Annotated in this window: 74 protein-coding genes (1 of these 74 running past the window's edge); 34 read left to right on the forward strand and 40 right to left on the reverse strand. The window is 54.7% G+C overall.

Going from position 1 to position 115,343, the window contains the following annotated elements; all coding sequences use genetic code 11:
* Window positions 1–215 precede the first annotated feature (215 nt).
* Window positions 216–830, reverse strand: a complete 615-nt coding sequence (locus FRY97_RS06935) for a porin family protein (protein WP_246141615.1) — start codon at window positions 828–830, stop codon at window positions 216–218.
* Between the two features lie 315 nt (window positions 831–1,145).
* On the opposite strand from FRY97_RS06935, the gene FRY97_RS06940 reads away from it, so the two are divergent.
* The gene (locus FRY97_RS06940; protein ID WP_147166722.1) at window positions 1,146–2,258 is read left to right on the forward strand and encodes an alanine racemase; all 1,113 of its coding nucleotides are present in this window, start codon (window positions 1,146–1,148) and stop codon (window positions 2,256–2,258) included.
* Between the two features lie 79 nt (window positions 2,259–2,337).
* On the opposite strand, the gene FRY97_RS06945 is transcribed toward FRY97_RS06940, so the two are convergent.
* Window positions 2,338–3,183 (reverse strand): universal stress protein, encoded by an 846-nt coding sequence (locus tag FRY97_RS06945; RefSeq protein ID WP_147166723.1) that lies wholly within the window; start codon window positions 3,181–3,183, stop codon window positions 2,338–2,340.
* A 134-nt stretch (window positions 3,184–3,317) separates the two neighbouring features.
* Window positions 3,318–3,575 carry a thioredoxin family protein gene (locus FRY97_RS06950; RefSeq protein WP_147166724.1) on the reverse strand — a complete coding sequence of 86 codons (258 nt, stop codon included), beginning with the start codon at window positions 3,573–3,575 and terminating at the stop codon, window positions 3,318–3,320.
* Between the two features lie 298 nt (window positions 3,576–3,873).
* On the opposite strand from FRY97_RS06950, the gene FRY97_RS06955 reads away from it, so the two are divergent.
* Window positions 3,874–4,674, forward strand: a complete 801-nt coding sequence (locus tag FRY97_RS06955) for a hypothetical protein (RefSeq protein WP_147166725.1) — start codon at window positions 3,874–3,876, stop codon at window positions 4,672–4,674.
* Window positions 4,675–5,795: 1,121 nt separating this feature from the next.
* On the opposite strand, the gene FRY97_RS06960 is transcribed toward FRY97_RS06955, so the two are convergent.
* Window positions 5,796–6,377, reverse strand: a complete 582-nt coding sequence (locus tag FRY97_RS06960) for an SPOR domain-containing protein (protein WP_147166726.1) — start codon at window positions 6,375–6,377, stop codon at window positions 5,796–5,798.
* A gap of 455 nt (window positions 6,378–6,832) precedes the next feature.
* Here FRY97_RS06960 and FRY97_RS06965 point away from each other — a divergent pair, with 455 nt between their 5' ends.
* Together FRY97_RS06965 and FRY97_RS06970 are read left to right on the forward strand one after the other, a co-directional pair.
* Complete coding sequence (locus FRY97_RS06965; protein ID WP_147166727.1) at window positions 6,833–7,117, forward strand: hypothetical protein; 285 nt, start codon at window positions 6,833–6,835, stop codon at window positions 7,115–7,117.
* Between the two features lie 39 nt (window positions 7,118–7,156).
* Complete coding sequence (locus tag FRY97_RS06970) at window positions 7,157–8,464, forward strand: serine hydrolase domain-containing protein (protein ID WP_147166728.1); 1,308 nt, start codon at window positions 7,157–7,159, stop codon at window positions 8,462–8,464.
* A gap of 13 nt (window positions 8,465–8,477) precedes the next feature.
* Here the strand turns inward: FRY97_RS06970 and FRY97_RS06975 are convergent, their stop codons facing one another.
* Entirely contained in the window at window positions 8,478–9,296 is an 819-nt protein-coding gene (locus FRY97_RS06975; RefSeq protein ID WP_147166729.1) for an SDR family oxidoreductase, read from the reverse strand.
* 429 nt (window positions 9,297–9,725) lie between these two features.
* Here FRY97_RS06975 and porX point away from each other — a divergent pair, with 429 nt between their 5' ends.
* On the forward strand, window positions 9,726–11,279 hold the full coding sequence (gene porX / locus FRY97_RS06980) for a T9SS response regulator signal transducer PorX (RefSeq protein ID WP_147166730.1): 1,554 nt from the start codon (window positions 9,726–9,728) through the stop codon (window positions 11,277–11,279).
* 6 nt (window positions 11,280–11,285) lie between these two features.
* Here the strand turns inward: porX and FRY97_RS06985 are convergent, their stop codons facing one another.
* The gene (locus tag FRY97_RS06985; protein ID WP_147166731.1) at window positions 11,286–14,672 is read right to left on the reverse strand and encodes a hypothetical protein; all 3,387 of its coding nucleotides are present in this window, start codon (window positions 14,670–14,672) and stop codon (window positions 11,286–11,288) included.
* A 773-nt stretch (window positions 14,673–15,445) separates the two neighbouring features.
* On the opposite strand from FRY97_RS06985, the gene FRY97_RS06990 reads away from it, so the two are divergent.
* The gene (locus FRY97_RS06990) at window positions 15,446–18,349 is read left to right on the forward strand and encodes a peroxidase family protein (protein WP_147166732.1); all 2,904 of its coding nucleotides are present in this window, start codon (window positions 15,446–15,448) and stop codon (window positions 18,347–18,349) included.
* A 144-nt stretch (window positions 18,350–18,493) separates the two neighbouring features.
* Window positions 18,494–20,518 carry an NADPH-dependent 2,4-dienoyl-CoA reductase gene (locus FRY97_RS06995; RefSeq protein WP_147166733.1) on the forward strand — a complete coding sequence of 675 codons (2,025 nt, stop codon included), beginning with the start codon at window positions 18,494–18,496 and terminating at the stop codon, window positions 20,516–20,518.
* Between the two features lie 166 nt (window positions 20,519–20,684).
* On the opposite strand, the gene FRY97_RS07000 is transcribed toward FRY97_RS06995, so the two are convergent.
* The gene (locus FRY97_RS07000) at window positions 20,685–21,608 is read right to left on the reverse strand and encodes an alpha/beta hydrolase (protein ID WP_147166734.1); all 924 of its coding nucleotides are present in this window, start codon (window positions 21,606–21,608) and stop codon (window positions 20,685–20,687) included.
* Between the two features lie 120 nt (window positions 21,609–21,728).
* Window positions 21,729–23,534: an acyl-CoA dehydrogenase family protein gene (locus FRY97_RS07005; RefSeq protein ID WP_147166735.1), complete on the reverse strand. Its 1,806-nt coding sequence runs from the start codon at window positions 23,532–23,534 to the stop codon at window positions 21,729–21,731.
* Window positions 23,535–23,753: 219 nt separating this feature from the next.
* Between FRY97_RS07005 and FRY97_RS07010 the strand changes: the two genes are divergently transcribed.
* The gene (locus tag FRY97_RS07010) at window positions 23,754–24,173 is read left to right on the forward strand and encodes a hypothetical protein (RefSeq protein ID WP_147166736.1); all 420 of its coding nucleotides are present in this window, start codon (window positions 23,754–23,756) and stop codon (window positions 24,171–24,173) included.
* Window positions 24,174–24,437: 264 nt separating this feature from the next.
* Entirely contained in the window at window positions 24,438–24,947 is a 510-nt protein-coding gene (locus tag FRY97_RS07015) for a hypothetical protein (RefSeq protein WP_147166737.1), read from the forward strand.
* Between the two features lie 295 nt (window positions 24,948–25,242).
* Here FRY97_RS07015 and FRY97_RS07020 read toward each other — a convergent pair whose 3' ends face one another.
* The gene (locus FRY97_RS07020) at window positions 25,243–27,651 is read right to left on the reverse strand and encodes a TonB-dependent receptor (RefSeq protein WP_147166738.1); all 2,409 of its coding nucleotides are present in this window, start codon (window positions 27,649–27,651) and stop codon (window positions 25,243–25,245) included.
* 104 nt (window positions 27,652–27,755) lie between these two features.
* On the opposite strand from FRY97_RS07020, the gene FRY97_RS07025 reads away from it, so the two are divergent.
* A complete protein-coding gene (locus FRY97_RS07025; RefSeq protein ID WP_147166739.1) occupies window positions 27,756–28,634 on the forward strand; it encodes a DUF4625 domain-containing protein in 879 nt (292 codons plus the stop codon).
* 172 nt (window positions 28,635–28,806) lie between these two features.
* Here the strand turns inward: FRY97_RS07025 and FRY97_RS07030 are convergent, their stop codons facing one another.
* Entirely contained in the window at window positions 28,807–29,235 is a 429-nt protein-coding gene (locus tag FRY97_RS07030; protein ID WP_246141617.1) for a Fur family transcriptional regulator, read from the reverse strand.
* Window positions 29,236–30,079: 844 nt separating this feature from the next.
* Here FRY97_RS07030 and FRY97_RS07035 point away from each other — a divergent pair.
* The 4 genes from FRY97_RS07035 to FRY97_RS07050 all read left to right on the forward strand — a co-directional run bounded on the left by FRY97_RS07035 (window position 30,080) and on the right by FRY97_RS07050 (window position 36,566).
* Window positions 30,080–30,538: a MerC domain-containing protein gene (locus tag FRY97_RS07035; protein WP_147166740.1), complete on the forward strand. Its 459-nt coding sequence runs from the start codon at window positions 30,080–30,082 to the stop codon at window positions 30,536–30,538.
* A gap of 235 nt (window positions 30,539–30,773) precedes the next feature.
* The gene (locus tag FRY97_RS07040; RefSeq protein WP_147166741.1) at window positions 30,774–31,727 is read left to right on the forward strand and encodes a CobW family GTP-binding protein; all 954 of its coding nucleotides are present in this window, start codon (window positions 30,774–30,776) and stop codon (window positions 31,725–31,727) included.
* 350 nt (window positions 31,728–32,077) lie between these two features.
* Window positions 32,078–34,939 carry an excinuclease ABC subunit UvrA gene (gene uvrA, locus FRY97_RS07045; protein ID WP_147166801.1) on the forward strand — a complete coding sequence of 954 codons (2,862 nt, stop codon included), beginning with the start codon at window positions 32,078–32,080 and terminating at the stop codon, window positions 34,937–34,939.
* A 100-nt stretch (window positions 34,940–35,039) separates the two neighbouring features.
* A complete protein-coding gene (locus tag FRY97_RS07050) occupies window positions 35,040–36,566 on the forward strand; it encodes a GH3 auxin-responsive promoter family protein (protein WP_147166742.1) in 1,527 nt (508 codons plus the stop codon).
* On the opposite strand, the gene FRY97_RS07055 is transcribed toward FRY97_RS07050, so the two are convergent.
* The 4 genes from FRY97_RS07055 to FRY97_RS07070 all read right to left on the reverse strand — a co-directional run bounded on the left by FRY97_RS07055 (window position 36,563) and on the right by FRY97_RS07070 (window position 40,756).
* Window positions 36,563–37,756 (reverse strand): hypothetical protein, encoded by a 1,194-nt coding sequence (locus tag FRY97_RS07055; protein ID WP_147166743.1) that lies wholly within the window; start codon window positions 37,754–37,756, stop codon window positions 36,563–36,565. The two genes, FRY97_RS07050 and FRY97_RS07055, sit on opposite strands and share 4 nt — an antisense overlap.
* Before the next feature lie 30 nt (window positions 37,757–37,786).
* A complete protein-coding gene (locus FRY97_RS07060) occupies window positions 37,787–38,605 on the reverse strand; it encodes a type 1 glutamine amidotransferase (RefSeq protein ID WP_147166744.1) in 819 nt (272 codons plus the stop codon).
* A gap of 400 nt (window positions 38,606–39,005) precedes the next feature.
* Window positions 39,006–39,950: an ATP-grasp domain-containing protein gene (locus FRY97_RS07065; RefSeq protein WP_147166745.1), complete on the reverse strand. Its 945-nt coding sequence runs from the start codon at window positions 39,948–39,950 to the stop codon at window positions 39,006–39,008.
* Between the two features lie 101 nt (window positions 39,951–40,051).
* Complete coding sequence (locus tag FRY97_RS07070; RefSeq protein WP_147166746.1) at window positions 40,052–40,756, reverse strand: esterase family protein; 705 nt, start codon at window positions 40,754–40,756, stop codon at window positions 40,052–40,054.
* Window positions 40,757–40,984: 228 nt separating this feature from the next.
* On the opposite strand from FRY97_RS07070, the gene FRY97_RS07075 reads away from it, so the two are divergent.
* From FRY97_RS07075 to FRY97_RS07100, 6 genes are all read left to right on the forward strand, one after another.
* Window positions 40,985–41,848 carry an alpha/beta hydrolase gene (locus tag FRY97_RS07075; RefSeq protein ID WP_147166747.1) on the forward strand — a complete coding sequence of 288 codons (864 nt, stop codon included), beginning with the start codon at window positions 40,985–40,987 and terminating at the stop codon, window positions 41,846–41,848.
* A 67-nt stretch (window positions 41,849–41,915) separates the two neighbouring features.
* On the forward strand, window positions 41,916–44,435 hold the full coding sequence (locus FRY97_RS07080) for a T9SS type A sorting domain-containing protein (RefSeq protein WP_147166748.1): 2,520 nt from the start codon (window positions 41,916–41,918) through the stop codon (window positions 44,433–44,435).
* A gap of 54 nt (window positions 44,436–44,489) precedes the next feature.
* A complete protein-coding gene (locus FRY97_RS07085; protein ID WP_147166749.1) occupies window positions 44,490–44,798 on the forward strand; it encodes a rhodanese-like domain-containing protein in 309 nt (102 codons plus the stop codon).
* A 155-nt stretch (window positions 44,799–44,953) separates the two neighbouring features.
* Window positions 44,954–46,897 (forward strand): alpha-1,4-glucan--maltose-1-phosphate maltosyltransferase, encoded by a 1,944-nt coding sequence (locus FRY97_RS07090; RefSeq protein WP_147166750.1) that lies wholly within the window; start codon window positions 44,954–44,956, stop codon window positions 46,895–46,897.
* A 21-nt stretch (window positions 46,898–46,918) separates the two neighbouring features.
* Window positions 46,919–47,506: a GNAT family N-acetyltransferase gene (locus FRY97_RS07095; RefSeq protein ID WP_147166751.1), complete on the forward strand. Its 588-nt coding sequence runs from the start codon at window positions 46,919–46,921 to the stop codon at window positions 47,504–47,506.
* A gap of 102 nt (window positions 47,507–47,608) precedes the next feature.
* Entirely contained in the window at window positions 47,609–48,016 is a 408-nt protein-coding gene (locus FRY97_RS07100) for a hypothetical protein (RefSeq protein ID WP_147166752.1), read from the forward strand.
* A 29-nt stretch (window positions 48,017–48,045) separates the two neighbouring features.
* Here FRY97_RS07100 and mmuM read toward each other — a convergent pair whose 3' ends face one another.
* Window positions 48,046–48,996, reverse strand: a complete 951-nt coding sequence (mmuM, locus tag FRY97_RS07105) for a homocysteine S-methyltransferase (protein WP_147166753.1) — start codon at window positions 48,994–48,996, stop codon at window positions 48,046–48,048.
* A 463-nt stretch (window positions 48,997–49,459) separates the two neighbouring features.
* On the opposite strand from mmuM, the gene FRY97_RS07110 reads away from it, so the two are divergent.
* Entirely contained in the window at window positions 49,460–49,639 is a 180-nt protein-coding gene (locus FRY97_RS07110) for a hypothetical protein (RefSeq protein WP_147166754.1), read from the forward strand.
* Window positions 49,640–50,097: 458 nt separating this feature from the next.
* Here FRY97_RS07110 and FRY97_RS07115 read toward each other — a convergent pair whose 3' ends face one another.
* The 10 genes from FRY97_RS07115 to FRY97_RS07160 all read right to left on the reverse strand — a co-directional run bounded on the left by FRY97_RS07115 (window position 50,098) and on the right by FRY97_RS07160 (window position 59,615).
* A complete protein-coding gene (locus tag FRY97_RS07115) occupies window positions 50,098–52,206 on the reverse strand; it encodes a peptidylprolyl isomerase (protein ID WP_147166755.1) in 2,109 nt (702 codons plus the stop codon).
* 260 nt (window positions 52,207–52,466) lie between these two features.
* The gene (locus tag FRY97_RS07120; RefSeq protein ID WP_147166756.1) at window positions 52,467–53,501 is read right to left on the reverse strand and encodes an SPASM domain-containing protein; all 1,035 of its coding nucleotides are present in this window, start codon (window positions 53,499–53,501) and stop codon (window positions 52,467–52,469) included.
* A 9-nt stretch (window positions 53,502–53,510) separates the two neighbouring features.
* Window positions 53,511–55,067 carry a YifB family Mg chelatase-like AAA ATPase gene (locus FRY97_RS07125; protein ID WP_147166757.1) on the reverse strand — a complete coding sequence of 519 codons (1,557 nt, stop codon included), beginning with the start codon at window positions 55,065–55,067 and terminating at the stop codon, window positions 53,511–53,513.
* 112 nt (window positions 55,068–55,179) lie between these two features.
* Window positions 55,180–55,563, reverse strand: coding sequence for a hypothetical protein (locus FRY97_RS07130; protein ID WP_147166758.1), 384 nt, complete (start codon window positions 55,561–55,563; stop codon window positions 55,180–55,182).
* Entirely contained in the window at window positions 55,560–55,955 is a 396-nt protein-coding gene (locus FRY97_RS07135; RefSeq protein WP_147166759.1) for an anti-sigma factor, read from the reverse strand. The genes FRY97_RS07130 and FRY97_RS07135 overlap by 4 nt, the downstream gene beginning before the upstream one ends.
* Window positions 55,952–56,554 carry an RNA polymerase sigma factor gene (locus FRY97_RS07140; protein WP_147166760.1) on the reverse strand — a complete coding sequence of 201 codons (603 nt, stop codon included), beginning with the start codon at window positions 56,552–56,554 and terminating at the stop codon, window positions 55,952–55,954. The genes FRY97_RS07135 and FRY97_RS07140 overlap by 4 nt, the downstream gene beginning before the upstream one ends.
* Window positions 56,542–57,459, reverse strand: a complete 918-nt coding sequence (locus FRY97_RS07145) for a glutamate--tRNA ligase family protein (protein ID WP_147166761.1) — start codon at window positions 57,457–57,459, stop codon at window positions 56,542–56,544. Before FRY97_RS07145 ends, FRY97_RS07140 begins: the two co-directional genes overlap by 13 nt.
* Before the next feature lie 49 nt (window positions 57,460–57,508).
* Window positions 57,509–58,006, reverse strand: coding sequence for a hypothetical protein (locus FRY97_RS07150; protein WP_147166762.1), 498 nt, complete (start codon window positions 58,004–58,006; stop codon window positions 57,509–57,511).
* Window positions 58,007–58,013: 7 nt separating this feature from the next.
* Window positions 58,014–58,838: an alpha/beta hydrolase gene (locus FRY97_RS07155; protein ID WP_147166763.1), complete on the reverse strand. Its 825-nt coding sequence runs from the start codon at window positions 58,836–58,838 to the stop codon at window positions 58,014–58,016.
* A gap of 3 nt (window positions 58,839–58,841) precedes the next feature.
* Entirely contained in the window at window positions 58,842–59,615 is a 774-nt protein-coding gene (locus tag FRY97_RS07160; protein ID WP_147166764.1) for a carboxylesterase family protein, read from the reverse strand.
* An 82-nt stretch (window positions 59,616–59,697) separates the two neighbouring features.
* On the opposite strand from FRY97_RS07160, the gene FRY97_RS07165 reads away from it, so the two are divergent.
* Window positions 59,698–60,141, forward strand: a complete 444-nt coding sequence (locus tag FRY97_RS07165; RefSeq protein ID WP_147166765.1) for a hypothetical protein — start codon at window positions 59,698–59,700, stop codon at window positions 60,139–60,141.
* Window positions 60,142–60,476: 335 nt separating this feature from the next.
* Here FRY97_RS07165 and FRY97_RS07170 read toward each other — a convergent pair whose 3' ends face one another.
* Together FRY97_RS07170 and FRY97_RS07175 are read right to left on the reverse strand one after the other, a co-directional pair.
* Complete coding sequence (locus tag FRY97_RS07170) at window positions 60,477–61,451, reverse strand: polyprenyl synthetase family protein (protein WP_147166766.1); 975 nt, start codon at window positions 61,449–61,451, stop codon at window positions 60,477–60,479.
* A gap of 103 nt (window positions 61,452–61,554) precedes the next feature.
* Complete coding sequence (locus tag FRY97_RS07175) at window positions 61,555–63,210, reverse strand: purple acid phosphatase family protein (protein ID WP_147166767.1); 1,656 nt, start codon at window positions 63,208–63,210, stop codon at window positions 61,555–61,557.
* Window positions 63,211–63,386: 176 nt separating this feature from the next.
* Between FRY97_RS07175 and FRY97_RS07180 the strand changes: the two genes are divergently transcribed.
* The 10 genes from FRY97_RS07180 (at window position 63,387) to FRY97_RS07250 (ending at window position 85,760) form a co-directional block, all read left to right on the forward strand.
* The gene (locus FRY97_RS07180) at window positions 63,387–64,301 is read left to right on the forward strand and encodes an alpha/beta hydrolase (RefSeq protein WP_147166768.1); all 915 of its coding nucleotides are present in this window, start codon (window positions 63,387–63,389) and stop codon (window positions 64,299–64,301) included.
* Window positions 64,302–64,411: 110 nt separating this feature from the next.
* Entirely contained in the window at window positions 64,412–65,701 is a 1,290-nt protein-coding gene (gene glyA, locus FRY97_RS07185; RefSeq protein WP_147166769.1) for a serine hydroxymethyltransferase, read from the forward strand.
* A 902-nt stretch (window positions 65,702–66,603) separates the two neighbouring features.
* Window positions 66,604–69,726, forward strand: a complete 3,123-nt coding sequence (locus FRY97_RS07190) for a SusC/RagA family TonB-linked outer membrane protein (protein WP_147166770.1) — start codon at window positions 66,604–66,606, stop codon at window positions 69,724–69,726.
* Window positions 69,727–69,757: 31 nt separating this feature from the next.
* Window positions 69,758–71,272 (forward strand): SusD/RagB family nutrient-binding outer membrane lipoprotein, encoded by a 1,515-nt coding sequence (locus tag FRY97_RS07195; protein ID WP_147166771.1) that lies wholly within the window; start codon window positions 69,758–69,760, stop codon window positions 71,270–71,272.
* A 621-nt stretch (window positions 71,273–71,893) separates the two neighbouring features.
* A complete protein-coding gene (locus tag FRY97_RS22940; protein ID WP_211356825.1) occupies window positions 71,894–76,765 on the forward strand; it encodes a PKD domain-containing protein in 4,872 nt (1,623 codons plus the stop codon).
* Between the two features lie 125 nt (window positions 76,766–76,890).
* Complete coding sequence (locus FRY97_RS07230; protein ID WP_147166772.1) at window positions 76,891–77,739, forward strand: NlpC/P60 family protein; 849 nt, start codon at window positions 76,891–76,893, stop codon at window positions 77,737–77,739.
* Between the two features lie 181 nt (window positions 77,740–77,920).
* Complete coding sequence (locus tag FRY97_RS07235; RefSeq protein ID WP_147166773.1) at window positions 77,921–78,505, forward strand: GNAT family N-acetyltransferase; 585 nt, start codon at window positions 77,921–77,923, stop codon at window positions 78,503–78,505.
* Window positions 78,506–78,536: 31 nt separating this feature from the next.
* A complete protein-coding gene (locus FRY97_RS07240; RefSeq protein ID WP_147166774.1) occupies window positions 78,537–81,854 on the forward strand; it encodes a hypothetical protein in 3,318 nt (1,105 codons plus the stop codon).
* A gap of 144 nt (window positions 81,855–81,998) precedes the next feature.
* Window positions 81,999–84,770 (forward strand): VPS10 domain-containing protein, encoded by a 2,772-nt coding sequence (locus FRY97_RS07245; protein WP_147166775.1) that lies wholly within the window; start codon window positions 81,999–82,001, stop codon window positions 84,768–84,770.
* A 147-nt stretch (window positions 84,771–84,917) separates the two neighbouring features.
* Window positions 84,918–85,760 carry a hypothetical protein gene (locus tag FRY97_RS07250; RefSeq protein WP_147166776.1) on the forward strand — a complete coding sequence of 281 codons (843 nt, stop codon included), beginning with the start codon at window positions 84,918–84,920 and terminating at the stop codon, window positions 85,758–85,760.
* A 1-nt stretch (window position 85,761) separates the two neighbouring features.
* Here FRY97_RS07250 and FRY97_RS07255 read toward each other — a convergent pair whose 3' ends face one another.
* The 4 genes from FRY97_RS07255 to hemN all read right to left on the reverse strand — a co-directional run bounded on the left by FRY97_RS07255 (window position 85,762) and on the right by hemN (window position 90,189).
* Window positions 85,762–86,127, reverse strand: coding sequence for a YraN family protein (locus FRY97_RS07255; protein WP_147166777.1), 366 nt, complete (start codon window positions 86,125–86,127; stop codon window positions 85,762–85,764).
* Window positions 86,128–86,133: 6 nt separating this feature from the next.
* Window positions 86,134–87,330, reverse strand: a complete 1,197-nt coding sequence (locus FRY97_RS07260) for a M20 metallopeptidase family protein (protein ID WP_147166778.1) — start codon at window positions 87,328–87,330, stop codon at window positions 86,134–86,136.
* Between the two features lie 35 nt (window positions 87,331–87,365).
* The gene (locus FRY97_RS07265) at window positions 87,366–88,721 is read right to left on the reverse strand and encodes a vanadium-dependent haloperoxidase (RefSeq protein ID WP_147166779.1); all 1,356 of its coding nucleotides are present in this window, start codon (window positions 88,719–88,721) and stop codon (window positions 87,366–87,368) included.
* Window positions 88,722–88,836: 115 nt separating this feature from the next.
* A complete protein-coding gene (gene hemN / locus FRY97_RS07270) occupies window positions 88,837–90,189 on the reverse strand; it encodes an oxygen-independent coproporphyrinogen III oxidase (RefSeq protein WP_147166780.1) in 1,353 nt (450 codons plus the stop codon).
* Window positions 90,190–90,567: 378 nt separating this feature from the next.
* On the opposite strand from hemN, the gene FRY97_RS07275 reads away from it, so the two are divergent.
* A complete protein-coding gene (locus FRY97_RS07275) occupies window positions 90,568–90,915 on the forward strand; it encodes a hypothetical protein (protein WP_147166781.1) in 348 nt (115 codons plus the stop codon).
* An 11-nt stretch (window positions 90,916–90,926) separates the two neighbouring features.
* Here FRY97_RS07275 and FRY97_RS07280 read toward each other — a convergent pair whose 3' ends face one another.
* Window positions 90,927–92,096 (reverse strand): helix-hairpin-helix domain-containing protein, encoded by a 1,170-nt coding sequence (locus FRY97_RS07280; RefSeq protein WP_147166782.1) that lies wholly within the window; start codon window positions 92,094–92,096, stop codon window positions 90,927–90,929.
* Window positions 92,097–92,141: 45 nt separating this feature from the next.
* The gene (locus FRY97_RS07285; RefSeq protein WP_147166783.1) at window positions 92,142–93,056 is read right to left on the reverse strand and encodes an OmpA family protein; all 915 of its coding nucleotides are present in this window, start codon (window positions 93,054–93,056) and stop codon (window positions 92,142–92,144) included.
* Between the two features lie 125 nt (window positions 93,057–93,181).
* Here FRY97_RS07285 and FRY97_RS07290 point away from each other — a divergent pair, with 125 nt between their 5' ends.
* Window positions 93,182–93,547: a DUF7009 family protein gene (locus FRY97_RS07290; protein ID WP_147166784.1), complete on the forward strand. Its 366-nt coding sequence runs from the start codon at window positions 93,182–93,184 to the stop codon at window positions 93,545–93,547.
* 214 nt (window positions 93,548–93,761) lie between these two features.
* Here the strand turns inward: FRY97_RS07290 and FRY97_RS07295 are convergent, their stop codons facing one another.
* The 7 genes from FRY97_RS07295 to FRY97_RS07325 form a co-directional block, all read right to left on the reverse strand.
* The gene (locus FRY97_RS07295) at window positions 93,762–95,201 is read right to left on the reverse strand and encodes a TolC family protein (protein WP_147166785.1); all 1,440 of its coding nucleotides are present in this window, start codon (window positions 95,199–95,201) and stop codon (window positions 93,762–93,764) included.
* The gene (locus FRY97_RS07300) at window positions 95,201–96,595 is read right to left on the reverse strand and encodes an HlyD family secretion protein (protein WP_147166786.1); all 1,395 of its coding nucleotides are present in this window, start codon (window positions 96,593–96,595) and stop codon (window positions 95,201–95,203) included. The genes FRY97_RS07295 and FRY97_RS07300 overlap by 1 nt, the downstream gene beginning before the upstream one ends.
* 19 nt (window positions 96,596–96,614) lie before the next feature.
* Window positions 96,615–98,405: a peptidase domain-containing ABC transporter gene (locus FRY97_RS07305; RefSeq protein WP_147166787.1), complete on the reverse strand. Its 1,791-nt coding sequence runs from the start codon at window positions 98,403–98,405 to the stop codon at window positions 96,615–96,617.
* A 175-nt stretch (window positions 98,406–98,580) separates the two neighbouring features.
* Window positions 98,581–99,270 carry a TetR/AcrR family transcriptional regulator gene (locus FRY97_RS07310; protein ID WP_147166788.1) on the reverse strand — a complete coding sequence of 230 codons (690 nt, stop codon included), beginning with the start codon at window positions 99,268–99,270 and terminating at the stop codon, window positions 98,581–98,583.
* Between the two features lie 231 nt (window positions 99,271–99,501).
* Complete coding sequence (locus tag FRY97_RS07315) at window positions 99,502–100,044, reverse strand: RNA polymerase sigma factor (RefSeq protein WP_147166789.1); 543 nt, start codon at window positions 100,042–100,044, stop codon at window positions 99,502–99,504.
* A gap of 749 nt (window positions 100,045–100,793) precedes the next feature.
* Entirely contained in the window at window positions 100,794–106,256 is a 5,463-nt protein-coding gene (locus tag FRY97_RS07320) for a T9SS type A sorting domain-containing protein (RefSeq protein ID WP_147166790.1), read from the reverse strand.
* Window positions 106,257–106,909: 653 nt separating this feature from the next.
* Window positions 106,910–115,343 carry the 3' portion of a DUF7507 domain-containing protein gene (locus tag FRY97_RS07325; RefSeq protein ID WP_170254536.1) on the reverse strand. The gene runs 4,088 nt beyond the window's last position, so only the last 8,434 of its 12,522 coding nucleotides appear in the window; its start codon lies off the right edge, out of view; it ends in the stop codon at window positions 106,910–106,912.

Raw genomic sequence — 115,343 nt, forward strand, 5'->3', positions numbered from 1 at the left:
ATATGATTTTTTTAAATTTATTTTCATGCTGATATAAGAGCCCGTTCGGAGGCTTGTCCTTTTATCCGGAAGCCTGCCCCGTTGCTCAGCCGGGCAGACCGATTACTAAAGCCCCAAAAAATGCTAAACCCCAGGCAGCAAATCTGCCCGGGGCGGCCGTAGCGGCTGGGCCACGCTTCCTTCAACGAGAGAGCCGGCTCTGGCCATAGCCCTGATCAAAACTTCAGCCCCATACTGATGGTGAGCATATTGTTGGCGCCAGCAGCTTGCGCAAAGAAGTCATCCAGCCCTATTTCGTAGTTGGCATCTAGGGTAAGGAAAAGAACATCCACCCCTACGCCCACGTTCGCGCCCCAAGTGAAGGTATTCAGATCGCTTTTATCAAAACCATAGCCGGGCTTCTCATTGACACCTATAATATAGGAAGGCATCACGCCCCCTTTCACATGGATACCGAGCAGCCCGTTATCGCCCGTAAGCCGCAATCCTATATTGACCGGCGCTTTCAAGCTCTGTATCGTGGTCTCTTCCTGAAAACTGATGTCATCCGGGCGCGCTACCTGATCGACGAGGCGGGCAGTATAATTATAGAAATGAAGGCCCGGCTGAAAGAACAGCGCCTTTTCGCCTATGCGGAAATCTACCCCTGCATTCCAGCCTACCCGGGCTTCCGCAGTGATATCGCCCAGCTGGCTTTCTACGCCGGAGAAGTTGGCCCCCACCTTGGGATTGACCACAACCTGTGCGCTCAGGGAAGTGCTGAAAATGGCCAACAGGAATGCAGCCGCAGTAGCCGCTGTGTAGAACTTTGCCGATTGCTTCTTCATCATCTGATTGTAGTGTTGGTGACGGGGAAGATAACGCCCCCCTGCACAGCAATCTTATCAACACAGGTGTTAAGCCCGGGTTAAAATGTGAGGGGGCCTGCCCCTGCCCGATGGCAGGTGCCGCTATGCTCCGGGGCTCGCTGTCCGCTCGGCCCTAACGGGCTTGCCACCCCTCCGCAGCGCTAGGCCGGTGCCATCTTGATGGCTGAAGCCTATTGCATTTGAGTTTGGGGCCCAATGTTTGGGCTATAGATTTCATCAGTCTCGCTGTATCTATTATTTTGCCTACAGCATTTTGCCCCACTAAAACATACCGTGATGATGGATTTCTCTTGGATTGAAACCCCCACTCTGTTGCTAGACGAACGCATATGCCGCCGCAATATCCAACGTATGGCAGAAAAAGCCCGCAAGGAACGCATCAGGCTCCGCCCTCACTTCAAGACGCCTCAGTCGCTGCAGGTCGGCCAATGGTTCCGGGATGCGGGCGTACATTGCGCCACGGTCTCCTCCCTACAGATGGCACGGTATTTTGCCGACGGAGGCTGGAGCTGCCTGACCGTAGCCTTCCCTGTCAACCTGCGGGAAATACGGAGCATCAATGAGCTGGCCAGCCGCATCCGCTTGGGGCTCACCCTGGAAGATGCGGCCGTGGCGCGGCGGTTGGGCGAGCTGCTGCTGCACCCTGTTGACATTTGGGTCAAAATAGATATTGGCAATCATAGGACAGGGCTGAGGCCCAACGATACAGCTGCCATACGCGAGACGGTAAAGGCAGCAGAGCAGCACCCCCTACTACAGCTAAAAGGGTTTCTATCCCATGCTGGGCAGAGCTACCAAGCCCGGTCACAGCAAGAGATTGCCCACGTCCACGAGCAGAGCCTCAGCGTTGTACAAGCGCTCAAACAAGCTTTTCCTGGCCTGCAATACAGCTTAGGGGACACCCCCACGGCCAGTGTCATGTCCCAATTTCCTAGTGTAGACGAGCTCCGCCCTGGCAATTTTGCCTTTTATGATCTGATGCAATGGCAAACTGGAGCCTGCACCATAGCGGATATCGCATTGGCGCTGGCCTGCCCTATTGTTGCCCGGCACCCCGAGCGCAGGGAAGTGGTCCTATACGGCGGAGCGGTGCATTTATCCAAAGACCGGCTGCTGCTGCCAGATGGCAGCTCTTATTTCGGCCTGCCTGCCCGGCGGCTGGAAGGCAAATGGGAGCTGTTCCCGAAAGGCAGTTATTTGTCGCGCCTTTCCCAAGAGCACGGGATACTGTCTTGCACTCCCGAGCTGTTCGCTGAACTTGAAATAGGGAGCCTGGTGCACATCCTGCCCGTCCACTCCTGCCTCACCGCCAATTTAATGAAAGGCTATCGGGGCTTGGGGGGTGAGTATTTGGATATGATGCCGGCCACCTACCCCGAGGCAAGGTAGCTTTGCCCCTTACGGCAACAAAGGGGTACCGCCTCAGCCGTACCCCTCTGTTATTTCGCCGATTGCCTCCTTTTGGCCCTTACAAGGTATGGGCGGGGATGGACAGTATCGGCATATTGCAATGATAAGACATCTCTTTGGCATGGCTGTAACGGAAGAGCTCTTGGAAAAAACTGCGCTTATGAGTGACCATAGCCAGTATATCGACACCGTGGCCTTGCATATACCCTATCAGCACATCCTTTAGGTCTGTACCATCTACAACCTCAAATGCCAAGTTATCGTAGGTAGGGAGCTTTTCGCGGAACGCATGCATACGCTGCGTATAGCTAGCGGTATGTGCCAAGTCTACATTTACACAATGCATCTTAGCGTTGAAAGGGCGGGCAATTTCGACAAGCTGTTCAAATGCCTTCACCTCTTCCTCTTCAAAACTGACCGCAAAGGCGATGTCGTCAATTTCTCCATCAAAGACTGCTTTTTCGGGCACTGCGAGCACCGGGCAGTCGGCATTTTCCAGGATCTCCCCAGCTACGCTGCCCATAAAGATCTCCTTCAGGCCGCGCGCACCGGTCGTCCCCATTACAATGAGGTCAGCCTGTTCTGTTTTGGCAATTTTAAGCACAGTTTCCACGGTGCGGCCCGGCTCGAGGCGGTGCTGCACATTAAGGTGTGCAAACCCAGCTTCTTCTTGTACTTTCCGCAACTGAGGGATTTTGTCCTTGAAGTTTTCAAACTCATCCAAATCATATTGCTCATAAAACTCCGACAAGGTGTGAGGCAAGCCTCCGGCACGCACCTCCGGCTTTTGATACACATGAAGGGTGACGAGCTCCGCCTTTAGTTTGTCTGCAAGATGCAGGGCATAAATAAAGGCCTGATGGGCCGCCTCGGATAAATCTGTGGGGAAGAGTATCTTTTTCATTTTGCGATAGGTTGTCACCGGGCACACACCGGCAGAATTGGCATATATAAGCAGTACAAGCTCCGGGCAGGGAGCATTGGGTTGAAAATAAGGAAAAGTCCGGAAGCAACTACAAAAGATCAGCGGGTTTAGCTTCAGCCTGCTTTCAGGGCTTTGCCAAATAAGACCTTGAGCTCCTCTACCCCAAGGACTTGGCCGCTCAGTACGACTTCTTTGCCCATTTGCAGGGCCGGTATAGCCGTGATGCCCAAGTCCATCATTTCCTGTATATCCGTTACCTCCTCAACGACCAAGTGAACGCCCTGTTCCGATGCAGCCTGCCGTACGTTATCCAGCAGGCGCTTGGAAAGGTTGCACCCCAGCCCAAACAGCCTTATACGTTGTTCTTTCATTGCTGCATTCTATCTGCCCATGACCGGCATGATTAGCGCCGGCAGCGTTATCAGTTGGGTAATTTTCTAATTCGGGAACGCCCCATTTCTATATCACAAAGAAGCTTTATTCTTTACAAAGCCCCATTGATAAAAGTCAGCCCTACCCTCTGATATTCATCAAAGAGCGCACAAAACCTAAAAAAGAGCGTTTTATGATGACAATTGTTGACAATCCTCAGCCCGCCTTGCCCACCGAATCCTTATCATTGTGGAACAGCCTCTGCTGAACGCTTTTGGTACACCAAATTTTCCCCCAATGTCCAGATACCTGTCCTTTTTCGCCTTTCTATCCCTCTTGTCCCCTCAATTTGGGGCAGCCCAAGACCACACACTCCGGTCTTTGCCCCCGCAGGCCATTGCCCTCTACCCTACCCTAGAAGACATGCATGGCTATGCCTTAGGGCAGCACAACGATTACATCCTCGTTTTTGGCGGCAGCATCCGTTCTCGCCTATCCGAGAAAGGCTATGAAGACTTCCCCAATCTGGATATTTTGCTGATTGACCTCAAACGCAGGCGTGCCAGTGCCTTTACCAACGGCAACTACGATGGCTCGCTGGGAGAGCAAATGAGCGCCACCGGGCTATCTTATCAACAGCAGGGCGGGAAGCTTTACCTTCTTGGCGGCTATGGCTATAGCGAATCGCACGGCCAATACCTGACCTTCCCTTATATCACAGTAGTAGACCTGCCCGCCACGATTGACGCATTGCTACAGGGGGAAGCGCCTATTGCCACTTTCCAGCAGATCTGCGATGAGCGCATGGCTATTTTTGATGCTGAGATGGACTTCAATGGGCAGGAGTTTTTTTTGGTAAATGGCAAGATCGCCTACAAGGTCAGGCCTTTCTCAGACCAGGCGGAATATGTGGAAGAAAGCTACCAGGATGAAGTCCGGACTTTTCAGCTAGAAGAAGGCCCGGGCGGGGAGCTCCGCGTAAGCGCATTTCAAACTTGGTACGACCTAGAAGCTTTCCGCGATCAGTACGGCACCCTGATACCGGAGCGCATAGAACAGGCGCTGCGCAAGCCCAATCCACAGGGGCCTGCCCAATAAGCGCTCACATTGACAAACATCACCCGTTGAGCTGACCAAGGTCAGCAGCTTAGGCATGCTTTCCAGGCTATATTTGTAGCACAAGCCGCGGGGTTGTCCAACCGATAACTCCCGGCTGACATGGTCAATTGGGTGTTCAATTTTTACGGCCAGTGGTACTATGCAGGGATACCCCCTGAAACAACTGGCTATACAGCCGCACTGATTTTTCAGCGCGGCTGTTTTTTTGCCCTCAATGCCAATCCTCCTGGTATTTGGCTCAACGAGAACCTCCAGTTACCCCTTCGCGGCAGCGAACTGCTCATTCTCCCTTACCCTGCTTGCGCTTTCCACCTACCTTTATTGCACTTTTTACGGTGGCTGCCCGCCTGGCAGTCCCTATACTTTCCTCATTAATACGGCCTAAGCCCCCTTCCTCGGCCACTGCAATTGTGATATCGGGTATGATGTGGACCTTCACCATATTATATATTGTGCTTGCCCTATTTGCACTACCTGCCATCGGGCAAGAGTGAAACCGTACTTCCCGGAAGCCGTGACTGAGGCTAGAGCCCGCAAAGCAGGGGAAACATCTACTTTGGACTTAGATTGCGCACAGCTTTGTGTGATTGCCATAAAGGGCATACAAGAACAACAGGAAATCACTGAGCGCCAGTAGGAAGAGATCAGCCAACATAGGGGCAGGCCGGAGCGCTTCTAAAAAATGATGGAGGGAGCGCTCAAGGAAGAGTAAGGATTACTTTTTCCGATTCACAATCATTCTCAGCCGCCTGGCCACGTGCCAAGGTGGCTGCTTTTTCATCCCACACAAGAGCATAAGATGTTGATTTGCAGCAAAAAACACAAGCCAATGCATAGTTAAAATGCGCTTATTCCCCTCACCAGACTGCCCAGCACATCAAATGGGCACAGACTACGAGCGTGTTGGGGCTTTAGCCTGGCATTGGCCTAGCGCTGCGCAGGGGTGGCTGAAGGCCAGACCCGACGCCTGTAGGGCGAGGGGCCGAGCGGACAGCGAGCCCCGTAGCATAGCGGCACCTGCCCTTGCGGCAGGTGCAGGCCCCATCACATGGTGCAGGGGCAAGCTCAAAAACGACAATCTGGTTTACGGCTCATCCAGTCTATTGCTTTTGTTGCACATAAGCCTGCACGCCCTTGCCAGATAGCTCAGCCTTCAGCGCCCTTGCATCGCTCAGATCGGCATAACGGCCTACCAAGACTACCGCATAAGCACCACGGTCGAACAGCTCCACGCTGCTGCCGCTATAGCCCATCTTTTCTAAGCTCCGCTGCATGGCTTCTGCATTCGCCTTATAGCGGAAAGTGCCTGCAAGCACCATATACTCCCCTTTCCCGACCGTGCTATAAGATGGGGCTTGCTGCTCCAGTGGGGCACGCTCCCCTGTTTCTGCGGCTTCCTCGTAGGCGGGTGTGGCATATTCTTCGTCGGCAGCTCCCTCAGTATAAGTTTCTTCAGCCCCATAGCCTGCGCCTGCGGAGCTAGTGTCTGCCCCTTCGTAGTACCCTTGGCCGTAGGTGAGCGTATCCTCCTCCGGGAAATCTTGTTGAACATGCTCCTCCGTATTGGCCACAGCAGCCTCTGGCTCTCCGCCAAGCAGGTTGGTCGTCATGTAAATAAGATAAATCAGTGCAGCAACACATACCGCCACAATCACGATGGTCAAATAATCAAGTCTGGACATAGTTTAGGCTTGGTTTGAACGGCAATGGGCATACAGCCGGCCGTACAGGTAAATATCATTTTCCAGGCCGAAGGCCACCCCAAGGGGCCTCTTGCGTGCGTGGCCTGCCCCCGATAACTAAGAGTTAGGCCTAAGGTAGAAAAAATCAAATTAAGTATTTTTTCATACTGCAGCCAGTATGGGCTGAGCACCACCTTTTTCCTAAAACAGCAGCTGCCCTTATTTCAAGGGCTGTACCACCTTGCACCCCAGAAAAACCATAAAAAGGCCATAATCTTTCCTCCAATAACGATTAATTATCATCCTCAGTCAATAGCCTTGTAACAACACCCCGCCATTTTATCACGCCCGCCCGGGCACCAAACACGCTTGCGCCATCAGCAGGTTTCTACACCGTGAGCAATTGGGAGCCCTTTGGCCCGCCTCCTATTTTATAATTCCAAAATCCTACGGACATGAAGATCAAGCTGAAGACAGCCCTGGCAGCAGCCTCATTGGCCGCTACCCTCACGCAAAACGCTCGAGCCGAACCGGACGGCAACCCTCCTGCCATGCCAGCCCGAATTTCGGATGATACGCCAGCGCCTGCTGTGTACAAAGAGCCCGCGGACCTGACCGATGCAGAACGGGCTGCAGCTGTTTTCCGGGCAGTAGAGGACGGAGAGGCTGCAACCGTAAAAACTTTCCTGCATTGCCTTGCTTTCTACGAGCACAACACCTCTGGCGAGACCGCCCTTTAAACCTTCTCTGGGCGAGCCCGTCCAACCCTCAAAAAGCCCATGCGGTCAACCCTTTTACTCCTACTCTGCTGTACCTGGCTGAACGCCACTTTTGCCCAAGCCCCTCTTTACTTCCCTCCTGTGGAAGGCCCCGAATGGGCAAACATCCCACAAGACAGCCTTGGCTGGTGCCCAGAAAAAGTAGACAGCCTGCTTGCTTTTGCCGAAAGCAAAGGCACAAAATCGCTCCTCATCCTAAAAGACGGCCGTATCGCTTTAGAAGCCTACTTTGGCAGCTACACCGCCGATTCCCTCTGGTACTGGGCATCAGCTGGCAAAAGCTTGATGGGGGTGATGGTAGGCCTGGCCCAGGAAGACGGACACCTGTCCATACAGCAGCCGGTCTCTGATTTCATGGGCGAGGGCTGGAGCAGCTGCCCGCCAGAAAAAGAAGCCCTTATTCAAGTTTTCCATCAGATTACGATGACTACCGGGCTGGACGATAGCATAGAAGAGGACGCTGCCAGTAATTGCTTTGAGCCAGAATGTTTTCAATACCTGGCCGATGCTGGCGAACGGTGGGCCTACCACAACGCCCCCTACCGATTTGTCCAGGATGTAGTAGAGGAAGCGACTGGGCTCAACCTGACCTTGTTCACCCGCCTACGCCTGGGCAACAGGATTGGCATGAAGGGCGCCTGGTTCAACTACATTTACTTCAGCACGGCACGGGATATGGCCCGGTTTGGGCTGTTCAACCTAGCGGAAGGCCGCTGGGGCGATGACCAAGTCATGACGGATACCGCCTACCATGCGGCCATGCGGCAGCCCGCCCAGCCCCACAACCCCGCCTATGGCTACCTCTGGTGGCTAAATGGGCAGAGCAGTTTTTTGCTGCCTGGGCTTCAGGCCACCTTTCCAGGGCCCCTCATCCCCGAGGCACCATCCGACATGTACGCTGCCTTAGGGGCAAACGACCAAAAAATCTACATTGTGCCCAGCCAGAACCTCGTCGTCGTCCGGCAAGGGCTCGACGCCGGCGGGATCGCACCGGCCGCCTCCTCTTTCGATAATGAGCTCTGGAGCCGTTTGTCCGGCTTGGCATGCAACCCGGTAGGGGCGGAGCAGCGCCTGCCCCATAGCAACGCGCTCAGGGTATACCCCAACCCGGCAACCGAGTTTATCCAGATCAGCAGCCCCGCGCCCATAACATCTACTACCCTATGGACGCTAGAGGGCCGGCTTGCGGCTCAATGGGGCGGCCAGCTTCTGCTCCCCGTAGGCCAAATCCCTGATGGGCTTTACCTGCTCCAAACCACCTTGAGCACAGGAGAAACCATGCAGCAGCAAATCATGATCGCTCATTGATGCAGGCTTATGCCTAAAAGGACATGGGGTCTGGGTGGAGATACTCGTAGCCCAGCCGCTCTTTAGAACGAGCATTGCTGATGATTTTCCAAGATGGGGTGGCCCCAGCAATAAAGGTGGGAGGCTCCAGCCCTTCTTTTTCGGCCTGAGCAGTATAGAAAGCTGCCCGGGTAGGGTGCTCATCAGCTACTACATTGAATATCTCCCCAAAAGCCTCTTTCCTAATCAAAGCGGAGACCAGCCCTATACAATCCTCCAAATGGACCAAGTTGACAGGGGCTTCGCCATTGGGGACATCCCTCCGCCCCGCCAGGAAACGCCCAGGCTTACGGCTGCCCCCCACAAGCCCAGCCAGGCGCAGGACGGTCACCTGTGGCTGTCTTCGGAGCTGAAGGTACTGCTCAATGACCTGCAGCGCCCTTCCCGAAGCGCTTGAAGGAGCAAGTCCGTCTGCCTCATTCAGCACCCTTTGCTCATTGCCGTACACGCCGGTGGAGCTGGTGAACACGACTTGCTGGACTTCATAGCGGGCAGCCCACTCCATAACCGCCATAATTTTCCGTGGATAAGCCTCCTCTACATCTGGCGAACGCCGCCCACCGGGCGGAATGTTGATAAACAAAAGGTCCGTTTCAAAAAACCGGCCCAAATCTGGGCCCTCCACTTTTTCTCCAGCCTCTACTAAAAAGGGGGAAACCCCGGCCGCTTCAATCTCAGCCAGCCGCTCGGCACGCGTAGAAGAGCCCTTTACCAGGTAGCCTTCTGCGGCCAATGCCTGCCCGAGAGGGAGCCCAAGCCAGCCGCAGCCCAAAATAGAAATGTGTCTAATCATGATGCCAGTTTTGTTGCGCAAGTCAAACAAATAGGGCGCAAACCAGATTGTCGTTTTTTTTGCCCTGCCCCTACCGCAAGGATAGGGGCCTGCACCTGCCCGCGTGCAGGTGCCGCTATGCTCCGGGGCTCGCTGTCCGCTCGGCCCCTCGCCCTACAGGCGTCGGGTCTGGCCTTCAGCCACCCCTTCGCAGCGCTAGGCCAATGCAAGGCTATAGCCCGAAAGGTATAAACGCCTGCGACATTTTTGGTTCACACCCAACAAATAGCATTGATGCGCCGGGCCAGTGTAGTGAGAAAAACGAGCTCTCTTAACCCTACAATGATCCCCGGCGCATACAAGTCTAATGTACATCCTTTTGCGATCCATATACTAAGAAGTACCTTTATGAGCGTTTGAAGTTCGAACCGCCTAAATCATTCCGACAATATGGATAAAATCAAAATACTCTGGGCAGACGATGAAATCGATCTGCTCAAGCCCCAGCTTATGTTCCTCGAGAAAAAAGGCTACGAGGTGGTCACTGTGACCAACGGCTACGACGCCCTCGAAGAATGTGAAGCCAACAATGACATAGACCTCGTTTTCCTAGACGAGAGCATGCCCGGCATTACCGGGCTGGAGACGCTCAGCAAAATTAAAGCGCAAAAGCCCCACCTCCCAGTGGTAATGATCACCAAGAACGAGGCCGAAAACGTAATGGAGGAAGCCCTAGGCGCTCAAATTACCGACTACCTCATCAAACCGGTCAACCCCAATCAGATCCTGCTGACCCTCAAAAAAATCGTAGACAACAAACGCCTTGTCAGGGAGAAGACCTCTTCTGATTACCAGCAGGAGTTCCGGCAGATCTTCATGGAGATCAACAGCGGGCTCAATGTGGAAGAATGGGTAGACATCTACCGGAAAATCATCAGTTGGGAAATCAAACTGGACGAATCCAATTCCAGTGCCATGTGGGATATCCTCGCCGACCAAAAAAGCGAGGCCAATGCAGCCTTCTCCAAGTTCATAGAAAAAAATTATGTCCATTGGATACAAGACAATGACGGCCCCGTTATGTCTAACAACCTCCTGCGCAGCAAAGTCTTCCCCAAGCTCAACAACGAGGTGCCAAGCATTATCTTGCTGCTGGACAATCTGCGCTATGACCAATGGCGCATGCTGGAGCCCATTTTCAATGAATTCTTCAGGACCGAAGAAGAAGACTTCTTTTACAGTATCCTGCCCACATCGACACAGTATAGCCGAAATGCGATCTTCTCAGGCATGATGCCTGCAGAGATCGAGAAGCACTACCCGCAATGGTGGAAGAACGACAACGACGAGGGCGGCAAAAACCTGCACGAGCATGACCTGCTATCGGAGCTTATCGGGCGGACTTTCCGCAAGGATATCCGCTTCGACTATGTAAAAGTGACCAACGCCCATCATGCCAAACAGCTGAACGACAACATCCTCAACTATCTTCAGAACGACCTGACGGTGATTGTCTACAACTTTATCGACATGCTTTCCCATGCGCGCACGGAGATGGAAGTCCTCAAAGAACTGGCTGGAGATGAAAAAGCCTACCGTTCACTGACTCGTTCGTGGTTTGAAAACTCTCAGCTTTGGACGGCCCTGCAGCAGGCTGCGGAGCGGGGGGCACAGCTTTTTGTCACTACAGACCACGGCACCATCCGAGTCAAAACGCCATCCCGTGTTGTTGGTGACCGGGAAACGACCACCAACCTCCGCTACAAAGTGGGCCGCAACCTACAGTACGAGCCGAAGGATGTGCTCGATGTCCGAGACCCTAAGCAGGCCAAGCTGCCACGCCCCAATGTCAGCTCTACTTTCATTTTCGCGAAAGAAGACAAATACTTCCTCTACCCCAATAATTACAATTACTACAACAATTACTACCGGAACACCTTTCAGCACGGCGGCATCAGCCTCGAGGAGATCATCTGCCCGGTTATCCGTATGAGCGCCCGGTAAAGTGTGCTAAAAGTTCGCTGCAACTTGGGCACGGCCTGTGTGGACCACACGGGCCGTGCCTGTTTTTCGACCTTCATAACTCACCCGGAGCTGAATGCTGCCAGAAAGCTGCTGGTCCAAGGTGAGGTTCCACAAATAATTATCTCCGCGCTGCAAGCCATTGAGGATGGCAAACCCGACAGGCGAATTGGGCTGGCCATCAAAATTCACGCTTACAACGGACAGGCGCAGCTGCACAGAGGTCTTGGCAGAACGATTGTAGCGGGCTTCTGCTTCCAGGGTGTGGCGCTGTGCATAAGTGCCGCTTTCTGGCAGCTGATCTCCGTCTTCGCGGAAAGTGTAAGCCAATGAGGCGCGGAAGTCCCGTGTCGGGATGAAAGTCATATCAGGGCCCAGTTCCCAATAAAGGATATCGTAGTCCTTGTTGTTGAAAAACTCGGAATCACTGCTGCGCTGCCCCCGCGTGAGGTTGCCCTCCAGGCTGAGGGCAGGAAGGGCATTCCAACGCCCCCGCAAGTACTGTTCGCTAGTGCGCCGGCTCTCAAACCCAGACGTTTGCACAAACTTGTTGCGGGCGTCGCTCATGCCCAGCTGTAAAGTATATACGGGGTCGGCTTGGTTAAAAAACAAGGTATTGCGGATGTTGGCGCTCACGGCCACCAATGCGGTGTCCGCCACATCGAGCTGAAAAGGGTTCCATGCGGCAACGGCTTCGCTATCCTGCGTTTTGCGGTTGATCGACAGGTTGGAAATGGTCGAAAACCGGGCTACGGCCCGCTTTAGCCCAGCTGCATTGCCCCAGAGCACCTTTGGCGTCAGCCTTAAGCTTTGGTTGAGCCGCACATCGTCTGTGCGGATAAACTCGTCTGTCACAGCAGTGACCCGCACGTAATCGGCCAGGTCCTGAAAAGGCGCAATCTCCATTTCATTGGGCTGAATAACGCCATCATTGTTGTAGAGGGAGTCCAGCCAAATATAGGTGCCTTCCCCGGGGCGCACCCTCAGGTAAGTGAACTCCACTTTGGCTTCCTGCCCAGAGCCTATTTCATAAGTGGTATTGGACTGCAAGACCCCTTTGCCCAAGCTGAAATTGAGGTCGCCCCGCCCCAGGAAGGTCTGCCCGGGCTCCTGATTGGTCGCCCCTTCCCGCTTTACAGCAAGCTCCCGATAGGTGAAATTCCCCTTCAACTGCAACCGCCGCCCGGCCTTCTGTACACCCCACTGCCCATTGAGGTTGGCCTCGGAGGCTACGGTGCCGGTCAGGAAGCGGTCTGCTGCAAGCGTATAATCTGTACGCTGACTATAGCTCAGCCCAGCTTGCCAGCCCTCCCGCTCGGGCATTTCGGCGAAAAGCCGGTAGCGGTTGAAATAAAAGCTCTGCGCAGCAAGGGTATCCACATTGCTTTGCCGCCGCTCATTGCGCTCTTGCTCTCCATACACCCCAAGCTTTAAGCCAGCCAGCTCCGGAAACGAACGGGCTATGCTCCCCCGGGGCCGAAGGAAGCGAGTTTTCAATGTTGCGGATTGGGAACGGAGAAAGCTGGCATCCGCCTCAATGTCCCACTTGGGCAGCTGTTCGCGCAGGCGCAAGCGGTGCTGCCAGCCGTTGTAAAGGCTATCCCGCTGAAATGTGCTCAGCTCGTACCCCAAGCTGCCTATGCCCACAGCAGACAAGGTGACATCGGCCCGCCCAATTTGTTCCGTAGCTGCCTCCACCTGGCCTTGCCCCTGCACATTAGCCAAGCTCCAATCTCTAAGAAACTCAGGGTTGCGATAAGGGTTTAATGGGCTAAAGCGCGCCTGCACCCATTCGTAGCTCAGGCGGGAATCTGCACGCCAACGGCTGCTGTCGCCTCCAATCTTCCAACTCCGCTTCAAGGCCGTGTACCCGGAAAAGCCAATATCGTCGCTGCTGTCCAGGCGAGAGAAGCGGTTGTCATCCCGGCGGCTCATCCCTAGCTCTGCCTCCACCTGTGTGTGCTCATTCCAAGTGTAGGATGCATTGAGGGTATAAAGCTGCTGTTGACGAGGCGGGGCCAACTGCACCACCGGCTCATAATCCCCTGCAGGCAGACAGCCCTCCGTAAATCCTGCCCATCGGTATACCCGCTCGTTGGCCGGCTGCGCGGGGTCTAGCACATAGGTGCCATTGCCCTGCCCTACAAAGGTAAACCGGGCCGTGTAGAGGCTGTCACCGGGCACTGTCGTAAACCTGAGATAGCGCACCATAGAGTCGAGCCCACCGCAATTCAGCAGGGTGTCCGCATACCGATAAGCAACCCGGGTAGGAGAAAACTCGCCAAGGGTGTCTACTGCAGGCAGGAAGGCCCCATCCGGCTCGTCCCCGGCTTCAGCAAGCAGCTGCCGGTCTTCATCCGTAAGCACCAGGTCTCCAGTGGCGTTCTTGCTGTCCTGCTGATTGAACAAGTGGAAGCCCATCCGGAAACGGCCCTGCTCGTATGTGGCATCCACTGCATAGAGCGACCGGACATAGCTCTGATCCGCATAATCGAATTCCACTACAATGCGGCTGTCCTTGGTGATCAGGCGGCGGTTGGTGAACGTCAGCTCGCCCCGGTTATAATCAATGATGTAATCCTGCTCCAGCCCACGGGTGAGCTGCTCCCCGTCCAAAAAGACCTTCTCAGTGCCCGAAAGGACGATAATAAAGCGCTCCCCCTCCGCGCCCCTCAGCTTGTAAGGCCCCTGATTGCCCTCTATGGCGTCAATGAAATTGCGGGTAAACTGCCCACGGCTGATGGCAACGCTGCCCCGTGTCTTCAGCTGCCCATCGCCCAGCACTGCGGCAGTATTAGAAAAAGTGGCGCCCTGCAGTTTTTTGAAATAGTTCATAAAGTAGCTGTCCGGGCGCTGCAGCTCATAATCTCCGGCAATCAAGCGGGAGCTCCCTTTCTGCAGCTGAATAAAAATACGGTCGAACTCCCTCAGCTGCTGTGTATTGCCTTCGGGCTGTATCGGGATGTTCTCATCTGTTATGGCAGCCAGGATCTCAATGCCATCGCCCAGCTCTCCGGCCAGCTGCAGGTTGAAGCTGGAATTGAGCACCAAGTCTTGGTTGTTGCCAAAGGAGATGCCCCGGGTAAAATTCCCGTTGTAATTGAGCCCCCGGAAATTGAGCGTTTCCCCCTCGGTTTCATAAGGGTTGTAGGATATCCCGATGAGGCCGTCTTCCAAAGGCTTTGCCATTGTGGTATCCAAGTTGAAACGGGCAGCCCCGAGGTTGTAAGGGAGCACCCGGTAGCGGAGGCGGAGGCTGTCAAAGCTAGTAAGCCAGGAGATGGGGAAAATTAGTTTATTGTTGTCGGCTTCTACCTCTTTGGGGTCCAACGCCTGCCCCCCGGGCCAGGCCGTCACCGTGAGGCTCTGGGGCACGATGGTTAGGGCATCTGAAAACCAAGGCTGCCCGGACGGCTGCCAGACGGTATCCCTCAGGCTAGATGCAGGCTGCTGTGCAACTGCTATAGCAGGCCATAAAGACACAAAGGCGCCCAACCACCATAGGTGTGCACCAAAAAACCGCCCACATGTTTTGCCCCGAATGACCAAAAGGTTGTGCTTTGTTTGAGAAGGGGGCCCTCCGCTCGTGGATTGATCCGCAAATCTTTGCCTTCTAGAAGGTCAACCCCTGCAAATGCCCCGACGTAGAAAACGAGCTGCCGGTTTGGGCTAGCAGCCCCGCTGTATTAACGCTGATTTGACCGCCGGCGTGCCTCAAGGCCGGACTACAGCCTATCGGGCTGCCGCAATCAACCCCATTTGTGGCATAAATGTACAAATCCAGTCAAATCACAGATTTAACACAAAAAACAACTGCCAACTAATCTACAACCGTATATTTTCCTTATTTTCGCGTTACCTTTGAGACGGCATACAACTTATGCCGCCGAGCTATCTTCCCCCTCTTGTGAGCACCGGAGGAGCTATTATCCGCCGGGCTTCGTCTGCATACCAAACCAACTACGCTTTATCATCAGCTTTGGCATTGTGCCACTAGCTGTTCAGCCGCTATAGCAAGTACAATTGCTTATAGGCACTGAAATTGTCCATTTTGCGTATTTTCACCGTTAAAGTGTTGATACGCTGTTGTTTTTGGTATAATCTTGTGAACAAATATCCTAAAAGTCCCCTGAACTAAATCGTGCAATATGCAAAGACGACCTCTACATCTGAATCTGACATGCCTACTGTTCCTCTTTTCCCTGGCCCTGCAGGCACAGGAAATTGATGTGCAAAATTACCGGACCTATGACGGGTCGTTCAACAACATGAGCAACCCTTCTTGGGGCGCTGTGAATGACCTGCTCCTGATTTCCGGCGACCGCATGGGCTACGCTAACCTCATCGCACAGCCCGCTGGCCCCAACCGGCCAAGCGCCCGGCGGATCAGCAACTCCCTGTTCTCCCAAGGCAGCCCGCTTTCTGACCCCTATGAGCTGAGTGATTTCATCTGGGGCTTTGGGCAATTCCTTGACCACGACTTTGGCCTGACCCCCGACGGCAGCGAGCCGATGAACATCCCCGTCCCTCAAGGAGATGAAATGTTTGACCCGTTCAATACTGGCCAAGCTTTCATCCCTATGGTCCGCAATGTATTTGACCCCTCCACAGGCACCAATGCGCTCAATCCCCGCCGGCATCCTAATATCATTACTGCTTTCATCGACGGCTCTGGCGTATATGGTTCGGAAGACTACCGGGCCAATTGGCTCCGCACTTTCGAAGGTGGCAAAATGAAGGTTTCTGCCGGCAACCTGCCTCCTTTCAACACCTACAATGGACAGTATGATGCGCCCGTAGACCCCAACGCGCCGCATATGGACAACCCTGTTGGCCTGACAGAAAAAATCTTCGTTTGTGGAGATTCTCGGGCTTCCGAAAATGCCGTGCTGCTGGCTTTCCACGCCCTCTTCCTGCGCGAGCACAACCGCCTATGCGAAGAGCTGGCCGAAGAACACCCGGAGTGGAATGATGAGCAGCTCTACCAACATGCCCGCAAACTCGTAGGCGGCCTGATACAGTCGATCACTTACGATGAGTGGCTGCCAGCCCTTGGGGTAAGCGTCCCCGCTTATACCGGATACAAAGAAGAGATCAACCCTCAGCTCTTTAATGTCTTCACAGCTGCTGCGTTCAGAGTGGGGCACACCCTCCTCAACAGCACACTGCTGCGCATGGACGCAGATGGGAATGAAATCCCGGAAGGGCACCTCCCGCTACGCGACGCCTTTTTCAACCCTTACCATGTCATGGAAACGGGGCTCGACCCTTTCTTCCAAGGCATGGGCACCCAAAAAATGCAGACGTTCGATGCTAAAGTGGTGGACGATGTCAGAAACTTCCTTTTTGGCCCTCCGGGCGCCGGCGGGCTCGACCTCGTCGCCATCAACATCAACCGTGGGCGAGAGCGCGGCCTGGAAGACTTCAACGCCATCCGGCAAAACTTCGGGCTGAACACTTACAGCTTCTTCCAGCAAATCAACAACAACCAAGAGGTATACGTAAAGCTGCTTGGCTTGTATGGTGATGTAAACGACATCGACCCTTGGGTAGGCATGCTGGCAGAAACCCCTGCGCAAGGCGCTGTATTCGGGCCGACCCTGAACCGCATCATGGAAGTGCAGTTCGCTAACCTGCGGGACGGTGACCGTTTCTACTATGAAATTGACCCGGTCTTGTCAGAGGAGGAAAAGGCTTGGATTAAAAATACAACCTTGCACGATGTCCTAATGCAAAATACCGGCATCAAACTGATGCAGGATGATGTCTTCGGCGCTATGGATTTCGAATCTATCTGCGGAAGCATGACCGCTGACATCTCTGGCACAGTCACCACTGAAGACGGCATTCCAGTGCCTAACGTGATGGTCAATGTCCTGAACGACTCCGAAGCTATGCAGCTCATGACTACAGATGAGGGCAACTTCTCATTCCTGAGCGTGCCCGCCTGCGAAGTCAATATGGTAGGGCTAGAGCGCACTGACGGTTTGACCAACGGCGTCTCCACAGCCGACCTCATCCGCATTCAGCAGCACATCTTGGGCGTTCAGACCCTTGGCAGCCCTTATAAAATGATTGCAGCTGATGTAGACCGAAGCGGCACCATTTCTGTATTGGACCAGATCCACCTGCGCCGGGTCATCCTCGGCCAAAACGACTTTTTCCCCAACAACGATTCTTGGCGCTTCATTGATGCGAAGTACGAGTTTCAGACCAACGCTCCTCAAGCAGAAGACTTCCCCGAAACCGTTACGGTTGAGGATGTCCTCTCTCAAAACATGGACTTGGAGTTCATAGCGGTCAAAGTTGGAGATGTAACCGGCGATGCTAACATCGGCGACGGCCTTGCGCCAGATGAACTGGAGAACCGCAGCCAATTTATCTTCACCCTGCAAAATATGGAGCTTCAGGCTGGGCAGTCTTATGATATCCCTGTCTTTGCATCCGATATCGCACAGTTGGAGGGGTATCAGTTTGGGCTGGACTATAAGGCTGGCGCGCTACAATTTGAGGGTATGAAAGCGGGCGTTCTGCCTGCGCTGGACGAAAGCCACTTCGCTCATTTTCCTGAGGCAGGCTTCATCAGCACGAGCTGGGTACGCCCGGCCAATGCCAAAATTGAAGACGGATCGCCCTTGTTCTACCTTGCTTTCCGTGCCCTTCAGCCTGTAACATTGAGCGAAGCGCTAAGCCTTTCTGAAGCCAAAATCAAAGCAGAAGCTTATGGTCAAAATGGGGCTATCTCCACAGCAGGCCTCGCTTTTGAGCAAAGCCAAAGCGGCCTGGAAACAGGTTTCGCCCTCTACCAAAACAGCCCGAACCCCTTCAAAGCAAGCACGGTGATTGCTTTCCGCCTGCCGGAGGCTGCCCGCGCTACCCTTACCATAACAGACCTAAGCGGCAAAGTCCTCTTGTCTCGGTCAGGGACATTTGAAGCCGGGGAGCATCAATGGCAGCTCAACCGTAGCGACCTGCCTGCAACAGGCATCCTTTTCTATACCGTGGAAGCAGGACAAGAAAAGGCTACACAGCGTATGGTCCTAATCGACTAGCATAAAGGCACAGATCGCCTTAAAGCGGCTGTTCCCGGCACCGGGGGCAGCCGCTTTTCTTTTCGAAATACATCATCCTATCCGGCTGAGAAGACTCCTGCTAAGCGAAAATTCGCTATATTAATGCCATAAAAGCAGAAAACCATGCACCCAACTTACCCCAACCTGCTCCAGCCTTTAGACCTCGGCTTCACGACCCTGAAAAACAGGGTTTTGATGGGCTCTATGCATACCGGCCTGGAAGAAGAGCAAAACGGATTCGAAAAAATGGCCGCGTACTTTGCCGAGCGTGCCGCCGGAGGGGCTGCGCTTATCGTCACCGGAGGGATTGCCCCCAACCGGGCGGGCTGGGTGGCTCCGTTCTCTGCTAAGCTCTCCAACCGCAGGGAAATGCGGAAGCACCGCCTCATCACAGATGCAGTGAAGATGGAAGATGGCAAGATATGCCTACAGATCCTTCACGCCGGGCGCTATGGCTACCATCCCCTTGCTGTCGCCCCTTCTGCGCTAAAGGCTCCAATCTCCCCCTTCAAACCCTGGAAGCTCAGTAGTGGAGGGATAGAGCGCACAATCCGCGCGTTTGTACGGACCGCACTGCTGGCACAGGAAGCTGGCTACGACGGCGTTGAGGTGATGGGCTCAGAAGGGTACCTGATCAATCAGTTTATTGTCTCCAAAACCAACAAACGCACCGACCAATGGGGCGGCGCTTATGAAAACCGCATCCGCTTCCCGCTGGAAATTGTACGTAGGATCCGCCAAGCCGTGGGGCCTGAGTTTATACTCATCTACCGCCTGTCTATGCTCGATCTTGTAGACGATGGCAGTACGTGGGGGGAAATAGAGCACCTCGCACGAGAGATAGAAGCTGCCGGGGCAACCATCATCAATACAGGCATCGGCTGGCATGAAGCCCGGGTGCCTACGATCGCTACTATGGTCCCTCGGGGCGGCTTCAGCTGGGTCACCCAGCGGCTGATGGGCAAAGTCAATATCCCCCTCATCACCACTAACCGTATCAACACTCCCGAAAAAGCAGAGGAAATCCTCAACGCTGGCCATGCCGACATGGTCTCTATGGCCCGGCCTTTCCTAGCCGACCCCGACTTTGTGCGCAAAGCACAGGAAGGCCGCCCAGAAGCGATCAATACCTGTATCGCTTGTAATCAGGCTTGCCTGGACCATATCTTCAAGCAAAAAACAGCCAGCTGCTTAGTCAACCCCCGAGCCTGCCATGAAACCACGCTCAACTACACCCCGGCCCCAGCCCCCAAAAAACTGGCTGTCGTCGGTGCCGGGCCGGCAGGCCTCGCATTTGCCACCACGGCCGCTGAGCGCGGGCACGAGGTCCACCTCTTCGAGGGCAGTGCTGAAATCGGAGGGCAATTCAATATGGCCAAACAAATACCCGGAAAAGAGGAGTTCCACGAGACCATACGCTACTTTACGCATCAGCTTCAGCAAACAGGAGTACACCTACACCTCAGCACATGGGCCACAGCCGAAGCCCTGGCCAGCCAAGGCTTCGATGAAGTTGCCCTAGCCACAGGCGTGATGCCCCGGCAGATACAATTGGAGGGCATCGGCCATGAAAAGGTCTTGGGTTATATCGATGTGCTGCGCCATAAAAAGCCTGTAGGCCAGCGGGTAGCCATCATAGGGGCAGGAGGCATTGGCTTCGACGTCGCAGAGTACTTGGCCCACGAAAATACCGGTGCCCCTCAGCCGGTCAGTGCTTTCTTGAAAGAATGGGGCGTAGACTCGGAATACAGCCGGGGCGGAGCGCTCGCCCCTCCCAAACCAGAACCCGCTGCCCGGCAGATCTACCTCATGCAGCGGTCCAAAGGCAAACCCGGTGCAGGGCTTGGCAAAACGACCGGATGGATCCACCGGGCCAGCCTTAAGAAGAAAAACGTCACCCTAATGAGCGAAGTGCAATATCTGAAAGTGGATGACGAAGGCCTGCACATCCTGAACAAAGGCAAGCCCCAACTGCTCGAAGTGGACCACGTCATTGTCTGTGCCGGCCAAGAGCCCCTGCGCGAGCTGCAGCCGCCGCTCGAAGCTGCAGGGCTAAAAGTACACCTCATCGGCGGTGCAGATGAAGCCCGCGAGCTCGACGCCAAACGGGCCATCAGCCAAGCCAGTTGGCTGGCCGCTGCCATTTAGAGCGTGTTGGGATTTTGGTCTTCTAGTCGAAAACCGGAGTTTAGCCAAGTCCCGCTTTTGATGCACAAAAGCGGGAAGGATTTTCGGGGCGAAGTATAAGCGGAAAAGTGTCCCGCTGTCTAGCGGGACAGACCGATCACTAGGGCCCCAACATTCTCTAAAGCCCTCATTCTACCGATAACAGGAAGCGGGCCGGCAGGTGGAAACGGCGGCTCCATGCATTTTCTGTATGCGCATCGCCCGAGAATTTCCGCGACAAATAACCCGGCTGTCCGCCAAATATCCTATCCACGTCTTGCTGATGAGGCTCATAGTGGGCGTCAAGCGTAGCGGTGCCGTGGTCAAAATACAACCTGCGCCCTTGCAAAAGGGGCCGACGAGCCTGCAGGTACCTTAGAAAAGCAGCCGGGATTTCAAAGTTTTGCTCAAAGCTCCCAATCCAATGTGTAGATAAGCAGGCAGCGCCTCCAAACACCTCCGGGTACTCAAAAAAAGCATACATCGAAATCAGCCCGCCCATACTTGAGCCCGCAATAAAGGTTGTAGCCTGGCCAGGCAGCGTGCGGTACTCCCGGTCTATAAATGGCTTAAGCTCATACACCAGAAACTTCAGATAAGCATCTGAGTTGACCGCCCGCCCGAACAGGGGCTGCTCCCCCCGCTTAAGGCTGTAAAGTGTATCCCGCACGTTTTTGGGCAGGCTCATAAAGGGCTTCTCCGGAAAGTAATTGGCATGCCGCTCTACAGGCAGGTTGCTGATGCCCACCAGAATCACCTCAGGGGCTCCACCTTCCATTGCCAGTGTGCGCAGTACCTCCCCCGCAGCCCAAGTCTGCCTATTCCAAGTATCGACCTCCCGGAAAAGCATCTGCCCGTCGTGCATATACAAAACAGGGTAGCGCTGCCCTTCCTGATAGCCCTCAGGCAGCCGGATATAAACATCGCGGGAGGACACAAAATGAGACGGGAAATCCCGGATGACCGATAGGCCCTCCGCCAACTGCTCTTGTGCTGCCAAACCTGCAGGCCAGATCGAACAGGCCATCGCCAACAGCTGATGGGTGAACGTTAAAAAGCGTGAATATTTCATCCCCCCAATTTGCGGCCTCAATCCATCACTTACAAGCCCCTTCGCAAAAAAAGAGGCCCCGGAACTTTCGCCCCGGAGCCCTCGAATATCCAGCAATATTTGAAAAAGTTCCTTAACTCACTAGAAGCAGTAATCGTTGGCTTCGATAAGGCGCGCAGCAATCGCACGGCGTGCCTGCTTCACGTTGGCAGGCATATACTTCGTGAACCGCTTCAGCCCCATCAGCATGGTCCGCAGCAAGTCGCCCTCAGCGAAAGAGACCAGCGCATCCGTGCCATTTTTATGCAAACGCGCTGTAGCGTCTGTGATGAAAACTTTGAGCATCGCGTCGTAAATCTCCTGTGGATGCTCCCGGTTGTCCATTCCAGACAGCTTCTCTACCCGCATAAGCATCGACTCTGCAACCAAGGTATCGAGCAGCATATCCGATACATTCATGATGATCTCCTGCTCGTCCTTGAGGTTCAGCTTGCCATCCATCTGCATTTTAGCCGCAGCGCCCGCAGTCATCAAAACCGCCTTCTTGAAATCCTTCACCGCTTTTTTCTCGGCTGCGTAAGCACCCTCCGGCTGCTCGAAGCCAGGCATGGAAGACAGCTCCTTCTGCACCTCCCAAGCTGGGCCCACAATATCGAGCTGCCCTTTCATCGCGCGGCGGAAGAGCATATCAATGGACAACATGCGGTTGATCTCGTTCGTACCTTCGTATATACGGTTGATACGGGAATCTCGGTAAGCACGGGCAGCAGTGCCCTCTTCAGAATAGCCCATGCCGCCGTGCACCTGAAGGGTCTCGTCCACCACATAATCGAGGACTTCAGAGCCCGAAACCTTCAGCAGCGCACATTCTATGGCATACTCTTCAGCAGCTTTGAGCTTAGCCTCCGCAAAAGACAAGCCGCCCTCCATCAGGCTCCTGTTCTTTTCCTGCAACAGATGCGATACCCGGTACAAGGCGCTCTCCGAAGCAAAAATCTGTACCGCCTGCTCGGCCAGCTTGTGCTGAATAGCGCCAAAATTCGAAATCGGCTGTTTGAACTGTACCCGCTCATTGGCGTAGCGCACAGCAGTGGCAGCGCTCTGCTTGGCGCCGCCCACGCAAAGCGCGCACAGCTTAAACCGGCCAATGTTCAGGGCGTTGAAAGCAATAAGGTGGCCCTTGCCTATCTCGCCCAGCACATTTTCCACCGGCACCTTCACCTGCTCAAAAAAGACCTGACGGGTGGAAGACCCCTTGATGCCCAGCTTCTTCTCCTCTGCGCCAAGGGTCATCCCCTTGGCTCCTTTTTCTACGATAAACCCGGTGAACTTATCGCCATCGACCTGTGCGAAAACAATGAACAAATCTGCAAACCCAGCATTCGAAATCCACATCTTCTGACCGTTGATGATGTAGTCTTTACCATCCTCGCTCAAGTCGGCCCGGGTCTTGGCTGCGAGCGCATCAGAGCCCGAGCTCGGCTCTGTCAAACAGTACGACGCCTTGAGCTCACCATTGATCAGGCCCGGAAGATACTTGGATTTTTGTGCTTCCGTGCCAAAATACAAGATGGGCAACATCCCTATGCCCGTATGCGCCGCGTAGGAAACCGTAAATGCTGCTGCCGGGCCGAGCACATCGCAGATGAGCGTATTCGTGTTCGTATCCAACTGCATACCGCCGTAAGCTTCAGGCATATGAGTGCCCAATAGCCCTAGCTCTGCCATTCTTTCCAGCAGGTTGGCAGACAGGCCTTCTTCCTGCGCTTCGATGCGGTCTATATTGGGCAGTATCTCTTGGTGCAGAAAATCGTGCACCGTCTCTTTGATCATCCGCTGATCCTCGTTGATCTCCTCAGGGATGAACGTCTGATCTGTCGAAGGCGTAGGCTTGATGAGGAACTCCCCGCCCCCCAAAATGTCGGTTTGGCTCAGTGTATCTTGCATGTTGGAACTATTTTTAAGCGATTAGCGAATTTTCGCTACTAATTTAGGGGCTTTGGCACAGAATGTAAAGCCATAAGGGTATTTTTTAGCGAAAATTCGCAAAACCGAGCCGCGCAGCCAAAAAACGTCGCCAAACTGGCATTATTTGCAACGCTATTGCATATTTGCTTGGATTTTGTATTTTTGCAACACCATTGCAAACAACAAAATTGCTATCAGATGAAAATGATGAAATTCTCCTGGCTCACTATGCTCGCCCTCGGGCTCCTTACTTTCTCTTCCTGCGAAAAAGAAGATGACCATGATCACGACCACGGCCACAACGAGATCACTATTAATATCCTAGAGCCCGGGCCCGACGAAGTCTTGGCAGACGCTTCCGATGCTCACATCCACATTGAAATTGAAGCAACAGACTCCAACCACGACATTGACATCGTCCTCCACCCAGATGGCAATGTAGATGATAAAATCTTGGACGTCCACCTGCACGAGCACGATCAGAAAGTCGTCTTTGAGCAAGACCTCGACCTCTCCTCTTATCCTGCCGGCACCAAATTCCACTTGGAAGTAGAAGCCTGCTCAGATCACGACTGCGAGGAGAAGGTTTTTGCCGACGTTGAGTTCTCCATACAGTAGGCTTGCACCGGGCCAGTGTAGGAGCAAGAGGGAGCTTTCCCTAGCCCACGCGCCAGTTTTTTCGCCGCTTAGCTTAAGCTAAGCGACTGGGAAAAGGCATAATATGGGCAGGAAACCGCCTTCTCAACCCTGCACAATCCCTCGGCGCACCAAGTCTAATAAAATGCCTCAGCGCCTACCAGCCATTTTTTGGCAGGCAGCCCATCGCGGCTGCCTGCCAAACTGCGGCAAAGTTGTATTTTGGCAGGCTCAAACTGCTAAAATATGACGCTCAAAGAAGCTCTTGACGCCCTCACCGCGCAGCCCGCCTACATCCTCGGCTATTTCGCCATCATCCCCATCATGGCCTTCACCGCTGGCCTCATCAGCCAAGAGAAAGGGCAGGAAGCCCCTTGGAAATACCTCTACTCCACCCTCATCTATTTCATCTGTGTGCCCGGCATCTTCGCCATCACCGTATCCATCTACCAGTTCTTATTCGAACGGCGCAGCATTTGGCAGGCCGATGTATTCGCCCAAGTCCTCCCCATGATTTCCATGGCCGTCACCCTGCTTATCATCCGCAAAAATGTAAACCTCGACTACATCCCCGGCTTTGACAAGCTCAGCGGCCTCGTCATGGTCATTGCCGCCACCCTCTCCCTCATGTGGATCGTAGACCGCACCCGTATCATTGTCTTCTCTTACCTCCGCTTCGAGTATGTCCTGCTCATCTTCGCCGCCCTCCTCTTCCTCATCCGCATAGGCTGGCGCAAAGCATTTGGCAGCGCGTAGGCTACAAACATCAGGGCGTGCCCGGCCTAGGGCCGGGCGCTACGTTGCGCAGCTGACGGCCCCGGGCCACCCTGCTGTGCCAACCCTTGCCCCGGGTCTGCTCCTTCGGAGCACTGCTCCACATCGCTCACGCGCCAAGCTGTTGCCGCCCCGCAAGCCCAAGCCCCAAACCATCGAACGTTTCAAACACCTCCTCGCCCCTGCACACTGCGCTCAATTTGTTGAACGCCTCATCTGCGTGCCCATACAGTTTAGCTCGCCCTCCTTCGGCAAAGCCCGACAGAAAAGCCGCTGCCTACGCATTGGGCAGCCGCCCGCCAAAGGGGACGCGCAAGCTGATGTTCAGGTTGCGCCCTTGCTCCGGCACATTGATGAGGCGGTAACGGCTCAGATGGTTGAGGTAGAAGGTATCCAAGACATTCTGCAATTGTAGAGTAAGCTGCAAAGGCTCCTTCCCGTACCACCGGATTTTGAAGCCAATACCTGCATCCCATAGCTGATAAGCTGGCGTCGCCCGCTCCGAACGGTCTATCCGGCTGATGCCCTCCGCTGCAAAAGTATATTGGTGCCCTACCTCTATATACGAAGAGGCCCACCGCCCTTTGCCCCTAAGGGTATACCTGAGGCTCGTCTGCAGAGCCGGCTGAGGGGTAAAAGGCAGGGCCAGGCCGGTACTGATGTTGTAGCTGCGCACAAAATCTGCCGTTTGCGAAAGCGTAAGCCCGCGCAGGGGCTCCCACTCGTACTGCAGCTCAAACCCTGTGTAAATGGCATCATCTTGCCGGTACTGAAAAATCTGCCCGGCTTCAGGCAAAGGGGAGAAGCGGGCAGGGAAAGTAGGCCCCAGATAGATGTAATTGTCAAAGAAATTGAAATAGCCAGCGACAGCCCCCGAAAACCGGGGCCTTTTCCAGGAAAAGCTGGCATCCAATTGGTACCCATGCTCAGAGTCAAGGCCCGGGGTCCCTACCTCATGCCGGAAGGTGCCATGATGGATCCCATTAGAGACGGTTTCTGCCGGATAAGGCACCCGGAAGCTTTTGCCCAGATTGACCTTGGCCGTGCCTGCCCCCTGCCAAAGCTCGTACGCACCGCCAACCGAAGCCGACCAGTTAAAAAACGCTGGGCTGGTGGGCTGGGCAACGAGCGAATCCGTAATGCGCTCGTTGCTGTCCCAAATCCATTGCCGGTAAAAATCCGTTTCGTTGCGGGCGTAATCCAGCCGTAGGCCAGCATTGAGCAACAGCCCATTGTCGAGCTCCCGTTCTGCCAGCCCGAATAGCCCCGACCGGAAAGTCCGGAAATCCGGCAATAAGAACTCAAAGCCCGACCGCTGATTGAACTGCCACTGCACACTGCCGCCGTACACCTGCCGCCAGCCATCTTCAGGCTCTACCTCGTAGTGCAGGTCTGCACTCAGGGTTTGCAACAAGAACTGCAGCCCAAGGGTATTGCCCGGGTCAATCTGTGAGCTGGGGATGCTGTGGAACTCAGGGAAAGAGAACTCCTGCCGCAGATTGCGCTGATAAGCCAAGTTGATATTGATATGGCCTGTGGGCAAAACCAAATCTTGATGCAGGCTGGCCTTGGTGTGGGCTACCTCTTGCTTAGGGATGTCGATGTCCCTCAGGTTGCCATCGTCGGTCAGGGCATAAGAGCGAGGGATGCCCACCGCCCCAGCGAAGAGCCCGGCTTCCAGCCCGTAGTGGGTCAGGGTAAGGCGGGTAACCCCCCATTGGCGGTTGAGGCCAGCGGTAAAACTGTAATTCTGCTCCCGCCCAGCAGTATTCTTGAGCCGCTCATTGAGAATGGGCAGGCGGAAAGAATTGTAATCGAAAAAGGTAGCGGGCACCCGGTAGTCCCCAAAATTCTGATAGCTGTACTGGCCACCAAAAAACCACCCCTTCCAATTGCCCCCCAGCTGGGCAGAACCGCCCCAGTGGGCGTTATTAGTACGGTGCAGCGTGGTCACGCTGCCGCCGAACGTCCCAGCTGCGGGGATGCGCCCCGGCAGGATGTTAATAACGCCGCCAAGGCCATCGGAGCCATACTGCAAAGAGGCCGGCCCCTTGATGATCTCTACCCGCTCTACACTGAACTGATCGATCTCCAGGCCGTGGTCAGCCCCCCATTGGTGCCCCTCCTGCTTGACCCCCTGATGGTTGACGATGATGCGGTTGGAGGACAGCCCCCTAATGACCGGCTTAGCGATACCCGTGCCCACACTGATGGCGCTCAGGCCCGGGAGCTTGTCGATGGATTGGGCAAAAGTCCCCTGCAGGTTCTCCGCGATCACCTCCCCGGTGAAATGCTCGGTGGCCAGTGCGCCTTCCTGCTTGGCATGCTCTTCGGTTACCACTACCGTCTCCAAAAGCTCCTGCAAAGGCGAAAGGGACACCTCCCCAAGGGAGATCTCCTCTCCAGTATAGCGAAAGAGCCGTATTTCCGGGCTGTACCCCAAGTATGTAATGCGCAGGCGATAATCCCCCTTCCTTTTCAGCTGCAGCTGAAAGCCTCCGTCAAACCCTGTAGCCGCGACAGTGCTGTCTGGGAAAAGCTGAAGGTTGGCAGCAGGCAGGGGCAGCCCCTCCTCGTCCAATACCCGGCCGCTCACCTGTGAGCGCCCTGCGAGAGCAAGCAGGAGCAAGCTAATAATCAGAAAACATTTGCCGGACAGGCGCTGGTATATCCCCCCTTGGTTCATCCTGTTATAAGGTTTTTGCCATTCTTGCGCAAAAGTAACCTTTAATGATGCAACAAAGTTGCACCACCACGTTGTTTAAGTACATATCAGCAATCTAAATTACCATGCAAGCAATATCCCGGACTGCCATCAGCCTCCTGTCATGTTCTGCCTTCCTTCTGCTCCTAGCAGCTTCGAGCTGCAATACCGGAGACGATATAGACGTCACCCCTCCCAGCATGGCCATCGAAAGCATGAGCCCTGCACCTGCTCCTTACGAAGTGTGCGGATCAACAGAAGATACGGTGTTCACCTTGAGGGGGGGAGAAACCTTAAGGATGGGCCTCGCATTCACCGACGATGCCTCTTTGTCACAATACAAAGTCGACATCCACAATAATTTTGACTGCCACGGGCACGGCGGCAGCTCTGCGCCCGGCGTGGCCATCCCTAATGTCAGCAGCTTGACCGAAGATTGGACGGAGCTTTCCATTTCTCCATTGAGCGGTACCGCGCAAGCGGTGCAGCTAACGCTTCAGGCCCCGGAAAATGTGACGGCTGGTGTTTACCATTTCCAAATACAGGTATTGGACGAGTCGGGCAACGACAACCCCCTGGCGAATTTTTACAGCATCCGGGCAATCAATCCGCAAGACGAAGAAGCGCCTGCCCTCACCGTAAACTTGCCCGCCGGGCAGGTGTTCAGCGCGGCTAAGGGCAGCAGCATCCGTTTTCAGGGCGATGTGGCAGATGGGCAATCTTTGAGCGAAGGCGGCAACGGCCTGCTCTTTCTGAGCTATACCGACCTCAGCTCTGGCAATACCTTTGCGACCGATGCAGTTGTTGTTTTTGATGAGGGGGTAGACAACCACTATGCATTCGACTTTGAGTACACGGTGCCTACCACGCTGAAAGCTGGCAATTACCGCTTCCGGCTCGATGCGTTTGATGGTGTAAGAAATGCTGCTGCACCCGCTTTTTTCGAGGTGACGGTCACGGATTAAGCGCTTGCTTGGAACGGGTTTTACTTTGAAAATCAAAGATTCATGCCCGACTGCTGCACCGTATGGTTGGCGGGTTTCTGGCTTAGCCCCCAAATTTGAGCTTAGCGGGCTAAGCGGAAATTTATAGTCCGGCAGCCCAAGAATTGTGATAGGGACGAGCTCCAAACATGCGCTAAGCCGCACCGCATTTGGCACAGGTGCCCTCGAGCACTAGGTTCTCACGCGCTACTTCGTAGCCTTCAGGCGCTTTGGCACGGATGACCACCTCCCCCTCAAGGCAGATGGTCTTGCCGCACTCAAGGCAATGGAAGTGGGCATGCTGATCGTGGTGGGCATGGGCCGTGCAATCTGAAGAACAGAGCGCATAACGGCTTACCCCACCGCTATCTACCGCTAGGTGGATAAGCCCTTTGTCTTCGAAAGCTTTCAGCGTACGGTACAGCGTGATGCGGTCAGGGTTTTCGAGCTGGCCTTCAAGGTCTTGGTTGGATAAAGCCACCCCCTTTGCCGCAATGAAGAGCTCTAGTACCTCCTTCCGGAAAGCCGTCTTTCTGAGTTGATGTGCTTCCAACCTTCTGATGATCTCTGATTCCATCGCCATCTCGTTCATTTTTCAGCTTAACAGTTGCCTGCCCACCGGTAAAAGCTACAAAGGGCCGAGCCCGCCTAGAGGCGCAGGGCGCACAGGTGCGCAGCATATAGGCATTTGCTTTTTGCAACGCCACAAAGCCTAGTAAAGTTGCCTTATGCACAAACTGTAAGGGCGTGAATCAAAATATGGCAGGATTTTATGCTTTCCGGGCTCTAGTGGTCTGTCAAGGCTAAAACTAGGGGTTGCCTGCGGCGACTTTTGAGGCTACTCTTCGTTGGACAACCCCTTACGTAGCGCTGCTATGCGCGGGAACATCCGCCTTGATTAGCCTCAAAATTCGCTCCCACTCAACCCATAAATTAACACTTGACAGACCACTAGGCTGGCATTGGCCTAGCGCTGCGAAGGGGTGGCCGAAGGCCAGACCCGACGCCTGTAGGGCGCGGGGCCGAGCGGACAGCGAGCCCCGCAGCATAGCGGCACCTGCCATCGGGCAGGTGCAGGCCCCCTCATATGGTGCAGGGGCAGGCCCATCCCGCCAAGCAGGCTGGGCAAGCAAAAAAACGGTAATCTGGATTGTGCCAAGCTGAAAAGGGGAGAAGAAAAAACATTTTAAATTTGCAACATAGTTGCATTTTATATATTTTTGCAATAACGCTGCAAAATCAACAAAGAGCTTCATACTAGTCTTAACGTAATACGTTATTGCCCCTGCGCCCCGTCTATCCGCTGGGATAGGCGGCACGAAGAAGCAAAACAAGAGGTATTAGATGTATTACGCCCCGGGCCTTGAGGCCCGGGTTTTTGTATACTGCCGCCGGCTCTGCCCGGTGCTCAAAATAAATGCGCTCCAATGAAAAGCATGATGTCCAAAAACACCCGGCTTGACCTTGCAGGGGCTACGGCCTCCCTGCTCTGCGCCGTACACTGCCTGGCCCTGCCCCTGGCCCTATCAGCAGGTGCGTTAGGCGGCCTGCATTGGCTGCACCACCCGGTATTGGAAGGCGGGCTAGTCATCTCAGCTGTGCTCATTGCCTCGTGGTCGCTTTGGCCCGCTTACCGTGATGGCCGCTCCAATGCGGCGCCCGGGCTGGCCGCCGCCGCTGGCTTTGCGCTCCTTGCCCTTAGCCGGGGCGTGGGGAGCGAAGCAGAGCACTACCTGATGGCCGCTGGCGGGCTGCTGATCGCAACTGCCCACTATCTCAACTGGCGCCAAAGCGCCACCTGCCAATCTTCCGGTCATCAGGCTCCTGACGGGGCTTCGAGCTTGGGCACCGAGCGCGTAGAACTGGAGTATTACCATCAGGCTTGATGCAGCGGGGCAGTGCACTGGGCACTGAGCTGTTTTCAACCACGCGGCTGCTTTTTCAGCAGTTGCCTGGCTAAGCATATCGCAAGCGCTTAGCCCAAGCTAAGCGGCTTCAGGAGGGCATCGTGTAGTACGGGAAGAGCCTGTAATGCCCTCGGCGCATCAAGTCTGCTAGCCGGGCCCAATGAGACAGTCAACCATAACAGCTGGAAGCGTGTTAGCAGGCTAAAAGAAAGAAATGGCAGGACAGCGCCCCCGTATACCGGTCAGCATCATTACTGGTTTTCTGGGAGCAGGGAAGACGACCCTGCTCAATCATCTCTTGCGGCAAAGGCAAGACGTACCCAACGTGGTCATTGAAAATGAGTTCGGCAGTGTGGGCATCGACGGCGCGCTGGTACGGCAGTATTCCAATGAAGTTTATGAAGTGAGCAACGGTTGTATCTGCTGCAGCCTTGACGATGAGCTTTTCGACATCCTGGCTGAGCTTGCACGGGAAGAGGAAGCCCCTGGGCACCTTTTCATTGAAGCAACAGGCATAGCCGACAGCGGCTCGCTCGCCGCTACCTTCCTCCGGCCGGACATCAGGAAGCGGTTTGAGCTTCGGCCCGTCATTTGTGTTGTGGACAGCACAAACATTACCGAGCAGCTTAGCAGCACACAGGAAGCCGGGCAGCAGATCGCCTCCGCAGATGTGCTCGTACTGAACAAAACCGGCCTAGCTACAACTGAAGCGCTACAGGCAGCTGCCCAAGCCGTCAAACGGGCCAATCCACTCGCCCGCATCATCCAAAGTGCCGATGGCCGCATCTCTGCCACTGAGCTCGATCTCCCGCGGGTACGGCCCGAGGTGCCCTTTGTGCTGCCCAAAGCCAAGCCTGCCCTCCCCAAAGTGCCTGTACACACAGCTACCGTAGCCAGCAGCCATACATTCGACCGCCCTTTTGACCTGAGCAAAATCAAGCATGTCTTGTCGGTCAGCCTTATGCTGTACGCCAAACAAATTTTCCGGGTCAAAGGGATTGTACAGAGCCATGACGGCCAATGGCACCTCTTGCAATCTACTGGCAAGCAGGTGGAAATTACGCCCCTTGCCCCGGGAGCAGGGGCAGGCCCGTCCACCATCGTAGTGATCGGGCAGGGCGTAAAAGAGGAGGCAGTGGCACGGCTGCTGCGGCAAGGCCTGGCCTAAGGCAAATTATAGTCTGACCACCTAAAATTCATGCATTTTGACTGGCTCTTTTCCCGCCTCTCTTCGCCAAAAAGCTTCACCGACTTCATCGTGGGGCTCCTTATCCCCACGCTTCGTGTAGGCTATGCCTGCGTTTTTTGACTCGATAGCCTGAAAAAATAACAGCGCCATATTCTCACACCGTGCAGTAGACGCGGAGCGAAATCCCAAGTTGTCAGTCTATAAAACCCGGCTGCGCTCAACACTCTGCCCTGCGGGAAGGTTATATACACCGGGCAGCTGCTGAAGGCAACTGCGCCAGAACCAACAACTGCCCTACATCTTTGGGCCAACCGACCACAGCCAACGACATGACAGAAGAGCAGACTGCTAGCGGCCTGGCCGCCTACGAACAGATCGAAGCCAAGGATAGCATCGAGATCATCGGCGCACGGGAGCACAACCTCAAAGATATCGACCTCCAAATCCCCCGCAATAAGCTTGTGGTCATCACGGGCATCAGTGGCAGCGGTAAATCCTCCCTCGCCTTTGACACCATCTACGCAGAAGGGCAGCGGCGTTATATGGAGACCTTCACCTCATACGCTCGGCAGTTCATTGGGGAAATGGAGCGCCCGGATGTTGAGAAGATCAACGGGCTGAGCCCTGTCATTTCCATAGAGCAGAAGACCACCGGGCGCAACCCCCGGTCTACAGTTGGCACGATCACCGAAGTATATGATTTTATGCGGCTGCTCTTTGCACGGGTAGGCGATGCTTATTCCTACGCTACCGGCAAGCGCATGGTGCGCTATACCGAGGAGCAAATGAAGGAGAGCATATTGGAAGCCTACGACGGCCGCAAAATCCTCATCCTCGCGCCCATGGTCAGGGGCAGGAAAGGGCACTACCGGGAGCTGTTTGAGCAGACCCGGAAGCAAGGCTACGCCAAAGTGAGAGTGGATGGCGAAATCCTTGACCTTGCCCCCGGGCTAAAGGTAGACCGCTACAAGGTGCACGATATTGAAGCCGTAGTAGACCGAATTAAGGTTTCTGCCAGCCGTACAGCCCGGCTGAACACCTCTCTGCAGGCCGCCCTCAAGCTTGGCAACGGGCTGGTGTTCATCATGGACCATGAGACAGGGGACATCCGCACTTTCAGCCGCAACCTGATGGACCCAGAAGCCGGCATTTCCTACGAGGAGCCCTCTCCCAACTCTTTCTCTTTCAACTCCCCCTACGGCGCCTGCCCAAGCTGCAACGGGCTGGGCAGCATCAATAAAGTGGACATCAGCAAAGTAATCCCGGACGACACCAAAAGCATCAACGAAGCGGGCATCGCCCCCTTCGGCGAAGTCCGGTCCAACGCTACATTCAAACAGCTGCGGGCAATCGCCAAAAAGTATAAATTCTCCTTTTCCACCCCTGTGAAAGACATACCGGAAGCCGCACTGAACGCTATCCTTTACGGGGGCAGCGATGCTTTTAAGGTGAAGGTGAACGACTACAACGATTACTCCTACAACCTTGCGCAGGAGGGCATCGTAAACATGCTGGAGCGCTGGTACGACGATACGAGCTCCGAAAAAATCCGCCGATGGGCAGAGGAGTTCATGACCATTACCACCTGTCCCGACTGCAACGGCTATCGGCTTAAGCAGGAATCCCTCCACTTCAAGGTAAAAGAAAAACACATTGGGGAACTAGCCGAGATGGACCTGACCGAGCTGCAAGCTTGGATGGCAGACGTAGAAGAAGGGCTCAGCGAACGGCAGGCGCTTATTGCCAAGGACATCCTGAAGGAAATCCGCCTGCGCTTGGGCTTCCTGCTGCACGTAGGGCTCGATTACCTCGCCCTCAACCGATCCGCCCGGACCTTGTCAGGGGGGGAAGCGCAGCGTATCCGGCTGGCCACACAGATCGGCTCTCAGCTTACAGGCATCACTTACATCTTGGACGAGCCGAGCATTGGGCTGCATCAGCGCGACAACCAAAAACTGATTGAAGCTTTGCGGGAACTGGCCGACATCGGCAATACGGTGCTCGTGGTAGAACACGATAAAGACATCATGCTGGCAGCCGATTATATCATTGACCTCGGGCCTGGCGCAGGCAAGCACGGGGGCGAGCTCGTAGGGGAAGGCACTCCGGAGGGTTTTGTCAAATCCCGTACCCTTACAGCAGACTACCTGAACAATAAGCGCAAGATAGCTGTGCCGGAACAGCGCCGTAAAGGCACAGGGCAATTCCTAGAGCTCAAGGGGGCCAACGGCAACAACCTCAAGAATGTCAATATCAAAATCCCTTTGGGCACGCTGACTTGCATCACGGGCGTTTCCGGGAGCGGAAAATCTACCCTGATCAACGAGACGCTCTACCCCATTTTGCGGCAGCATTTCTACAAAAGCCTCAAGCCTCCTATGCCCTATAAAAGCATTAAAGGGCTGGAGCATGTGGACAAGGTCATTGAGATCGACCAATCGCCTATCGGGCGCACTCCAAGGTCGAACCCTGCGACTTATACCGGTGTATTTACTGACATCCGCAAGATATTCACTGAGCTGCCCGAGGCTAAGATCCGGGGCTATAAGCCGGGGCGCTTTTCCTTTAATGTTAAAGGGGGGCGGTGCGAGGTCTGCAAAGGATCGGGCATGCGGATCATTGAAATGAACTTCCTGCCGGATGTGCACGTAGAGTGCGAAAACTGCCTGGGCCGGCGCTACAACCGGGAGACGCTGGAGATTTTGTATAAAGGCAAATCCATCAATGATGTGCTGAACATGACCGTGGAGGAGGCCGCGGAGTTTTTTGAGCCCATCCCCAATATCTACCGCAAACTGCGCACGCTCAATGAAGTAGGGCTGGGCTATATTACCCTTGGGCAGCAAGCCACTACCCTTTCCGGGGGGGAAGCGCAGCGGGTAAAACTGGCCGAAGAGCTGGCCAAACGAGACACTGGCAATACGGTTTATATTCTTGACGAGCCTACTACCGGCCTGCATTTCGAGGACATTCAGCACCTGCTGCGCGTGCTCAACCGCTTGGTCGACAAAGGCAATACTGTGCTTATCATTGAGCATAATATGGACGTCATCAAGGTGGCAGACTACCTCATCGATATGGGCCCGGAAGGGGGCCGCAGGGGGGGTACCGTTGTATGCAAAGGCACGCCCGAGCAAGTTGCACGCAAAAAAGACAGCCACACCGGAGTATTCCTCAAGCTGGAACTCTGACGGCCACTGTAGGTTGGCCCGCCACATTTAGCGCCAAGTCTAACGGATATTTGTATATTTGATGAGGGCCATTCTTAGCCAAACCATACCAACCGCTTCTATGAGAAAGTCGATCAACCGGGCATTCAAATGGTATTACCAGCAACGGTACAAAGGTATTCGGCATTTTATGGAGCACCCACATCAGGTGCAGGAGAGCTTGCTGAAGCAGCTCCTGCAATTCACTAAGCACACAGAGTGGGGGCGGCGCTACGGGTACCGTGACATACAAGACGCAGAACAATTCGCCCGGCGGGTGCCTGTCAACGATTACGACGGGCTCAAGCCTTACATTACCCGTATGATGCACGGGGAAAAGGACGTCCTTTGGAGCGGGCAGGTACGTTGGTACTCCAAATCTTCCGGCACGACAAGCGACCGCAGCAAGTACCTTCCGGTCACTTCCCAAAATCTAAAAAAATGCCATATCCGGGGCACATGGGATACCATGTCCCTATTTTACCACAACCGGCCTGATGCGCGTCAGTTTGAATGCAAGAGTATGATCATGGGCGGGAGCCTTTATCCTTTCGAGCCCTACCCAAAGACCACCTACGGGGATGTCTCTGCTATTATGATTCAGAATATGCCAGCCGTGGGGCGCCCCTTTTTTACGCCAGATTTCAAGACGGCCCTGCTACATGATTGGGAGGAGAAGCTTGAAAAACTGGCCCGCATCGGAGCGCAGGAGCGGAATATGGTCATGATAGGAGGGGTACCGACCTGGACCGTGGTGCTCTTCCGCCGCATATTGGAGCTCACTGGAAAATCCAATATGCTGGAAGTATGGCCAGAGTTTCAAGGCTACATCCACGGCGGGGTAAGCTTCACGCCCTACCGAAAGCAGTTCGAGGCGTTCTTCCCTTCTGACCAAATCAGCTACCAGGAAATCTACAATGCATCTGAGGGCTATTTTGCCGTGCAAGACGACTTCAGCAGGGACGATATGCTATTGTTACTAAATAATGGCGTCTATTTTGAGTTTTTGCCTATGCCCGAATGGGACAAGCCTAACCCCCATGCCATACCGCTCAGCGAGGTGAAGCCCGGAGAGAACTACGCCCTTGTCATTTCGACCAACGCAGGGCTATGGCGCTACACGCCCGGTGATACGGTCACCTTCACTTCTACAGCCCCTTACCGGATCAAGATCACGGGCCGCACCAAACAGTTCGTCAATGCTTTCGGCGAAGAGGTCATGGTGGAAAATACCGACAAGGCCTTGGCTGTCGCTTGCCAACAGACAGGGGCTATCGTCTCCGAATATACCGTTGCGCCGGTCTATTTTGAAGAAGGGCAAAAAGGGGGGCACGAATGGCTCGTGGAATTTGAACGAGAGCCCTCCGATGAAGAGCGGTTCACCGCCTTGCTCGATCAAGCCTTGCAAGCGAACAACTCTGACTATGAAGCAAAGCGTTCAAAAAGCTTGGCGCTCAAAAGGCTTAGGCTACACGCCCTGCCCAGTGGCACCTTCCACAACTGGATGCGCTCCCGGGGCAAGTTTGGGGGGCAGCACAAAGTGCCCCGCCTGGCCAACCACCGGCAATATGTAGACGAGATACTCCACTTCTTGGGCAACAAAGTTTAGCCTCTTTCAAAAAGGCCAACGCTGCCCCCTACCCAATCTTTGTCTTTGTTGTAACGCACCCCAACCATCAGGCCCTTGCTCAGGCGGGCCAGGTTGTTCACAATCTTAGGGCGGGGCTGCCCATCTTCCCAAAGCATCAACATCCTTATCTCACACTTAGACGGCTCCGAGGGCGTCTCTATTACTGGGGCGTATTCCACCTTGCGCTGCAGGATGTAGTTTTCCGGGTCTTTGATCATATCCACATCGTGCTGATTGATATTGATGATGACACCGGTGCCAGCAAAGGAGTACAAAGGCTTGAGCACGTAATTGTGCAGATCTTGGGGCAGCTCTGCCAGTTCGTTCAGAAAGTAGGATTTGGGCACGTAGGGGCTGTCTAGCAAAGGCAAAGTGTGCTTGCTGATCCGGAAAAACCAATTGGGATGCCCAACATACTCCACGTCGTAATCGTGGGTAAAGTAAAACTCCCGCTCAAGGTCATCTCTGCGGATGAGCTCATCAAAAATCACCCGGTTGAAAATCCGTCGGACCTGGATTTTACGGCCCTCCTTAAAGTAGAAAACCTTGCGCCCTTCCACTTTCAGCTCACTGATACAGACCGGCTCTATGCCTATCATGTGCTTGCAAGCTATAAAATCAATGCTGGTCACCTGCTTTTCTGGTTCTACCTCAAGCAAGATGACCTGCTCTGTATCGCAATCGCCTATAATTACGCGCCTCAGCATTTCGATATACTCCTCAGACTGCATGCCCCCAAAAAGATGGGTGTAGGTGTCTGGGATATCGTAAACCTCCCGGTAACCACGGGCAACAAGGTCTTGGAAAAAATACAAAGAGGGGAAGCCCTGCACTTCAATCAGCTGAGGCGTGTAAGCCCCATCTGTGCCTTTGCATATCCCAAAATCCATTTGCAGGAAAGTGGTATGCGGCGTCTCATTGGGCACCTCCTGTGCGGTGAGCAGCGCCCCCTGTGAACGCTCCTTAAAGTCGGGGGCGACAATCACATCCGTAATTTGCTCACAAGCCTCGAGCAGCTGCCGCTTCAGGCTATTGGGGATGAAAACCGGAGATTCTGCGACACGGAATGGCGGGCGGTAGTTGTACTGCCTCTCCACCCAAGTCAACAGCTCCTGATATTTTTCTGCTGTGAAAGCAGCATTGAAAGCAGACCTAATACTGGGGTTCATACATTATTTGTTTTCAGGCGCGCCACGGTATCAGGCCGGGACACAGTCCGCCTGCAGCAGGCCGACGGCACGGTGCAGGAACAGCGGCAGGACAATCTCGTGGGTCAAACCAATTTTATCGCTATCGTTCAAGTGCTTGATCATGCGGAGGTATTTCTCCTCCCCGTGCTCGTCCAGGATTTGTGCTTTGCGTTTGGGGTCCATGAAATGCAGCAGCATCCCATCGGGGTCAGCCTCAGGGTGAAACTGCGTGCCCAGCATTTCTGGGGAAAACCGTATGGCCATGATCGCCCGTTCGAGCGGGACATGCGGGCGGATTTTTTCCAGGGCTAGTATCTCTGCGCCCATCTCATCTATGCGTTCCAAATTCGGCTGTATGCATTGCCAGTCGCGGAAATCCGCGATAAAAAAGGGATTGGGCAAGCCTTCGAAATTGGGCTCGCAGGCCCCGGCATCGGTCATATGGCAGCGGAAAGTGCCAAAAGACATAGACTTCCGCTTACTGACCTCAGCCAGCGCGAAATGCTTGACCGCCATTTGGAAAGAATGGCAGATGAAAAAGACGTGCTTTTTGGGCCGGCCGGGCTTTTGATTCCAAGCCCAAGCCTCCTCCAGCCATTTGTAGTACTTCACGTCCCAATTGCCATCGCCATCATGAGGGCTGCCCGGCCCACCTGTTGAGATGAAGATATCGAAGTCCATACCAGGGACTTCCGCTTTTCCTCTGACATCGAATACTTTCCATTCGTAGTGCTGCTCAAAGCGGCTTACGATCTCCTGTATGCAGCGCATCCCCTGATTGGGCTCATTGTCGTACATATCCAGGATGGCGAGTCTTAATGAAGGCATAATTTTGGTCATTTGGCGGGGCTGTCGCTGGCCGCCAGTTTAGCAATCAGGCTTTTTAGGTGGGAAGGCTATACGGCATTGAAGCCTTGCTTTTGCCCCAAGAGCGCTATAACAAGCGCCCCAAAAATACACTTTTCAGGAACGCTTGTTGGGCAGCCAACCGACAGATTGAAAAGGCGCAAACCAGATTGTAGTTTTTGAGCTTGCACCTGCACAATGTAGTGGGGCCTGCCCCTGCCAGCGGGCAGGTGCCGCTATGCTCCGGGGCTCGCTGTCCGCTCGGCCCCTCGCCCTACAGGCGTCGGGTCTGGCCTTCGGCCACCCCTGCGCAGCGCTAGGCCAATGCCAGGCTAAAACAAACGTCTAGGACATTCTGGTTTACGGCCGATTGAAGGCCTTTCTATTGGCCGGCTGCTGCATTCCGGATGAAAGAGCCCCAGGTCAGGTTGTCTTTGCCGTCTTTATGAGCCTGCGCCCGCTCGATCGCGTACGTGGCCATAGTCTCCACCACCCATTCGAAGTTATCCTTCCCTACCGAGTTCAGGTCGGCATCAGGGGCAGGGTTGCAGAAATCTATAGCGTATGGGATGCCGTCGCGGATGGCCAGCTCTACAGTATTGAAGTCGTAGCCCAGCGCTTGGTTGAGGCGCAGGACATACTCTTCCAGGGTCTTCATCATCTCAGCGCTGACGTTGTGCTGAGCAGCATAGCGCAGGTGGTGAGGGTTGCGCGGCTCGTAGTGCATGATACGGACGTACTTGCCGCCAATGCAGTAGCAACGGAAATAAGACTCAAAGTCAATCGCTTCCTGCAGCATCATGACCAGCTGCCCGGTTTCGCTGTACGCGCGGAAGAAGTCGTCGGCGCTATCCAACTTGTATACATTCTTCCAGCCTCCGCCAGCGTAAGGCTTCATAAAGGCAGGGAAGCCTACATAGCTGAAAATGCCTTCCCAGTCCAGCGGGAAAGCCAGATTGGAAAAAGACTCGGCAGTGGTATCGTCCGGCTGTTCCTTAGAAGGCAACAGTACGGTTTTGGGGACCGGCACCCCGATTTTCTCAGCCAGGGCATTATTGAAAAACTTCTCATCTGCGCTCCACCAGAAAGGGTTATTGATAACAGCCGTGCCAGAGATAGCTGCATTTTTGAGCGCAGCCCGGTAAAAAGGCACATCCTGCGAGATGCGGTCTATCAATACGGCGTAGTCAGCGGGAGCAGCCTGAATCACCTTATCTATGGTAGCAGGCTCAGCCTGAATACCTTTCACATTTTTGGCGTTGATCCGCTCCACCAATGCGTTGGGGAAGCTGCGCTCCTGCCCGAAAAGAATGCCGATTTTTTTCATACAAACTGTGGTTTACCTGTTGTTTTAGGATAATAATAGGTCGAAGCGGCCAAGCCGCCATATTGCTTGTTCGTTGCGCCAAACCGCCCTCCTGCCCGGGCTTATATCAAGGACAGGTAATGGGGGAACATTTCCCGCCACAGCGGCCAATCGTGCGCTTCCCAGCCGCGCATATCGAGCCAGTGGGGCACGTTTTTTTCTGACAAAATGCCAGACAACCGCTGATTGGCATTCAGGCAAATGTCCCATTCCGAAGTGCCCAGCACGATGTTCATCTCCCAAAGTGCCGGGTGGTTGTTCCCCGGGAGGTAATCTACCGGGTTGTTAAAATACACATTATCGTCATAATAACCATCCATGAACATTTTTATATCGAAAGCTCCGCTCATCGAGAACAGATGGCTGACGGTTTCCGGGTGCTTGAAGGCAAAATTGGCAGCGTGGTAGCCCCCAAAACTCGCTCCGGCTACTGCCACTTTGCCCGTCCCGGTATTCCAGCGCACAGCGGGCACAATTTCCCGGAGCACCATATTATCGTAGCACTGATGATTCCACGCGCGCTGCCCAGGATGTACACCCTTGTTGTACCAGCTCAGGGCATCGATGCTGTCCGGGCAAAAAATCTGTATGAACCCGCGGTCTACAAACCACTCAGCAGTCTGTACCAGCCCAAAATCTTTGCTTTCGTAATAGCGGCCCATACTTGACGGGAACAAGACGACAGGGTAGCCACGATCGCCGTAGGCCAGCATTTCAATTTCTTTGCCGAGGCTGGGCGAATACCATTTGTGATACGTTTCTTTCACAGTAAAAGGGTTCATAGCCGGTGAGCCACCGGAGGTAATTGTTAATTTTACACTTAGTATTGCAAAAATACGGGCTTTATTTAAAAAATCAAGCAACAACCTGTTGATTTACAATTCTTTACAAAGAGCCGCCACTATCGACATTCCAAACAAAAAACGTTTTTGCCCGTTTTTTCAATATTGCATTTGGCGGCAGCCGCAAAAAAGCATCACAATCCTGCATACTGCATGAAAACGAACTACCTAAAAAAAACAGCCCGTTGGCTAGAGGCAGCCCTACACCCTTCCTACCGCATAATGGCTGCCGAGCACAGCCTGCCCTCCCGCCACTTGAAAAGGAAAGTGAAAATCCGCGTACTGCAGCCACCGGCGGGGGCCCACAGGCAAGGTGAGCTCCCCGCGCTTTACCTCAACGACGGGCAAGACCTCGAAGCGCTTGACCTCCTCTTCACCCTTCAACGGCTGTACCGCAAAGGCAAAATCGCCCCATTCATATTAGTAGCGGTGCACGCCGGCGACCGCATGCAGGAGTACGGCACTATGGGCCGGCCCGATTACAAAAAACGGGGCAGCCGGGCAGGGGCTTATGCCAGCTTCCTAACCTCGGAGCTCCTCCCTTTCCTCGAGAGCCGTTACCCCTTGCAGGGCAGCCCGGCAGGGCGGAGCATTGCAGGCTTCTCCCTTGGCGGGCTATCTGCTTTTGACCTTGCCTGGCACCACCCTGCCCTGTTCCATCAGGTGGGGGTCTTTTCCGGCTCCCTTTGGTGGCGCAGCACCCCTTTTGAAGAAAGCAGGCCCGATGCCGGGCGGATTGTCCAAGACTATGTCGAAGCGGCTGCCCACTGCCCGCCCCTCCGGTTTTGGCTGCAGGCAGGGACGGCCGATGAAACCTCGGACCGCAACGGCAATGGGGTCATTGATGCCATAGACGACACCCTCGACCTTATGCGGGCGCTCCAAAGCTTGGGCTGTCCTGCCCACAGCCTCCGGTATGTGGAAGTCTCGGGGGGCGAGCACCGCCCTGAAACATGGGGGCAAGTGATGCCCGACTTTCTACAATGGGCGTTCCCCAAACGAGCAACAAAAGCCTAACTTTGCCGTTCTCAGAAAAGTGCAGCGGGACAGCTGCTGCACCCACTGCTGCAATCAAGACAAAGACATGAAGCGATTATCTTACCTTTCCCTCCTGCTTGTAATGGCCATGCCCCTGCAGGCTCAGCATCTCGTGCCGCTCACCGGAAACCTTCAGCTGCTGCAGGCTCAGCCTGATTTGCCCAAAGGCTATGCCCCGGCGGCTGCATCTCGTCAGCGGGCCTGCCAGCTGGAGGAGGACAATGTCAACTATATCCTCGCTGGCGACACCGCACTGCTCACCTTTGAAATCGATACTTTCGGGCTAGACACCCTGCCCGGCACCTTCAATTGTACCAACTGCGAGGGCAACCGCATAGGCGAAGCCTCCCTGCAGAACGACACCCTCGTTCTGATTGCAGGCAGCGAGCTGCAAGCGGCACGAGATACTTTCCGCATAGAATTTTGCAACCCCAATGGCTGCAAGAGCACTAGCCTGATTGTTGTAGGGCGGCGGGCCAGCCAAAGCACTGCGGTAGGCCCCATTGCGGTAGCAGCAGAAGGAATGGCCGAAGTCCCCTTACAAGCGGCCAACCTGCCTGGCCCGCTTGCTTGCAACCGCTTCATCGACCAGCCCGATGATTATGAAGGCCGGGATCAGCTCGCCTACTTCAGCAATTACCAAGCGCCAGACAGTGTGCTCATTTATGTGGCCAGCCGCTACCCGGGCCAAGATGTCATCACTGTAACCCTGTGCGACTCCTTCGCCATTTGTGATGATTTCAACATTACCTTCCAGATCAACAAAGCCCCCCTTGCCCTTGGAGACGGGGGGCTGGGCGCCTTTTTGGATGATTTTTCCCAAGAAGGGCATGTCACCAATAGCGACCTGTGGCTGGACAGAGACCCCTTCGTCAACCGCACCTTCGCCAACGACAACCCTACGCTTGGCGTGGCTACCTTCGACGGGATCAAGCCGGATGGCACCCCTTACGGCGCCTCAGGCCTTAATGACCGCCTGACCTCCAATAACCTCGACTTGACCGGGCTTGACGGCGACCTTTTCCTCACTTTTTGGCTCAAGCCCCGAGGGCTGGGCGAATCTCCTGAAAACGGGGACTTTTTCCAGCTGGAGTTTAAAAACCAAGCGGGCAATTGGGAAGTGGTGCGGACTTTCTTCAAGGAGGAATTCGACATCGACACTACGGCTGCAGGCTTTTTCTTCCCCATGGAAGTGCCCGGCGGTTTTAAGCATGAGGCTTTTCAGTTCCGTTTCTCTGCGTTCAACAGCGGCAATGGCATAGACGACATCTGGAATTTAGACTATGTATGGCTGGGAGACGATCCTGCTATTGCCACCACCAACATTACCGACGTTGCCTTAAGGCAGGTGCCCGCCGCTGCCATTGCCCCTTATACGAGCATGCCCTGGCGCCATTTCCGAGGGCAGGAAGAAGCACTATTGCCAAGCAATTACCTCACTTACCTTTTCAACCTCAACAACGATCAGGCCTTGAACGCAGGCGCAGGCGACCTCGTCATACGGGAGCTCACCACAGGGGTGCAGCTTGCCGCCACTACCCTGCTCGATGCCTGCTGCCGGACAGTTGAAGCCAACTCCCCTGCAACTTATGATCAAAATTACCCGAACTTCCCCGGCTTGGTGCAAGCGTTTATGAATACCGCATTTAACTTTGAAGACCGCCTGGAGTTTGAAACGTCCTATCAGCTTTCTGATGTCACCAACGAACAGGGCGGGTCAGGGTACAGTTCCGTCACCCGCAACAACAACGCTTCCCGGCTTACGGTTTTTGACGACTACTTCGCGTATGACGACGGTACGGCTGAAACTGGCGTAGTAGTACAGGAAAGGGACCAAATTGCAGTGCGCTATACCGCTGCGGTAGACGACACCCTGCAGGCCCTGCAGTTTCATTTCCCCAGCATGATCAATGACTTCTCCAGCCAAGAGTTCCACTTGCAGGTCTGGGTTGGAGCCCTAGATGATGAGCCGGAGGTGCGCATGACGTTCCAAAACCCATTTTTCCCGGCTTCGGTCTACGATACCCTACAAGCCTTTACGACTTACCCGCTGATGGATAGCGAGGGCAACCCGTCGCCTATCTTCATCCCTGCGGGCGATTTTTATGTTGGCTGGGAGCAGGTTTCCTCTTGCAATTTCCTGGACTGCATCGTGGTCGGTTATGACCGCAATACACCGGCAGGGCTCGATGCGCTGTTCTACAACAACAATGATCAGGGCTGGCTGCCATTCCCGGCCAACTTCCCGGCCGGCGCCCTAATGCTGCGCCCGCTGATGGGCAATGAACCTGCCTTGCCTACTTCTGCCGAAGCCCAGGCAGCGGCTGCTTTTGAAGTGCAAGCTTACCCCAACCCGGCAGGTGATGTGCTGCATATTGAAACAAAACGGATTGCCACAGCCCACTTGCAGCTTGAGCTCATCAACGCGCTGGGGCAGACCGTGCACCGAGCGCCGTATACCCCTCAGCTTGATGTAAGCGGGCTTGTACCGGGCATGTACCTCGTACGGGCAACGGATAACTTCAACGGCCAAAGTGTGCAATTAAAAATTATGATAGCCCGCTAATGGGGCGGTTCACATCAGTAGCCTTACTTTTGAACAAACCAATTTTTAGAGACTATGGCTCAGGATATTAATGTCAAAGAACTGAAGGAGCGCCTGGATGCAGGCGAGGAAATCACCCTTGTTGATGTACGGGAAGCCTATGAACGGGCGCAGTTCCATATCGGAGGGGCTTTTATCCCGCTAGGGGAGCTGCACGGGCGTATGGACGAAATCGGCGCGGGCAAAGAAGACGAGATTGTCGTGTACTGCCGGTCGGGCAACCGCAGCAGTGTAGGCAAAGCTTTGCTCGAACGGGCTGGCTACTCCCAAGTCCGCAACCTGACAGGCGGCATGCTCGACTGGGTCGATCAGCATGGGGCATAAACGCCCCCCTCTCTGACGGATAGCCCGTGGGGAGGGGCACGGCCCTAAACCCTTTTTACAAAGCCTTGACGGGCATACCGTTTTCCATTTTTTCTCATTATGTTTGTCTGGTGCTCTACGCTCAATATCAACCCTGAATCCACACAAAAAATACCATGAGGAACCGAGTAGTCATCGAAAACGTACACCCGGAAATTGACCACGGCGCTTTTTTCATCAAGCGGGTGCCCGGTGAGAAAGTCACTGTCACTGCCGACATCTTTGGCGATGGGCACGATCACATCCGGGCTGCTCTCCTCTACCGCCACGAAAGCCAAAAACGGTGGACGGAAGTCTTTATGATGCCCCTGGCCAATGACGAATGGGAGGCTACATTTACGGTGGAACAAAAGGGGATGTACCACTATAAAGTAGCGGGGTGGATGGACCACCTCCTCCACTGGTATGAAGGCTTCCTGAAAAAGCAGGAAGCAGGCCAAGATATGGCCGTAGAGCTGCAGATAGGCGAACAACTGTTGCAGAAAGCAGCGGAAAGCTACCCGAAAGCAAAAGCAGAAGACCTGAAAGCGCTGGCCAAACAGCTAAAAAGCGGCGGGGAAGAGGCCGTGCAAACGGTCTTAAACGCTGATTTCAAACAGGTCGTAGAGAGCACTCCCCTCAAACAGTTCGAAACCATATACGACCACAACCTCCGCGTCCGGGTGGGCTGGGAAAAGGAATTGTTCAGTACTTGGTACGAGCTGTTCCCTCGTTCCGCAGCACAGGAGCCCGGCCGGCTTGGGACCTTCAAAGATGTGGAGAAGCTCTTGCCACGGGTAAATGAGATGGGCTTCGATGTTTTATACATGCCGCCCATACACCCGGTAGGAGAAAAGAACCGCAAAGGTAAAAACAACAGCGTGAATGCACAGCCCGGCGAGCCCGGCTCGCCTTGGGCTATAGGCAGCCGCCACGGCGGGCACAAAGCGGTCAACCCTGAGCTTGGCACCTTGGAAGATTACAAAGCCCTGATTGAAAAGGCCAAAACTTATGGCATAGACATCGCTTTCGACTTGGCTTTCCAATGTGCGCCAGACCACCCTTACATTGAAGAGCACCCAGAGTGGTTCATATGGCGGCCTGACGGCACCATCGCATATGCCGAAAACCCACCAAAAAAATACCAGGATATCGTCCCCATCAACTTCGAATCGGAGGATTGGAAAGCCCTTTGGGAAGAGCTCAAAAGCGTTGTCCTGTTCTGGTGCGAAGCCGGAGTGCGGATCTTCCGGGTTGACAATCCGCACACCAAGCCATTCCGGTTCTGGGAGTGGTGCATCGCTGAAGTACAAAAAGAATACCCGGATACCATCTTCCTATCGGAAGCATTTACCCGCCCCAAGGTAATGGCAGAATTGGCCAAGGCTGGCTTCAGCCAGTCCTATACTTATTTTACTTGGCGCAATACCCGCAAGGAGCTGGAAGAGTACATGACCGAGCTTACCCGCACGGAGTCCCGGGAATACTTCCGCCCCAACTTCTGGCCCAACACTCCGGACATCCTCCCTTACGAGCTGATGAATGCAGGCCCCAACGCTTTTGCCAAAAGGCTGGTCCTCGCAGCTACCCTTTCTTCCAACTACGGCATGTATGGCCCTTCCTACGAGTTTATGGAAAATACGCCCAATGCTAACGGAAAGGAAGAGTACCACAACTCTGAAAAGTACGAAGCCCGGCATTACGATTGGGGCCACCGCAACCGGCTGACGGAGCTGATCACGCAGGTCAACCAAATCCGCAAGCAGCACCCGGCCATGCAAGATACCTGGAACATCCACTTCACGCGCACCGACAATGAATCTATCATGAGCTATATCAAGCTCACGGAGGATCAGAGCGATATCATTTGGTGTATCGTGAATTTTGATACAGCCTACCGCCAAAGTGGCTTTGTCGAAGTCCCCAAAAGCCTCTTGGGCATTACTGGCAACGTCAACCTCAAAGTGACCGATTTGCTCTCGGGCGAGGTCTACCATTGGTTCAATGAGTGGAACTATGTCGAACTAAACCCCGATGCAGCCCCTGCGCACATTTTTGAGGTGTCTTTCAACCGCCGGTAACTGCCGCTGCTGTCTGCGAACATGGTGACGATCAAAACATTGAACAGAGAGGAGGCCGCTCCCTATATGGAGGACCTGGCCCGCCTCCGGATTGCTGTCTTCCGGGAATGGCCCTATTTATACGAAGGGGATATGCCTTATGAAATGGGCTATTTGGACACCTTCCTCAAGGCACAGGACAGTTTCATGGTGGTGGTGCTAGATGGGGAGGAGGTCGTGGGGGCGAGCACAGGCCTTCCGCTTACGGAAGAGACCCCGAACATTCAGCAGCCGTTTGTAGAAGCCGGCTTGCCGCTTGGCGATTTTTTCTACTTTGGGGAGTCGGTCTTACTGCCCTCCTACCGGGGGCAGGGCATCGGCAAAGCGTTTTTCAGGCTCAGGGAATCCTTTGCCCGGAGTTTAGGCTTCCCAAAGCTGACTTTTTGTGCTGTGGCCAGGCCTGAAGAGCACCCACTTCGCCCGGCGGGATATCAGTCCCTTGATGTTTTTTGGGAAAGATGTGGCTTTCGGCCTTCCGAGCTGCACTGCTACATCAGCTGGCAGGAAATAGGCGAAGCTGCCGCCTCGCCAAAAATGCTCCGGTTCTGGTCCAAAACGCTGCAAGCCTAACATATTGGGGCTTTATGGCCCAACATCAGCCCTTGGCTAGGAGGCCAAAGCAACAAGCCGCGCTACCACTTTTCTTAACCGGACTAAACCCGTCTTTCAACCATGGCCTACCCTACACACAAAGCTTGCTCCCTGCTTTTGGCCTCCCTCCTTTTGACAGTGCTTACGCAATGCAGAGCGCCGAGCATCAGCTGGAGCCCGGGCCTTTCCGGAAAGCTCGGTTTCGACTTGAATGAAATCAACGAGGAAGGCCTGGCCGGGCCTAAAGACGGGCTAGTCAGTGTACATTATGAATACTGTATCCCCAATAGCCCGGATTACATCGCACAAGTCAGGGGAATAGACCCAACCCTGCGCCTGCAGCCCGGAGCACCTGGCCGGTCCGGCTGCCGCCCTGAGCGCGAAGTCTTATGTTTGGGCCATACCCATCAGCCCGGGTACGAAAAAGTGCTTTATGAATTAGCCAGCCTGCCCTATATCCGGAAAATATCCCGTGCTTGGTTCGAATAGCCTGGCTAGGGTTGCGCCACCACTCCGGATTAGCCATTGCCCTCCTGCCGCAAGGGCTGCAAAGCTGCAATATCGGCAGGCCGGCTACGGCAGCAGCCCCCGATCCAGGCAGCGCCTAGCTCCTGCCACGCCCGGGCCTGTTCCAGCCATCCTCCTTGTGCTGAAGTGCCCGGCAGCCAACATTGCGATTTACTATCCCATACTTCACCGCTATTGGGGTAGGCGATGAACGGGGGCTCCGCCCAAAGCCGCAGTTCCTGCAGCAAAGGAGCGATAAGAGTAGGTGGCGTACAATTGAAGCCTATGGCAACGACTTGCGGATGACCGCTGAGCAGGGCAGCCACATCTGAAAGCTGCGCGCCACCACTGATGGCCCCGGGCTGCTGGGCCGTAAAACTGAACCAGGCCAGCGCATCAGGAAAACGCTCCAACTCCTGCAGCAGCACTTCTGCCTCTTCCAAGTCGGGCAGGGTTTCAAAGGCCAGCAAGTCTGGCTCAGCACTCAGTAGTGCTGCTATGCGCGGGCGGTGGAAGGCTTGTAAGCGGGAGCGAGGTACCCCGTACTGCCCTCGGTATTCGGAGCCGTCTGCCAAATATGCGCCATAGGGGCCCACAGATGCTGCCACCAACGGATGAGGGCGCCCCGGGGGCAGGCCTTGCTGCAAAAATGCTGCCCGAGCTTCCTTTGCCAGGGCAACACTGAGCCGAAAAAGCTGCTGGCCTTCCTCCATCGGGATGCCATAGGCAGAAAAGCCTTCAAAAGACGCTTGATAGCTGCAAGTGATCGCTACATCAGCTCCTGCCCTAAAATAGGCTTCATGCACCGCCCTTATCCATTCTGGGCGCTCCAATAATAGCCGTGCCGACCACAGTTTGTCCTTTAGCTCGGCCCCCATCTGTTCCAGCTCTGTGGCCATTGCCCCATCTAATAAGAACAACGCCGGCCGGTTCAATACCGCTCTGGCTTCCTGATCCGCCATAACTAAAGTTTTGACGCCATACAAAGTAGGCGAAACTACAAATCGGTACCCTGCCCAAGAGCTGGATACCGATTTGTGCTATTGCCCCGGCAACTGATTTCATCAGCGTGGCCGGGCCTTGCGCGCTGATGAGATTAGGGGATGGTTATCCCAAGAACTTGAAATTCCACTGGTAGATGCTTACTACCAAAACAATGAAAAGGAAGAAGGCTATGAAACCGTACAACAAACAGTAACCTTTTCTTCCCACATTCTTTATTTCATCAGACATGGCTATCGTTTTATTGATGTTATATAGATCGGCTGCAAAGATGAGCAAAAATACAAAATTGGCAAAGTTTATCCGGTTTCCGGGGGCTTGACTTGCCCATTGCACGCCGGATAATAAAACGGGCTGCCCCGCTCTTCAAAAACCGGTTTGGGGTTGGCCAAATACTTTCTTAACAGATTTCAAAATTAAAGCATGTTTTTCATCTTATTTCATGCTTTTATTCCAAAACAAACTATTGACAACCAAGATATATTTCAAAACCTACAACTATTTGGCATGCACGCCGATGCCCAGCTTGGCATGCACACTAATGAAAGTGCAATGGCAAACGTGATAGAGCAGGGGCCCGCCATTTTTGGGCAGGAGGCTTGAGCCCAGCTGAGTGCATGGCTCAAACGCACTGTGGAGCGCCTGTTGAGCCCGACAGGGGGGACGGTGAGCGTAAAGTAAAATACCGCAAGCTTTTTAGGGCGGCTCGCCTATATGATGAAATCGGCCTAGCGCTGCGAAGGGGTGGCCGAAGGCCAGACCCGACGCCTGTAGGGCGAGGGACCGAGCGGATAGCGAGCCCCGCAGCATAGCGGCACCTGCCTTCAGGCAGGGGCAGGCCCCAAAAAAGCAATCTGATTGGCGCCCAAAACGGTGCGTGCCCTACTTTGGCTGCATCCTGTGAGCCTGTAAGGCCTAGCCAAAGGAAAGTGGAAGAATAGGAGCGGTACTGCTTTTTTTGGACAGTAAGCGACAAGGAGCCAAGCAAGGGGCATGAACAAAGGGCTGCCCCTTTTACAGGACAGCCCTTTGCCTATGGATAAACCGGGAGGCCGCTATTTCTAGTAGAAGCGGGAACGGTTATCTTCGATGGAAGCATTTTTCTTCATGGCTTGGATCAGCTGTCCAGGCACTTGCTGACGGACAGGGTTGGCCATATTGCGGCGGAGCTGAGGGATGTTGTTAGGCTGAGAAGCCGTTGGCTTGCTCATCACCTGCAAGACAAAAACTCCTGACTGCCCTATGACAGGTTCAGATGTCTGCCCCTGCTCAAGAGAGAAAGCCTCGCCGATTACCTTAGACTCTACCCCCACGTTGGGGATGAAGGTAGCGTTGAAGTTGACACTGCGGGCAGTATCCACTTTGGTGCCGAACTGCTGCGCGATGCTGCCCAAGTCACTGCCTGAGATTTTAGACTTGATCATCTCGCCTTTTTTCTTGTTCATCACCAGCTGCTCGATTTCGCTCTTGATGTTGGCAACTGATGGCAGCCCAGCCTGCTGCTTAGCAACCAAGCCAGCAACGACGTACTTATTGGTATAGTACTGCACTGCATCTTGGTAGCCATAGAGCTCAGGGGAAACCTCGCCTACACCAGCGTTGAACGCCCAGCGGATCAGGTCGCGGCTAGCCTGCCCGGTACCCAGCTCACCGATAGCGAAGTCATTGCGCTTCAGGCCACGGCTAGTTTGAATGCTCATGCCACGCTCAACAGCGCTTTGGCGGAGCGTCTCCAGGTCACGGTTCTCGCCGATGAAAGCCAGTACTTCAGCTTCAATATCCTTCTGAGTGTCTTCGGAAGGGACGATAGCTTCCTGCAGGAAGGCCACCTTTACCCTTGGGGTAGCAGAAGCACTGCGCTTGAGGACCTCAATGAGGTGCCAGCCGTAAGAGGTCTGTACTTTGTAATACTCACCGATTTTGCCTGTCACGAACAGGACGTCGTTGTATTCTGGGACAAACTGCCCGGGCGTTGTGCCCTCGTACTTGCCGCCGTTAGCTGCGCTGCCGCCGTCTTGGCTAAACTGCATGGCCAAGGAGTCAAACGAAGCGCCTTGGGTAAGGAGCAGGTTTTCGAGGCTGTCAATTGTCTTTTTTGCCTGAGTAAACTGCTGTGGCGCCTGTGCCTGAATCAGGATGTGGCGGCTGTCAGCAGAATCTGCCATCATACGGCGGTCCACTACTTTTACTGCCTTGTAGAAGCTGCCATCGATATAAGGGCCATATACATCGCCCTCGGCCATGTTCATTACCGTATCGGCAACAACGGGCGTCAGCTGCTCCTTGGTGAGGTAAGTCGTTGGAGGCACACCATAGTTGCGCGCAGTGAAGGCAGAGTCATCTGCTGCTGCTTTGAATTCAGGGATAAGCTCTGCGACCTTAGTGCGCAGTGCGGCGGAGTCCTTGGCGGTCGGGGCAACGTTGAACACCAGGTACTCGAGGCGGCGGGTCTCCTCTTCTGTAGTGTAGCGCGCTTTGTTTTCCTTCAAATAAGCCTCATAGTCAGCGTCAGAAAGCGACACCTCTGTGTTGTCGATCTCATCGAATGGCACTTTCACAAAAGCGAAATTGATGGGCATGTTCTGTTCGTTGTGGCCCATCTCTGCCATCCAGGTAGGCGTATAAATGGCTTTGGAAACCATGCCATTGATCTTGCTCTGCAGGCGGTCTTTGATGATCTCTTTTTCCTGATGTGCCCAGTAAGAGACCATGCGGGGGTCATCTGCTATGCTGCCATCTTCAATGGCCGTCTTGATTTGATTCAACTGCTGAAAGTCGACCTGTCCGGTCTGTGGGTTTTGAAACCGCTGACGAATCACGGGGCTTGGATTGACGCCGAACTGCAGGTCGAGCAGCTCTTCCTTGCTCACGCCCAGGCCGAGCGCTTCGGCTTCCTCCTGAACGAGTGCCTCCTCTACGAAGTAGTTCCACAGCTGACTGCGGCGGCTGTACACATCACCGCCAGAATTGCCGTAGAGCAGTTGTTCGGTGCGGTAGAACTTGTTCCAGTCCAGCTTCTTGCCCTCTATGTCCGCGAGTATAGTCTGCGAACTGCCAAATACACTCTGCTGACCGGAAGTCATATCCATTACGATGAAGCCTACCAGGCCCAGTGCAATCAGGACAACCAGCAGCCAGGAATTCTTCCGAATTTTACTAATCAAAGCCATCTTAAGACTGTAGTTTAAGTAATCTGAACTTCCGCTTTGCCTCTTTTCCAAACCAGAAAGCAAAAAACCGAAAGCGCTAAAAATCAATGTATTACCCCCTTCACCGGAGCCAGAGTGCTTGTAAAGCCTCGCCTTTGGGCAGAGATTGCCTTCCGGTGGCCGGCGCTAAAGAGACGCAAAGATAAACTTACCTTTGCGAAAATCCATGCAAATGTAGTTGGTTTACCGGCTAAATACAAAATTTACAAGCACTTGCCTGCTTAAACAGATTCTTCCTCCCATACTTTGCACCCCTCTGTGCAGTTGGTGCAAATATCGATCTGATCCCGGCCCTGCAGCAGCGCCCGCCGGAATTTCTGATAAGCCTGGCCCTGCCAGATTTCCCGGAAGGGCACCGACTTGAGGTCGCCCAGGCGGTGGGCAGCGTCCTTATCGAAGCAGCACGGCACGACCAGCCCGTCCCAGGTAATCACACAGGCGTGCCAGAGTTTCCAGCAGTGGTTCAACAGTTTGTTCTTTACCCGGTAAGTGCCATCAGGCTGACGGGCGTAGCGGGCATATTGCTCATTTTCGGGGATGAGCGGGTTCCCATTTTCAAAATCGTATACCTGAGCTGTTTTCAGCTTCACCTCGTCCACGCCTATCTCTTCTGCCAGCCGGTAGACCTCAGGTATCTGATGCTCGTTGGGGCGCACGACCAGAAACTGGAAAATCACATGTGGACGGGAAGCCCCTGCCTCTTTTTTGGCTTCCACTATATTGCGGGCTCCCTGCAGGACAGCCTCCAGTTGTCCGGCTTTACGATACTGTTCATACACTTCCTGCGTAGTGCCATCTACTGAGATGATCAGGCGGTCCAGGCCAGAAGCTACTGTACGGCGGGCGTTCTCCCGGTTGAGGAAGTGGCCGTTGGTAGAAGTGATCGTATAAAGGCCCCGGTCAGCGGTATAGCGCACCATATCCAGGAAAGCGGGATTGATGTAGGGCTCGCCCTGGAAATAGAAAATGAGGTACAATAGCCTCTCTCCCATCTCATCTACTACCTGACGGAAAAAATCCGCCTTCAGGTTCCCCGTAGGCCGGGTAAAGGCCCGCAGGCCGCTCGGGCACTCCGGGCAGCGGAGGTTGCAGGCTGTAGTAGGCTCTACCGAGATGGTAACCGGCATCCCCCATTGTACCGGTTTTTTCAAGGCCCTCGACCAATAGTAAGAAGCCATGACCTGTAGGGCGTTCCAGACGCGCAGGGGCGTAAGCTTTTGCAAAAAATTGACGGTGTCGTGCCAGTAAAATGCCATATCAGCGTTTTATCCGGCCCAGCCTTCGCGGTCCAGGCTACGGAAGTGGATGGCTTCCGCCAAATGCTCAATCTCTATGCCCTCACTGCCGTGCAAGTCTGCAGCTGTGCGGGCCACTTTGAGTATGCGGTCATATGCCCGGGCAGAAAGCTGCAGTTTTTCCATAGCTTTCTTAACCAGCATTCGGCCAGGCTGCCCAATATTACAAAACTCGCGGACCATCCGGCTTGGCATTTGGGCGTTGGAGTTGATAGTGGGATGATCCTTGAAGCGCTCAGCCTGGATTTCCCTAGCCCGCAATACCCGCGCTGCGATCTCTGCACTGCTCTCGGAAGGCAAGCCCGTGCTCGAAAGCTCATCGTAAGAAACGGGGGTCACTTCCACGTGCAAGTCTATGCGGTCGAGCAGTGGGCCTGAGATTTTGTTCAGGTAACGGTTGATCTGCGCCGGGCCGCACACACACTCCTTCTCCGGATGGTTGTAAAAGCCGCAGGGGCAGGGGTTCATGGAGGCAACAAGCATGAAATTGGCAGGGTAGTCAACCGTGCTCCTGGCCCTTGAGATGGTCACTTTCCTTTCTTCCATAGGCTGCCGCAGCACCTCTAGTACCGTACGCTTGAACTCTGGCAGCTCGTCCAGGAAAAGCACGCCGTGGTGAGCCAGCGAGATTTCGCCAGGCATGGGGTTGCTGCCGCCGCCCACCAATGCTACATCGCTTATGGTATGGTGGGGGGAACGGAAGGGGCGGTTGGCGATCAGGGCGGAGTCTGGCGGGAGCACCCCTGCCACCGAATGGATTTTGGTGGTCTCCAGTGCTTCGTGAAGATTGAGAGGAGGGAGGATGGTCGGCATCCGCCGCGCCAGCATGGTTTTGCCCGCCCCCGGTGGCCCGATAAGGATGACATTATGCCCGCCTGCAGCAGCGATCTCCAAAGACCGCTTGATGTTCTGCTGCCCCTTCACGTCCGAAAAATCCACATCGAAGACGTGCTGCTGCTCGAAAAATTCGTCCCGGGTCAGCACCATTTTAGGGTCCATTTTCAGGTCTCCATTGAGCAAATCCACCGCTTCTTTGATGGAAGCTACGCCGTAGACATCAATATCGTTGACGATAGCGGCTTCGCGGGCGTTTTGTTTGGGCAGTATAAAGCGGGTGTACCCTTCGCGCCGCGCCTGAATAGCAATGGGCAGTGCCCCCCTGATAGGGCGCAGACTGCCATCGAGCGAAAGCTCGCCCATGAGCACGGTAGTCTCCAGCCCATCAGGAGAGATCTGTTCGGATGCAGCGAGCACCCCGACCGCGATTGGCAAATCGTAGGCGGAACCCTCCTTTCTTATATCTGCCGGGGCCATATTGACCACCGTCTTGATCCGCATCATACGGTAGCCGATATTCTGTACTGCTGCTTCAATGCGGGAGAACCCTTCCCGGACGGCGTTGTCCGGCAAGCCTACCAGATGGTAAAAGTTTTTGTCGGTAGCAACTTTACCGCCTACATTGACTTCTATGGTGATGGTCTGGGAATCGACGCCCTGAACAGCGCCGGCATACGTCTTTACGAGCATGGGCATTTCGTTTTTTGGGTAGTGGTGTGTACGCTGTGCCAATGCCTGTAAGGGGCATGGGCTCAGCAATGCTGTGCCCAATTTAATCATTTTTGAGAAAGTGGCGGAGGTGCTATTCCTGTGCTTTATGCCGCCTGCGCTTTTGAAACCGGCGGGAGAAGCGCTCCAACCGGGATTGCTGCTCCTCGGTGAGCAAATGGCTCACCTCAGCCGTGAGGCTGTCCATTAGTGAGCGGCGCTCTTGGTTGAATGCGGAATAGAGCCCGTCCATTTCCTGCCCATAGCGGCCCACGGTCCCAGAAAGTTGTTCGAATTGCTCGGGGGTGGCGCCTATATGCTCAAAAAAGTGATCTGCAAACCCACGGGCTTTGCGCAGCTCTGCTACCCGCTGCATTTTTTGCCGGACAATACCCCGGTGGGCCACCCATCCCGCTGCAAAGCCGGCAAGCAGGAGCAAAAGGGCGAACATCAACAAGTGCAATTTGCGCATTCTCATTTGAAGGGGTTCCAAGAGGTTTCTAATAGTGTGACGGCATCTTCAGGCTGTAGCCCCGACGTGCCCAGCCAGGCCTCTGCAGCCAGGCTTCCCGAAGAGTAGTAGATGCTAAGCCCGGCCATGACGAACACAATAGCTGCAGCGGCGGCAGCCTGCCAGAGCCATTGCTGCCCCCTGCTAAAAATACGTGCTTCCACCTGTTCGGCAAAGCCATCAGCAGGAAGGGCAACGGGCTGTTGCCGGAGCAGCGCCCTGAGCTTCCTGATCCGCTCCTGCTCTTCTTGCAGCCCGGCAGACGCTGCCAGCGCCCTATTGAGCAAGCGTGCTTCCTCCTCGTTGAGCAAGCCTTCCTCCTGCTTGCAGAGCAAACCGAACCATTCTCTTTTATTCATAACCATAGGGTTAGCCGTTGTACCATTTTCTGTTGCGCCCGGGCCAGGCGGGACGCTACGGTCCCTTCTGGGATGCCCAGCATCTCCGCTGTTTCCTTTACCGGGTAGCCTTCCACCAAGCGCAGGACCACTACCGCTCTGGCATCTGGGCTGAGCTCCAGCAATGCCTGCTGCAGGGCGTCAGCCAGGCCCTCCGGGGGGGTGTCAGCTGCGGTATCCGCTACAGCCGGGCCCAGCCAAGTTATCCAACGCTGCCGTCTTTGTTTGCGTTTCAGCTCATTCAGGCAGAGGTTGACCGCAATGCGGTGCAGGTAAGTGCCCAGCGACGCTTCGCCACGGAACTGCCCCAGGGACTCAAAGAGCCTTACAAATACCTCCTGTGCCATATCTTCTGCTTCAGGGCCTTCGCCCAACATCCGGGCTGTCACGCCCAATACGGGTGCCATGAAATGCTCTACTAGCAGGCGGAATGCACGCTCATCACCCTTGCGGGCCTGTTCGATATATGAGGTTAGGTCAGCTTCCAATCGTGGGCCAGGGTGATGCTCTAAAATGCGGTTTCCTCCTCTTAGACGGCGTACGGAGGCTATTTTTTCCATTCCGGCCCGATTATTTTTGCTGCCCGTATGGCTTCCAGGAAAGAAGAAGGGGTATCGGCGCCAGCCTCCAGCCCCAGTACGCGTGCAGCTTGCCGGTATAAGGCAGCCGGCCCGCTGCCCGCCTCTCGCCAGGCCCGCAGCGACCCCGCCCCTTTGCTTTTTGACAGCTTATGCCCCTGCTCATCGGTAATCAGGGGGTGATGCCAAAACCAAGCCTCCTGAAATGCCCGCAGCCCTAACAGGCCCGCAAGGTAGTGTTGCGAGAGGGTAGAGCCCCACAGGTCTTCCCCTCTCACCACGAAGTTGATGTGGAAACGCAGGTCGTCTACTAGAGAAGCCAGCTGATAGGCAGGCGCCCCGTTCTTTTGACGGACGACGAAAGCATCGATCGTTTCCAAGTGCTGTTCAGAAGGCCCTTCGGGCCATAGCGCTAAAGTAATGGACTGCCCGGGGGCAGGGGCAGCCACCCGCCAAGCGGTTTGCCCGCCCTCAAACGGCAGCCCTTTGCCCGAGCAGGTGCCCGGGTATTGCCCATCGGAAGCCATTTCACGGACCTGCCGCCGGCTGCAGGTACAGGCAAAAAGAGTGCCCTGCCCCTTCAGTTTGCTCAGATAGCTGTGGTATTCCTCCATACGGGTATGCTGCGACCAGCTCCTGAAGAAATCCTCCACACCTGTCGGGCCTTCGTCGTAATCCAGCCCCAGCCACTCTAAGGTTTCGAAGATGTCCGCGACATAAGCTTCCCGGGTACGGGCCTTGTCGAGATCGTCGATCCGCAGTAAGACCCGGCCGCCTGCGGCCCGCGCGAGCCCCCAAGTGAGGATAAAGGAAAGCCCGTTGCCCGGGTGAAGCAGGCCACTTGGAGTAGGGGCTATCCGGGTACGGAGGCCAGAAGGGTTTGTCATGATTTTCCGATTTTTCAACGTAAGCTTAGGTACAGCAACAGGCTATCGGCTACCGCTTTTGCCTGAGCCTTTCGATGGCTTTCAGTATTGGCGCACGGTTTTCCCGGGCAAGCATCCATTTGGGAAGGCGGCTTCCCAAGCTGCGGTTGGCAGGCTCCTGCCCATTGCGCTCCCTGAGGCTGGCAAAGATATGGGCTTCTAAAAAATCAAGGTGTGTATGATGGTAAGCCCATAACAGCTGCCCGTTCACTTGTGCCTGCAGCCATAGCGGAAGGTGGAAATAGGGGTCTATGCCACCGCCCATCATGTATACCCTGCCCGTTACCGGCCCTTTTGCAGAACAGTACAATACAGGCGCGGGCATTTCTTCTAGGGTTTTGTTGTAGCCGCAATGCGTACAGACCGCTCTGCGGCTGGCCTCCCCAGCAATAGCGCCCAATGCCTTTACCCGGCCCATCGCCTTGCACCGTGGGCACACAATCAAAACATCCTCTTGGAGGAAATCGTGGAGGTACAGCTGATAACCGTTGTTGGTGCGCTCTGCCATGGCATGCTCAGTTTTCTGCCCGCCCCTCATCTATCGGGCTGGGGTGTAAAAGATCGTACAATTGATCATGGTAAGCTGCGAAATCCGGCAAATTATTGTGCCCCCCGCCCGTAATTGGGATCAATGTGGCCTGCTCGGACTGCTTAGCCAGCAGCTTTCCCTGACGAAAGGGGATAAGGCGGTCATGGGTGCCGTGCAAGATGAATATTGGGCAGGACACCTTGCGCAGGAACTGATCGGTACGGATTTGATAGCGCAGTATCCACTTCAGGGGAAGCCAAAAGCCATACTGACGGACTTGGTAAAAAAAGGAGAAGTAGGGGGAATCCAAGATCAGCATCCTTGGGCGGTTCCAAGAGGCTATGCGGGCTGCTATGCCACTGCCCAAGGAACGCCCGTACACTACGATATCCTCTTCCGGGTAACGGTCCGACAGCCATCTGTATACCGTCTGCGCGTCGTTGTAGAGGGTGGCTTCGGTGCGCCGGCCAGCGCTTTTCCCAAACCCGCGGTAGTCGGTCATAAAGAAATCATACCCCTTGCCCACGAAATCTTTTGCGAATTTCCCCCAACCTTTCACGCTCCGGGAGTTGCCTTTCAGGTAGTACACGACCCCTTTGGCATTTGGGACACGGAAGTACAGCCCGTTGATGTAGCCACCGTCTTCCATATCGAAATGGACTTCCTCAAAGGGGAAAGGGAATTGGTACTCAAAGTGCCCCGGGAGGATCTCCGGGCGGAAAAAGAAGAGGTCTTGGAGCAGGTAAAACAGTACAGAGAGCAACAAGTACCCCAACGCAAAGCCGATAAATAGGTTAGCCGCCCATTCCATAGCCTATCGTTTGTGGGCAAAAAGCCATTCCAATAGCTGAGGCTCAGCGAAAGCAGCCTCCCAACTATTGTGCCCTACCCCGGGATACGCTGTATACCTGACCTGCCCGCCCGCCTGCTGCAAGGCTTTGTACATTTCGCGTGACATTTCCACTGGCACAACGGCATCTGCCTCCCCATGGAAAATCCAAAGGGGCGTATGAGGTGCATACAAGGGGGCCAGCAAGGGGTTGCTCCCGCCGCAAATTGCAAAGGCAGCGGCGAAGGTATCCGGCCAGCGGGCCAGGAGGTCGAAGGCGCCAAACGCGCCCATAGAAAGCCCTCCCAGGTACATCCTTGCGGTGTCAACCCGGTAGGTATCCTGCAAGCTCTTTACCAGCTGCATCACCCGCCCCATATCCTCAGCCGGTTTTTTGTAGAATGGCAGCCGCCAAGCCCCCCCTCTTCCTTCTACTGCTACCCAATAACCATCAGCCCTGCACTGTGGGAACACCACAATTGCGGGGTAATTGCCCAGGCTGTCCAGGAAAAGCTGTGCGCCATGTACAAGCTGCGCCTCATTGTCAGCCCCCCGCTCCCCTGCGCCGTGCAGAAAAAGGGCCAAGGGGTAAAACTGCCCGCTTTTTTCGTACTTTGGCGGCAAAAGCAGGCGATAGGGCAGCTCCGCTCCGGCCTCATCTGTGAAAACGGATTTTGCGAAAGCGCTCAGCGGGGCATCCTGCCCCTGTGCGGCCAAGGGGAGCCACCACAACAGTAAGCCCCAAATGATGTTACGCATAATACCTGTTTAGTTTAAGCTGGAATATACAACAATCTCCTTCATCTTGATGCCCGGGCCCGCCCGGCCAATTTTTGCAGACATGCCCAGAACACCCCTAAAACGGCACCCACAGCTCATCCCTATTTCCAGAGGCCACCATCATGGCCTGGTGCTCGCACAATTATTGAGTGCTGATGTGCCCGATTATAAAGGGCTGCCCAACACGCTACAAGGCAAAGCGGTTTTTGCACGGCAGACTGCCGAACGCCATCTATTCCCCGGCTTTGAATGGATAGAAAAAGTGCTTGTGCCTGCCCTCCCTGAAGGGATAGAGCGGGAGCAGGTGATCCGGGAGCAAAAGGAGCTGTCCGAGCAGTTGGCCAACCTGCCGGAATGCCCATCTGAGGCTAGCCTCAATGAGCTTGGGGAAGCGCTAAAGCGCCATATCCGATATAAGGAGCGGTCTTGGTTTATGGCTGTTCAGGCCCGATTGGGCGAGGATGGGCTCCGCGCCCTCCCTTCCTTCCGTAGCGCAGAGGGGTAAAAGCTTAGTGAGGGCCGCTCCCCCTTCGGGCTTTTCTTGCAAAATGGGGCAAAGGCGATGAAAGAGCGGCGCATAGCGGCAGCTAAACCAGACATACAAAGGGGGGGAGCAAACCCCAATGCCAAGGGCACAAACCAGATTGTCGTTTTTTCCTGCCCCTTCCGCAAGGATAGGGGCCTGCCCCTGCCCGGTGGCAGGTGCCGCTATGCTCCGGGGCTCGCTATCCGCTCGGCCCTGTCGGGCTTCCACCCCTTCGCAGCGCTAGGCCGATGCCAGGCTAAAGCCCGAAAAGGACAAACGCCTGCGACATTTTGGCTCACCCCCAATGCCAATACCTAACGCTTGCGCTCCGTCACAAAGGTCACCAAGTCTTCCAGCGATTGCCGGGACTCGCTCTGAGGGAACTCCCGGAGCAGCTCGAAGGCCTCTGACCGGTAGCGCGCCATTGCTTTTTCGGCGTAAGCCAGCCCTCCGCTGTTGCGCACAAAATCTACCACCTCCCTTACCTTTTCTGGCTGATCGCTATACTTTTTGATGGTCCGGATGATGTGGCGGCGCTCCTTAACAGGTGCCTTTTCGAGAGCGTAGATCAGCGGCAAGGTCATTTTTTTCTCTTTGATGTCGATGCCAAGCGGCTTTCCGACATCATCGGTGCCATAGTCGAAGAGGTCGTCCCGGATTTGGAAAGCGATGCCGATTTTCTCCCCGAACAGCCGCATGCGCTCGATGAGCTCTTCGTCTTTGGTAGAAGAGGCAGCCCCTGCGCTGCAGGCCGATGCGATAAGGGAGGCTGTCTTTTGGCGGATAATTTCGTAGTACACCGGTTCCTCGATATCGAGCCGGCGGGCTTTTTCAATTTGCAGGAGCTCCCCTTCGCTCATAGCTTTTACGGCATCGGAAACAATTTCCAACAAGCGGTACTGTTTGCTGCGCAAAGCCAGGAGCATACCCTGCGAAAAGAGGTAGTCGCCTACGAGCACGGCGATTTTATTTTTCCATAACGCATTGATAGAAAAGAACCCCCGGCGCTCGAAGGAGTCGTCTACCACATCATCGTGCACCAAGGTAGCCGTATGCAGGAGCTCCACTAAGGAAGCGGCAGTATAGGTGGCATCCCCTACACCGCCACAGAGCTTGGCGGAAAGGAAGACAAACATCGGGCGCACCTGTTTCCCCTTGCGCCGTACAATGTAGTAGGTGATTTTATCGAGCAGAGAGACGGGGCTGCGCATGGCTTCCCGAAAACGGCCTTCAAAAACTTTCAGTTCCTCCGCAATGGGCGATTTTATGGAGTCTAATGACTTGACCATAGTGGTGATTTAGTTGGCACAAAGCTACTAAACAGCCTGCTGCCGGAAAAGCTTAGCCGATAGGGGGAAATCGGCAAAACAAACTTTCGGCTTCTGCACGGTGTTACTGGCCTTTCAGGATAAAAATCCGTTTGAGCAGCTGCCCATTGCGTTTAATGACGAGGAGGTATTCCCCATCTGAGACGCCGCTAAGGTCTAGCCTTTTTTCGGCCGGCCCGCCGGGCTCATTGTCCAAGGCGACACGGGTCACCATCTGCCATTCCCGGTTGATGAGCTGCAGGCTCACATCGCCACGGGCGGGCATTTCGTAGGAGATCACCACCCCTCCGGTTTCGTCGGTCACAGCTTTAGGGAAGACGGTCCAGTCGTTTTTATCTACCGGCTTGGAAGGCGGCTTAGGCTTAGGCTCCGAAGGGGCAGCAGCATCAGGAGGAGAAGGAGCGCTCTCGGCGGCCTCCTGTTCCCGGGCGGCCAGGCGCTGCCCGGCCAGTGGGTCGGCAGGCGGGTCGGGGTGAAGGATAGCCAGGACATCGCCGGTAGGAGGCGCCCAAATGGTAAGCCCGATGGGGGGCTCAAAAATATTGTTGTGGCTCACTTCCGCAACGTACTGCGTATTGTCTGTCTTAATGGTGCGCACCTCAATCTTTTCCTGGCTTACAAATATCCACTTGAACTGATTGAAACTGCCGGTGGCGCGCGTCCATGATTTTGCATCATCCGCATCGCGCAAAGGGGCGCCCCAGCAGCCTTCGCCGATAAAGACGATGCCTTTTTCATCATCCCGGATGAAGCCCTCTTCGCTGCCCAGCCCTTTGAACGGCCGTACCGGGTAGGTCGTTTTTACCATATGTGCATCCGACTCCAGCACAAGGTCTACGCCGTGCTCATAGAGCAGGCCAGCCCAAGCTGCGTACAAGTCGTCCCGTTCGGGCTTGCGCCGGGTATGTGGCCGCATAGGCTGATGGTACTGCGCCATTTTCCAGCGCACATCGGGGTTCGCTTTTAGATCGCCCTCCAGCCATATTTGCTGCCGGCCGGCAGGGGCGATCAGGCTGTTAAGGGTATAAAGGCGGAAAAGGCCACCGCCAAAGGTAAGGGCAAAATAGACGTCCGGGCTTGGGCTATCGAAGAGCTCTGTGATGGAAGCATTCTCCCGCTCGTGGTTGCCGCGGGCCGCCACAACGGGGAACAATCGCCCATCGCTGCCGACCGTCTCCTGCCAGTCGTCCATCCAATCCCGCCAGTTCTGATCGGTGTCCCCCCCCGTCATATCGCCATCAAAGACAACGAAGTGGGGCCGGAGCTTACTGACCAGGCGGTTGGCCTCTACACGGGCATCCCTGTTATTGCGCGAATCGCCGCCAGCCACAATAGAGAGGCGCACGCCGGGGTCGTCCGGAGCCGTCTGAAAAGCGTACCTCCGGGAAGTGCCTTCATTGTCTTTGACGACAAAGTAGTATAGCGTATTGGGCGAAAGCCCGGTAAGGCGGACAAAGTGGTTTTTCATGCCCTTGGCCGTAGTGATACGGTCGGGCCGTTTGGCCATGCGGTAAGCTGTAGCCTGCTTGCCGAAGTCTACCTCATCGTAATGCAAGACAGGGTCATAGCCAGAGACTTGATCCCAGCCAATGACCATAGTGGTAGCAGGGTCGTCCCTCCACATTGCACGGAAGCGCACTGCCTCTGCCTGTACTACCGTAAATGCCCATGCCACTAGGCAACCTGTGATGATCCAATCTTGATAGCCCTTTCTCAACATCAATGTGGTGGTTTTCTCCGGGGGTAAGCCGTTTCAGTGGTTTATAACGAGGCGCAGGCTGGCAAAGTTATGCAGCAAGTGTTAGAAAACGTTAATCTCTGCTTTTCAGCGCCAAATGCACAAAAATAACGAACTTCCCGCTTTTGGCCAGGCAGGCCACCCTCAACATAGACTGTATGAAGACTGCCCTTCTGCTCTTTTTCGCCGCTTTCAGCCTCTGCGCCTGTGCACAGCACCGCACCTTAACCTATTACGAGAACGACTCGCTTTCGTTGCAGCTGGACCTTTTCCTTCCCGAAAAAACAACCGGCGCGGCTCCTGTGCCCCTCCTGCTTTTCGTCCACGGAGGCGGTTTTGCGACGGGCAGCCGGCAGTTCGGCCACCCGCTATGCAGCGCCTTGGCAACAGAAGGCATTGCTGCAGCTTCCATTTCCTACAGCCTATATATGAAGGATAAAAGCTTTAGCTGTGATGGGGTGCTCACCGAAAAGATACACGCCATCCGCCTCGCCGTCAGTCAGCTTTGGCAGGCGACAGCCTATTTGCTAGAGCATGGCCCTGCCTTGGGGATCGACACCAGCAAGGTTTTTATCGCTGGGAGCAGCGCGGGGGGGGAAACGGTCTTGCACGCCGCCTTTTGGGACCGGAGCCTGATGAGCCTTTACCCTGGCCGGCTGCCCGACGGCTTCCAATACCGGGGCCTCATCTCGGGTGCAGGCGCTATCATGGACCTCAACCTGATAAGGCCAGACAATGCCCTGCCTATGATGGTGTTTCACGGCAGCAACGATCCCGTAGTACCCTACGGTACAGCGGCGCACCACTTCTGCTCAACCGATGCTCCGGGTTGGCTCATGCTCTTTGGCTCCCGATCCATTTACGAACATGCCATAGCCCTTGGGCTATCGGTAGACCTGACCACCTTCTGTGGGGACGGGCACGAACGGGCAGGCGCGTTTTTCAACAGTGACCCCCAGCCCGTATTGCGTTTCCTGCAGGCTGTCCTTGCAGGAGATGTTTTCCAACACCACCGCATCGAAGGCAAGGGCGAAGGCGCAAGCTTGCCCTGTGGCAGCCCTATTCGGCCATAATGCATTCAAAACCATCGCCTGCGCTCTTGACAGATTTCATTCTTAACCTGAAAGGGGCTAACTTTGCGTACCGTATCCATCTATTTTCCTTCTCCAAACGGCTTTAAACCATGATGAAAGATAAGCTGGTTTTCGACCTCATCCAAAAAGAGCTAGACCGTCAGCAGCACGGCATTGAGCTCATTGCTTCAGAAAACTTTACCAGCCCGCAGGTGATGCAGGCGGCAGGCAGTGTCCTGACCAACAAATATGCTGAAGGCTACCCGGGCAAACGCTACTACGGGGGCTGTGAGGTAGTAGACCAAGTTGAGCAGCTGGCCATAGACCGGCTCAAATCGCTCTTCGGCGCCGCTTACGCTAATGTGCAGCCTCATTCCGGCGCACAGGCCAATGCTGCTGTTTTCCTAGCCGTACTGAAACCCGGTGATGCTATCCTTGGCTTTGACCTTGCCCACGGCGGCCACCTGTCACACGGCTCTCCGGTCAACTTTTCAGGCAAAGTATACCAGCCCCACTTTTACGGAGTAGAGGAAGATACTGGCCTTATCGACATGGACAAAGTGGAGGCCAAGGCTTTGGCCGTCAAGCCCAAGCTGATCATATGTGGGGCTTCTGCCTACTCCCGCGATTGGGATTATGCCCGCTTCCGGGCCATTGCCGATCAGGTCGGTGCCCTATTGTTAGCAGATATTGCCCACCCTGCAGGGCTTATCGCTGCCGGCCACCTCAATGACCCCATGCAGCACTGCCACATCGTAACCTCCACTACGCACAAGACCCTGCGCGGGCCACGCGGCGGCATTATTATGATGGGCAACGACTTTGAGAACCCTTGGGGGCGGAAAACCAAAAAAGGGAACCCCATCAAGATGTCTGCTATACTCAACAGCGGGGTTTTCCCAGGCATGCAGGGCGGCCCGCTAGAGCACATCATCGCAGCCAAGGCTGTCGCCTTTGGGGAAGCGCTGCAGCCTGGCTTCAAGTCCTACACCGCTCAAGTGATCCAAAATGCACAAGCCATGGCCAAAGCCTTTGTTGACAAGGGCTACAAACTGATTTCTGGCGGTACAGACAACCACCTGATGCTGCTTGACCTGCGCTCAAAGGGCGTGACCGGCAAAGCCGCTGAAAAGGCCCTCGGCCTAGCCGATATAACCGTCAACAAAAATATGGTGCCTTTCGATACAGAGACGCCTTTTGTCACCTCCGGTATCCGGGTTGGCACTGCTGCCGTCACTACCCGAGGGCTGAAGGAGCACGACTGCCTGCAGATTGTAGAATGGATCGATGCCGCCCTATCGCAGCCGGAGAACGAGGCCTTCCTGAGCGATATCCGAAAGGAGGTAAACACGCACATGGCGCAGTTCCCGCTTTACGAGGAAGCTGGAGCAGCGGTCTAGCCCTTCATTGCACTCGTTGTAACTTTAAAAGCAGCCCGGGCTTTGTCAAAGCCTGGGCTGCTTGTGTTTGTGCCTGTGCCACTGCCTTGACTTTTAGCCTCCAAACGAGCGTGCGCCTGGCTGCTACCCTGCCCCCTACATTGGCCTAAAGCCTTTAGCCACTCCAACTGGGCGTGAATCAAAATGTCGCAGGCATTTATACTTCCCAGGCTTTAGCTTGGCGTTGGCCTAGCGCTGCGAAGGGGTGGCAAGCCCGGCAGGGCCGAGCGGACAGCGAGCCCCGTAGCATAGCGGCACCTGCCCTTTGGCAGGGGCAGGCCCCCATCCTTGCAGTAGGGGCAGGCCCAAAAAGACAATCTGGTTTGTGCCCGGCTCCCCCTTGCCTTTGGCACGCTGTGAACGAGCATAATTTGGCGGCAGCCAAAGCCGAGCGCAAAAAACAACCGCCTCCACACGCACAAAAACAACAGCACGAAACACCATATCCCCAAACACCCCTACCGTGGCTCAGCCCCATATACAATCTTGCACATTTTGGCAATATGCAAGATTAAGCCACTTTTATTGCCCCTTTTCCACTCTTCCTCCCCAAGTGCCCAAATCGGACCTAAGTCAAGGGCATCAAAATCCACTTTTTACAAGTTATAATTCTATAAATAATATTATTTCAAAATTTAAATTCAAAAATCAGCTATTCTAGATATAAAAAACAAAGTCAAATGCCGCCCCCTTATCCCTCTTCCCTTTACAAAATCATGTATCAATCCATTTTTATTTTGCAATAATTTGCAGTTTTATGTGCAAAATACTGCAAATTAAATATCTTACTTCTTTAAAAAGCCACAATACCCCACTTTTCAAGTGAGCATTGTGTTCATTTTTTTCCATACAATCAAAACAAAATGAAAAGACATGCGAATTTCAGGCATTGGATACTGCCAATGCTTTTGCTTCTAGGTGTTTCGGCGGCCATAGGGCAAACCCGTATTACAGGGACGGTAACAGATTCCGAAACCGGCGCACCGCTCATCGGGGCAACAGTAGAAAACGTAGGCACCAGCAATGGCACGGTCACCGACCTTGATGGCAAGTATGCCATCACTGCCGAATCAGGCACAGCCTTGCGGTTTTCCTATATTGGGTACTCCAGTGTGGAAAAAACCGTAGGGGCTGCGTCCGTTATAGATATCGCCCTGTCCTCGGATGGCGAGAACCTTGACGAAGTAGTCGTAACAGCTCTGGGTATCCGCAAGGAAAAGAAGGCGCTCACTTATGCCGTGCAGACCCTTCAATCTGAATCTATTGTAGAGTCTCAGCAGCCCAATATCGTGAACAGCCTTCAGGGCAAAGTAGCGGGGGTGATGATCAACAACTCCAGTGGGGCACCTGGCGCTGCTTCTGTCATCATGATCAGAGGAGGCACTTCGCTGAGCGGCAACAATCAGCCCCTCTTCGTGGTCGATGGCATCCCAATAGACAACAGTGCCCCTATTGGCGGAGGGATAGGGCTTAGCGCTCAAAACACCAATAATAGCAACCGGGGGATAGACATTAACCCGGAAGACATAGCGTCTTTGACGGTACTGAAGGGGCCTGCTGCTGCGGTGCTGTACGGCCTGCGCGCTTCAGAAGGCGCCATCATCATCACTACAAAAAAAGGCCAGGCAGGATCCTTCCGCATCAACTACAGCAATGCGTTCTCCTATGATGTCGTCAACAAGGTCCCTGAATTCCAGACGGCCTATAAGCAAGGTATAGATGGCAACTTCAACCCCGATGCACGAGGTTCATGGGGCCCGGCCTTTGGCCCCAACGAAACCATTTACGACAACCTTGGCAATTTCTTTCAGCCAGCGGTTACGCAGCGCCACGATATTTCCGCTTCTGGCGGAAGCGAACGCAGTACGTTCTATCTTTCTGCGAGCCGTTTTGACCAGAACGGCATTGTACCGAATACTAGCTTCGACAGGACCTCTTTCAGGCTATCTGCAGACAGCAAGATTGCCAAGAACCTCCGCGCAGGCGGTTCGGTCAACTATATCAACTCCCAAAACCAGTCTACCCTTGGCGGCTCAGGTATTGCGGAGACCAACATCATCGGTGCGACAGGCGGCGGTGGCGGTGGCACGATAAGGGGTTTGTACAACTGGCCATTAAATGACGATGCCCGCAATTACATCACTGAAGATGGCAAGCAGCGCACCCTGCTCGGCGTTGAAAATGATGCTTCTTTCGTAGACAACCCCTATTGGAGTGTATACAACAACCCTACGAACAGCAACGTCAACCGTGTCATTTCGACGGTCAGCCTGAGCTACGACCCTTTCTCCTTTCTCAACATCACTTACCGTGCAGGTACCGACTTTTACGATGAGAAGTTTACCTCTATCCGCAGTGCGGGCACTGTGATTGGAGGAGAGGAAAAAGGGGCTATCACAGAGGTAGACCGCTTCAATCAGATTACCACCTCGACGCTTGTCGTCACCGGCAAAAAATCCTTAGGCAGGCACATCAATACCAGCCTCGCTTTGGGGCACAACGTAGAATCGGCCCGCAGCACTTCTGCCAACTGGTATGGCCGGAACTTTATCGTGCCAACTTTTGCAAGCATCAACAATGTGCTTCAAAACGAAAGGGTGATCTCAGCAGGTGGTGCGCGCCGCAGGATTGTAGGCGCTTTTGCTGATTTCAATGCAGATTGGAAGTCCATTTTCTTCCTCAACATCCGCGCCCGCAACGACTGGTCTTCTACACTCCCTGTAGCCAACCGCTCCTTCTTTTACCCCTCTTTCAGTGGCGGGATCGTACTGACCGACCTGCTCAACGAGATAGGAGTGGCCAATGGTGAAAGCGACTTCATCCCCTATGCCAAGGTGCGCGCCTCTTGGACCCGGGTAGGCAAGGATGCGCCCCCGCACGTGCTCGGCAATACCTACTTTAACACTACCAACTCTTTTACCGCAGGCCCTAGAGGTTTTATTGCCAACGTGTACGCTTTCGGTGCACCTGCACTGCGCCCTGAGTTCACTAATGCATTCGAAGCCGGTGTCGATATCCGATTGTTCAAAGGCAAGATTGGCATCGATTTCACTTATTACAACATGAAATCTGACGATCAGATCCTTTTCACCCGCGTACCGCCTTCCGCTAGTTCTTTCATCTCCTATCTCAATGGCGGGAGGATAGACAACGAGGGCGTTGAGCTGATGGTCAATGCCAGGCCAGTAAAGCGGAGCAACTTCACCTGGAACATAGACCTCAACTTTTCCCGCAATACGTCTACTGTAGTAGAACTGCCCGGCACATTAGACCGGGTAGAGCAATCTGATGCTTCAGTCGATGGCTTTGTCGCCCAGGGAGCCGGTTTCCTTGGGCAGTCTTTGTTTGGCATCAACGGCGACGTATGGAAGCGCAATGAAGACGGGAAACTATTGCTCGACGATATGGGCTATCCACAGGTGAGCGCTATCAAAGAAGTGATTGGGGACAGAAACCCTGATTTTATTGTTGGCCTGACCAACTCGCTACGGTTTGGCAATTTCAACTTCTCCTTCCTTTGGGATTTCCGCATTGGAGGGGATATTTACAATGCTACCGAAAATGCACTAGTGCGCAATGGCTTAAGCACCAAAACGCTCGAACGCGGGTCTACTACCGTATTTGATGGCATCATCGAGTCAACCGGCGAGCCCAATACCCAGCAGGTGGTATTAGATCAGAACTACTACCAGACGATCCTGCGCGGCAACGGCCAGCTCTTTGTAGAAGACGGCAGCTGGTACCGCCTTAGGTATGCGACTTTATCTTACCGCATCCCCAAGCCATTGCTGGAGCGCATCAACGTTAAAGGGCTAGAAGTGTACGCTACCGGCAGAAACCTCATCCTCATCACCAATTATTCAGGCGTAGACCCCGAGGTAAGCTCAGGCGGGGCAGGCGTGCCTGGGACAGGCGCTATGGGCATGGACAACTTAGGCACCCCCTCGACCAAAGGCGCAGACTTTGGCCTTAGGCTGAGCTTTTAATGAATGACCAAACCAACTAAACTACTTTGAAATGAAACGGCTATCTATAATTGTTCTCACAGCATTCAGCCTACTGCTGAGTGCTTGCCAAGAATTTTTAGACATCAATGCTGACCCCAACAATCCGCAGGAAATCCCTCTGGAAAGCAGATTGATCGGGGCCATCACCATGACCAACGGAGCAGCGATGTGGAGAGGGGCCAGAGAGGTTTCCGCGGTGTGCCAGTATACCGCTTCTGGCAGCGAAGCCAGCTCTCCAGAAACCTGGCGCTTCACCTCCAGCTACTTTTTCTGGCAAAATGCTTACACTTGGGCCATCCCCAACTGTGTAGATATGGTTGTCATGGGCAAGGCTGAGGGATCGCCCCATTTTGCCGGGGCCGGCCGCACCCTGGAAGCACTGGTATTTGGCATGCTTTCGGATCAGCTTGGCGCAATCCCGGTAAGCGAAGCCTATGATGGCGTTACTACCGCCCGCCTGACCCCTGCTTTTGATTCTCAGGAAGAAGTATACGCACAGGTCATCGAAAAACTCGACGAAGCCATCGCGCTCTTTAATGAGCCGGATAATGCCAAAGGGCTAAACCTAGACAATGGCGACATCATGTATCAGGGGGATATCGACAAGTGGCGGCGCTTCGCTTATGCGCTAAAAGCGCGCTACCTCAACCACCTGAGCAAAAAGAGCATTTACGACCCTCAGGCTGTCTTGGAAGCTTGTAGCAATGCGTTCAATGCAGACGGCATGGATGCTGAATTCCCCTATCTGGATAATGGCACGGCTACCGAGGCCAACCCTTGGAGCGATAAAGGGTACGGGGGGTTCACCAGCGCAACTGCACCCCGATATTTCTCTTATAGCCAGTTTTTTGTAGACCTTATGAAAACGGCACCTGTCACCAACGACAGCTTGCTGGACCCCCGCATCGGGATCATCATGAACCCGGCCCCTTCTGATGGGGAATTCAGAGGGCTGATACCAGGGCAGGGCGTCCCCGGCGGCATAGAAGCCAATGGAGACAACTATGGCAGAGTTACGGGTGGTTTTTACAGCCAGCCCACTTCGCCATTCCCTTTCATAACTTACGCAGAAGTCAAGTTCATAGAAGCGGAAGCACGGCTCCGTTCTGGAGATAGTGGCGGAGCGCTCGCAGCCTATCAGGAAGGGGTAAGGGCCAATATGCGCAAATTGGGCGTAGCTGCAGCAGATATTGATGCCTACTGGAACACATTGGCAGACAATGGGGTACAGCAGCACTTCGGGGATCTTACCTCTGGGCTGAGCCACATCATGCGCCAAAAGTACATCGCACAAGTCTTCAACCCAGAGACTTGGGTAGATTTGAGGCGAATGGATTACAGCCAAGATATCTATGGCCCTTCCCTCAATAGGCCCACCAACCTGAACCCGCTCTTCTCTGAGGGCGAGTGGATCCGTGCCATGATCGTAGAAGGGAACGAAGAGGTGCGCAACGGAGCAAACGTTGGCGATAACACTCCTGCCTATCGGTTGAAGACGCCACTTTGGTGGGATACCCTTGATTAAGCGCAATTAGCATTTTGAGTTTTGTACAACAGCCCGGCTTCGATATGTTTTCGAAGCTGGGTTTTTCATCTATCATCACACAAGGCCTCAAATGGCATAAGTGAGCGGCTTGCAGTTATAGTTCTCTAGGGGCAAAAGTAGTATGGTGAACACCCCTTACCCCCATGGAAAAGTACTAAAGCCCCAATCCAATACACATCAACTTAGGCCCAAACCGCATTGCCTTTTTTCCAGCCTGCCCCTTCCGCAAGGGTGGGGCCTGCCCCTGCCCGATGGCAGGTGCCGCTATGCTACGGGGCTCGCTGTCCGCTCGGCCCTATCGGGCTTACACCCCTTCGCAGCGCTAGGCCAATGCCAGGCTAAAGCCCGGAAAGCATAACCCCCTTCGGCATTATTGCCCCCCCAACCACTTTTAGCTCGAAAGCTGCCTTTCAGCCTCTACAAAGCAGCCCTGGCCCGATAAAGGAAGCCCCTCTCCCTGCCTGCCTTTTGTCTCCAATTGAGCACTTAGGTATTATTTGAAATCAGCTAGGAACCAACCTAATGCCTAGCCGTTTAGATTTGAATTCAATATGATGCTATTAGGAATTGAATTGTAAACTCTCAAAACAAACCCCTAAAATGAAGTACTTTCATCTAGCTTTTCTGCTGGCCCTGCCCTTTGTGCTGCTGGCTCAGAACAGCTACAACGCTCCTGATTCTGGCGATTTGGTCATTGAAGACTGCAATGGCGTGCTCTACGACGCAGGTGGCCCTGACGGCCCCTACACTGAATCCAATGAAGCCTACATCACCATCAATGGCACCTCGGGCGAAGCCCTGGCGCTCACCTTCACCACATTTGACGTGGAAGACCAGTTTGACCAATTGGTCATATTCGATGGCCCGACCACCGACAGCCCTATAGCCGGGGTATTCTCGGGGCCTCAATTGCCCAATGGCGGCGCTCCGATCCTGCTATCTGGCAACACTTGCCTGGTGTTGTTCAGCAGCGATTTCAGCATCAATGGAGAAGGGTTTGCCATGAATTTTGATTGCATCGATTTTACAGAGCCCCCGACGGCTTCTGCTTCTGTGCCGGGGTTCACCTGCACAGGCACAGTGGCCTTCTCGGACGCCTCCTCCTTCTTCCCCACGAGCTGGGCTTGGGACTTTGGTGATGGCACAACGTCTACCGAGCAAAACCCGGTGCATACCTACACCACGCCCGGAGCTTACACCGTGCAGCTCGAAGTATGCAACGAAAACGGCTGCAATACATTCACCTCCGCTACCCCTTTGGTTTACGACCCGGAAAATATTGCCTGTGATAATGGAGTGGCTATGCCTTTCCAAGGCTCTGCTTCGACCACCCTTTGCAGCGGTGTCCTGTTCGACTCCGGCGGGATAGACGGCGACTACGCCGAAGGCAGCGCCGGGCAATTCCTGATCGAACCTCCTGCTGCCTCACAGATCACGGTTACTTTCTCCGCATTTGACCTCGGGAACGCCCCTTTCAACCATGACCAGCTAGAATTGTACAGTGTGCAAGATGGGGTTTATACCTCCATAGGTACTTTTACAGGCAACAGCCTGCCCAATAATGGGCAGCCCCTTTCCATCAATGCCCAAGCATTGGCCGTTTTCTTTTATTCAGACCACGAGGCCAACTTCCCTGGGTTTGAGATGATCTGGGATGCCAATGGCAGTACGCTGCCCCCCGAAGCTGATTTCTCCGTAAGTACAACAACAATCCCTTTCGGCACCGCTATCCAGTTTATGGACAATAGCACGGAAAATGCCGGTGCCTGGAATTGGGACTTTGGGGACGGGGCAACCTCCAGCCTGCAGAACCCCAGCCATACCTATACCCAGGCCGGTACTTACCAAGTCACGCTCACTGTAGCCAACTGCAGTGGCTCAGACACCAGCTTGCCTCTCGATATCACAGTAGAAGGCCCGCCCCTGCTTACCTACAATCCGGAAAGCTTTACCATCACCCTCGACGCCGGCACGGCTACCACAGCCCCACTTGAGCTCTGCAATACCGGGCAGGGGCCCCTAATTGCCGGCTTGAGCGCCCAAAGTGTGGAAAACCAATTGGGCTACCTCATAGAATTTACCACCTCAGCTGAAGGGGGAGGGTTTTCTTGGCAGCTATTGGACGAAGCGTTCAACGTCCTTGCTGAAAACAATGGGAGCTATTCGCCCAATACCGATTACACAGAAATCATTGGCGGGCTGGAAGAAGGCGGCACCTATTACTTTTTGATACAAGGCGTGCCTGAAGGCACTGCTGTGTTCGAACAGCTGTCCCTGACAGACTTGGGCACTGGGGAAGTCCTCTTCTCCGGCTTTTTTGAGTTCATCCCTGATCAGCTTTACATCCTCCCTGAGCCTGCATCGGGAAGCGATGGCGCGCCTACCTGGCTTTCCCTGAGCGGAAGCAGCCTTTCCGTTGAACCTACAGCATGTGATCAGGTACTCTTGGACATTGATGCCACCGACCTGGTGCAGGGTACCTACGAAGGCGTTATCCTTATCAACAGCAATGACCCCAACAACCCTGCCGCAGCCATACCTGTCACTTTGATTGTCAATGGCACCCCTGAGCTGAGCATTTCTGCCACTGACCTAGATTTTGGAGAGGTGCAGCTAGGCGCTGCTGCAACGCTGAGCCTCACCCTGGAAAATACAGGCACTGCACCAACTGAGGTCAGTGGGCTGCAGTCTGGCCTCAGCAGCTTCACTGTACAGGGTGAAGATGCCATCACGCTCGCCCCCTTTGAGGCCCGAGAAATCAATGTAGTCTTCACGCCTACCGATCTGGGGCCTGCCGCCACAACCCTCAACCTGGCCAACAACGCCGGGGGGGATGTCCAAATTGCGCTGACGGGTACCGGCATTGCCGCCCCTAGCCTCACCGTAAACCCCACTCAATTTAGCGTGGAGCTAATCGAAGGGCAGGATACTACCCTGAGCGTAACCGTAGGGAATATTGGTGAAGCCTCACTGGATTTCAACATCGCTAACACTTCAGGCGGTGCAGGGTTCCGCTTTGCCTTTACCACAGATTTCTGGGGAGAGGAGTTCTCTTGGAACTTGCTCGACGGCAACAGCAACATCGTACAAAGCTCAGCCGGAATCACTTATGAATCAAATACGGATTATGTTGTCATGCTCTCCGGGCTATCCGTAGAAGAAAGCTATACCCTACAGCTGCTTGACACCTGGGGCGATGGAGCTCTGCCCAATTATAGCATAACGGATGCGCTGACGGGGCAAACCATCGCGCAAGGGGCATTTACGGGAGATGTCTTTGAGGAGCTTGTGCCCTTAGGGAGCCCAGCGCTGTCCTTTGCCAGTATTTCGCCTCAGAGCGGCACCGTGCTGGTCAATGAAAACGCCCTCTTGTCTATTGAAATCGACGCTACAGGGCTGGCCACCGGCAGTTATGAACTGGCTTATACCCTGAACACCAACGACCCCCTACAGCCAACCGCTGACATTCAGGTAGACCTTTTTGTGATCGCACCGGTCACCGCAGGCATAACCGCGCCGGGGTTGGCCTGCGGCACCTTGCCCGTTCAGTTTACTGATGCCAGCACCAACACGCCTACGAGCTGGCTCTGGGACTTTGGAGATGGCAACACCTCCACGGAGCAAAACCCTGTGCATACTTACACAGCAAGCGGGCAGTATACGGTTACCCTCGAAGCCTGCAATGCCTTAGGCTGCAGCACTGCTATCCTTTCTACCCCACTAGCCGTTGACATCGACTGCTATGCGCAGAACATCCCCGAGCACGGCAACGAAGTAATCACAGTCTGCTCGGGCAACGTCTACGACTCCGGCGGCCCTACCGCCCCTTACCTCGAAGGCAGCTTTGGCAGCCTCACCATTGCCCCGCCGGGTGCCACTTCGGTCAGCATCACCTTCAGCGAGTTCAACTACGAAGAGCACGCCGACTTCCTGTACGTATTCGATGGGCCACCTAACTCCGGTATCCTTATCGGAACATTCACCGGCAATGAACTGCAAGGCGAAACGCTGACAGCAGCATCAGGCATACTGACGCTACAGGAATACACGGACCACTTTACCAACCTGAGCGGTTTTGTAGCGACCTTCAGTTGTTCAGCTACCCCCCCGCTTGCGCCCAAGCCCCAGTTTTCAGTAGCCAGCACAGCGCTTTGCGCCAACGAGCCTGTAGTATTTATAGATGAAAGCCTTGAGGCTCCTACTTCATGGTTTTGGGAATTTGGCGACGGCGGCACTTCCAATGAGCCCAGCCCCATTTACGCTTACGCGGAAAGCGGCACTTACAACGTAGCCCTTACCGTCTGCAATGAAGTAGGCTGCAATACCACCGTGCAGGAAATCACGCTGGCCATAGATGCCGAGTGTGTACTTGAGGATATGCCCACGAATGGCCAGCAGTTCATTGCTGCCTGCTTCGGAAGCCTTTACGATTCCGGCGGTGCAGAGGGCAATTATGCAGACAACAACATAGGCATAACGACCCTGATCAGCCCAGCAGGCAGCATCACCTTGGAGTTTGAGTCCTTCAATTTGGAAGACGGCTTTGATGGGCTGGCCATTTACGATGGCGCCACTACAGAAGCCCCTCTGCTTGGCTTCTTCACCGGCAATGAATTGCCAAGCCCCATTACCTCTACCGGCACCGCCATCACCATAGTAGAGAGTACGGATTTCACCATCAATGAGAGCGGTTTCAAGATCAACTACAGCTGCCAGGGCAGCTCTGCCAACCTCTCCGGTGCACAGATCACCGTAGCCAATGGCAAAATGTGCGACGGCATACGCGCTTTTGGCGTAAGCTCCACTGCTGATATTGAAAGCTGGAGCTGGGATTTTGGCTCCGGGCTGACCTCTTCCGAACCCAACCCGGAGCTCGTCCTGCCCCACAGCGGCATTTACCCCATTTCCGTCACCATCTGTACCACGGATGATTGCGAGACTTTGCAGACCGCTATTTACTCCAATAAGCTGACACCAGAAATCACGGCGCCGGATACGGTGGCTATCGGACAGCAGGTGCACCTGCATGGGCTGACTCCTGAAGCAACCCACTGGTATTGGGATTTTGGCAACGGGCTAACCTCCGACAGCCACGATCCGGTTACGAGCTATCAGCAAGCCGGTTGGCACGACATTCAGGTCCACCTCATCAATATGGACGTGCATGAGTCCTGCGACGCCAGCCATACCCACACCATTTTTGTGGACGAACAGCTGACAAGCAGCCAAGAAGCAGAGCTTCCTCAATTCACCGTGTTCCCTAACCCCACCACGGGCTTGCTCTATCTTGACGGGCTGGAGCACCTACAGGGGCAGTACGAGGCACGCCTACGCTCAGCTACCGGGCAGGTCATACGCACGGCAGCTGGAGCAGAAAGCATTTCGCTAGAGCGGCTGCCTTCAGGCATTTACCTACTGGAAATCATCAGCGGCCAGCAAGTATTGGCACGCAGTAAAGTGATACGGGAGTAACCCCCTTATTACCTCCTTTGACAAAGGCAGCACCTGCACAGAGGTGCTGCCTTTCTTTTTGCGCCCTATACCACCTATCCTCCAAGATGTGTAGCTTTGCAGCCATCAAATTAAGAAAGCAGCAAATGGGGCGACTCTGGGGCATGATGCTGATAGGAAGCTTATTGTTAAGCGCTTGCGGGCTACAGCGGCAAACCGCTGCTGCCTTAGTGCACCTCCCGCCCCCACCTTTATCTGCAAGCTTTGCGCCCGAGCCCGGCCCTACCGCCTTCGAGCCCGACTTTTGCCTGCCTGTCCTGCTCACCCCTTTGCCCATCCCCCCACCGCCCATCCCTGAGCGGCAGCCCGCTAGCGATTCCATTTATTACAACCTCCCCCTCCCTCCCCTGCCGCGCTACCCGGTAGCACAAGACACCCAATCTCTGGCCGCCTACCTCGATTTCTTGGCCGCTTTCTACGAGGAGCAGGGCATCCGTTACCGCTCTGCGCCGCTCACCGACTGCTCAGGGCTGATGCACCGCATTTTCCGCAACCTGCAAGAAGCCTGCCCAAGCTTGGACTTCCCCTCCCCTGCCACAGCCAGGAGCTCACGCGCCCTTGCCCGTTGGTATTATGACCGGGGGCAGCTCTCCATCATACACCATGCTGCCGACAGCAGCCACCTGATCCGCCCCGGGGCTTTACTGTTTTTCGGGCGGAACGGCCGCCGCTTCCGCAGCCCAGATATCGGGCAGCTGTGCCACAGCCGGGGCATTCAGCACATTGGCCTTGTCGTAAGTGTAGACTACGATGCGGATGGCACCGTAGCTGCTTACACCTTGCTCCATGCCCCCCGCCCCGGGCAATCCATTTCAAGGGTTAACCGTTACCGCACCAACCCGAAAGCACCCCACCTGCCAGCCTACGGCAATTGGGGGCAGCAGTGGGTAGCGGTAGCCCACTTGATCTCCGAGCCGCCCCCTGACCTCCCCTGACTTGGGCGTGAACCAAAATGTCGCAGGGGTTTATGCTTTCCGGGCTTTAGCCTGGCATTGGCCTGCCAGCATACAGAAACTTGCAATTTGCCCGCGCTCAACTCTCCCCCCCTTCGCCAAAAACCTGTACCTTAGAAGCATACAGACTCCCTCCTAACGCTTCACTTTTTGATCCATGCTTATGCTCCCGCGACTGCTCAACCTGGACACTGCCCTGCTCACCCCGCGCACCGTGGTGCGCCGCTTCAGAGAGGGCGACGGGGAAGCCTTGTACAACCTCATGCAGGACAATTACAGCCGGTTGAATGACCACTTCCCGAAAACACTACAAGCAGCGAACACCATGAGCAATGCCGAGCTCCTCGTGCGCCGTTGGCTTGCACAATGGCACTTACAGGAAGGCTTCTCTCTAGGCATATGGCTCAATGAGACCGCAGCGCTCATTGGCATGGTAAGGGTTTTCCACATCGATTGGGACATCCCCAAAGCAGAACTGCTGTATTGGCTAGACAAAGAACATACCCAGCTTGGGCTGATGACTGAGTGCCTCGGCGCAGTGCTCCCTTTTGCTTTTGAGCAGCTCGCTATTGAGAAGCTGTCCTTGCGCACAGCGATGGACAATGTGCCCAGCCAGCGGCTGGCACGGAAATGTGGTTTCCGAAGGGAAGGAGATCTGCGCGCTGACTTCCGGAAGATGAGCGGAGAGCTGATAGATACCATGCTGTTCGGGCTCACCCGCTCCGAATTTTTAGGCACCTCTGCCTAACTTTATCACTTCACCTGTACAACCTAAGCCAATGCCTGTTTCTACCCCGGCTATTGCAGCCGAAGCTGCAATTTTTGCTATCCACTCCGCCATCCGGCTAAGCCGGAATATACAACGGGCTTATGCCCAAAGCCTACAAGGCCGGATGCTGGTCCTCCCGCTGCCGGCTTTTGACAACAGCATCGACCTCACCACAATCATTGCTTTCTTTGAGTGGTCGCCCCAACTGCTGAACAGGCTGGAAGACCTACGGAGCCTGCACCAAAGGGCTATGCGAGAGCTACAGCTGCCAGAGGTAGAGCGCCAACGCTATGAGCAGTACTACCTTGGCTTCCGCCAACTGCAAGAAGGGCGCGTGCCAGAGCTGAATGCTGATGACCTGCAGCACCTCTTCCGCGTACGCCAATGGCAGGAAGGCTACCTACAACGGGATAGCGCGCTCAAACTCGTACTTGGGACCGTCGTGGAAATTGGGATCGACTATTTTGCGCAGGTGCCCGGCGCACTCAATACAGATATGCCGCTCGGGCAAGCCCTCATGCAGATCCTTTCCGCTTTTGATGATATCGACTGGACCGACGCCCCTCCCCTCCAAACACAGTTTAGCCAAAGGCTTATCCCCCGGCTTTTTGCGGCTGCAGCCGAAACCCTGGCAGAGCTGAGCCCGCAAATCAGTGGGGACGAAAAGGTACAGCTCTTCCTTCGGCAAACGGCCCGGCGGATCGCCGAAGATCTTTACGCCAAAGCGGAGCAAGCCCGGTTTGAAGAACAAGAAGAAATGGCCCACTGGGGGCAATTCCTGCTGAGAAGCGCCATCCGTCATGCCGGTGCGCTTGTTGCGGAGAACCCTCAGGCGGTCTTCAATACCAATTACCCGGTAGGCGAGCTCATTGGGGGCTCTCTTTCGGTCCTGCTGCAGGCTGTGCTGGGGGAGGATGGGGAGCAGGGCCCTATCCTACTGAAAGACCGCATCAGCTTACAGGCCCTGGACGAACTGGTGGCGCACGCGCTTTCCGTAGTGGCGCAGCGCCCGGGCTTCATTGTGCAGGGGCAAGGGCTGCAGATCCTGATCGCAGGAACGGCCCGGGCCTTGCAACAACACCCAGTCTCCCAAATTGAAACAGCTGGGCTGCTCCGCCTTGCACTGGAACAGGCAGCAGGCTACCTGGCTTATGTACAGCAAGGAGAAGAAAGCCAACTGGCCCGGCTTTGGCTCCAAGCGTTGGAAGCAGTCCTGCAGGCTCTTGCCTCAGCATCCCCCATCTCCCTTTCCAGAGCGGAAATCATGGACATCGTCCAGGGCCTCTTGGACGAAGTACTGCGCGACCCTGCCTGGATAGCCGAGCAAGCAGCCGGGAAGCCTGTGCTAAGTGCCGTTTTGGAGATTAACCTCCGCGCACTTCGGGCACTCCCTCCCAGTGAGCGGTTGCGCCCGGGCGTTTTCCGCTGGCTGCTCCACCTCAGCTTGCGAGCAGTGGCCAACAGCCCGGAAGTACTGAGCCGGATCCGGCTGGGCAGCGACGCGCGGGAAGCTATTGTATTAGAGCAAGCCCTTCAGCTCGTTTTCGCCTCCGTTTACCGTTCACAAGCGCCCCGGCTCAACCGGGCATTGCTGCTGGAAAATCTCTTGGAGTATACGCTCGAAACCCTCATTATAGCCCACCCTGACCGGAAGGGGCTTGTGCTGCTTGAGCTGGCCCTCTTTGAAAGTGGGCTCAGCTATCAGCAGGGGTTCGACCAGAGGCTGGCCGAAGAGCTAACCGATGCAGCCTTGGCCGCTTTGGCTAACCACCCTGAGCTTGTTTCGGGCCAAGGCGGAGTACAAGCCATCATCAGCGGGCTTGCCCGGGCACTAGACCGCCGACGTTTGCGGGAGCCCGGCCTGCTTTCCTTCCTTTTGCGGCACATTCTTGAGCTGACCGGAGCCCACGCCCACCTCCTGATCGATGCGGATACAGATCAGCCAAAGCACCTTTTGGTCACCGCAACACAAGAAATTCTGGAAGCCCTCACCCAATCGTTCAACGATGAAGGGCAATGGCGGCCAGGGCTGAGCCCCGTGCAGGCAGTTGCTATCCTGGAAGCACTGCTCGAAGAGGTTGTCCTACACCCTTACTGGCTCGATGCCTACGCCTCTTCAGGGAGCCTGCTGAGGCAGGTCTTAGACAGCGTGCTGAGCACTCTCGAGGCCATCCCTACCGGGCAAAGGCTATCTGGGGAAAACCTAGAATTGGTTTTAGAACACGCGCTCTATACCACAGCCCGCAGCCCGCAACTGCTCGCCCGTATACAGTTTGCCAGCGACACCCTGGAGCGCAGTATACTGGAACACGCACTACAGCTGCTATGGGGGTACCTCTTCCCAAAAGGCACCGAGCCCTCCAGCCGGCTTGGTGAACTGGAGAAAGTAGCCGAGCTGCTTTTTGACGGGCTGCTGGAACGCTACCCCGACAAGCGAGGGCTCATCCTTGCCGATCTGATTTTGTTTGGAGAATACGGCGCAGGGCTGCCGGGCGCTTTGGATGAAGCAGCAGCCCTACGGCTGGCAGAAAGCGCAGCGGCTGTCCTGCATCAATACCCCGGCCTGGTTGCCCGCCATCAGGGGCTTAGGCTGTTGGTAAGAGACCTGGCCGGAGCATTGGAAGCTTATGGCTTAGCCCAGCCTGGGCTGCTGCCCGAGGCCATCCGCCTGACCCTCGAAACTACAGCCCTGCACTTGCACCTCTTCTGGCCAACGGAAGAAGAAGAGCCTGTCAACCTGCTTGTTATCGCCTTGGAACAAACCCTTCGTGCCCTTTCCGAACCGCCTTCCTCCGGAAAATGGAAACCACGCCTAAGCCAGGAGCAGCTGCTAGACCTGCTTGAGATCCTCTACCAGGAAATAGCCGCCCACCCTGCGTGGATTGCTCAGGAGCCTTGGCTGTACAAGCTGTTGCTCGCCCTCTTCCGCGCTCTGGAACACGTCCCTGCCCGGCAGCCGCTGCCGTACGAGACCCTGCGCGCCCTTCTGCTGTCCATACTCAATGCCGTCAACCTACAGCAACGGTTCCTCTTTAAAGTGCAGCAGCCGGGCAAGCCGGAAGCTCACCTCCTTATCCATATCGCACTAGACGATTTTTTCATCTTGCTCTATGGCGAATACGCTGCACAGCGGTGGCATCTTTCCCAGCTCCCCATCCTTACGGCTTTGCTCGATTATTTCCTTTCCCTGGCAGGGGCTAACCCTTCCCCGGATGGAGTGGCAGATGCACTGGCACAGCTACGTGCAGTCATCGATCAATGGCAAATGGACTTCAGGCTTACCCTGTCAGAGGTTCTAGCGGAATTGGGCAAGGGCAATTTGCGCTAAGCTGGAAAAAGTAGCGCCCTATTTCGGGCCAAATCCAGCTCAAAGTCTGCTTTCTGCGGCGCGCTTATTCAAAAAGTTATTAGTTTCGATTCCGCTATAAAGCCCTGAGGTGCCAAACCCGGGGCTACCCAAAAACGAAGGATTATGAAAAAGCAACATATTGCTACCTGCGGTGTCCTGGCTGTGCTCATTGCAGGGCTGCTAAGCTGTGGGCAGCCCCCTCAGCCACAGGAGAGCAGGAGCCAAGGAGAAGAAGAGGCCCAGCCCAGCGACTGGTTTTTCCGGCAACGGGCTTACCCTTACGGGCAAATCAATCAGGCTGTTTACCTAGAAGCAGTGAAAGCTAAACAGCGAGCTGAACGGCAGCAGGCTACGCGCTCCAATATGCCTTCTTGGGCGTTTAAGGGCCCTATGAATGTAGGCGGCCGCATAGCGAGCCTTGCTGTCCACCCTTCCTTTCCTGATACCCTATTCATAGGCGCCGCATCCGGGGGCGTATTCCGTTCCTATGACCGAGGGCAGACCTTCGAGCCCATACTAGACGATGCCCTTAGCCTGGCTATTGGCGACTTGGATATTGCCCCTTCCGACCCACAGACCCTCTATGTGGGCACGGGCGAGGCCAATGCGGGTGGCGGATCTATTGCCTACGATGGGGCTGGGCTGTACAAAAGCACCAACGGGGGCGATTCCTTTACCTATATCGGGCTGCCGCAGAGCGGCAGCATTGGCCGGATAGCCGTGCACCCTTCCAACCCAGACCACGCCTATGTCGCCGCTATGGGCAAGCTCTATGCCCCTAACCCCGAGCGCGGCATCTACCGCACCACCGATGGAGGGCAGACCTGGGAGCAAGTCCTTTACCTAAACGACTCCACAGGGGGGATCGACCTGGCCATCCACCCCTACCATCCCGATACGTTATACGCTGCCCTTTGGGAGCGGGTACGCCGGCCAGATTACTACAAGTACGGGGGCGATGGCTCAGGTGTGTACCGAAGTTATGACGGGGGCGACACTTGGGAGCAACTTTCCGGAGGGCTGCCTGGGGGCGAAAATGGCCGGATAGGGCTGGCGCTTTCGCCTTCCAGCCCCAATACCTTGTACGCACAGTATATTTCCCCCTTTGGCGATGATTTTGAGGTCTACCGCTCCAATGACGGGGGCGACACCTGGTCCCCCACTGGCACCAATGGCGCGACAGGGCCTAGCTTCATGTGGTGGTTCGGCCGGATGTTCCCCCACCCTACGGATGCAGAGACCGTCTTCCTCCCCAGCCTGCCCATGTACCGCACAACCGATGGCGGCCAAAACTGGGAAGCCGTAACCCCCGGTGTGCATGTCGATCAGCACGACCTCTACATCGACCCCAATAACCCGGATTATATGGTGCTCGGCAATGACGGAGGGCTCTACATTTCAGAGGATGGCGCACAAAGCTGGTCACACCGCGAAAGCCTCCCCATAACTCAGTTCTACACCTGTGAAATTGACTACAGCAACCCGCTTAGGCGCTATGGCGGAACGCAAGACAACGGCACGGTACGCACCACTTCTGGCGGCATCAGCAATTGGCAGGCCATCTGGAGTGGCGATGGCTTCTACTGCCTTGTAGACCCCGAGGACAATCAGTTCGTTTACCTCGAATCCCAAAACGGCCGCCTCCGGCGCTCAGTGAACGGGGGCACCTCTTTTCAATCAGCCCTGGCGGGCATCTTCAGCTCCGACCGCCGCAACTGGAGCACGCCGGTGGCCATGAACCCCCAAAACCCCCGCAGCCTCTACTACGGCACCTTCCGGGTGTACAAATCTGTCAACCGGGCGGTATTTTGGCAGCCCATTAGCGAGGACCTGACCGGGGGCGAAACCGGCGACAACCTGACTTACGGGACGATCACCAGCATTGCAGTTTCTCCTGTAGATACGCAAATCATCTACACCGGCTCTGACAATGGCAGGGTATGGCGGACTTCAGATGGGGGATCAACCTGGTCCGATATCTCAGCGGGGCTGCCAAACCGATGGGTAACCCGCGTCGCTGCTGCACCAGACGACCCTCTCACCGTATATGTGACCTTTTCCGGTTACCGCTTTGATGACTACCTCCCTCATGTATTCAAAAGTACCGATGGAGGGCAGACTTGGCAGGACATTTCAGCCGGGCTGCCAGAAGTGCCTGTCAACGAAATTGTAGTAGACCCTGACCGGCCGGAGCGCCTGTACTTGGGGAACGACCTGGGCGCCTACGTCAGTTTCAACGGGGGCCTGTCTTGGCACGCGCTCGGGCAGGGGCTGCCTCCGGTAGTCGTAAGCGACCTTTGCCTCCACCTGCCCTCACTAGAGCTGTATGCTGGCACTTACGGCAGGTCTATGTACAGCTTAGACCTGGCCAGCCTAGAGCCCCCAGCCAGCCTAAGCGGCCAAATCCGAGCGGCTGTACAGCCCGATGAAGGGCCTATGGGCGGGGTAGCCCTTGAGCTCTTGCCTGCCAGCACCGCCACCACAACCAACGCACAAGGGCTGTTCAGCCTTGATGTACCGCCACCTGGCAGCAGCCTTCGGCCAAGCAAAGATGGAGATGATACCAACGGGGTTTCCACCTTAGACCTTATCCTCATCAACCGGCACATCCTTGGGGTTGAGCCACTGCCCTCTCCTTTCCACCTGCTGGCAGCTGATGTCAACCTCACAGGAAGCATCACTACACTGGACCTGATACAAATCCGGAAACTCATTTTGGGCATCAACACGGAGTTCCCCGCACAGGAAAGCTGGCGGTTTGTAAGAGAAGCTCAAGGGGCCGAAGGGCTGATCCACTCCCCTTTCCCTATCACTGAAGAAGACCTTGCCAACGGGGCCATCACGGGCATCAAGGGCGTCAAGGTAGGCGATGTGAGCGGGGATGCGCTGTACTGAACCCCTACCCCTTGAAGATACCCATATTTTTGTGACACTAAGAGCGTATTGGGACTTTAGTAATCAGTCTGTCCCGCTAGACAGCGGGACACTTTTTCGCTTATACTTCGCCCCGAAAATCCCAACACACTCTAAAAAGCCAGGCTTATGAGCTACAATCCTTTTACCCTACTTTTGGCAAGCTTCCTATTCCTTTCCTCTTGTGCCATGAACCACCTGGGGCAGGCACAACGTGCCTTCAATGCGGCGGCGGCTACAGAAAATCAGCAGCGGTTTACGCCTCAGCCAGAGGTAGCAGTTTCACCTACCCTCAGCTATGCGGAAGCGGCCTACCACGCAGGAAAAGCACTGAACCGCCGCAGCAGCCTGCGAAAGAATGGCCTACTGGGCAATGCCCTGGCGCTGCGGGCCCTCTGTTTATGGAAGCTCAACAATTATGATGCTGCCCTTGAAGACAGCCGGGCAGCTCGCTATGCCTTTCAAGAATTGGAACAACGCACGGGCCTGCAAATGCCCCGGGACGAAGCACTGATGCAGGCCCTGCCCAGCCTGATTGCCATGGACCAAGCCCGGGCAGCGCTTTTTTCCTTCCACCAGGCCGATGCCCCCTATGAGCGCGCAAGGGATTTTTTTCAAGAACAGATATACCATCCGGAAGACGATAAGCTGGCTGCACTGGAAGGCGCACTACAAGAGCTTTCGGGCTTGCAGCTGCTTGCCGGCAGCGTAGAAGAGCTGGAGCTTTACTTGGTGATGTCTCAATTGGCAGGCCTAAAAACCTGGAGCCAGGGGATTGATTTTCTGAGGCAGAGCATTAGCCGGGATGAAAGCTTGAACGAAGCAGAACGCCAAACTGCTATTGCCTTTCTGCTCAAAGCCAAACAACAGGACTTCGAGCCTGTCAAAGGCCGGTTGCTCAACGAGCTGAGCCGTAGGGTAGCAGGTGGAACCTCCTCACCGGTTTACCAATTTTGGAACACCGTCTTATAGCTTACAGCCCAGGAAAAAAGGCATCTTCCAGATGCTTCACACTGTAGGATTTTTCATCGAGGTAAAGTACAGCGATGATGTCGAAGCGCACCTCCCAATCGTGGTCGATAAGGTCGATGTAGGCGTGAGCAGCTGCAGCCAGCAGGCTTTCTTTGTGGCGGGTCACAAAATCTTCAATTTCGCCGAATGCAGTGCTGCTGCGGGTCTTGACCTCGACAAAGACCAACGTTTTGCCGTGCCTGGCGATAAGATCTACCTCTGCCCTTCGGTACCGCCAGTTTTGTTCGAGGATGGCGTACCCTTTCTCCTCTAAGAAACGGCGGGCAATCTGCTCGCCAGCGGCTCCGGTATCTTGCTGCCTAGCCATGACGGATCAGGCTTGATCTTCCAGCTGACGGATGGCCACCCAAGCCATAAGCCCCGTACTGATCGCCAGAGCATCCTCGTCTACATTAAAGGTATTGGTATGCAAAGGCGAATTGATGCCCTTGGCGGCATTTCCGGTGCCCAGGCGGTAGAAACATGCCGGCATTTCCTGAGAATAATACGCAAAGTCTTCCGCTGTCATGCGTATAGGCAGCTCCACAACATTTTCCGGGCCGAGGTATTCGGTAGCATACGCCCTGACCCTCTCGGTAAGCGGCTCGTCATTGATCAGAGCCGGGTATCCAACCTGAATATCAAAATCACAAAAGCCGCCCATGCCTTCAGCTATGGCGGCCGCCATTTTTTTCATCCGTTGGTGTGCTTCGAACCGCCAAGCCTCATCCATAGTGCGGAAAGTGCCTTTGAGCTTGACTTCGTTGGGGATGATGTTCGTCGCGCCGCCAGTAGAAGCGATATGGCCGAAAGTCAGTACTGAAGGGACTGCAGGGTTGGCATTCCGGCTGATGACCTGCTGCAGGGCCGTAATGATGTGGGAAGTAATGACGATGGGGTCGATGCAATCCATAGGAAGAGCACCGTGCCCGCCTTTTCCCTTCACTGTGACGTAGAGCTCGTCGGCAGAAGCCATATACTTGCCTCCACGCATCCCTACCTTCCCCACTTCGAGCGGAGGGTGGACGTGCTGCCCCACAATAGCAGCCGGGCGCGGATTTTCGAGCACCCCTTCCTTGATCATAAGGGAAGCCCCTCCCGGCAGCCGTTCTTCCGCAGGTTGGAAAATCAGTTTGACCGTACCTCTGAGCTCACTGCGCAATTCCTGCAGGATACGGGCCGCCCCGAGCAGAGAAGACGTATGCACATCGTGCCCACAGGCATGCATCACCCCCTCATTCTTTGATTTGTAAACGACTTCATTAGCCTCCGTAATCGGCAGGGCGTCTATATCTGCACGCAGGGCAACGACCGGGCCCGGGCCTTTGCCCCCTTCAATGAGGCCGACCACGCCATTGTCCGCCACTCCTGTTTGATGAGGTATCCCCAGCTTCTCGAGCTGGCCTGCAATGAACTTGCCAGTTTCCACCTCTTCGAACGACAGTTCGGGGTGCTGATGTAAATGACGGCGCTGTGCTACCACATCTGGAAAAAACTGACGGGCAAGCTGTTGTACTTTATCCTTGAGCATTGAAAACCGAGTTGTAGGCCTTGATAAAATGAGCATTACTTGCTGCTAAGCTGCTGTTTGGCCTTCAGCTTAGACACGATGAACTTGCCCACTTTCTCACCCTGCGCCACCCCATTGTCTATAGCAGGGCGGTAGTGGATGCCCCCGTACAACCGGCTCACTGCAGCCTCATCTGAAGCGGCCAGGAAAGATGGGTAAGAACGGACGGGCAGGCCAAACTCTTCTTCTGTATTATCTACAAAAGCAAAGCCTTCCCCGAACAGGGAGGTCAGCGTTACTGCTGCTGCACGCGAGATCACACTATGCCCGCTTGTATACTCTGGGAAAGGCGGGGTTTGAAGGGCAGGGACCCAATCTTCATCAATGTATTTATTGATGACCGTTTCGGGGCGGATGAGGTTGCTCCGGTACTTTTCATCCCAGCAGCTGATAAAAGCATCGAAGAGCGAGATAGAAGTAAGGGTGTAAGCTTCCACCGATTGCATCAGGCTGGCTTGCGCCTTTTCGCAGGCAATTTTGGTAATGCCAATCCAATGCCCGCCGGGGGTGATTTTTTTGGTAGCAAACATCACATGGCCAGTATGATGGGAAACGTAGGGGTTGCAGTCCCAAAAACTGGCAATTTCATTGCGCTCTTCCAGTTCTGCCTCATCCTCCACTTGCAAGGCATGGTACACTTCCATGACTTCTTTCATAAACGGGCTGTCGGGGTCTGTGCTGAAGGGCGTAGGGGGCGGGGGCGTAAACTGATCGGGAGATGTTAGGACCAGCGTACGTATTTCACGCCAATGAGGCTCAATGCCATCCATATAATCTGGCGGGGTAGGCTGCCAACGGGCAGGGTCGTCCGTTATGGAAAACTTCGGATAAGTACGGGTCTGCTTGTACATATCCCCGTCAGCCCAGGCCAAGATAAAATCGCCTACTTGATTGCCGTAAGCCAGGGAGCGGTCCCATACGTCGCCAGGGATGCCCAGAGAGTCTAGTTCTTGGAACAGCTCTTCTTGGTAAGCGAGCATTTTATCTTCCGAAAAAGTAAGTGCAGTGCCTACTTTGAGAAAAGCCTGCAAAGCCGACAACGGATAGGCATATTCCTGCCCAGCCACAGGCTGAGGCACGTTCTCCAGCCCGTTGATCTGGCCTGACAGCGTGTTGTACTCAGCGTGGCCAGGCTGCAAAGCCTCATAAGCGGCCAAGCTAGAATAAGCATAGATGCGGCTAGCCACCGGGGGCGAGAAGATATCGTAGACGATAACGTCGGTCAGCTTCTTCATAGACCGGTGAAAATAGGCTGCTTGGTCAAGGTCCTGTTGAAAATTAGGGTTGGCAGGCTGACAGGAATAGAGCAGCCCGACAAGCATAACAAGGTAAAGGCCAACTTTCCGATACATAATTGTCCAGTTGAGTGATGAATCCTTACCAAATGTAACAAGTCTGCCGCACAAAAGGGCCACGCTATCCTCCTTTCTTACCGCAAGTGCCTGTAGCCCCTCGCCCGGAGAGGCCCTATACCGCCTGACTGAACAAACGGCCCGAAGGCTGCCGCTGCCAATATTTGGCATCAAGGGCCATACAGATGTTACGGATAAACGGCTTGCCCAAGGCCGTCACCTGTAGGCGGCCCGGCTCAATCCGGACCAGCCCATCGGCTTCCAGCTCTTGTAGCCTGCTCAGGCCTGCAGCCAGTGCTTCGCCCGGCGAGCCTGCCTCCCAATTGGCCTGATAACGGCACATGACATCTAGGATGTGCTGCCTCAGCTCCCGGTCTTCACGGCTCAGCAAATGGCCTTTGATGAGCGGCAGCTCCCCGGCATTGACCCGTTCCTGATACGTTTCGATTTTCTTTTCGTTCTGTACAAATGCGCCCCAGCTATCGCTGATAGAGGAAGCGCCTAGGGCAAGGTTGAGGTGGGTCGTAAAAGGTGTGTACCCCATGAAACTGCGGTGGAGCGTGCCCGCCTGCATCGCCTCATAAAGGCTGTCGCCGGGGAGCGCAAAGTGGTCCATACCTATTTCGGCGTAGCCCGCAGATTCCAACAGCTCGCGCCCCAGCTCGTACAAGGCCCGCTTCTCTTCGCCCACCGGAAGGTCAGATTCTGCATAGGCCCGCTGACTAGGGCTGATCCATGGAACGTGGGCATAGCTGTAGAAGGCGATGCGCTCCGGGCGCAATGTTCTTACTTTCGCCATCGTATCGCGAATATGAGCAGGGGTCTGTAGCGGAAGGCCGAAAATGAGATCGTAATTGATAGAAGTATAGCCCAGCTCGCGGGCTTTTTCCGTTACCAAACGGACATCCTCGAACGTTTGCCTGCGGTTGATAATGGCCAATATCTCCGGGGCAAAATCTTGTATGCCGATACTGAGCCGGGTGAATCCCAGCTGACGGAGCACTTCCAAGTGGCGGACTGATGTAGTACCAGGGTGGGCTTCAAACCCAAACTCATAACCCGGTGCGAGATCTACGTCTTTGAGGATGGAGGAAAGCAGGTACTCCAGGTTTTCCGGGGAAAAGAAGGTTGGCGTGCCCCCTCCTAGGTGCAGCTCTCTGAGTACAGGCCTCCCGGGCAGCATCTCCCTGTACATGGCCCACTCGTTCAGCACCGCTTCGATGTAGGGGTGCTCTACCCCATGGTTTTTGGTTATCCGCTTGTTGCAGCCACAATAGGTACAGAGGGCTTCACAAAATGGCAGATGGAGGTACAAGCTGATTTCCCGGCTTTCGCCAAAAGCGGACAGTACGCTTTTCTCCCAAGCCACTACAGTAGGGCAGCCTTCGTCCCAATAGGGCACGGTTGGGTAGGAAGTGTAACGGGGGACAGGCACGTTGTACTTGCCCAGTAGCTGATGCGTATTCATCGTTTATGGAGAGGTTAGTTGGGCACAAAGCTACCGAGGGCGGCCCTGCGGCCTGCTGACCATCATCAGGCTGCCCGGGTGATCTTCATCAGCCCTGCCAAAGAAAAATAAAAAAAGTTGGCGTGCAGATGTGGAATCGGCCCTTTCCCTGCCTCTATAAACCGAAAACACCTAAAACCCATAACCTTAAGCCTTGTATAACCCCTTAAGGCTCATTATTCCAACCAATTGAAACGGCTTAAATCCCATTAACCCATTTTTCCAGTTTTCTCCAACCCGGCACCCCGCCGGGTTTTTTTTGCACCTGAGCGATAGAAAGAGCTGTTCAAAATGCTCAAAAGTTTAGCACGCCCAATCCAAAGGCCTTAAGTTTGCAGCATGCCTACTTCCGATAAAGATTTAGAATTGGCCAAAGCGCTTATCTTAAAAGACTTTGGCATACAGGAGGGCAAGGAGGCCCCCAATGCGAGTGAAGAAGACCTGCTCCGCTTTCTGGCAGACCAGATTGCCGAGATGATCGCTTTCAACCTGGAAGTCCTGTTGAGCAACCTTTACCGCCTCGATGTCAGTGAACAAAAAGTGAACTTTGCCCTTTCGCCCCGCTGTCCTGAGCCTGCTAATATCGCACTGGCAAGGCTGGTCCTTGAGCGCCAGAAAGCGCGCGCCTTCACCAAAAAACATTATCAGCAGCCGGACCTTGGAGACTTAGACGGGCTTGAGCTTTAGCACGCCCTAGACTACGCCTGCTGCTGTTGCCCTTTTAGCGCTGCCCATTCGCCCTTGACGGCAAGGGCAGCTTCCTGTGGCCACTGCTCTGGATTGAGGCTGCTCAGCTCAGGGCCAGAAGCCTTTAAGATATTTTCTAGTGTAGCCAAGCTGCTAGCGGCGAGGTCTGCCCAAGTACGAATGCCAGCAGACTGCAAGGCAGCCTCTGCCTGCGGAGTCAGCCCGGAAAAGAGGGTCAGCTCTGTTTCATCTGTTGACAAAGGCTGTGGGCGAGGTAAAAAATCATCAGGGCTTTCCTGTTTTTGCAGCGCCAGCTGAGCCGCCTGCTCCACCCACCGGTCTTTCTCTATGCGGCCTTCAAAATAACCGATAGCCTGAGTAACCTCTTGAACGCGGGCACTGTCCCAAGTACTGATTTCCTCATAAGTGTAAATCCCCGCACCGTTGAGCTGCTGCTCCAGAAAACGGCCTACGCCCTCGATCCGCGTCAGGTCATCCCTTTCCGGCTTTTCCTCCAAGGGCAGAATCTTATCCCCGACCGGCTTTTCAGTAGCGAGGCCCAGTTCGGGCTCCTGATCAACAAGGGGAGCATCCGGAAGGCCCGGCATAGGATGTACTGCGGGGAAATCGCGTTCGCCCACAGCTGGGGCGGCTAACCCTAGCCGGTGCTGTTCACGGATGGCCTTTAGCAGGGTTTTATTTTGGGCGGAGAGCTCGTCCATACGCCTCAACAACAGGGCTTGGCTCTCGGCAGCGCCTTCTGGAGATCGGGCTTTCAGCCGTTCAATTTCTGCGTTCAGCTCCTTTACGACCTGCGCCATGGCCTCATCCGATGAGCCCCCTTCCTCAAGCTGCCGGCGCAGCATGAATACGTCCTTGTTCAACTGCTCTTTTTCCTCTTCCAGGCGTTTGCTTTTTACCTCAGCTTCCTGGAGGGAAAAGCCAAGCTTTTTTTGGTCAGCATCTTTCAACGCCAGCTGCTCGCGCAGGGCTTCCAGCTCAGCTTTGGCTCCGCTCAGCTCTTTTTTTTTATCCTTTAGCTCCCGCTTGAGCGCAATGACCCGCCGGCTGCGCAGGAGGTAGCCCGTGAGCAGCCCCAATAGGAAAGCGGCCAACATGACAATTAAAATGAACAGGCTTTCACGCCCGGTGAGCTCACTGAATAATGTGCTGAAGTCCATAGAAAGCAGTTTAAATTGGATGTTTTAGGAAGGCGCCAACTGATCTTACTGAACAATGGCCATCGTATCTGCAGGGGTTGCAAGCAGGCGGAAATTCACCCGCCGGTTTTTCTGCCGCCCCTCCGGATTGTCTGCACCCTGGGAAGTAGAATTGGGCGCTACGGGGCGGCTCTCCCCTTCTGAAGCAACCACAATGGGCACTTCAACATCAAGAGAATCTCTGAAGAATGCCCTTGCGCTTTCCGCCCGCCGGAGCCCTAGGTCCAAATTGTAGGCATCAGAACCGATGCTGTCGGTATGCCCAATGATGGCCATAGAAGCATCTGGGTTGAGGCTAAAATAGGTCTGTACAGAATCGGCATACAAACGGAGCGATGCCCCAGGGCTGAACTCGGCGGAATTGTAGGCAAAGTTGGCATCAGAAAACGTCATGTTCTTGAACGTGAACAAGACCTTCTCAAAGCCTCCGGCCACAGCATTGGGGTCATAGAGGTTGAACAGGGCAGGCTCGCGGAGCCGCCGGTCTTCGCTAATGCCATAATCCAGAGAGAAGCGGTCTTGCGGGACGCCCCGCTTGATGAGCAGTTTGCGCAGCTGATCGGCCCGTGCGAGGCCGAGGTTTTCAAAAAACCCAGGAGCGATGCCCACTTCGCTTTCCCGGAAAAGGGCCGTGATCGTCAGGTTGCGGTTGGGGCGGGCCTGCAGGATGGCCGCCAAGGTATCCAAAAAAGTGATGTTGTTGGCGTTTGTACGAGGGGACAAGCTGGCCGAATCAAAAGCCAGCTGATCATACCCCCTCAACAAAACGTCTTCCCCCTCAGTGAGCTGAAGCGTCTGCAGCCGGGCATCTACCGGTGCCCCTGGCCCACAGGCCTGCCTCAATTCGCAGACAAAATACCAGCGAGCCAGCAAAGCAAAAACGAGAAAGGCTAAAAAGGTCAGGAAGGCTAGAAACCGCATAAGCGAGTGATTGTTATTAATGGGCACTTGGGCTGCATACTTGGGGCCACCCTCTAAAGTAAGCAATTCGCCCCTTTATTGTATGCGTGCCCTCTTTTTTTCGCTATCCGCAAATGAACTGTACCATGAAAGCAAGATTTACGGCTCAGCATATCCGGCTGCGCCTCCGCAAATCAGACATCAGCCAGCTGCAGGCTGAGCAGGCGGTCACTACCCGGCTGTCTTTTCCTGGCAAGGACCTTGTGTTCCGCTTGGAAATGGGGCGGGCTCAAGCCCCCTCGGCTAACTTTAAAGACGGGGAACTGACGGTGACCCTGCCCGATCAGCAGGCCCGCCAATGGATAGATAGCGATCAGGTAGGCATTTCTCATACGCAGCGTTCTGCGGGGCTGCCCGATCTAGAGCTGTTGATAGAGAAGGACTTCCCATGCGCGCACCGGCCTATGGAAAACAAAGCCGATACCTTCCGGGAGCTGGCACCGGAAGAATGAGGGAAGCAAAAATGGGCTCAAACCAGGCTGTCGTTTTTCTAGTGGGGGCCTGCCCCTGCCAGCAGGCAGGTGCCGCTATGCTGCGGGGCTCGCTATCCGCTCGGCCCTATCGGGCTTGCCACCCCTGCGCAGCGCTAGGCCGATGCCAGGCTAGAGCCTAAACGCCTGCGATATTTTGGCTCACGGCTGTAAAACTTCGCTTCAGGCAAAGCCGCTACTGACGCCCAAGCCGGCCTGCAGCCCACTCCACTTTTTGGCGGGTCAGGAAGAACTTGCCTTCGAGCTCGGTCAATTTCAGCTGTGCTTCAATGAGCTTTTGCTCCCGTGAATTGAGCAGGAAGATAGAGCTTTCGCCCATATCAAACTTCTGGTACTCCGCATCAAGCAGGGCCCTGTAGTTGGCCACAGCTCCCGAGTAAAGCTCCATCTGCTCAAGGAGGTTATCCTGCTCGTTGATGTAATTGCGGATTTTGTTGGCGATTTCTAATTGCTTGCGCTGCAAGCCGTACTCTGCATCCTGCACTTTGATGCGGGTCAGTTCCAGCTTCCCCCGCTCTTTACGGAGCAAGAGGGGAAAATCAAACCTTACGCCCCATTTAAAATTTTGTGCTACCAGCCCATTAAGGCCATCATTAGCAGCTGCACCGGGCACGAAGTTGGTCCCCTCCCCGAGCAGGTTGTACTCCAAGTCGAGCCGGGGCTTCAGCTGTTCTGCCGCCAGCCGGCGATCGATTTCCAACTGTTGAAGCTTATAGTCGTAGGCGCGCAGCTCTGGATGCCGCTCCCGGGCTTCTCTCCAGAGCGCTTCGCTCCCTTCTGCCAGCGGCACTGCTTCCAAGCCAGAAAGCAGGGGCGGGCGCAAAGCATTGGTCACCTCCAAAGGCTCCCCCTCTTGGCTCCACAAGTAATTGGAGAGCATCAGCGTCGCATTCCGGTATACGATACGGGCGTTGTTGAGGTCAAATTGACGGTTCTGTATTTGGATCATGGTCTCCAGGGTATCGATAGCAGGCAGATCGCCTGCTTCGAAACTTGCCACAACCCCTCCAAAGCGTTGCTCCGTAATGGCCAAAGCCCGCTCAAAAACCTGCAGCTGATTGTAAGCTACGCACCAAGCCCAGAAGGCATCCGCAGCATTGAGCAGCAGATCGTTGACCATACGCTCCCGTTCTGCTTCATTGGCCTGCGCCATAATTTTGGCCTGCGCCAAATCAGCCCGGCGGTCATCAATAAAAAGCCCTCTCCCCAGAGGGACTTTGATGCCAAGCACAGCCTGCCCTTGCTCAGGGAGGGTGCGCTCCGGGTTTTGATAAATCGCATCATAGTCTGCTACGCTATAAGCTGCTTTGAGCTCTATGCCCCACCAGGTTGGGACTTTCACGCCTGCCTCGCCAAAACCAAAATAATCTGATTCCTTGAACGACTTTTGGTCCCAGTCGCCATAAAGCTTAGGGTCGAACCCGCCCCGGGCCAAGCGCTCCATAGCTTCAGCCTGCACCCCCAGCAGCCGCCCCTGACGGGCAACGGGGTGGTACTGTGCCACCCAGCCCAAGTAGCGTTCCGCGCTTAGTACTGCGGCACTGTCCAAGAGAGGCTGCCCTTGTGCAAGCCCAGCTGCGAACAGGCCGATTGCAAGTAGTATGCCGTACTTCACTATTTGATTGATTTTGCAGGTGCCTTAAACTCGAAATTCCCTTTTTCCTTTACCTCTTCGGGCGTGGTATCTTCCCCGTAATAATCCGGTGGGAAACCATTGAGCTGCCGCCAGATTTCATACCAGAGCGATACGTCGTTGAGCAGGGCAATGCCCTGTGCGCCTGAGCCCACCCTAAGGGCTTGCGGCCAGGGCTTTTCCGCATGCTCATGCGGGCTGACCAATACCCGGTACTCTCCATTGGCGCTGATCATGTTATCGATGGCCACCACTTCTCCGCTGTAAGTGCCAAAAGACTGGCCAGGCCAGCCAGAGAAAATGAACGCTGGCCAACCGTCAAAAATAAAGCGGACCTCCTGCCCGAGGTTGACCAGGGGCAGGTCCATCGGTTTTACGTAAAGCTCAACGGCCAGCTCATAATCTGCCGGCATGATGGTCACAATGCCCTCGCCTTCCTTGACCGTTTCCCCGATACCCGGCTTGATGGCTTTGGTGATATAACAGTCTTGTGGGGCAACGATATAATAAAATTGGCTGCGCTGCTCGTAATTGGAAGCCTGTATCCGGAGCTTGTTGACACTGCCTTCTGCATCGAACTGCGCAGAAAGCGTACTGAACTTGTCCGATTCTGCCTTGGCGATTTTCTGATTGTAAGAGAGCCTTACGGTGTTTAGGTCGAGCCGTGCAATTTCCAGTTCCTGTCTTGCTTCCTGTACTTTATTTTGAGCCGAGATGAGCTTAGCGCTTGTCTCTTGCAATTTGGCCTGTTTGTCCTCCATCTTCGTCCGGGAATTAATGCCTGACTCGAAGAGGCTTTTTGCACGGTTGTACTGCTGGCTGGCAATAGAATCCTGCACAATGGCCTGTTGGTAGTCTGCCTCAGCAGAAGCCAGCTTGAACTCGCTCTGCCTGATTTTGTTGGCCAGCTGCTGCTGCTTGAACTCCAGCTCTGAGCGCATGGCCTTAATTTGCTCATTCAGCGCTTGTACCTTTTGGCTATAGGAGGCAATTGCGCCTTCTTTTGCTGCAACCTGCCGGTTGGTGCGCTGTACCAGGTCGGGGTCGAAGTACTCCGCTTTGATCTCCGAAAGGTTGACGATGGTGTCGCCCTTTTTCACCAGCTCGCCTTCCCTGACGTACCAGCGCTCAATGCGGCCCGCGATGGTTGATTGTATCGTCTGTGGGCGCTGCCCGGGCTGCAGGGTCGTCACCTTGCCCTTGGATTGTATGTTCTGTGTCCAAGGTAAGAACATAAAGATGAAGAAAAGGGCAGCGACGGCCAGCAGCCAACGGGTAAACATGCGGTTAGCCGGTGAGAGCGCTGTTTTGTGGAAAGCGTTAAAGCCGTTGAAGGCGACCTCTGTATTGACCGAGTTATCTGAAATATTAAGCATAGAGACAGCCGTTTTTGAGTTAAGAACCAGATTGGGAAGCAGTGCTTTGCTTCAACTGCCCGTTTTCGGAAATCACACTATTCACACAAGTGAACACCTGCTTGAAGTGCATGCCTTGGGCTACACTCTTGAAGTCGCCCTGCTCCACAATTTTCCCGTCTTTCATGATGATGATCCGGTCACAGCGGGAAGCCAGCACGGGGTCATCGGTCACGGTGATCATGGTCCAATTGTGCTCCTGAGAAGTCAGGAAATCAGATATCATCTCACGGTCCTGCTGCTCTATGCCGTAGAAAAAGCCTTCTACAGCCAGCATGCGGGGCTTCGAGATGATACAACGGGCCAAAATAATACGGGTACGCACACTTTGCGGCACATTACTGCCTTCCGGCAAAAGCATGGTGCCATACCCGTCCGGCAGGCGGTCGATGTAAGGGCTAAGCCCTATTTGCTTGCTGATGCGGACCACCTCCTTCATAGGCACATCGGGGCAGCTGAAGGTAATGTTCTCCAATATGGTGCCCCGGAAAATATCCTCTTGGGCAGAATAATCGCCAATCTGCTGCCGCAAAGTATGGATATTGAGGTTTTGCATAGGGTAGCCATTGAATGAGATCGCGCCGCGGAAGTCGGTGTACAGACCGGCCATAATCTGTAGGAGGGTGGATTTCCCAGAGCCATTGTACCCAGCAATGCAAATCCGCTCATTTGGCTTGATGCTCAGGCTCAAGTTGTCCAGAGTGTTTTTGGTAGCATCCGCAAACCGGAACTGCAAGTTCTCTAAAGTTACCTCTATGCCCGTGCCCGTATCGATCTGCTCAAAGCGGGTACCCTCCTCCCCTTCGATAGGCAAGTCTACCACTGCGCCCAATTTTTCGAGCCCCGTCAGTACGTCATAGATGGTGTCCATGGTCAATATGAGCTTTTCCACAGAATTGAGCACGAGTATGACCACAATCTCTGCCGCCACGAACTGCCCGATATTGATTTGGTTCTGAATGACCAAGTAGGCGCCAAGGAACAGCAGCGCTGCCGTGATGACAGCTTTGAAGGCTACAATAGCACTGTATTGATTGACCAGTACTTTGAAGTGGTCTTTACGGGCATCGAGGTAATTGCAGACCAGGCCATCCGTTTTGTTGAGGGAGAAAGAGGTCCCGCCAGAAAGCTTAAAGGTGTTCATGGCCCGAGCGACCTCCTCCAGCCAATAAGCCACTTCGTATTTATACTTTGACTCTTTGAGGCTTGTCTTCAGCCCGCCGGGGCCGGTCAGGCGGAACACCCAGAACATGATAAAGACCAAAGCCAGGCCAAAGAAAACGAAGAAAGGGTGATAAAAGGAAATAAGGATGAGCCCGAACAGAATCTGCAAGACCGCTGTGGAAGTATCGATAAGGATTTTGGGCAGCCCTTTCTGCACCGACAGGGTATCAAAAAAGCGGTTGACCAGCTCTGGCGGGTAAAACCGGACTACCTCATCCAGCTTGATACGCGGTATGCGGTAGGCAAAGTCAAAGGCTGACCGGGCAAAGATGCGCCGTTGTATGGTCTCTGTGACCGTCAGCTGCATCACCTTCAGCACCCCCGACAAGGTTGTGCCCAAAGTGACGATCGCAACAAGTACGATGAGGGAAGTAGAAATGGCTCCACCGGCAATCAGCCCGATGACCGCCTGTATGCCAAGTGGCAGGCTGAGGGTGATCAGGCCGGCGAGAATGGCGTAAATATAGATGTAGGTGATGTCTTTTTTGTCCAGCTCCAGCAGCTTGAAGAACCGCTGCAGCGGGCGGGAAGAATTGTAATCAGCCATTGTCGGTGTTGTAAGGTGACCATTGAAGGGCAATGCCCCTTGTTAATTGTCTTTCAGGCTTTTGCAAGCCCTTTTTATTCCTTAGTAAAAACCTGCCAGAACGCAACAGGTTCGAAATACGCTTTGGATTGATTAGGTTGAGGAAAACTCTATTTATTGTAAGGCTTTTAGCCGGTTAAGCACTGACTCGTTCCTCTTTGAGCAGCCGCAGCGTAAAGTAGGAAAGCAGCTGCTCTACTTGACGGGGCACATCCCCCTTGCCGTCCACATCGGTGAGACGGGGCAGGTGCTCTGCAAAAAAGATATGGTTGTTCGCCATTTCCAACATATTGCTGGCCAAGGTATGCGGGTATGGGAATTCAGGGTTATTCTCTAAGATCACCCCAGCGATCCGCTTGCACAACGCCTTGTAAGCCAAGAAAAAGCCCTCCCGGTTTTGCAGGTCCACAGCTTTATTGTGGTAAGCCTTGGTGCCTTCAGCTACCACAATGCGGTGCAGCACATCTTCATCAATATAGGAAATAGAGGTATTCCGCTTTGCAGTATCTACAATACAGCTGATGACAGCCTGAAGTTTCAACAGAGGGTCCTCTATCTCTAGCACTTTCAGCTCAATCCGGAACCGCATCCATTCCCAGTACCAATTGACCAGGTAAATCAGCAGCCGTTGTTTGTTCTCAAAGTACCGGTATATAGAAGCCTCCGTAGAGCCAATACGGACGGCCAGCTTACGGAAATTGAACCGCTCCAGCCCGCACTCGTCTATCATCAAAATACTGTGCTGCAGTATCTTGCGCCCTAAATCGGTGCGCTGCGGGTCATTCTTGTAAAGATTCTCGTTGATTGTCAATTCTACAGAAAACATAGGTCAGCCAGTGTTTGCCAGGGAAAAAGAAAAAACCAAGGGAGGGCAGGAGCTAGTGGTTGGGGCCGTAAATACCTAGACATACCTTTTTATTTAAGGTGCAACCACAACGGTGAACGAGCGGAACTTGATCAAAACCGGGCCAAATGCTGATTGACCGCCCAGCCTATAGCAGGCCGAGCCAGCTGCCAACCAAGGCCGCAAACGCCCACCTGAGCTAAAGCAGGCGAGCTAGTTCCGGGCTGCCATCATCTCCTTGATGTTCTTAACAGGGTATAGTTTCTCCAAGCCTTCTTGCAGCTTTCGGCGGGCAAAAAAGATGCGGCTCTTGACTGTCCCCAACGGGATTTCCAGCTCCTGAGCAATCTCTTCGTACTTGAACCCCTGATAGTGCATAAGGAAAGGGACTTTGAGCCAGTCGTCCAAGCGCTCTACCATGCCCATCAGCTCCTTCATCGTCACTTCTGATTCTCCGGTATTGTACGCCTGCCCGTTGCCCGCATTGATCCAGTACTGATTGGCGGTACTGTCCTGCAAAGTGCGGCGGCGCTTACGCTGACGGTAGTTGTTGATGAAGGTATTCCGCATAATTGTCATCAGCCAAGCCCTTAGGTTGGTGTGGGGCTTATACATATTGCGGTACTTGAAAGCCTTGTAAGCCGTATCCTGCATCAGGTCATTCGCTTCCTCCTCGTCCTTGGTCAGGTGCACCGCAAATGACATCAAGGTGGGGCGGTACTGATAGAAAGACTGTGTGAACTCCAAGTTTGACATAAGCCACTTCTGTTTGTGCAGGCCTCTGCCTGCTGATTTAAACTTTCACTTACTTAAGCCTCGCTTTAAGTATTAATAGCTTTACTATTATACAAAGATAGAACACAATCGTGTTTATCTGGTTTAAAAGCGGCACCCTTTTTTAGAAAAAATTTAAATAGTGCCTAATACCCGCTATTTACATGGCTTTTGAAGGTACCGGACTGTACTATCTCTAATAATAGCATACCTAACATATAAATAGTATACCTGACATCGGTACACTTTCAGCTAGGACAGGCCAGGTGAGCGGACCGCCCACTGTGCCTCCGCTAAACAAAGGCAGCCTCAGCATAAGGAAGGGAAAAGATGGCGAGCCGAACTATTGGGCGTGTGCCAAAATGCCACAGGCGTTTAGGCTCTAGCCTGGCATTGGCCTAGCGCTGCGGAGGGGTATTAGCCCGATAGGGCCGAGCGGATAGCGAGCCCCGCAGCATAGCGCCCCCTGCCGCTAGGCAGGGGGAGGCCCCATCACATTGTGCAGGGGCAGGCCCCTATCCTTGCGGAGGGGGCAGGCAAAAAATGACAATCTGGTTTGCGCCCGTCTATTGTGTGGTGTGCCAGCTGCCTCGGCTTCCATTTGTGCAGTAGTCGCTTAAGACCGGAAAACGTGGCAAGAACGCATCAGGGAGATGTGCTGGCTGATTTACAGTAATTCACTGGCTATGGCCAAGGAGATGAAATGTTTTTCCGCCCCCCTCCTTTGTCCGCTACCGAACGACAGCAACCCGTACGGCTTTCACAGCGCCTGCACTTTGCAGCTTCAGCGTATAGACTCCCCCAGGCACCTGACGGAGGTCGATGACGGTCTGCCCAGAGCCCGCCTGTAGCTCAGTGGAGGACAGCTGTTGCCCAGAGGTGTTAAACAAAGCGAGGCGCCCCGCTTGGGGTATGTCATATCTGACCTGTAGGGCACCATTGGCGGGGTTCGGAAATGCGGTGAGCACTGGCAGCGCGGGCTGCTTCCCTAGTGCGCTGAGCATAAGGTCATACTTTTGGCCCGCACCATAAGCTTCTGGATAGAGGCTCGGATGTTGCCCTAAGGAGAGCGCTTGGCTCAGCACGATATCCTTGCGAGCGCGCAGGCGCAGGCTCAGCAGCACTTGCTCACCCTCCTGCCCGGAAGGCGGGCCCGCCCAGCTCACCGCAAGCCGGCCAGCTCCTGGCAGCCCTGTGTTATAGCTATGCCCGCCAATGACGCCAGGCTCGACAGCAAGCAGCTCGGCCATAGCGGGGTCTACAGCAAGCAGCGCCTGTAGGCCTTGGATGCCAGAGAGGTCTGCCCAAACCGGTACTTCCACCTCTTCTCCTGCAGCAAGGCGGAGGTCTTCAAAAGCCAGGGCGAGCTCCCCGGCCACATTGCGCTCATCGATCTGCAGCAAAGGGTTGACAATAGCGCTCAGATCAATATCCCCAACTTTGATGCCGATAAAATCTTGCTGGAATGCACCGGCGGCTGGGAGGTCATTCAGGGTAATTGCGGCAGGCACAGGGTGCAGCCATGGGTTGGCGGGGTCCTCGAAATGAAAATCTCTGGGCACAAACCGCCAACTGTCTTGGTTCGGGAATTCGAGCAGTATGCTCAGGATGACCTGCCGGAGGCGGATCATGTCCAAGGTGCTTACAGAGCCGGAGTTGTTCACATCCGCCGCCAGCAGCTGATAGGGGGAAGTCAGTGGCTGAATGCCCAAGATATGCTGCCCGATGAGGACAACATCGTAGGTGGTCAGCCCATTGTGTACATTGGCAGACAAGGATGGCGTGAGGGTATAATCATAACCAGGCTCCAAGCTCTCAAATTGGTAGGTGCCAGCCTCTTCAGTTTGGGCGGACTGGCTGATCAAGCCGCTTAGGCTCACTTCTACACCAGGTACGGGTATGCCATCTATGCGTTCTATCGCACCGGCAATCGTAGGCAGGGGCATATCACAATCCGCCAGGTTGTTGGTCACTAGAGCAAAGGTTTCACAATAATCATAATTGGGCCCTCCCGTTGTGCCGTCCGGCTGCACACGGAAGGGGTTGTCGGCGCTGTCCCAGGCATAAATTTCTACCAAGAGTATGCCCAAGTCATCGCAGGTAATCGTTAAGGAAGTCTGGTCCCGGGAGGGCTGCTCCCCTACCCGGTTGATGCTGTAAGTAACCGGCATGCTGCAGTCGGTATAAGGGCTGGCGATGAACTCCGTAGCAAATAGCGTCATCGCGCCTCTGTCAAAATCGCCGTCCCCATCCACATCAGTCTGCGGCTCTACCGGCATGAGCGGCACAGAAAGCCCACTGATGCAAGCTGGCGCAGGCGCTTTGCAGTCTACGATTTCAAATGGCATATCGGCTGCAGCCTGATTGCCACAGCCATCTTCTACCCTTATCTCAAAAACATGCTCCCCTATCGGCCAGTCGCCTGCCAGTTTCCACTTGGGGTAAGTCCCAAAGATGTCTGTAATGACGGAGTCGATCGTACCGTCGGAATATTCATCGTACAAGACGGTGATGGTCAGATCGTTGGGCGTACAATTGTCTGTTATGGCAAACAGGTATTCAGCATATGCCCGGCAGGTTTCATTATTATTGCTGCACACTGGCAGGGGCGGCACAAAAGCGATGACCGGCGGGACATCATCGTATACCTTAATAATTTGCCGGTACTGCCAAAAGCCATTGGAGGCAACAGTGCGCCAATAGCCCTCGGGGTTGGTTTGCCCATCGCAGACCGTCCCTTTCTCCCCCGCTTGGGGATTAGCGTTGGCCGGCATGCTGTCGCGGTCTATATAGGCCTGTGACGGCTGACGGACCACCCAAACGGCTTCGTCCCCGGGCTGCTCATCGCAGTCTTCATCGCGGCCGACCACTCTTGGGGGAGCTTCCCCATCGTACTCGCACCAGTTGATGACCCGGTAGGTCCGGAATATTTTATAGCATTCATCGCCGGAAGCAGAGAAGACGGTATCTGCCACACTTACAGCCAAAAGGTCGCAGGCTTGGGCAAAGACTTCTATCGTATCGGGGTTGGGCACACCGCACAGGGCTTCCGAATCCATTGGGAAGCGGATTTGATAATCGTGGCGTGGCTCTAGCCTCACCTCCTGCGTACAAGGGTTTTCCGATACATTACCAGCGCCATCGATTGCACGGAAGTGGCGCACTATCCGCCCCACCCCGCAGTCGTCCAATTGAGGCACAGGGGGCAGCTCTTCCCAATCGGCTCCGCAGTTGTCGGTAGCTTCAGGCAAAAGGAACAAAGCCTGCAGCTGGGGGATGCTGTCTGGGCGGAAATTGCCAGGCACTTCATCACAGAAGAGCGTAACCGGATCGGGCGGCACACAAACGGGATCAATTTTATCTTCAACGAACACCTCCGACCAGCAGCGGTTTTCGTTGCCTGCCAAGTCACGGACGAGCAGCTCTATAGCTACAACCTGCCCTGCATCACAGCAGGTAAAGGCCGCTTCGTTTGCCCAGGGGGTCATATAGGGTTCCGATGGGGCGCAGGCACCGTCTACAGCTACTTCGCGGCGGATTGCAAAGCCCTCCAGCCCACAGTTGTCCCAGCTCCCCTCGTCTACGCTTTCGGCCAGCAGGAGCAGCCCCCCTTCTTGATTAAGGGACACATTGAGCTGTTCGTTGCAGTCAGCAACGGGCTCTGTGAGGTCATCGACCCGGAACGGGCTTTCAAAAAGCGCTACATTGCCACAGTCATCAGTTACTTTGTACCGGAAGAAATGCTCCCCTGCCGGGATACCCCAAACGAAACGGTCTGCAGCGGTTTCCGGTATATTAGCCCGGACCAAGGTGTTCACTACGGTATCGACAGGCATACCCGCAGCATTAAACACTATGCTGTCGGCGTAAGTAACCACTTGCGTGAAAACAGTCCAGCCTGTGCAATTATCGGAAACTACCGGCCAGGGGGCTACAAAGGCAGCCGTACAGTCAAATGGCTGTGTACTATAGACCAGTATGCTATCTATTTGCCCATTGGCATCAAGGTCGAGCTCAGGGGCGGATACAGCCGGGGGCACGAAATCCCCAATCTTTATGGTCTGCCCATAATTGAAAATGCTCTCTTCCGGAGCGCACCAATCGATGACACGCCAGGTGCGGAGAAACTTGAAAGAACCTTCGCATACCTCAATGAGCGGGCTGTCTTCGTAGGTAGCGCCCAAGTTGCAGTATACCTCATCGAGCCGGGCTGCGCCCTGTATCGTCTGCACAAAAGGATAGCCCGTATAAGCGGGCGAAGGGTTCCCGTTGTCATCAACAGGGTAGGTTTCTTCGCAGCTGATCGGAAAACTAAATGGGGGGAAAACGACATCGCCTACTTCAGGGCGCCCAAAATTGATTTCCTGCACACAGGTATCGGACAAGCCTGCGCCATCTGTCGCACTGAATGTACGGACAATCCGGAGGCTGCTGCAGGCATCCGCTTCGATCACTTCATCTTCGTACGACCAGCTGACCGGCCCGCAATTATCGTCAACTGTAGGCTCGCCGGTCCAAGAGAGGCTGTCTGCCTGCAAAGCCCAGCTAATGTCCTCGCAATAAAGCCGCTCGGTGAAAGGTGCCCAACCATCTGCCCAACCGTCTACTGTGCCGCCTGCATCACTGCGCACCCGGAAGGAGAAGCTGCCCGATGCGCCCGGTGAAACCGTAGTGGCCAATAGATAGTACGTATGCCCAGGGCGCAATGGCAGCGCAATACGGCTGCTCCCCTCGGAGGTTATCTGCTGACGCGCAATCAGCCCAGGGCAGGGGCTGAGCGGGCTGAAGCCATCCTGCAGCACAGCGGCATAACCTTCGCCATTATCCAGCGCTGCTTCCACTTGAAAGGTGTACAGATCTTCTTCGCTAACGGTAAAAGGAAGCACTTCATATCGGCGGATGCCCATGCCGGGCAGCGCAGTGGACAAGCACCCAAATGTGCCTGTCTGCCAAACCGGGCTCCCCTCCGACAGCAGCAGCTCAGCGGTCTGAACTTCAAAAGACCGGGTAGCCTCTGAGGCAGTGGGCGGGCAAGCCAAGCTTGGAGGCGTAAGATCTTCCGCGACAATAACCCCCCAACAGCCCTCAATACCCTCTGCCCCGTTTATACTAAAGGAGGCCTCGAGCCCGGTAACAAAGGCTGTTCCACCGGTAGCACCTCCATGGAACCATACCCGGAGCACTTGCCCGGGCATTGCGCTCCAGGCCATTGTAGCACTGCCTGCATCAGACTGGCTGAAGGTTTCCAATACCCCACCTGACGCATCGAGCAGGGCTACCTCCAATTCGCCCTCGCCTTCTGATAGGCCTGCCTCAAAGGTTATCGTTGCCGGGTGCCGGAAAGCATACGCGGCAACAGCCCAGTCTGACTGCCCAGCGAGCACAAGACTGTCAGCGGAAAAAGCCAGCTCGCTCCCAGGCTGTGACCTGCGCGGCCAAAAAGAAGAAAAGAACGAGCCTGTGAACCCCGTATACACCGCCTGCTCCTGAGGCAACAATTCATAGGAGTATACTCCTGGACCATCCAGTACCCGGCCATTGGAAGGGTCAGCATCTGCTATTTCGATTTGAAAATAAGAAACCGGCAGGCAGCCCAAGCTGCCTTCTGCCAGCATATCTGGCGTCAGCACCCGCTGACAGTTTTCATCTAGCGGGACGCGGACGGTATCGTTGCATGCAAATGCGATATCCGCCCCTGCCAATCCTCCTACAGTTACCCCAACAGGTATTTCGGCTTGTACCGCGTTGCCGGCTTCATCTGAGGCCTCAGCAATAAGGGCGTAGCTGCCAGGAGGCCCCCAGGCCATGTAACTGCCAGGAGAAAGCTCCGCTACCGTAAAACCTTCGCTGCCAGCTGCGGGGGATACAACGACAGCGGGGGCGGGGTCACAGGCATCACTAGCTGATACGGAAAAGAAGAAAACGGCAGAAGAAGCCGCTTCGCAGGCAGACAGCTCTTGCTGCAAGCCAGCAGCCGGGAAGGTCAATATGGGAGGCAGAGTGTCTGTCCCACAGAAAGGGGCAGCCAAAGGAGAGGCAGCATTCAGCCCGGCAGGCCATACAGCTGACAAAATGAACAAGAAGGTACAGAGCACGCTGCCCAGTGGTAGAGCACCACTTGAGTCAGCCACAGCCGGGAGGATATACCCTGCCTGTAGCCGGATGCGGTTGCGGTTGGCATTCGGTGTGGTCATAACTCATGAGATAAAACGAAGGAGCGCCTCACGCCTGACAAATACATGGCCAATGCATTTGTCAAATAATCGGTCTGGGCAGTCTCCTCAGTTAAGTTGCTATTAGCTTCTTTCTAAGGGTCAGCTAGGGCGGAGCCCGTTGCCTGATTTTATCGTTGCCAGGCAGAAGGGAGCGCCCTTTTACCTTCAATCGACAATTATCATATACGACAAATCTACAAGCTTAAATACAAATAGAAGCGCGTAGTTTGTTAGATAGACTCCATTAATTCGAAATTCGGCTACTCAGCTGCCTTTTTTTGATCAAAAACCAGCAGCGGGCGCAGCAGGCTATAAAGAATTAGGGAGCTGTTGCCAAATTAAGTGTTTGTTTGCTTTACGTACGCTTCGAAGGGAAGAAGGGGCTTTTGGCAGCACATTGCCAGCCACGGAGCATTTATGGTGTGCCTATAGCATGGAGCGGTGTGCCCACAGGAACACCATATTGTAAAAATGCTAAAATACTCTGAATTATTCAACTTCCGCCCCCCTCCATTGAGCAGGCTTGATATACAGGGGGTATTGCAGGGCTGAAACAGTTCCTTTGCCACACTCCCCCTGGCCATTCCAATGAAAGCCTGCCAGCGAAGTATCGCTGGCAGGCTTCACTTTGCTTATTTCAATAATACCATTTTCCGGGTAGCGGTCTGCCCTGCAGCCTGCAGCTGATAGTAAAGGACTCCTGTGGTGCCCAAGTCTTCCCTACGGAGGGCGACCTCATGATAACCTGCTGCGTAGTGCCCGGCTACCCGCTTCAACAAGCGGCCCTGAAGGTCGTATACCTGAAGTTGGGCAGTGCCCGCTTCCGGCAATTCAAAACCAATGACTGTGCTTTCGCCAAACGGGTTAGGCCGGTTTTGATGGAGGCGGAAAGGCATCGCTGTTGCACTGGCCGTACCGGTAGGCAGTGCTTGCCCGAAATCGAGCGCTACCCCTAGCCGGGCCCCATCCCTACGGTAAGCTTCCGCAGTCGTCACCGCTGAGCTGAGCAGAAGCTCACTGCTCAGGGCGCCTCCACCTGTGCTCAGCACCTCAAAGGTAAGGGCGAACAGCTCCAATTGGCCGTCCTCTGGCCACTCAAAGGCATGCTGATCGTACCAGCTCGCAGTAATGCGGCCTTGGGCAGCATCGTACAAGCCCAGGCTGTTCTCGTCGGCAATACCGTAACTGACATCCGCCAGCTGAAGTACAGCGGGGTCAAACTCCAAGGTAAACTGATAGCCCTCAAGTTGGTCAGCTGCCGCTACCGCAAATGGGACAATGACTTGGCTGTCTGCCTGTAGGTGATGATCTTCGAGGCGTAATGCAACGGTCTCGCTGCTCCGCTCTTCCAAGCCGCTAAATTGGGTCGTAGTGGCGGAGTTGTTCACATCACCGATTTTGATCGCTACAAAATCATTGGACATGACATCGCTATCGAGGTCGTTCACAGAAATAGATTCTGGGAAAACAGAGAACCAGGGGTTTGAGGGGACCGGGAAGCTGAACTCCCGGTCGACGAAACGCCAGCTCGTGTTATTGGTAAACTCAGTGATCTCGCCGAGGATCAGCTTCTGAATTTCTATCATATCCAGCGTCGTAATGGCATTAGACCGGTTGGCATCCGCAGCAATGCGCTTGTAGGGGCTGTCCAACAGGGAAATCCCTAGCAAATGCTGCTGAATCGTGATGAGGTCTAGAGTAGAGATGCCGTTTCTGTGGTCATTATTGCGCGAAGGGGTCAGGGTATAATCGTACCCCATCGGCAGCTCGGCAAACTCGTAGGTGCCGTTGCTCGAGGTCATAGCCATAGAGCTCATAGCACCGCTGAGGGCCACTTCTACATCCTGCACAGCATCATCGTTCTCCCGTGAGATCAGCCCCGCCATCATCGGTGCGGCTTCAGGGTTGTCACAAACGCTATTGTTGTCGGTCAGCTCAATAAACGTAGTACAGAAGTCCCAGTTAGGCCCTCCAATACTGCCATCAGGCTGCACGGCCTCCGGATTGTAAGCGCTGTCGAAGAAGTACACTTCTACATCGATTGTGCCTACGTCCTCGCAGGTAAAGTACAGGCTCGTCTGTGAAAAGTCTGGCGTTTCACCGGGCAGGTTGATAGCGAACCCGATGGTATCATCGCTGCAATCCGACTCGTTGATATGGAAGTCCGAAGCCCAGATGCCCGCACCTGCAATATCAATCTGTCCATCGCCATCAATATCGGTGTCCGGTGGCAACGCCTGCAGGTTGAAGGTAAGCCCGTTCAGGCAGGTAAGCGTAGGCGCTGCACAGTCCACCACTTCAAATGGGAGTGTCGCTACAGCGGTGTTGCCGCCACAGCCATCCTCCACCGTGACCACAAATGCATGGCTGCCGATCGGGTACTCGCCTCCTATGCTGTAGTTGGGGTAAGTACCGGACAGCTCGCTGCTCACGTTGAAATCGATACTGCCGTTGGCACCTGCATCCAAGCTCACGCTGATGGAGAGGTTCTCCGGGTCACAATTTTCTGCTACCACAAACGGGAAGTCCACATTTGCATTACAGGTCACCTGATTGATACTGCAGAACTGCCCGGGGTCTGTGAAGCTGATCTGAGGAGCCTCGGTGTCCCGCACTTCGATTATCTGGGTGTACTGCCAGTAGCCTACAGACTGTACTGTGCGCCAATAACCGGCAGGGTTGGTATTGCCATCGCAAGATGTCCCTTTGGTGCCAAAGGCAGGCACACTGTTGTTGGGGTTGCCGTCACGATCGATGAACGTACTGCCGGGTGTACGGACCACCCAAACATCCTCGTCTCCAGGAGCCCCGTCACAATCTTCATTCCTGCCTACAATGAGCGGGCCAGATATGCCGTCCCATTCGCACATATTCTGCACACGGTAGCGGCGGAATATCTTATAACAGGCCGGGTCTGAGCTGCTCCCGTTAGGGGTAAAAATCTCGTCCTCTACATTTACGGAGAGCATATCGCAGCCCATGCCGTTCAGCAGGATCGTATCCGGAGAGGGCACTCCACAATTGGACACCTCATCTTTAGGGAACTTGATGGTATAGTTGAACTCCTGCTCCACCGTGATCACCTGTGAACAGGTATTTGTAGAGAGGTTGCCAGCCGCATCTGCAGCCTGGAACGTCCGTACAATAGTGCCAAACCCACAATCATCGAGGTTGACATCGGCCGCAAACTCCTGAACGGAAACCGGGCCGCAATCGTCGTCTCCTTCTGCAAAGCCGAACAAGGCTTCCAAAGCCTGCGTGTCCTCAGGCACGAAGCTGCCGGGTAGGTCAGCACAGCTGATGGACGTGCTCGGAGGAGCAATACAGAACGGGTTGATCTTATCTTCTACCAGCACTTCCAGCCAGCAGATGTTCTGATTGCCGTAAATATCGGTCACCCGCAATTCGATGGTCACCATACGGCCTGCATCACAACAGGTAAAATCTACGAACGGGCCCCAATCAGTATAATAGTCTGTCACATCACTGCAATCGCCCGGGTCAAGCTCCACTAGGCGGCGCACTTCCAGCGTAGCAATTTCACAATTGTCGTTGCTGCCCTCATCCACATCTGAAGCGAATACACGAGCTGCACCATCTCCGCCAAGCGAGATGTTCAAATCATCGTTGCACACCGCAGCAGGCTCAATTTGGTCTTCAATACAAAAGGGCGCCTCGGTGACTGTGAAGTTGTTGCAATCGTCTGTCACTTTATAACGGATAGTGTGGCAGCCGATCGGGATGCCCGTCACAAAACGGGATTCACCGGGCTGAATCGTCTGGAATACAGTCGGTATTGTATCGTAGCCGATCAACAGCCCAAACTGATTGACCAGGGGCACGACCTCATCAATTACGATGGAGGTTTGTACCTCCCAGCCAGAGCAGTTGTCTGTCACTCCCGGCATAGGCACCACAATAGCTGCGGTACAATCGAAGGTGCCCGTCGAGTAGACGAGCGGCTCGGGGATGCCGTCATTGTTCGTATCCGGGTTCGGAATGGTAACAGTAGGCCCTTCTACGTCCCCTACCCGTATGATCTGCAGTTGTGTCTCTACATTTTGCCCATTGGGCGCACAAAAGTCGATGAGGGTCCACTCCCGCACAATCCGGAAAGTGCCTTCACACTCGAACAGAGGTGCGCTGTCCTCGTAGGTCACCCCGATATTGCAGAGGCTCTGCCCAATATTGTAAGTACCGTAGAAGCCATCAAGCTGCGGAGCTGTAGAAGGGTCGGGCAGAGGGTTACCTGCCACATCGGTCTCATAGCTTTCTGTACAAGAGTAGAATACCGACTCAGGGAAGGGCATGATGTCAGACAAGCTTGCCGGGCGGAAGGTGATCTGCTGTGTACATTGCGTAGCATTGCCCGCAGGGTCGGTCACCGTGAAGGTCCGGTTGATGATCTGATCCTCACAGCTTTCTTGCCCCATCACCATCACGTCCTCGAAAGTAACGGTATTGAAATCGCCACAGTTGTCTAAAATCTGAGGCTGCCCAAGATCGGCCAGGCTGCCTACGTTGTCCATCACCAGGTCTAGCTCATTGCAAAGGAGATCGGCTTCTTGTGTGGGGCAGACAATCGTGGGCGAGGTCTGATCGGTTACTGAAATACGGCTTTCGCAGAAATTGCCACAGAAGGGGTCTACTACAAACGCGAACAACAGCTGCCCTACCTCTGCGCCAGTAATCGTATTGCCAATGCTCTGCCCAGCCTCGTTGAACAGCTCGACCTGCAGGGAGTTCATACAGTCGTCTTCTCCTTCTAGGAGCATATCTGGAGAAACCACTATCTCACAGCTTGTGCCAAAGGTCACGTTGATCTGATCGTTGCACGCAAACGCGGAAATGTCTTCCTTGTTCACTGTAACTGTTGCAGACTGCTGTGGGCAGCCGCCCATGCCACCTACCGTGTACACAAAAGTGTAAACCCCCATAGGCACATTGGTAAAGTCTACAGCTGCCGGGTTGACCAAGCTGACGCCGGAGGCCGTAGACTCCGTCCAGAAACCGCCCGGGCTTGGGTTTCCGCCTAGCCCATCAAACAGGTTCAGGATGACTTCATCCGGGGTGCAGGTCAGGCAGACCTCTAAAGTACCGTTGATCCCCGCATTGAGCCCATCGCAGTTGTCCAAGACAATCATGGCCGGGTCGTGGTCGTCCTCGTCCAAAATGGCCACGTTGCTGCCGGGGGCACCTGTACCGTTGCCATTGATGGCGTTGTCGGCAGCTGTGCCCGGAGCGCCGCCGGCATCATTGGCAGGGTTGGTATCATAAGGAGAATCGATATCTACAGGAGGCGTATTGCCAGCCACCTGATCGTCATCAGCTGCGCTGATCTCGGCAAAATTCGTAATGACAGAGCCCGTGTATGCCGGGTCTATCTGAAAGCGGATAGAAACAGTAGCAGTGCCACCGCCCGGAGCCACAGGGCCAGGGATTACCCGTGATGCCATACCTGAACCCAGCGCCCAGTTGGCATCATCCAAGATGAGGCCGGCAGGGATATAATCTGTCACCGTGATGTTGTATGCCGGGAAATCACCTTGATTGGTGATGGTGATGTTGTATACCACATCATCGCCCAACGCATAAGGAGCCGGCGTCTGACCGGTATTCACCCGCTTTGTCAGTGCCAGGTCGAACACCGCCTCTGGTACTTGGGTGACAATGACTGTAGCGCTGTCGTAATCGTCTTCATTGGGCGCAGCCGCACCATTGCCAGGCGTGGAATCCAAATCCCCGGCCCCGATAGGGTTGCCTGCAGCCAGTATCTCAGCAGTATTGATGATGGACTCACCGCTATAATCCGCATCAATGATAAAAGTAATCGGAACCGTCACAATCTGCCCTGCGCTAATGCTCTCGATAGGTTGATTGAGAGTAGCTACGCCGCCAAGCAGGGTCCAGTCTGAGTCGTTCAGTATAAGCCCCTGGGGGACAAAGTCCGACAGCTCTACATTTTGGGCAACCAGCCCACCTTGATTATTGACGTGCAGGTTGAAGGTCACCTCATCTCCCGGCTCAAATGGCCCGACAGTAGCGACGGTCTTGACCAGCGCCAAGTCGAAGTTGCTCAAGAATACCGGGAAGGTAACGCTGCTGAAATCATCTTCCTGTGGCCCGCCGAAACCATTGTTTGGCGTAGAATCTATATCGGGAAGCCCCGCCGGGTTCGTTGCCGCACTGATTTCGCCAAAGTTAGTGATGGAGCTGCCTTGGAAGGCAATGCCGATGGCCAGATCCAGTGTGACTGTAGTGGATGCCCCCGGCGCCAAGGACGCAATTGGGTTGTTCAGGACAACTGTACTCCCATTTGAGGACCAATTCAGGTCTGCTGGCAGCATGCCCTGCGGCACAAAGTCGCGCAAACGGATATTCTGCGCAGTGACATTGCCTTCGTTCGTTACCGTAAAGACGAAGGTCACTAGATCGCCGGGCAGGAATGGCCCTTGTGATTGCAGCCCTTTAGCGAGTGAGAGGTCGAACACCTGCTCTGTCTCTGGGCTGACCGTGATGGCAGCACTATCAAAGTCGTCCTCACCCTGCCCAGCCAGGCCATTGCCCGGGGTGGAGTCTTCGTCACTCAGGCTGAGGGGGTTGCTGAAGGAGAAGATTTCTGCAAAGTTATTGATGGACTGCCCGGCAAAATTGCCGTTGATCGTAAAGGTGATGTCCCGGGATACCGTACCGCCCACCGGAATATTAGCAATAGGCGTCTGCAGGCGGGCTGTAGCCCCTTGCATCTGCCAGTTGTTGTCGTCTAAGGTAAGCCCAAGGGGCACATAGTCTGCAAGCTGCACTTGCTGTGCACTGGTTGTCCCCTGATTTTCTACCGTAATGGTAAAGGTCACCGTACTGCCTGGGACAAATGGGCCAGGGGTTGCGGCTGTGTTCAGGCTCTTTTCCAAGGCCAGGTCAAAAGTTTGCTGTGGATAGGTAATGGTAATGGCAGCGCCATCGAAGTCGTCTTCATTTTGCCCGTTCAAGCCGTTGCCGGGGACAGAGTCCTCATCATTTAGGCCCAAGCCGTTGGTGGCTGACAATATCTCGGCAAAGTTGCTGATGGACGGGGCGGTGAAATCATCTGCGATCAGGAAAGATATGTTCACTGATTGGCTGTTGCCAGGCTGCAGATTGGTGATGGCCCCGTTGTAAACGGCATTGCCCCCGCTTATGGACCAGGCCGGGTCATTGAGCACGAGCCCTTCCGGGATAAAATCGCGCAAACTGACCGTCTGCGCCGTCAGGTCGCCCTGATTGGACACCGTGAGGCGGAAGGTCACTGCACTGCCCGGAGAGAATGGGCCAGGCGTCAGTGTAGTATTCAATGATTTCACCAAGGCCAGGTCAAACTGATTCTGGATCACAGCGATAGTGGCCCCGTCGTAGTCATCTTCGTTCGCACCCTGAACACCGTTGCCCGGCGTAGAGTCTACATCGGCCAGGCTGAACCCATTGCTTGCGGCTGAGATTTCTGCAAAGTTGGTCAATGAAGTTTGGGCGAAAGCCCCGCTGATGACAAAACGGATGTCCCGGCTGAGGGTCGCGCCAGGGGCTAGGCTGCCTAGCCCGCCATCGAGCTGGGCAAAGCTGCCGTTCTGCATCCAGTTCGGATCGTTCAGGATAAGGCCGTTGGGGATGTAATCGCGCACTTGAACATTCTGCGCCTGCACATTTCCCTGGTTGGTGACACTGATGCGGAAGACCACTTCATCTCCAGGCAGGAACGGGCCGGGGGTTTCGCTCGTTTTCAGCGATTTGCTGAGCGCCAGGTCGAAGGTACGGGTTTCCATATTGATGGTCGCCCCGTCAAAATCGTCCTCCCCAGCTTCTACTGCACCGTTGCCCGGGGTAGAATCCACATCAGGCGATCCAGCTGCGTTCGAAGCACTAAGGATTTCAGCGAAGTTGGTCAGTGTTGTGCCCGAATAGCCGCTACCGATGAACAGCGAAATATTGCGGGTGACCGATTGCCCAGGGGCCAGGTTGACAATAGGCTGAAGCAGGCGGACCTGGTTATTGCCTATGCTTTCCCAGTTGTTGTCGACGAGGAAAGTGCCATTTGGCAGGTAGTCCACCACTTGTACTGCTGTTGCGGTAGCTTCACCTTCGTTAGTGACTGTAATGCCAAAGGTAACAGACTGCCCTGGGCTGAAAGCCGCGCCCTCTGTAACCACGGTTTTTTCCAAAGACAGATCAAACTCCTGCTGACAGGAAATAGTGATATCAATGGCATCGTCATCGTCTTCATCGTGGCTGCCATTCGCAGGCGTGGAATCCACATCGGGCTGAGCATTGCCTGCTCCGCGGATCTCCGCGCAGTTAGTAGCCACTGCACCACAGGCTATATCACTCCGCACTTGGAAAGTGATGGGCACGGAAACGGTCTGCCCTGGCGCGATAGACGGTATAGGATTGATGAGCCGGAGGGTATTGCCACCTGCAGCCTGCCAATCTGCATCTGCCGGCAGCAGCTGTTGGAAAGGGTAGTAATCGTTCAGCCCTACGTTGACTGCTGTGATATTCCCTTGGTTGACCACATTGAGGCTGTAGGTAACGAGCTGGCCCGGGGCATACGGCCCTTGAGTAAGCACCGTCTTGCTCAAAGCCAAATCAAATTGCTGCGCAATGGCAATCAGGCTGTTATCGAAGTCGTCTTCGTTGGGGTCCCCATTATCGGGGGTGGAATCATCATCAGGCAAGCCCAGAGGATTGCTGAAGCTACGGATCTCTGCTGTATTATTGATGGATGTGCCTGTGTAGCCACTATCGATATTGAAAGTAATGTCTACGTTTTGAGCGGCACCGCCAGGGATGACAGCTATAGGATTATTCAGGGTAGCGATGCCGTTGGCCGCAGTCCAGTCTGCGTCAGCAAGGGTCAACCCTTGGGGGATATAGTCGGACAATTGTACCTGTGTAGCCTGTAGCGTACCCTCATTTTTGACTTGAAGGGTAAAGGTCACGGTACTGCCCGGTGCGAACGGGCCGCTGCTGCTGACCGATTTGTTAAGGGAAAGGTCAAAGTTCTCAACCGCTTCTGTCACCTGAATGGTTGCACTG

This window comes from Phaeodactylibacter luteus, assembly GCF_007993045.1.
GTDB classification, from domain to species: Bacteria; Bacteroidota; Bacteroidia; order Chitinophagales; family Saprospiraceae; genus Phaeodactylibacter; species Phaeodactylibacter luteus.

Excerpts from the sequence above, each read along its gene's own strand:
- FRY97_RS07100 (WP_147166752.1), top strand. The coding sequence starts at position 47,609 with ATGGCCTACCCTACACACAAAGCTTGCTCCCTGCTTTTGGCCTCCCTC.
- FRY97_RS07245 (WP_147166775.1), top strand. The coding sequence starts at position 81,999 with ATGAAAAAGCAACATATTGCTACCTGCGGTGTCCTGGCTGTGCTCATT.
- FRY97_RS07170 (WP_147166766.1), bottom strand. The coding sequence starts at position 61,451 with ATGGTCAAGTCATTAGACTCCATAAAATCGCCCATTGCGGAGGAACTG.
- FRY97_RS07320 (WP_147166790.1), bottom strand. The coding sequence starts at position 106,256 with ATGACCACACCGAATGCCAACCGCAACCGCATCCGGCTACAGGCAGGG.
- uvrA (WP_147166801.1), top strand. The coding sequence starts at position 32,078 with ATGACAGAAGAGCAGACTGCTAGCGGCCTGGCCGCCTACGAACAGATC.
- FRY97_RS07080 (WP_147166748.1), top strand. The coding sequence starts at position 41,916 with ATGAAGCGATTATCTTACCTTTCCCTCCTGCTTGTAATGGCCATGCCC.
- FRY97_RS07250 (WP_147166776.1), top strand. The coding sequence starts at position 84,918 with ATGAGCTACAATCCTTTTACCCTACTTTTGGCAAGCTTCCTATTCCTT.
- FRY97_RS07180 (WP_147166768.1), top strand. The coding sequence starts at position 63,387 with ATGAAGACTGCCCTTCTGCTCTTTTTCGCCGCTTTCAGCCTCTGCGCC.
- FRY97_RS07075 (WP_147166747.1), top strand. The coding sequence starts at position 40,985 with ATGAAAACGAACTACCTAAAAAAAACAGCCCGTTGGCTAGAGGCAGCC.
- FRY97_RS06935 (WP_246141615.1), bottom strand. The coding sequence starts at position 830 with ATGATGAAGAAGCAATCGGCAAAGTTCTACACAGCGGCTACTGCGGCT.
- FRY97_RS07115 (WP_147166755.1), bottom strand. The coding sequence starts at position 52,206 with ATGGCTTTGATTAGTAAAATTCGGAAGAATTCCTGGCTGCTGGTTGTC.
- FRY97_RS07010 (WP_147166736.1), top strand. The coding sequence starts at position 23,754 with ATGAAAATGATGAAATTCTCCTGGCTCACTATGCTCGCCCTCGGGCTC.
- FRY97_RS06960 (WP_147166726.1), bottom strand. The coding sequence starts at position 6,377 with ATGTCCAGACTTGATTATTTGACCATCGTGATTGTGGCGGTATGTGTT.
- FRY97_RS07140 (WP_147166760.1), bottom strand. The coding sequence starts at position 56,554 with ATGGAAAAAATAGCCTCCGTACGCCGTCTAAGAGGAGGAAACCGCATT.
- FRY97_RS07310 (WP_147166788.1), bottom strand. The coding sequence starts at position 99,270 with ATGTTTTCTGTAGAATTGACAATCAACGAGAATCTTTACAAGAATGAC.
- FRY97_RS06995 (WP_147166733.1), top strand. The coding sequence starts at position 18,494 with ATGCACCCAACTTACCCCAACCTGCTCCAGCCTTTAGACCTCGGCTTC.
- FRY97_RS22940 (WP_211356825.1), top strand. The coding sequence starts at position 71,894 with ATGAAGTACTTTCATCTAGCTTTTCTGCTGGCCCTGCCCTTTGTGCTG.
- FRY97_RS07000 (WP_147166734.1), bottom strand. The coding sequence starts at position 21,608 with ATGAAATATTCACGCTTTTTAACGTTCACCCATCAGCTGTTGGCGATG.
- FRY97_RS07290 (WP_147166784.1), top strand. The coding sequence starts at position 93,182 with ATGAAAGCAAGATTTACGGCTCAGCATATCCGGCTGCGCCTCCGCAAA.
- FRY97_RS07035 (WP_147166740.1), top strand. The coding sequence starts at position 30,080 with ATGAAAAGCATGATGTCCAAAAACACCCGGCTTGACCTTGCAGGGGCT.
- FRY97_RS07275 (WP_147166781.1), top strand. The coding sequence starts at position 90,568 with ATGCCTACTTCCGATAAAGATTTAGAATTGGCCAAAGCGCTTATCTTA.
- FRY97_RS07020 (WP_147166738.1), bottom strand. The coding sequence starts at position 27,651 with ATGAACCAAGGGGGGATATACCAGCGCCTGTCCGGCAAATGTTTTCTG.
- porX (WP_147166730.1), top strand. The coding sequence starts at position 9,726 with ATGGATAAAATCAAAATACTCTGGGCAGACGATGAAATCGATCTGCTC.
- FRY97_RS07125 (WP_147166757.1), bottom strand. The coding sequence starts at position 55,067 with ATGCTCGTAAAGACGTATGCCGGCGCTGTTCAGGGCGTCGATTCCCAG.
- FRY97_RS07160 (WP_147166764.1), bottom strand. The coding sequence starts at position 59,615 with ATGCGTAACATCATTTGGGGCTTACTGTTGTGGTGGCTCCCCTTGGCC.
- FRY97_RS07095 (WP_147166751.1), top strand. The coding sequence starts at position 46,919 with ATGGTGACGATCAAAACATTGAACAGAGAGGAGGCCGCTCCCTATATG.
- FRY97_RS07230 (WP_147166772.1), top strand. The coding sequence starts at position 76,891 with ATGGGGCGACTCTGGGGCATGATGCTGATAGGAAGCTTATTGTTAAGC.
- glyA (WP_147166769.1), top strand. The coding sequence starts at position 64,412 with ATGATGAAAGATAAGCTGGTTTTCGACCTCATCCAAAAAGAGCTAGAC.
- FRY97_RS07110 (WP_147166754.1), top strand. The coding sequence starts at position 49,460 with ATGTTTTTCATCTTATTTCATGCTTTTATTCCAAAACAAACTATTGAC.
- FRY97_RS07315 (WP_147166789.1), bottom strand. The coding sequence starts at position 100,044 with ATGTCAAACTTGGAGTTCACACAGTCTTTCTATCAGTACCGCCCCACC.
- FRY97_RS07255 (WP_147166777.1), bottom strand. The coding sequence starts at position 86,127 with ATGGCTAGGCAGCAAGATACCGGAGCCGCTGGCGAGCAGATTGCCCGC.
- FRY97_RS07060 (WP_147166744.1), bottom strand. The coding sequence starts at position 38,605 with ATGCCTTCATTAAGACTCGCCATCCTGGATATGTACGACAATGAGCCC.
- FRY97_RS07085 (WP_147166749.1), top strand. The coding sequence starts at position 44,490 with ATGGCTCAGGATATTAATGTCAAAGAACTGAAGGAGCGCCTGGATGCA.
- FRY97_RS07240 (WP_147166774.1), top strand. The coding sequence starts at position 78,537 with ATGCCTGTTTCTACCCCGGCTATTGCAGCCGAAGCTGCAATTTTTGCT.
- FRY97_RS07055 (WP_147166743.1), bottom strand. The coding sequence starts at position 37,756 with ATGAACCCCAGTATTAGGTCTGCTTTCAATGCTGCTTTCACAGCAGAA.
- FRY97_RS07065 (WP_147166745.1), bottom strand. The coding sequence starts at position 39,950 with ATGAAAAAAATCGGCATTCTTTTCGGGCAGGAGCGCAGCTTCCCCAAC.
- FRY97_RS07025 (WP_147166739.1), top strand. The coding sequence starts at position 27,756 with ATGCAAGCAATATCCCGGACTGCCATCAGCCTCCTGTCATGTTCTGCC.
- FRY97_RS06970 (WP_147166728.1), top strand. The coding sequence starts at position 7,157 with ATGCGGTCAACCCTTTTACTCCTACTCTGCTGTACCTGGCTGAACGCC.
- FRY97_RS07155 (WP_147166763.1), bottom strand. The coding sequence starts at position 58,838 with ATGGAATGGGCGGCTAACCTATTTATCGGCTTTGCGTTGGGGTACTTG.
- FRY97_RS07165 (WP_147166765.1), top strand. The coding sequence starts at position 59,698 with ATGCCCAGAACACCCCTAAAACGGCACCCACAGCTCATCCCTATTTCC.
- FRY97_RS07130 (WP_147166758.1), bottom strand. The coding sequence starts at position 55,563 with ATGAGAATGCGCAAATTGCACTTGTTGATGTTCGCCCTTTTGCTCCTG.
- FRY97_RS06955 (WP_147166725.1), top strand. The coding sequence starts at position 3,874 with ATGTCCAGATACCTGTCCTTTTTCGCCTTTCTATCCCTCTTGTCCCCT.
- FRY97_RS07285 (WP_147166783.1), bottom strand. The coding sequence starts at position 93,056 with ATGCGGTTTCTAGCCTTCCTGACCTTTTTAGCCTTTCTCGTTTTTGCT.
- FRY97_RS07190 (WP_147166770.1), top strand. The coding sequence starts at position 66,604 with ATGAAAAGACATGCGAATTTCAGGCATTGGATACTGCCAATGCTTTTG.
- FRY97_RS07235 (WP_147166773.1), top strand. The coding sequence starts at position 77,921 with ATGCTCCCGCGACTGCTCAACCTGGACACTGCCCTGCTCACCCCGCGC.
- FRY97_RS07120 (WP_147166756.1), bottom strand. The coding sequence starts at position 53,501 with ATGGCATTTTACTGGCACGACACCGTCAATTTTTTGCAAAAGCTTACG.
- mmuM (WP_147166753.1), bottom strand. The coding sequence starts at position 48,996 with ATGGCGGATCAGGAAGCCAGAGCGGTATTGAACCGGCCGGCGTTGTTC.
- FRY97_RS07280 (WP_147166782.1), bottom strand. The coding sequence starts at position 92,096 with ATGGACTTCAGCACATTATTCAGTGAGCTCACCGGGCGTGAAAGCCTG.
- FRY97_RS06940 (WP_147166722.1), top strand. The coding sequence starts at position 1,146 with ATGATGGATTTCTCTTGGATTGAAACCCCCACTCTGTTGCTAGACGAA.
- FRY97_RS06990 (WP_147166732.1), top strand. The coding sequence starts at position 15,446 with ATGCAAAGACGACCTCTACATCTGAATCTGACATGCCTACTGTTCCTC.
- FRY97_RS07030 (WP_246141617.1), bottom strand. The coding sequence starts at position 29,235 with ATGGCGATGGAATCAGAGATCATCAGAAGGTTGGAAGCACATCAACTC.
- FRY97_RS06965 (WP_147166727.1), top strand. The coding sequence starts at position 6,833 with ATGAAGATCAAGCTGAAGACAGCCCTGGCAGCAGCCTCATTGGCCGCT.
- FRY97_RS07175 (WP_147166767.1), bottom strand. The coding sequence starts at position 63,210 with ATGTTGAGAAAGGGCTATCAAGATTGGATCATCACAGGTTGCCTAGTG.
- FRY97_RS07150 (WP_147166762.1), bottom strand. The coding sequence starts at position 58,006 with ATGGCAGAGCGCACCAACAACGGTTATCAGCTGTACCTCCACGATTTC.
- FRY97_RS07050 (WP_147166742.1), top strand. The coding sequence starts at position 35,040 with ATGAGAAAGTCGATCAACCGGGCATTCAAATGGTATTACCAGCAACGG.
- FRY97_RS07005 (WP_147166735.1), bottom strand. The coding sequence starts at position 23,534 with ATGCAAGATACACTGAGCCAAACCGACATTTTGGGGGGCGGGGAGTTC.
- FRY97_RS06975 (WP_147166729.1), bottom strand. The coding sequence starts at position 9,296 with ATGATTAGACACATTTCTATTTTGGGCTGCGGCTGGCTTGGGCTCCCT.
- hemN (WP_147166780.1), bottom strand. The coding sequence starts at position 90,189 with ATGAATACGCATCAGCTACTGGGCAAGTACAACGTGCCTGTCCCCCGT.
- FRY97_RS07135 (WP_147166759.1), bottom strand. The coding sequence starts at position 55,955 with ATGAATAAAAGAGAATGGTTCGGTTTGCTCTGCAAGCAGGAGGAAGGC.
- FRY97_RS07300 (WP_147166786.1), bottom strand. The coding sequence starts at position 96,595 with ATGCTTAATATTTCAGATAACTCGGTCAATACAGAGGTCGCCTTCAAC.
- FRY97_RS07040 (WP_147166741.1), top strand. The coding sequence starts at position 30,774 with ATGGCAGGACAGCGCCCCCGTATACCGGTCAGCATCATTACTGGTTTT.
- FRY97_RS06945 (WP_147166723.1), bottom strand. The coding sequence starts at position 3,183 with ATGAAAAAGATACTCTTCCCCACAGATTTATCCGAGGCGGCCCATCAG.
- FRY97_RS07305 (WP_147166787.1), bottom strand. The coding sequence starts at position 98,405 with ATGGCTGATTACAATTCTTCCCGCCCGCTGCAGCGGTTCTTCAAGCTG.
- FRY97_RS07195 (WP_147166771.1), top strand. The coding sequence starts at position 69,758 with ATGAAACGGCTATCTATAATTGTTCTCACAGCATTCAGCCTACTGCTG.
- FRY97_RS07015 (WP_147166737.1), top strand. The coding sequence starts at position 24,438 with ATGACGCTCAAAGAAGCTCTTGACGCCCTCACCGCGCAGCCCGCCTAC.
- FRY97_RS07145 (WP_147166761.1), bottom strand. The coding sequence starts at position 57,459 with ATGACAAACCCTTCTGGCCTCCGTACCCGGATAGCCCCTACTCCAAGT.
- FRY97_RS06950 (WP_147166724.1), bottom strand. The coding sequence starts at position 3,575 with ATGAAAGAACAACGTATAAGGCTGTTTGGGCTGGGGTGCAACCTTTCC.
- FRY97_RS07265 (WP_147166779.1), bottom strand. The coding sequence starts at position 88,721 with ATGTATCGGAAAGTTGGCCTTTACCTTGTTATGCTTGTCGGGCTGCTC.
- FRY97_RS07260 (WP_147166778.1), bottom strand. The coding sequence starts at position 87,330 with ATGCTCAAGGATAAAGTACAACAGCTTGCCCGTCAGTTTTTTCCAGAT.
- FRY97_RS07090 (WP_147166750.1), top strand. The coding sequence starts at position 44,954 with ATGAGGAACCGAGTAGTCATCGAAAACGTACACCCGGAAATTGACCAC.